Genomic DNA, 113415 nt, shown 5'->3' with positions numbered 1-113415 from the left:
CCGACCGTCCGTGGTGTCGCCATGAACCCCGTCGACCACCCGCACGGTGGTGGTGAGGGTAAGACCTCCGGTGGTCGCCACCCGGTCAACCCGGCTGGAAAGCCGGAGGGCCGTACCCGCCGCAAGGGCCAGGAGAGCGACAAGCTGATCGTTCGCCGCCGCTACGCCACCCGCAAGCGCGGGTAACGGGAGTTAAAAGATGCCTCGCAGCCTGAAGAAGGGCCCGTTCGTCGACGACCACCTCCTCAAGAAGGTGGAAGTCCAGAACGAGAAGAACTCGAAGAACGTCATCAAGACCTGGTCGCGGCGCTCGACGATCATTCCCGACATGCTCGGGCACACGATCGCGGTGCACGACGGTCGCAAGCACGTCCCGGTGTTCGTCACCGAGGCCATGGTCGGTCACAAGCTCGGCGAGTTCGCTCTGACCCGCACGTTCAAGGGTCACGAGAAGGACGACCGCAAGAGCCGTCGTCGCTAGTCAGTCCACGGATAAGAAGGGGGTTACAGCGATGCCAGTAAAGAATGACGCTCCGGCGCTTCCGGGCTCTCGCGCAGTTGCGAAGCACGTCCGCATCTCGCCGAGCAAGGCTCGCCGTGTGGTCAACCTCGTCCGCGGTCTGCCCGCGAAGGAGGCTCTGATCCGCCTGCAGTTCGCGCCGCAGTCGGCGAGCGAGCAGGTCTACAAGGTGCTTGCCAGCGCGATCGCGAACGCTGAGAACAACGAGCGGCTCGACCCCGACGCACTCCTCGTCAGTGAGGCGTTCGTCGACGAGGGCCCCACGCTCAAGCGTTTCCGTCCGCGTGCGCAGGGCCGGGCTTACCGGATCCGCAAGCGCACCTGTCACATCACCATCGCGGTCGAGGCGGTCCAGACGGCCCGCCCGGCGAAGAAGGCTTCCGGCAGCAAGAAGGCTGCGCCGAAGGCCGAGTCCCAGAGCGCTGGGGCTGCCAACCAGGAGGGTGCCGAGTAATGGGCCAGAAGGTTCACCCCACCGGGTTCCGTCTCGGCATTTCCACCGACTGGCGGAGCCGCTGGTTCGCGGACAAGCTCTACAAGGACTACATCGGCGAGGACGTCAAGATCCGCCGCATGATGTCCAAGGGCCTCGAGCGCGCCGGCATCTCCAAGGTCGACATTGAGCGGACCCGTGACCGGGTGCGCGTCGACATCCACACCGCCCGGCCGGGCATCGTCATCGGCCGTAAGGGTGCGGAGGCCGACCGGATCCGTGGCGAGCTCGAGAAGCTGACCGGCAAGCAGGTCCAGCTGAACATCCTCGAGGTGAAGAGCCCCGAGTCGGACGCTCAGCTGGTTGCCCAGGGCGTCGCCGAGCAGCTGTCCTCCCGGGTCAGCTTCCGTCGCGCGATGCGTAAGGCCATGCAGTCGGCCATGAAGAACCCGATCTGCAAGGGCATCCGGGTTCAGGTCTCCGGCCGCCTCGGCGGCGCGGAGATGAGCCGCACGGAGTTCTACCGTGAGGGTCGCGTTCCGCTGCACACGCTGCGGGCGAACATCGAGTACGGCTTCTTCGAGGCCCGTACCACGTTCGGCCGGATCGGCGTGAAGGTCTGGATCTACAAGGGCGACGCCGTACCGGGTCGCGAGGCCGTGGCTGAGGCGCCCGCGCGTCCGCGCCGTGACCGCGCCGACCGTCCCGAGCGTCCGCGTCGTGGCCGTTCCGGTTCGTCCGGCACGACCGCGGGCGGCACCGAGGCCGGCCGTGCGGCCGCTCAGGCTCGTGGCGGCGACGCCCCGGCCGGCGAGAACGTGAACGACGCCGCGGTCGCCGCGGCTCCGGCTCCGGCCGAGACGCAGCAGGAGGGCTGACACATGCTGATGCCGCGTAAGCCCCCAAAGGGCTTCCGTAAGCCGCATCACCCGGACCGCAGTGGCGCGTCCAAGGGCGGTAACCGGGTCGTCTTCGGCGAGTTCGGTATCCAGGCTCTCGAGCCCGCGTACGTGACGAACCGGCAGATCGAGTCGGCGCGTATCGCGATGACCCGCCACATCAAGCGTGGTGGCAAGGTCTGGATCTCGATCTTCCCGGACCAGGCTCTGACCAAGAAGCCGGCCGAAACCCGCATGGGTTCTGGTAAGGGTTCTCCCGAGTGGTGGGTGGCGAACGTCAAGCCGGGACGCATTCTCTTCGAGATGTCGTTCCCGAACGAGACGGTCGCGCGTGAGGCGATGCGCCGCGCGATCCACAAGCTCCCGATGAAGTGCCGCATCGTGACACGCGAAGTGGGTGAAAGCTGATGGCAGCGGGCGTTAAGGCAGCCGAGCTCCGCGAACTCTCCGAGGAGGAGCTGGTCGTGAAGCTGCGGGAGGCCAAGGCGGAGCTGTTCAACCTTCGCGTGCAGCGTGCGACCGGCCAGCTCGACAATCACCGTCGGCTGCAGGTTGTGCGCAAGGACATCGCGAAGATCTATACGATCATGCGTGAGCGGGAGCTTGGTCTCTCGGTCGCGCCGGATGAGGTGACGGCATGAGTGAGAACACCACCACCGCTCCGCGCGCTCAGCGCAAGGTGCGTGAGGGACTCGTGGTCAGCGACAAGATGGACAAGACCGTTGTCGTCGAGGTCGAGGACCGGGTCAAGCACGCCCTGTACGGCAAGGTCATCCGCCGTACGCGGAAGCTGAAGGTGCACGACGAGCAGAACGCGGCCGGAACCGGTGACCGGGTTTCGATCATGGAGACTCGTCCGCTCTCCGCCACCAAGCGGTGGCGCATCGTGGAGATCCTCGAAAAGGCCAAGTGAGTGCGCTGGGCCGGCTCCGGCCGGCCCAGCGGACCATCGTTCCGCCAAGCTTCGGGTCTGTGACCCGGAGAACTGGCAGACATAGGAGACAGACGTGATCCAGCAGGAGTCGCGACTGCGCGTCGCCGACAACACGGGTGCCAGGGAGATCCTGTGCATCCGGGTACTCGGCGGTTCCGGTCGCCGTTACGCGAGCATCGGTGACGTCATCGTGGCCACGGTCAAGGACGCCATCCCGGGTGCCGGTGTGAAGAAGGGTGACGTCGTCAAGGCTGTCGTCGTCCGCACCGCCAAGGAGAAGCGCCGTCCCGACGGCTCGTACATCCGCTTCGACGAGAACGCCGCCGTCATCATCAAGGACGGCGGAGATCCCCGCGGTACCCGCATCTTCGGCCCGGTCGGGCGCGAGCTGCGTGACAAGCGGTTCATGAAGATCATCAGCCTGGCGCCGGAGGTGCTCTGACCGTGAAGATCAAGAAGGGCGACACGGTCGTCGTCATCGCCGGTAAGGACAAGGGCGCCAAGGGTAAGGTCATCGCGGCCTACCCGACGCGGGACAAGGTCCTGGTCGAGGGCGTCAACCGAGTCAAGAAGCACGAGCGCATCCGCACGAACCAGCGCGGTTCGAAGACCGGTGGCATCGTCACCCAGGAAGCCGCGATCCACATCTCGAACGTGCAGGTTGTGGACGACCAGGGCAAGCCGACCCGTATCGGCTACCGGATCGACGACAACGGAACCAAGGTCCGGATCGCGCGTACGACCGGTAAGGAACTCTGATGACTGCCGCCACCGAGACCAAGACGCTGCCGCGCCTCAAGCAGAAGTACCGCTCCGAGGTCGTGCCGGCCATCCAGGAGCAGTTCAAGTACGGCAACCCCATGCAGACGCCCGGCCTGGTCAAGGTCGTCGTGAACATGGGTGTCGGCGAGGCTGCCCGGGACGCCAAGCTGATCGACGGCGCGGTCCGCGATCTGACCACGATCACCGGTCAGAAGCCGCTGGTCCGCCGGGCGACCAAGTCCATCGCGCAGTTCAAGCTGCGTGAGGGCATGCCGATCGGTGCGAAGGTCACCCTCCGTGGCGACCGGATGTGGGAGTTCCTGGACCGGCTGCTCTCGATCTCGCTGCCGCGTATCCGTGACTTCCGCGGTCTTGACGGCAAGAAGCTGGACGGGCACGGCAACTACACCTTCGGTCTGACCGAGCAGTCGGTGTTCCACGAGATCGATCAGGACAAGATCGATCGGCCGCGGGGCATGGACATCACGGTGGTCACCACCGCCTCGACCGACGACGAGGGCCGGGCGCTGCTCAAGCTCCTCGGCTTCCCGTTCAAGGAGAACTGAGCATGGCTAAGAAGGCGCTGATCATCAAGGCGGCCGCGAAGCCGAAGTTCGCCGTGCGTGCGTACACCCGCTGCCAGAAGTGCGGTCGCCCGCACTCGGTCTACCGCAAGTTCGGCCTGTGCCGCGTTTGCGTGCGGGACATGGCCCACCGTGGTGAGCTCCCCGGCGTGTCCAAGGCCTCCTGGTAACTTTCCGCCCCGGCCCGCCCTCGACGGCGGGCCACCAGGCGGACCCGAATGTAATACCGCTTCGCCGTAGGCCTGAGTTCTGCTCGGGAACCCCGGCGAGAAAGGTTGACGAATACCCATGACGATGACGGACCCGATCGCAGACATGCTCACGCGTCTGCGCAACGCCAACCAGGCGTACCACGACAAGGTGACGATGCCCTACTCGAAGATCAAGGCGAACATCGCCGAGGTCCTCAAGGCCGAGGGTTACATCGCGTCGTGGACGTCTGAGGAGCCCGAGGAGGGCGCGGTCGGCAAGCGTCTGGTCGTTGAGCTCAAGTACGGCCAGAACCGCGAGCGCAGCCTCGCCGGCATCAAGCGCGTCTCGAAGCCCGGCCTGCGGGTTTACGCCAAGTCCGACGAGCTGCCCCGCGTGCTCGGTGGTCTCGGTGTCGCGATCATTTCGACGTCCCAGGGACTGCTTACCGACAAGCAGGCCCGCAAGCGGAGTGTTGGCGGGGAAGTCCTCGCCTTCGTCTGGTAACTGGAGACTTTGACATGTCGCGAATCGGACGTAAGTCGATCCCGGTCCCGGCCGGCGTCGACGTGACCATCACGGGGCAGACCGTCAAGGTCAAGGGCCCCAAGGGCGAGCTCTCGCACACCGTCGCCGAGCCCATCACGGTCTCGCAGGACGCTGGCGAGTTGGTCGTCAACCGCCCCAACGACGAGCGTAAGGCCAAGGAACTGCACGGCCTTTCGCGCACCCTGGTCGCCAACATGATCGTGGGCGTGACCGAGGGTTACAAGAAGGTGCTGGAGATCAACGGCACCGGTTACCGCGTCACCGCCAAGGGCAAGGACCTGGAGTTCGCTCTCGGTTTCTCGCACCCGGTGGTCGTGGTTCCGCCGGCCGGCATCTCCTTCTCGGTCGAGAAGCCGACCCAGTTCACCGTCACCGGTATCGACAAGCAGCTGGTGGGTGAGATCTCCGCGAACATTCGCAAGATCCGCCCGCCGGAGCCCTACAAGGGCAAGGGCGTCAAGTACCAGGGCGAGGTCATCCGCCGCAAGGCTGGAAAGGCAGGTAAGAAGTGACCGCCACGCTGCTCAAGCGCCGCAACGGCGGCGGGGCCGCCGCCAAGCGTGCCGTCGGCAAGGCGCGTCGGCACTTCCGGGTCCGCAAGAACGTCCGTGGTACGGCCGAGCGTCCCCGCCTGGTCGTCACCCGGTCCGCGCGGCACATCAGCGCGCAGATCATCGACGACCTCAAGGGCCACACGCTGGCTTCGGCGTCCACGCTCGACTCCTCGATCCGGGGTGGCGAGGGCGACAAGACCGCGCTGTCCGGCAAGGTCGGTGCACTGCTCGCCGAGCGTGCCAAGACCGCGGGGATTTCCAAGGTCGTATTCGACCGGGGTGGCAACAAGTACGCGGGCCGTATCGCCGCGCTTGCGGACGCCGCTCGCGAAGCCGGACTCGAGTTCTAGGAGGAATTGACCAATGCCTGGTCAGCAGCGCCGAGGCGGCGGGTCCGGCGGTAACACCGAGGGTGGCAACCGCAGGGACAACCGTCGCGAGGGCGGGCGCGGCAACGCACCCGTCGAGAAGACTCCGCACCTGGAGCGGGTCGTCGCGATCAACCGTGTGGCCAAGGTCGTCAAGGGTGGTCGTCGCTTCAGCTTCACCGCCCTGGTGATCGTCGGCGACGGTGACGGCACCGTCGGTATCGGCTACGGAAAGGCCAAGGAGGTGCCCGCGGCGATCGCCAAGGGCGTCGAGGAGGCCAAGAAGCACTTCTTCAAGGTTCCGCGTATCGGTGCGACCATTCCGCACCCGATCACCGGCGAAGCCGCAGCGGGTGTCGTCCTCCTCAAGCCGGCGTCCGCCGGTACCGGTGTTATCGCCGGTGGCCCGGTGCGCGCCGTGCTGGAGTGCGCGGGGATCCACGACATCCTCTCGAAGAGCCTCGGCTCGTCGAACCCGATCAACATCGTGCACGCGACGGTGGCCGCGCTGAAGGGCCTCGAGTCGCCGGAGATGGTCGCGGCTCGCCGTGGCCTGCCGGTCGAGGACGTGGCTCCGGCTGCCATGCTGGCGGCGCGTGCGGAAGCGGCGGTGCACTGATGGCGCGCTTGAAGGTCACCCAGCTCCGGTCCGGTATCGGCCGTAAGCAGAACCAGCGGGACTCCCTGCGGTCGCTCGGGCTGAAGCGGATCAACGATGTGGTGGTCAAGGAAGACCGTCCCGAAATTCGGGGCATGATCTTCGCGGTGAACCACCTCGTCAGTGTCGAGGAGGTCGAGTAATGGCGATCAAGGTTCACCACCTGCGTCCGGCGCCCGGTGCCAAGACCGCGAAGACCCGTGTGGGTCGCGGTGAGGGCTCCAAGGGCAAGACCGCCGGTCGCGGTACCAAGGGCACCGGTGCCCGTAAGAACACCCCGGCGTCGTTCGAGGGTGGGCAGATGCCCATCCACATGCGTCTGCCGAAGATCAAGGGTCTGGGCAACCGGCCCCGCAACAAGGTCGTCTTCCAGGTCGTGAACCTGGACCGGCTCGCCGAGCTGTTCCCGAACGGCGGCGAGGTCGGCCCGTCCGAGCTGGTCGAGGCCGGCGCGGTCCGCAAGGGCCACCCGGTCAAGGTGCTGGGCTCGGGCGAGCTGGGCAGCGTGTCGCTGACCATCTCGGCGCACGCGTTCAGCGAGTCGGCCAAGGAGAAGATCGCTGCCGCCGGTGGTTCCGTCACCGAGCTGTAGGACGTAACGCGGTCAGAGGCCGCGGCGCCGGGGTACCTCCCGGGGCCGCGGCCTCTTCCGTTGTCCGGACGTTGTGCAAACGGCCCTGTGCGGCGCGTGAGGCCTTGATCCCGGTGTGGACACTCCTGGAGGGGCGATTCGGCCGGCGGGCGCCGTGACGGCGGTCTCAGAGCCGTTTGCGCTGATGTTGCGATGAGGACAGTGGTTGTCCTCGATGGAGCAGGGCCGTTGCCGTAGGGTGGGACGGGCACTCCGATCGACGCGCAAGCAACCGGTTCAGCCATGAAGCCAGACAGTTGTGTTGTACTGGGACATCGGCCCGTGCGATGCCGGTGGTTGCGCTCTCGGCCTTGCTGATACAGTGCTCCGCTGGCGGCCTATACGGCTGCTCAATGATGTGTGCCCGAAGTTCCGGGATACCGCAATCCAGAGTGTGGCGACCACGCAGGAGGATCAGTTGTTGTCCGCCTTCTCTAGCGCGCTTCGGACGCCTGACCTGCGGAAGAAGCTACTTTTCACGGTAGCTATTGTGGGGATCTACCGCCTCGGTGCCACATTGCCCAGCCCCGGGGTGTCCTTCTCCAACGTCCAGGCGTGTATCAAGATCAGCGAGTCGGACACCAGTGGCGTCCTGAACCTGCTGAACCTCTTCTCCGGTGGCGCGCTCCTGCAGCTCTCCGTCTTCGCGCTGGGCATCATGCCGTACATCACGGCGTCGATCATCCTGCAGCTGCTGACAGTGGTCATCCCGCGTCTGGAGCAACTCCGCAAGGAGGGCCAGAGCGGCCAGGCGAAGATCACCCAGTACACGCGGTACCTCACGCTCGGCCTCGCGGTCCTGCAGGCCTCGGCGTTCGTGGCGCTGGCGCGTACCGGTCAGCTCTTCAACAACATGTGCGACCAGGACGACCCGGCGTACCAGATCATCCCGGAGTCCACCGGCATTCCGATGTGGCTCACGCTCAGCGTGCTGGTGATGACGATGACCGCCGGCACCGGCGTGGTCATGTGGCTCGGCGAGCTGATCACCGACCGTGGCGTCGGCAACGGCATGTCGGTCCTGATCTTCACCTCGATCGCGGCCCGCCTCCCCGGTGAGGGCTGGAGCATCAAGGAGACCAGCGGCAACGCCAAGTTCACGCTGGTGATCGGCCTGGTCCTGGTGATCATCGCGCTGGTCGTCTTCATCGAGCAGGCGCAGCGCCGCATCCCGGTGCAGTACGCGAAGCGCATGATCGGCCGGCGCATGTACGGCGGCACCTCGACCTACATCCCGCTGAAGGTCAACCAGGCGGGTGTCGTCCCGGTCATCTTCGCGTCGTCGCTGCTCTACCTGCCGCAGCTCTACCTGCAGTTCTTCGACAAGAACAATCTGAACACGTATCAGATCTGGGTCCAGAAGTACCTGGCCGACCCCACGCACTGGCTCTACATCGCGGTCTACTTCCTCTTGATCATTTTCTTCACGTACTTCTACGTGTCGATCACGTTCAACCCGACCGAGGTCGCGGAGAACATGAAGAAGTACGGTGGTTTCGTGCCGGGCATCCGCCCGGGCAAGCCGACCGCCGATTACCTGGACTTCATCCTCAGCCGGATCACCCTGCCGGGCGCCCTGTACCTTGGCCTGATCTCGGTCCTGCCGAACTTCTTCTTCATCTGGCTGAACAAGACGCAGTACGCGAACTTCCCGTTCGGCGGTACCGCAGTCCTGATCATGGTGGGTGTGGGCCTGGAGACGGTGAAGCAGATCGAGAGCCAACTCATGCAGCGGAACTACGAAGGGTTCCTCCGGTAGTGGGTACGCAGGGCCGGGGGGCTCTGGCGTCGACGGTAGGCGTGGTTTCTCGGGACCGAAGCGAGGCGATGTAGGTGCGGCTGGTACTGGTGGGCCCTCCGGGGGCCGGCAAGGGGACCCAGGCTGAGTTCATCGCCGCCCATCTCGCCGTACCGAAGATCTCAACCGGGGACATCTTCCGGGCGAACGTGTCGCAGGGGACGCCGCTGGGCGTCGAGGCCAAGCGCTACATGGACGCCGGGCAGCTGGTCCCGGACGAGGTCACCATCAACATGGTCCGCGACCGGCTCGCCGAGCCGGACGCCGGCGACGGGTTCCTGCTGGACGGCTTCCCGCGCACCGTGCCGCAGGCCTCGGCCCTGGACAAGCTCCTGGCCGACCTGGGCACCGCGCTGGACCTGGTGATGGAACTCGTGGTCGACGACGACGAGGTCATCCGGCGGCTCTCGGGCCGCCGGACCTGCCGTGGCTGCGGGAAGATCTGGCACGTCGAGTTCGACCCGACGAGCAAGCCCGACGTCTGCGACCGGTGCGGCAGCGAGCTGTTCCAGCGCGATGACGACAAGGCCGAGACGATCGCGAACCGTCTCGTGGAGTACGCCGACAAGACCGCGCCGCTGGTCGACTTCTACGGCGCTCAGGGCAAGCTGGTGGGCATCGACGCCACCGGCCCTGTGGAGGACGTCACGGTCCGCGCGATCGACGCTCTGCAGTCCTACGGCGGCTGACAAAGCTGTAGCCGAAGGCCGCTCCGGGTGAACCGGGGCGGCTTTCTGCGTTTCCAGGCAGTTGACGTAGGCTCACCGCCATGCGTCGCCAAGAGCTGAACATCCAGCTGAAGACCCCCGAGCAGATCGAGAAGATGCGGGCGGCCGGCCTGGTCGTCGCCGCGGCTCTGGACGCGATGCGGGCGGCGGTGGCCCCCGGTCTCTCCACCGCCGACCTGGACGCGGTGGCCGAGAAAGTGATCCGCGATGCCGGTGCGGTCCCGTCGTTCAAGGGCTACCACGGCTTCCCCGCGTCGATCTGCGCCTCGGTGAACGAACAGGTGGTGCACGGCATCCCGAGCGCCGAGCAGGTCCTGCGCGAGGGCGACCTGATCTCTCTGGACTGCGGCGCCGTCCTGGACGGCTGGCACGGCGACGCGGCGATCACCGTCGGGGTCGGCGAAACCGACCCGGCGCTGCTGCGGATGGCCGAGGTCGCCGAGGACGCGATGTGGGCCGGGATCGCCGCCGCGGCGCGGGGCGTGGCCAACGGCCGGGGCCGGCAGACCGACATCTCCTTCAACATCGAGAGGTCGATCCGCAAGGCCGGGCGGTACGGGATCGTCGACGGTTACGGCGGCCACGGCATCGGCACCGAGATGCACCAGGACCCGCACATCCTCAACCACGGCAAGCCGGGCCGGGGCATCCGCCTGGAGCCGGGGCTGGCGCTGGCTATCGAGCCGATGATCACGATGGGCTCGCCGCGGACCGTGGAGCTCGACGACGGCTGGACCGTGGTGACTCGAGACGGCTCGCGGGCCGCCCACGTGGAGCACTCCATGGCGCTGCTCGAGGACGGGGTCTGGGTCACCACCGCTCCTGACGGCGGCCGTGCCCGCCTGGGCGATCTGGTGACCAACAAATTCGAGTAGGCCGCCGGCCGGGGCGCCTCGGGTGACCTGGCCTCCCACCGGGTCGTATAGGCCGGGGTCACCTGCTCGATGAGCCGCCGGGTGCCGCGTTAACAGCAGCGTTAAATTCCGTAAGATTTGCGATTGGCAATTCACACGTCTCGCATCCGCGCGGAACGGGCTCCGATCGCCGTTAACACGGACGGCCGGGTCGACCCGATGGAGGCGCACGCGCCGGCGGGTGGCGCTGAACCGCGTCCGCTGTCACCGTGAGGTCGGGCATGCTCGTGGAGGCTGGGCCGGGTCCGCGAGGCCGGGGGCGGGTTTCCGCAGCTTGCGCCCACTGCGGCCGACCACTCATACGATGATGAGCTGCCGTGATGGGCACACTTCTGTGACCGGGACGAACGAGGCTCCGAGGCGATATGGTCGAGATGTCGGCCGGCGAACACGCCCGACCCCGGGTTACGGAACCCTCGGTTTGGCGTCGCAGTTACGGGCGCGTAGACTGGCTTGCTGGCGCACAGCGTCCACTCCTTCGTGTCCTCAGCGCTTCGAGGACCGGGGAGCCGCGGCTGGTTCGAGCTCCTTGCGGAGCCCGGATGTGACGTTGTGAATGCCTACCCCAAGAACCCGATGTCAGGTAGCGGAGGACATGCCAAAGAAAGACGGAGCCATCGAGATCGAAGGCCGAGTGATCGAGCCACTGCCGAACGCCATGTTCCGCGTTGAGCTCGCCAATGGTCACAAGGTCCTGGCACACATCTCCGGGAAGATGCGTCAGCACTACATCCGTATCCTTCCCGAGGACAGGGTCGTCGTCGAGCTCTCGCCGTACGACCTGACCCGTGGGCGCATCGTCTACCGCTACAAGTGAACGTTCCCAACGTGGTCGGGCTCCCGGCCCGTAACCAGGTTGGGGAAAGGTTCATGAAACCCAGGGTCGCGGGGGATTCCACATCCCGTCTGACTGAGAGTTAAGGCAAACCGTGAAGGTCAAGCCGAGCGTCAAGCGGATCTGCAACAACTGCCGGGTCATCCGGCGGCACGGCCGGGTCATGATCATCTGCTCCACCGACCCGCGCCACAAGCAGCGCCAGGGCTGAAACCCGCGCAGGATCCGCACCACTGAACGAGCTCGTCCCAGTCGTTGATCATCGCGGCTGTACCCCCGGTCGGAGGCCGGGGCCCGCCAGGGCAGGCGGGGTGGGCCGGGCACAGACCTCCGCGATACAACGAGGAGTACGCCCAGAAATGGCACGTCTCGTCGGCGTCGATCTTCCCCGCGAAAAGCGGATGGAAATCGCGCTCACTTATGTCTACGGCATCGGGCGTACCCGTGCCGTCGAAGCATTGACCGCTACCGCGATTGACCTGAACAAGCGCGCCAAGGACCTCACGGACGAGGAGCTGGTTCAGCTCCGCGACTACATCGAGGCCAACTTCAAGGTTGAAGGCGACCTGCGCCGCGAGGTCGCCGCGGACATCCGCCGCAAGGTTGAGATCGGCTGCTACGCCGGTATCCGCCACCGTAAGGGTCTGCCCGTCCGGGGCCAGCGGACCCGTACCAACGCTCGTACCCGCAAGGGTCCGAAGCGGACGGTCGCCGGTAAGAAGAAGCCCGGTCGGAAGTAATAGGAGCGCACTGACTTATGCCACCGAAGGCACGCGCTGGGGCCGCTGTAAAGAAGGTCCGGCGCAAGGAACGCAAGAACGTCGCCCACGGGCAGGCGCACATCAAGAGCACCTTCAACAACACCATCGTGTCGATCACCGACCCGACCGGTGCTGTGATCTCCTGGGCCTCCTCCGGCCAGGTGGGCTTCAAGGGCTCCCGCAAGTCGACCCCGTTCGCCGCGCAGCTCGCTGCCGAGGCGGCCGCCCGTCGTGCCATGGAGCACGGCATGCGCAAGGTCGACGTGTTCGTGAAGGGTCCGGGCTCCGGCCGGGAGACCGCCATCCGTTCGCTGCAGGCCGCCGGCCTCGAGGTCGGGCAGATCTCCGACGTCACGCCGCAGCCGCACAACGGTTGCCGTCCGCCGAAGCGCCGCCGGGTCTGAGGGAGATATAGACATGGCTCGTTACACAGGTGCGGACTGCAAGCGCTGCCGCCGCGAGAAGATGAAGCTGTTCCTCAAGGGCAGCAAGTGCGACGGGCCGAAGTGCCCGTTCGAGTCGCGTCCCTTCCCGCCCGGCCAGCACGGCCGTGGTCGGACCAAGGAGACCGAGTACCTGCTCCAGCACCGCGAGAAGCAGAAGGCCCGCCGCGTCTACGGCGTGCTCGAGAAGCAGTTCCGCGGTTACTACGAGGAGGCTGTCACCAAGCCCGGCAAGACCGGTGAGGTGCTGCTGCAGATCCTCGAGACGCGTCTCGACAATGTCGTCTACCGGGCCGGCTACGCCGCGTCCCGCGACGCCGCCCGGCAGCTGGTCAAGCACGGCCACTTCCTGGTCAACGGCAAGAAGGTCGACATCCCGTCGTACCGCGTCAAGGAGCACGACATCGTCGCTCTGCGCGAGAAGTCGAAGGAGATGACCCCCTTCGTCGTCGCGCAGGCCCAGGCCGGCTCCCGCCCCGTTCCGGCGTGGCTCGAGCCGATCCCCAGCGAGATGAAGATCCTGGTCCACTCGATCCCGGCCCGCGCTGTCATCGACACGCAGGTCCAGGAGCAGTTGATCGTCGAGCTCTACTCCAAGTAGCAGCTCTTTGAAGGTGCCGGCCGCGAGGCCGGCACCTTTGAAAACGAAGGACGGCCATCAAATAGCGGTTGGCCTGACAGAAAGAAGAACAGCGTGCTCATCAGCCAGCGGCCGACTCTCTCGGAGGAGTCGCTCAGCGAGACCCGCTCCCGGTTCACCATCGAACCTCTGGAGCCGGGTTTCGGTTACACCCTCGGTAACTCACTGCGGCGGACCCTGCTCTCGTCCATCCCGGGCGCGGCGGTCACCAGCATCAAGATCGACGGCGTGCTGCACGAGTTCACCACGATCCCCGGTGTCAAGGAGGACGTGGTCGAGCTGGTCATGAACGTCAAGGAACTGACCGTCAGCTCGGAGCACGACGAGCCGGTCAGCATGTACCTGCGCAAGCAGGGCCCGGGCGACGTGACCGCCGGAGACATCCAGCCGCCGGCCGGTGTCTCGGTGCACAACCCCGATCTGAAGCTGGCGACCCTGAACAGCAAGGGCCGGCTGGACATGGAGCTGACCGTCGAGCGCGGTCGTGGCTACGTCACCGCGGCGCAGAACAAGAACGCCGGCGCCGAGATCGGCCGGATCCCGGTCGACTCGATCTACTCGCCGGTTCTCAAGGTCACCTACCGTGTCGAGGCGACCCGTGTCGAGCAGCGCACCGACTTCGACCGCCTGATCATCGACGTCGAGTCGAAGGCGTCGATCTCTCCCCGGACCGCGCTGGCGTCGGCCGGATCCACCCTCGTGGAGCTCTTCGGCCTGTGCCGTGAGCTCGACGAGACCGCCGAGGGCATCGACATCGGCCCGTCGCCGCAGGACGCGCAGCTCGCTGCCGACCTGGCGCTGCCGATCGAGGAGCTCGACCTCACCGTTCGGTCGTACAACTGCCTCAAGCGCGAGGGCATCAATAGCGTGGGCGAGTTGATAGGGCGTACGGAGGCTGACCTTCTGGACATCCGGAACTTCGGCCAGAAGTCGATCGACGAGGTCAAGATGAAGCTCGCCGGAATGGGCCTGGGCCTGAAGGACAGCGCACCGTCCTTCGACCCCGCGCACGTGGTCGACTCGTTCGGCGACGTGGACTACGACACCGACGACTACCGCGAGACCGAGCAGCTCTAAAAGCTCGGCTGCGCCTTTAATCAAGGAGCATCTGAAATGCCCACGCCCACCAAGGGTGCCCGCCTCGGCGGCAGCCCGGCTCACGAAAAGCTCATCCTGGCCAACCTGGCCACCGAGCTCTTCCGGCACGGGAAGATCAAGACCACCGAGACGAAGGCCAAGCGGCTCCGCCCGCTGGCCGAGCAGCTCATCACGAAGGCCAAGCGCGGCGACCTGCACGCCCGTCGCCGGGTTCTGGCCACCGTGAAGGACAAGGACGTCGTGTACGCCCTGTTCGAGCAGATCGCTCCGCGGTACACCAACCGCCCCGGTGGGTACACCCGGATCACCAAGACCGGTCCCCGCAAGGGCGACGCTGCTCCGATGGCGGTCATCGAGCTGGTCGAGGAGCTCGAGGTCGCGGCCACCACCGCTGCCCCGTCGAAGGAGGCCCGCAAGGCCGCCGCTCAGCAGGCCAAGGTCGAGGCGCTCGCGCCCGAGGACGAGGCCCCCGTGAGCAGCACCAAGCAGGCCGACGACGAGCAGGCTGACCAGGACGCCGAGGCTCCGGTCAGCGCCTCCGGTGACAAGCCCGGCGACAAGGCCGAGGGCGAAGACACCGACAAGGCCTGATTGATCACAGCGCGAGGCCCGGCATCCCACGGGGTGCCGGGCCTTTCGTCTGGCCACGCTTTTTAAAGATCAACACCATTCTTTCGTACGGGTGAGGCAAGGTCCCGTGACTCTCCGGGACCGCTGACCCCGTGGCCGAGGCCGAGGAGCACGCTGCGGGATGACGGGTTCGATCCGGCTACGCCTGGACGTGTCGTACGACGGCGCCGACTTCTCCGGCTGGGCGGTGCAGCCTGCCCGCCGTACCGTCGCCGGGGTTTTGACCGAGGCTTTCGCCCGCCTGCTCGGCGCCGAGACGCCGCTCGGGTTGACGGTGGCCGGCCGCACCGACGCCGGGGTGCACGCCACCGGCCAGGTCTGCCACGTCGACCTGCCCGCCGACCGCTGGACCGAGCTGGAGTCGTCACTGGTGCGGCGTCTCGCCGCCCTGATGCCTCCGGACGCCCGGGTGCGGGCCGTCGTCCCGGTGCCGGACACCTTCGACGCCCGCTTCTCCGCCACGTTCCGCCGCTACGAGTACCGGGTCGTGGACACGCCCTGGGGACCGGAGCCGCTGCGCCGGCACGACACCCTGGGCTGGATGCGGCCGCTCGACGTGGACCGGCTGAACGCCGCCGCCGCCGGACTGCTGGGCGAGCACGACTTCGCCGCGTTCTGCAAACGCAAGGAGCACGCCACCACGATCCGGGCGATCAACCGGCTGGACTGGCGCCGGGACCCGGACGGGGTACACGTGGCGACCGTGCAGGCCGACGCGTTCTGTCAGGCCATGGTTCGCAGCCTGGTCGGTGCGATGCTGACGGTCGGCGACGGGCGGCGTGACCCCGCGTGGCCGGCGAAGCTGCTCACCCTCCGCGAACGCTCCAGCGAGGTGATGGTCGCCCCCGCGCACGGCCTGACCCTGGTCGCGGTCGGCTATCCCGGCGAGGAGGAGTACGCGGCCCGCGCCGAGGCCACCCGCCGCCTGCGCGCCTGAAGCCCGGCTGGCCCGAGCTCTTTCTCCTACCCGGCGCGACGGACCAGGACATTGTCGTACAGGTGGGCGTCGAGCAACTCGCGGGTGACCCGGGCCACCTGCGGGGCGTCGGCGGGGACGAGCCCGCCGTCGGGTCCGGTGATCACGCAGTACAGGACGTAGTGGCCGCGGGTGCGCCACAGCACCGGAGTGCCCGGGCCGGTCGCGGCGCCGGTGATGTCGGCGAAACCACCGTCATCCGTCTCCACCAGGACCCGGATCTCATCGCCGACGGCGGTCGCGCCGGCCGCGTCCGGCAGGTTCAGCACGCCGGCGGTGATCCGGTAGTCGGCGTACGGAACCGTCAGGACGGCCCGGACCGCCTGCGAGCACCCGTACCGCAGCAGGGTGGTGCGGAGGGCGCCGCTGGCCGCGAGAGCGCAGTCGGCGGTGAGGCTGCTCTGCGTCACGCCGAAGGCGGCGGAGCCGGCGGGGAAGACCTCGGCCTCGGAGAGCGGCGCCGGGTCCACCGCCCGTGAGGCGATGCGCGCGTCGACCTCGGCGGAGGCCAGCCGGGCCGGCGTGCGGCGGTCCTCGGCGACGGCGAGCACACCGACCATGACGAGGATGCCCAGCACGATCAGGCCGGCCAGGCCGCGGGTGAGCAGGTGAGCGGCGCGGTGCGGCTCGCGTCGGAGGTGCCGGTGGGGCCGGAACCAGGCGGAGCGGCGGCGGTGCTGGCCGACGGCGGAAAGGCGCATGAACAGGGCGATAGCGCCCGCCGGGGCGGCGCGATGGGCGGAGCGCGTAGGGGTGGCGTGCCGCATTGGCCCAAGCTAGGCGCGCACGCTGATCTATTAACGCACACCGTGTCCGCCGGGTCGGCGTGCGTGGATTCGCGAACCCCGCCTGCCGGGCGGCGGTCGAGCGGCGGGAGACTAGCCGGGTGACCGCCGACCACTACTTCTCCGCCGAACCCGACGCGCCGATCCGGCGCGGTGAGATCGCGTTCAATGTCGCCGGCCGGGACTACCGGCTGGCCGTCGCCTCCGGGGTCTTCTCGGCCGGCCGCCTCGACCCGGGCACCGCCGTGCTGCTGCGCAAAGCCGGTCTTCCCGACGGCCGCACCGAGGGCACGCTGCTGGACCTGGGCTGTGGTTACGGGCCGATCGCCTGCGTGCTGGCCACCGAGGCGCCCCTGGCCACGGTCTATGCCGTCGACGTCAACTCCCGCGCCCGGGAACTGGCCGCCGAGAACGCCGAACGCCTGGAACTGGGCGACCGGGTGCTGGTCCGGGCGCCCGACGAGGTGCCGGGTGAGGTGACGTTCACCCAGATCTGGAGCAACCCGCCCACCCACGTCGGCAAGGCCGAACTGCACGCCCTGCTGGAGCGCTGGCTGCCCCGGCTCGCCCCCGGCGGGACCGCCTGGCTGGTGATCAACCGGCACCTGGGTGGTGATTCGCTGCACACCTGGCTCGTCGGTCTGGGCTGGACCGTCGAACGGATGGCCAGCCAGAAGGGTTTCCGGGTCCTGCGGGTCACCGGAAAATCGGCTGACTGAACGACCCCTTCCAGGGAGGATGCCGCCATGGGTTATGTGGATGTCGCCGGTGCCGGGTTCGTGCTCCCCGATGGGCGTGAACTCTTCGCCGACGTGTCGTTCCGGGTCGGCGAGGGGGCCAAGGTGGCGCTCGTCGGGCCGAACGGGGCGGGCAAGACCACGCTCATGAAGATGGTGGCGGGCGACATACCGACCCAGAGCGGGACCATCGCCCGGTCCGGCGGGCTCGGTGTGATGCGGCAGTTCATCGGCATGATCGGCGACGACCGTACCCTTGAGGATCTCGCCCTCTCCCTGGTCGCCCCCGCGCTCGGCGCGGCGGGCGTGCGGCTGCACCAGGCCGCCGCGGCGCTCGACGAGACCGAGAAGACGCAGATCGCGTATGCGAACGCCCTCACCCACTGGGGCGAGGCCGGCGGCTATGACGCCGAGGTGCTCTTCGACACCGTGACGGTCTCCATCCTCGGCAAACCCTGGGAGGAGACGAAGGGCCGCATCGTGCGGACCCTTTCCGGCGGAGAGCAGAAACGCTTCGCCCTCGACCTGCTGCTCCGCGGCTCCGACGAGGTGCTGCTCCTCGACGAGCCGGACAACTTCCTCGACGTGCCCGCCAAACGCTGGCTGGAGCAACGCCTGCGCGAGTCGTCGAAATCGGTGCTCTACGTCTCGCACGACCGTGAGCTGCTGGCCGAGACCGCCGACCGCGTGGTGGCCGTGGAAGGCGGCAGCGCCTGGACCCATCCGGGCGGCTTCGCCTCCTGGCACGCGGCCCGGTCGAACCGGCACGAGCGGATGGAGGAGAACCGCCGCCGCTGGGACGAGGAGCACGAGAAGATCAAGGAATTGGTCTTCATGCTCAAGAACAAGGCCGCCTACAACGACGGCCTGGCCTCGCGATACCAGGCCGCGCAGACCCGCCTCCGCAAGTTCGAGGAGGCCGGCCCGCCGCCGCTGCCGCCGAAGGACCAGGCGGTGAAGATGAACCTGCGCGGCGGCCGCACCGGCAAACGCACGGTCATCTGTGAGCAACTGGAACTGGAGAACCTGACGTTCCCGTTCGACCTGGAGATCTGGTATGGCGACCGGGTCGCCGTCCTCGGGGCGAACGGCACCGGCAAGTCGCACTTCCTGCGCCTGCTCGCGGCCGGCGGCACCGATCCCGACCTGGAGCACAAGCCGGTCGACGGCGCCCCCCTCGCCCACGTCGCGCACGAGGGCAGGGCGCGGCTCGGCGCGCGGGTCCGGCCCGGCCACTTCTCGCAGACCCACGACCGTCCCGAGCTGATGCAGAAGACACTGGTCGAGATCCTCTGGCGCGGCGACGAGCACCGCTCCGGGATGGACCGTGCCGGCGCCATGAAGGCGCTCAGCCGCTATGAGCTGGGAGCGCAGGGCGACCAGCGGTTCGGGACGCTCTCCGGTGGACAGCAGGCCCGGTTCCTGGTGCTGCTGCTGGAACTGTCGGGTGCGACCGTGCTGCTGCTCGACGAGCCGACCGACAACCTCGACCTGGCCTCGGCCGAGGCGCTGGAGGAGGGGCTGAAAGCCTTCGAGGGCACCGTGATAGCTGTCACCCACGACCGCTGGTTCACCCGGTCCTTCGATCGCTTCGTGCTGTTCAGGAGCGACGGTGAGGTCGTCGAGGTTCCTCAACCGGTCTGGGACGTGCGCTAGACAGGCGCTGGACACGCTTGTCACGGACCGGTTAGGGTCCGGTTACAACGAAACCCACGGGAGTCCGGGCACCGGGCTGAGAGGGGGGCTGATGCGGCCCCCGACCGTCGAACCTGATCCGGGTCATGCCGGCGCAGGGAGGAGTGCCTCGTGCACAGGCCATTTCCCAGGATCCATGTCATAACCGACAGCCTCGACGTCGTTCGCGGTGTTGCTGGCATCTCCGATGTCGCCGTGCAGATCCGGGTCAAATCGTCGGACGCGGCGGCCTATGAACTGGCCGTCGCCGCCGTCGGTATCTGCCGCCCGGCGGGCACGACGGTGTTGGTCAACGACTCGCTCGGGGTCGCGCTGGCAGCCGGGGCGGACGGTGTCCACCTCGGAGCCGACGACCTGCCGGTCGCGGCAGCACGGCGGGTGGCCGGGCCGGACCTGGTCATCGGTGCGACATGCCGGACAACCGAGGCGGCTCGTGCGGCCGTCGCCGCCGGTGCCGACTATCTCGGCGTCGGGCCGGCGTTCCACACCTCCACGAAGGACGGGCTGCCACCACCGCTCGGGCCGGCGGCGATCGCCGCCGTCGCCGACGCGGTGCCGGGGATCCCGGTCCTGGCGATCGGCGGCATCACCGCGGAACGGGTGCCGCTGCTCGCGGTGCACGGGGTCGCGGCGGTCTCCGCCTTCACGGCGGACCCGAAGGGAGCGGTCGCGGAATTCCTGGCGGTCCTGCCGTGACCCCGGGTCGTGTCGCCGTCGTCGGGGGCGGGATCATCGGGCTCGCCATCGCGGCCGAACTGCTCGAGCGTGGGGCCGACGTCACCGTCTACGACCCGGCGCCCGAGGGAACGGACGGGGCCTGGCACGTCGCGGCCGGGATGCTCGCGCCCGGCGGTGAGTCGGCCTTCGAATATCCGCACCTCACCCGGCTGCTGGAGGCGTCCAGCGAGCTGTGGCCCTCGTACGCGGCCTCCCTCGGCGACGTCGGTCACGACGACGCCGGGACACTCTCGGTCGCGCTCACCGCGGACGATGTCGCGGACGCGGCCCGCGAGTGGAACCACCAGAAGCTCGCCCGCCTGACCGGCTCCCGGCTGCGCGAACTCGAACCCGCGATCTCACCCCGGGTCCGGGCCGGAGCGTTCGCGGCCGCCGAGCACCAGGTCGACCCGCGCAAGGTCGTCGCCGCGCTGCGGGCCCGGCTCGCCGGACGTCTCGTCCGGCGGCGCGTGACCAATCTGTCCGCTGTGGACTCCGACGTCCTCGTGATCGCGGCCGGCTGTGCGACCGCGGCTCTCACCGGACTGCCGATCCGCCCCGTCAAAGGCCAGGTGCTGCGCCTGCGCGGCGAACCGGGCCTGCTCAAGCACGTGATCGACGGCGCGGCCGACGGCCGGCACGTCTACCTCGTCCCGCGCGCCGACGGCGAGATAGTCGTCGGCGCCACCCAGGAGGAGCGCGCCGATGACGTGGCCACCGCCGGGGGAGTGCACGACCTGCTGCGCGCCGCCCTCGACCTGGTGCCCGGCCTCGCCGAGCACGAACTGATCGAGGTCGCCGTGGGGCAGCGGCCGGGCACCCCGGACAACGGGCCGCTCCTCGGATTCCTCGGCCCGGACCGCCGGACGATCGTGGCGGCCGGCCACTTCCGCAACGGCATCCTGCTCACCCCGATCACCGCACGACTCATCGCCGACCTGGTGCTCACCGGTGCGGCGGACCCACTGCTGGACGCGTTCGCCCCAGGGAGGTTCGGATGAAGCTGACGATCAACGGCCGGGCACAGAGCCGGCCCGACACGTGCTCGGTCGCGACCCTGGTCGCCGAGCTCGTCGCCGCCCAACGTGGGGTGGCGGTGGCGGTCAACGGAACCGTGGTGCCGCGCTCGGTGTGGGCGCAGGTCGATCTCACCGACGGGGACCGGATCGAAGTGCTCACCGCCGCGCAGGGGGGCTGAGGATGTTCCTCCCGGAGAACGGGCTGATCCTCGGCACCGGCGGGGCGAACAGTCTCGCCGCCCTGGAAGAGGCCATCACCGCGTCCGAGACGACGCTCGTCACCGTGGCGCTGCGCCGGGTCGACGCCGCCGGGCCCGGACTGCTGCCGATGCTCGACCGGCTCGGCGTGCGGGTGCTGCCGAACACGGCCGGCTGCTACACCGCCGGGGACGCGGTCAAGACCGCGCAGATGGCGCGTGAGGCGTTCGAGACCGACCTGATCAAACTCGAGGTGATCGGCGACGAACGGACTCTGCTGCCGGACGGCGTCGAGCTGTTGCGAGCGGCGGAGACGCTGGTCGCGGACGGGTTCACGGTTCTGCCGTACACGAGCGACGACCCGATCCTGGCCCGCCGCCTGGCCGACGCCGGGTGCGCCGCGGTGATGCCGGCCGGTTCGCCGATCGGCTCCGGCCTCGGCATCTCCAACCCGCACCACATCCGCCTGATCGTGCAGAGCGTCGACGTGCCGGTGGTGCTCGACGCCGGCATCGGCACCGCCTCCGACGCGGCGCTCGCCATGGAACTCGGCTGCGACGCGGTGCTCATCGCCAGTGCGATCACCCGGGCCGACGACCCGGCCGCGATGGCGGCGGCGATGCGGCACGCGGTCACCGCGGGCCGCCTGGCCCGGGCCGCGGGCCGCATCCCACGCCGGTTCCACGCCGTGGCGTCCACCGCCGACGAAGGCATCGCCCAGTGGTGACGCCGGGCGGGCTTGTCGTGCTCACCGACCGGCGGTCCGCCGCCGGGCCGCTGGAACGGGTGGTCGCCGCGGCGGTCCGCGGCGGCGCCGCCTGGGTCGTCCTCCGCGAGCGAGACCTGGGGTACGCCGAACGCGCGGCCCTGGCCACGCGACTTGAGTCGGTCGTCCCACCGGGGCGACTGATCGTCGCCGGGCCGGACCCGCTCGGAGCGACCGCGGTGCACCTGGCCGGCGCCGATCCGCTGCCGTCCGGGATCGCGCTGGTGGGACGCTCGTGGCACGGCACCGAAGACCTGTCGGGTGTGGACTACGTCACTGTCTCCCCGGTCTACCCGACCAGTTCCAAGCCGGGGTACGGACCGGCGCTCGGGGTCACGGGGGCCGCCGAGATGCGCGCGCCCCTGCCCTGGCTGGCCCTCGGCGGAATCGACTCGGCCGCGCGTGCCGCCGCGTGCGTGGCGGCCGGCGCGGCCGGGGTCGCCGTGATGGGCGCCGTGATGCGGTCGCCGGACCCGGAGCGGACAGCCCGCGAGCTGGCGTCCGCCGCTCCCGACCCGGCCGGCCGGGACAGCCGAGTGGGTGTGCGGTGACGCCGCCGGTGGTGCTGACGATCGCGGGCTCGGACTCGGGGGGCGGCGCGGGGATCCAGGCCGACCTGAAGACGTTCGCGGCGCTCGGGGCGTTCGGGACGTCGGTGATCACGGCCATCACCGCACAGAACACGCTCGGGGTCACCGCGATCCACCCCGTTCCGGCGGACATCGTCGCTGCCCAACTCGATGCGGTGCTGTCCGATCTGCCGGTCGCGGCGGTCAAGGTCGGGATGATCTCCGATCCGGCGGTGGCGAAGGTGATCGCGTCGCGGGTGGACGACCTGCCGAACCTCGTCGTGGATCCGGTGCTCGTGGCCACCGCGGGGAGCCGGCTCGGGGAGGCCGCGGTTGTCGGGGTGCTTCTGGCGTACCCCTGCGTCGTGACCCCGAACCGGCACGAAGCCGGCGCCCTCCTGGGGCGGCGAGTGGAGACCACGGAGGAAATGATCTCGGCGGCCGCCGAGCTCGCGGCGCGGGGGCCGCGCGCGGTCGTGGTGACCGGAAGTGAGCTGGCCCTCGATGTCCTGCACTGGGACGGGAAGACCACGCTGCTGCGCGGTGAGCCGGTCGCGACGGCGAACAACCACGGGTCGGGGTGCACGTTCTCGTCGGCGATCGCGGTACGGCTGGCCGCCGGCGACCCGGTCCCGGTGGCGGTCGCGGCGGCCAAGGAGTACGTGAACCGGGGCCTGCGCGGCGGCGCCACGTGGGAACTGGGAGCCGGGCCCGGACCGCTGGACCACTTCGGCTGGTCCGTCTAGATCTCGGCGACGTCCGGCCTCTGTGGATGCACGCGGCCGAGCGACGCCGGTTTTATCCAACTTTGGGGAGGTATTGATCATGCGTCGCAAGGTCTATGTAGAGGGTCCCCGCGCGGACATCCGCGTGCCGTTCACCGAGGTGGTGCTGACCGGCGACAACCCGCCGGTGCGGCTCTACGACACCTCCGGTCCCGGCAGTGATCCGTCGGTCGGGCTCCCGCAGATGCGGAAACCGTGGCGAACCGGTCAGACTCAGCTCGCCTCCGCGCGGGCCGGAATCATCACCCCGGAGATGGAGTACGTCGCCGTCCGCGAGGGGGTCGCGCCGTCACTCGTGCGCGACGAGATCGCGGCCGGCCGGGCGGTGCTGCCCGTCAACGTCAACCACCCGGAGTCCGAGCCGATGATCATCGGCTCGAAGTTCCTCGTCAAGGTCAACGCGAACATCGGCACCTCGGCTGTGACCTCGTCCGTCGCCGAGGAGGTCGAGAAGCTCACCTGGGCCACCCGCTGGGGCGCCGACACCGTGATGGACCTGTCCACCGGGCCACGGATCCACGAGACCCGGGAGGCGATCGTACGGAACTCGCCCGTCCCGATCGGAACGGTGCCGATCTACCAGGCCCTGGAGAAGGTCAAGGGCGACCCGCTCAAACTGACCTGGGAGCTGTTCCGGGAAACCGTGATCGAGCAGGCTGAGCAGGGCGTCGACTACATGACGATCCACGCCGGGGTGCTGCTCGCGTACGTGCCTCTCGCCGCCGAGCGGGTCACCGGCATCGTCTCCCGCGGTGGATCGATCATGGCGGCCTGGTGTCTCGCCGAGCACCGGGAGAACTTCCTCTACACCCACTTCCGGGAACTGTGCGAGATCTTCCGGGAGTACGACATCACGTTCTCCCTCGGCGACGGGCTCCGGCCCGGTTCGATCGCCGACGCCAACGACGAGGCTCAGTTCGCCGAGCTCCGGACCCTGGGCGAGCTGACCCACATCGCCTGGGAGTACGACGTGCAGGTCATGGTCGAAGGGCCCGGCCACGTCCCGATGCACAAGATCAAAGAGAACGTGGATCTGCAGGTCGAACTGTGTGGCGGTGCGCCGTTCTACACGCTCGGGCCGCTGGCCACCGACATCGCGCCCGCCTACGACCACATCACCTCGGCGATCGGCGCCGCGATGATCGGCTGGTTCGGCACCGCGATGCTCTGCTACGTCACCCCCAAGGAACACCTCGGCCTCCCCAACAAGGAGGACGTCAAAGCAGGCATGATCGCCTACAAGATCGCGGCGCACGCGGCGGACATCGCCAAGGGGCACCCCGGAGCGCAGGAATGGGACGACGCCCTGTCCCGGGCCCGCTTCGACTTCCGCTGGGAAGACCAGTTCGAACTGGCCCTCGACCCGGAGACGGCCCGCTCCTACCACGACGAGACCCTGCCGGCGGCGGGCGCGAAGACAGCGCACTTCTGCTCCATGTGCGGGCCCAAGTTCTGCTCCATGAAGATCAGCCATGAGATTCGGGCGGCCGGCATGAAGGAGAAGTCGGAGGAGTTCGTCGAAGCCGGCGGGCGCGTCTACCTGCCGGTCACACCCACCGCCTAGGCGCGGCGGTTCTCCAGGTCGCTCTCCCGCTCGTTCTCGTCGTCGCCGTGGTCGGCGCCCGGCCGCTTCTCCGGCGGCAGGAAGTCGTAGATCGGCTCGTGATGAGGGTCGGTCCGGTCGGCGTCGGGCCCGGTGACTCCGGGCTCGCCGCCGATGGGCCGGTTCCGGTCGGCGAGGTCTTCCAGCTCTCCACGGACGGCCTCCCGTTCGGCGAGCGCGGGGACCGATTGTTCTGGCTCGGTTTCGGTACGCACGGCTTCTTCGCGCACGAGTCCTTCTCGTTCGGCGAGCGCGGAAGTGGGAGTGGGCTCGTCCGGGAGCGGGGGAGAGGTCTTCCTGCGGCGGTCGGCCCGTTTCCGGCCCCTGGCCGGTTTCTGCGGCTGATCGACAGTTTTCGGCGTCGGCTCCGAAGCCTCGGCTTGGCCGGTGCTCAGTGACTCAGCCGGCTCCGGCTTCGAGAGTGGGGCCGACGCTTCGTTCACGGGCTTGGCCGGCTCGGTCGTCGAGGCCGCAGCCAGGCCTTCGCGTCCCGATTCGTCCGGCTCTGCCGCTAGTGCAGGCTCCTGCGGCGCCTCGGTGAGCCCGGGTTCGGGCTGCTCGAATGTGGCCTCGATCTCAGGCCGGTCGGTCGTCGCAGCGGCACCGGCGGTCTCAGGCCGGTCGGTCGTCGCAGCGGCACCGGCGGTCTCAGGCCGGTCGGTCGTCGCATCGGCACCGGCGGTCTCAGCGTTCTCCTTGGCCTCACCGTCGTCGCCGTTTCCGGCGGCATCAGACCGCACGGGGTGAGCCGCCACATCGGGCGCCGGGACCGGCTCCACAGCGGCTTCCGCATCGTCGGCGGCGCTGATCGAACCAGCCGCCTCACCGGCCTCACCGGCGCCGCTATCGCGAGTCTCGCCGCCCTCGCCTGCGGCGCGCTCGGCACCCGGCGTGCTCTCCACCGCCGGATCGGACGTCGCGGGCCTCGCCTGCTCCCCGGACTGCTCGGCGGTCGCGGCGTTGCCGGTCGACTCGTCCGGCGGGACTGGTTCCGGACCGGCAGTCGTCGAGGACGACTCCGTGGTGGCGGTGTTCGCCCAGATCGCCGCCGACACCTGCTCGGCGAACTCCGGGGTGGTCGGCTGATCCGATTCGGCCGAGGTCTCCGGCTCGGTGGCAGGCTTCGCCGTCGACCGGGTCCGCTTCGCGGGCGTCCTACCGGCGGCACTGACGCCGGCGGCGGAGGTCGATCCCGCAGCCTCGGCGTCACCGACCTCGGTCGAGGCCGCCTTGGTAGCCGCGCTCGTGGAGGTTGCGGCCTTCGCCGGGGCGCGTTTCCGTGCGGCCGTTCTCTTCTGCGGGGCTGTCGCGGCAGGTGGGGTTGCCGCCGCCGTGGGGGATTGCAGTTCCGAGGTCTCGTCCCCGGGACGGACCGTGGTCGATGCGGTCAGCGGCTCGGATTCGAAGGGCAGATCCGGGAGCGCGGACGTCTCCGCCACGGGGCTGATCTCAGCGGAGCGGGAGCTCCTCGCGGGTTGCGGTTCGGCTCTCGTGGCCGGGCCCTCGACGGAGGTGGCCGGGGCGGCGATCCGGTACCGGTAGAGCAGGCCCTCGTCGCGGACCACGAAGTCGTCGGAGCCGTCGGGGCGGGTCCAGGTGAGGATCATCTGCCCGTACTTCTCGGCGAGTTTCACCAGAGCCGGGAAGGTGTCGACTACGACGACGGGTTTGCCCGGTGGGCTGGCCATCGGCTCCACCGGAACGAGCAAGTGGGGGTATCGGCGCTGGATCTCGGCCCGGGTTCGAAGCGGAACCTGCCGGAACGCCGTCATCGCGATGGCGACAGCACCGACTATGGCCACGAGTAGCAGGTAGGTGGCGTAGCTGCGGGCTTGCGAGGCAGCGAGCACGTTGTAGCCGAACGCGCCGATCTGGCGGCTCACGAGAGCCGAACCCGGGGGCGTGCTGGACTGGTTGACGACCAGGCTGTCCGCGCCTTTGGAGAGCGACAGTTGCAGGGGGGTGAGCTGCAGCGAGAGTGCCGGCGTGAATGTCGTGCCGTCGCTGTGCCGGACCTTGGCGGTGATCGCCAGGGTGATGGCTCCCAGGTTGGCGCCGACGGCCTCCGCCGCAGCCGCGACCTGTCGGTCCAGCGCGTTCAGGTCCAAGCGGATCGTCTCGGCGTATCGGTTCGCAGTGAACCGTTTCTGCTGTGACAGCTGAAGCGCCTTGTGCCAGCCGACTTCGGACGAGAGGCGACCGTCGACGCTGATCTGACCGGCATCGCCCTGGTAAGTCATGTGCACAGCGACGTCGTTGGCGAGTTTCCGGAAGACCGGATCGGGCGAGTAGACCTTGGTGCCGTCGTAGGCGGCGGAACGCGGTACCTCGGCCGAGTAGGAGAAGGTCATCGACTCGCCGGCCTTGGCTGTGCTGTTGAGGACCTGGGTCGCAGGTTTCATCCAGCCGACGATGCCGAGCGCCGTGCCGAGGACGGCCGCGAGCAGGGTGATGACGGCCAGAGCCTGTAGGTGCGGGCTGAGGCGGCGGACTGCCTTGAAGGTGGTCACCGCCGTGGCCCAAGTGCCGCCTTGGCCTGCCATGCCCTTTACTTTCCTCTTGCCCCGACGGCGTCGGAGGCGCTTCCCGGTCTGGGGTGGGCTGCTTCCGCCGCCGACGATCAAGAAACAGATCATTGCCAGGCCGGTCGGACTCAGTAGCGGCCGAAGCCAGAACCCGCCGTTGGGTATGTGCAGGACTTCGCGCCCGATCAACTCGTCAGCGGTCGGCTTTATGGCATCGAGGTACCCATTGTTGTCTCCCTTGAAGACATAGCCCGTCAGTGGGTCGCCGCCGACGATCCGGTGCAGCACCCTGGTCTGACCGCCTACGTCATGGTATGCGGCGATCTCCCCGACCTCATAGGAATCGGTTCTGACGAGGACGACCAGGTCTCCCGCGTAGTAAACCGGGTTCATGCTGACGCCCTGCGTCACCACATAGGCGATGCGGTCGGTGCTGATGGCCCACGCGCCAATGGCCGCCATCCCGAGGATGGCGGCCATGGCTAGGCGTGGCATTCGTCGTTGAATGACAACTCCGTTGAACAGGCGATCGCCCGAGACATCGGAGGGCGGCGTTCCCCGGAGAACGAGGTTCTCCGGGGAATCAGCCTACTTAAACGGTGGACGCGTTCGTGACGCTAATCGCGATGGCGGACCAGTCGGCGCTCCACGCGGTGCCCGGGGTGCAGGTGAACGTGCCGCTGCTGTTAGCGCAGGTGATTTGCGTGGCCGTGCCGGTGACCTGGCCTGTGACCGTTACCTTTACCGTTGCGTTGAGGATCTGGGCGTTGGCCTCGTCCTGCAAGGTAAGGACCATGGCGCTGTACTCGCCCGGCGTGGTGTGGTTGGTAAGGGAGATCGACTTGAGCTTCGCGCCGGAGATGGTGGGCGTGAAGCTGGCGGTACCACCGGCGATGATGGAGGCGGGAGCGCCGGCAGTGAGCATGCCGGGCGTGGTGAAGGCGGTGCTGCCGGCGGCGACGACACCGGCGACCGCGACGCCGCCCAGAAGCTGGATCATGTTGCGCATATGTGTTTCTCCCCTTGGTCGGTAGCCCAGCCAGCCCATTGGGCTCTGTGGCTTTGCGTCCCCGGCTTGCGCCGGGTTTGCTCTTTGCGGCCGAGCGGGTTGCTCGTTTCGCTTACGCCAGGTTTTTCGGTCGTCCCGGGGCGCGGATAAGCGGCTGGCCCATGATTTTTTAAGGCAATTCCGGGGTTTTCGCACCTGAGTCCCGACGAGGTGCTAGCGAGTTGCCGAATGGTTTCAGAGCCTGGCCGAGGGCCGTCCGGGAACGGACGAAACGCGGCGCGGCGGCCGTCGGGGGACGGCCGCCGCGCGTACGAGAAGGAAGGGTTCAAAGCTGTTAGAAGCGCTCACAAGGAGTGCCGGCCGGTGCTTCCGTGAGGGGCTGACCGGCCGCGGCGCCGGTGATGACGCCGCGGCCGTGCGGTCTGTGAGGTCCGTGAGGTCCGTGAGGTCAGGCCCCGCCGAGGCCGTTCAGCCAGTCGGCGTAGTCGTCGTCCTTACGGTCCTTCGGGTGGGAGGCACGGTCCTTCGGGTTGGAGGCGCCGCGGGCGCCGCGGCCACCGGGGGCCGAGGGCGGCGGGGCGATCGGCTGCGGATGCGGCAGAGGGGCGCTGATCGGCGTCGGCTCGGGAGTGAGCGGGGCACGTGAGGCGGTGTCGAACCCGGCCCGCGCGCCGGGCTGAGGGGCCGTGAAACCGTTGAACGAGCCGGTGTCGCCGGTCAGGGCGGAGGACGGTGCGGCAGTGGGAGGTTCGGGGGCGGACTTACGTGTACGCCATCCCCGCCGCAGAGCGCTGACAGCGCCCTTGGGCTGCTGCCCGGAGAAACGCCCGCCATCACCGGCGCCCGGAGCGGCGGCAGTCGAAGAACCGGTGCCCGGGGGGACAGCGCCCGGAGGGACAGCGCCTGGAGGGACAGCGCCCGGAGAGGCGACTCCCGGAGAAGCGGTTCCCCGGGAGACCGCCCCCCGGGCAGGAGCACCCGGCGCCGGGTGCGGTGGCTGAACCGAGGCGTGCCCGTAGACCGCCGGTGTGGGCGCCTGAGGCGCCGCCTGTCCGAACGGCGTGCCGGTCCCGGCGGTGAAGGGTGACCCGCCGGCGGGCGACCCGCCGGCGGGCGACCCGCCGGGCGTGGCCGCGGCGGTCAGGTCGTGCGGCGGGTGCGGCCGGTCCGCCACCGCGACCGCGAACACGCCGGTGTCGGAGGGGCGCATCTGGGGTTCGGGCCGCTGGGCCGCGGCGGCCGCGGCCTGGGCGATCGCCGACTGCACGGGTGCGTCCCGGCGGGGCAGGGTGGGCCGGTCGGGATCGGCGGACTCGGACTCGGTGTCGGTGGGGGTCTCGCCGGCCGGCGCGCCGGGTTCCCCGGGCGGCTCAGGGGCGCCACGCGCGATCGCGGCCAGCACCGAGCCGAGCACTCCGGCGCCGCTCGCGGTCATCGCCGCCCAGTAGGGGCTGAGGTGGAAGCCGGCGGACGAGCCGGGACCGGCGATCAGGTAGGCCACGGTCAGCAGGGCGGGCCCGGCGAGTCCGCTGAGCGCCACCGTGAGGGTCGGCAGTTTCCGGCCGCGCGCGATCCAGCCGATGATCAGGCCGGCGATCATCGCGATCGTCGGCATGGTGGCGAACTGCGTGCGCTCGATGACGGCGGCGGGGATCAGGTCGCCTTCGAGGACGCCGAGCCGGACCGCGTCCGGGGTCTTCCCGGGCAGCAGGGAGGGCGTCACGGAGATCAGGGCGATGCCCCAGACGGCGATGGTCAGGGTGGCGAGGCTCCATCGGGCCACGGCGCGGGCGGCGGCGGCCCACCCGGCGAAGATGCCGGCGGCGGCGCCGAGGCCGGCGCAGATGCCGATGACGAGGACCGGTTGCACTCCGGTGACCTGGGCGGCGCGGGCCGGCTGCATGGTCAGCGGCAGCACCGCGAGGGCGCCGATCCCGGCGGCCAGGCCCATGCCGAGAGCGCCGCCGGCACCGACCGCGTGCGGGGACCAGCGGGGGCGCAGGCCGGTCGCGACCACGGCGCCGAGTGCGGCGGCAGTCATCGTGATCCATGCGACCCAGGCGAGTTGTGCAGTCCACTGGTCACGCTGAGTGATTTCCAGGGTCTGGTCGAGTCGCACCATGCCGAGCCCGTAGGCGATGCCGAGTTGGCCGGCCCCGACGGCCGCGGCGGCCGTGGTGGTAGCGGCCAGCAGCTTCAGCCAGCTCCGAATTGCCATGCCGCGCACGTTACGGAATGTTGCGCATGATGCGCCAGTCCGGGGTCCGCTTCTTAAGGCACCCTAAAGTCATGTCAATCTATGATCGACCTGCGTCGATCTAAAACAAACACATACGGTGACTTTCGGGTGCTGCGCAGGGTGCTTGCCAGACCTACCGTCCGGAGTGGACACTGTCGCGCACGGACAACGAGTCCGTCGTTTCGCGCCAAACCTTGACACCGTGTTCTTCGAGGTGGCGGGACGGAACTCCCACATAGTGGTTGGAATCATGACGGTGTCCGGTGATCGTGACCTCACAGACGGTTGTGTGTGACGCATTCGTGCACGTCAACGCCGGGAGCGCGACCACGGAGCGCACTCGCGCGCGGTTATCACCCGGACAGGCGAGCCTTTTACCGGAGGATCCAGACTTCCCAAAAGGCCCGGCGTTCTGATGAAATCGCCGCCGTGCCGGAAACGGCGCGGGCCTTGCCGCGGGCACCGAACGGGGCCGGACCGCGGCCTGAAGATGGCCGCTTCCATCCGTGGTGCGGAGCGGGGACGACCGCGAAGGAGATGTCGTGAGCACGGGATCCTCGGCCCTGGCTGCGCGACGTAGCGGCTTCCGCAGCCCACGGAAGGCGCGGCTCCGGGCCCGGCTCGCCGGCATGCTGATCCTCCCGCTGGTCGCGGTGGCGGGGGTGTCCACGATGCACCTTCTCCAGGTCGGTCAGCGGGCCGGTGCCGCCGGGCAGGTGGCACAGCTCGCCGACCTGGGCGCCGGCCTCTCCAACCTGAGCCGGCTGCTGCATGACGAGCGGATGGCCGCCGTCGAGTTCCTGGCCACGCCGGACGCCCCGGTGACCGGTCTGCGCGAAGCGGCCAAGGCGGTGGACTCCCAGGCACAGGCCTTCCGCACCGAACGGTCCGGGATCACCACGATCCCGGACCGGGTCGAAACCCGTCTCGCCGTCATCGACGAGCGTCTGGCCGGTCTGCCCGCCCTCCGGGCCGCGGTCAGTGAGCGCACCGGCCCCGGTCTGGCCGACGCGGCCCAGCGTTACAGCGCGATCCTCGCCGGCCTGGATGGATACGAGGAGCTGCTGAGCCAGGTCGCCGACCGTGGCGAGGTCGCCGACAGCCTGCGTGCGCTCGCCGCGTTCACCGAGATGGAGAGCGCGGCGGCCGAACAGGCCGCGCTGGCGTACGTCGCCCGCGCCGCCAACGAGTTCGGCGCCGACCGGCAGCGCGAGATGATCGCGGCGCAGGCGACCCGGGCCCGTGCTCTCGCCGACTTCCGCGAGGTGGCCACCCGCGACCAGATCGCGCTGGCCGACCTCGTGGTGGGCGACCCGGCGGTGGCCCGTGCCGATGAGCTGACCACCCGGCTGACCGGCGACGCGGCGGCCGGCCCGGCCGAGGTCGCCGACGCGTTCGGTGACGTGATCGTGCTGTTCCGGGGCGCCGAACGACAGCTCGAGGAACAGGCCGTCACCGTCGCCGAGGACGAGCGCGCCGTCACCACCCGCATGGCCGTGATCGAACTCATCGCGGTGCTGGTGGTCCTGATCGCGACCGTGGCCATCGCGGTCTACCTGGGCCGATCCCTGCTGCTGTCGGTGCGCCGCCTGCGGGAGGGCGCTCTCACAGTGGCCAGCCGCGACCTGCCCGAAGCGGTGAGCCTGCTTAAGGACGTGGAAAGCCTGGGCGAGGGTGGCGTCGACCGGATCGTCGCCCAGAGCCGGGACCCGATCCCCCTCACCGGCTCCGACGAGTTCGGTGAGGTCGCCGAGGCGTTCAACATGGTGCACCGGGAAGCCATCCGGGTCGCCGCCGAGCAGGCCGCGCTGCGGATCAGCCTCTCCACCATGTTCCTCAGCCTGGCCCGGCGCAGTCAGTCGCTGGTCGACCGGATGATCGGCGAGCTCGACCAGATCGAGCGGATGGAGGAGGACCCGAAGCGGCTCGCCCGGCTCTTCGAACTCGACCACCTCGCCACCCGGATGCGCCGCAACGACGAGAACCTGCTGGTGCTGGCCGGCGCCGAGGTCGGCACGCCGCGCCGCGAGGACGCGCTGCTGATCGACGCGCTCCGGGCCGCCCAGTCCGAGGTCGAGCTCTATCATCGGATCGAGTTCGGGACCATCGACACCGACGTGCTGATCGCCGCCGCCGCCGTCAACGACGTGGTCCGGCTGATCGCCGAGCTGCTCGACAACGGCACCCGGTTCTCCGCGCCGGACACCGTGGTGATGGCGCACGGCGGGCGCGACGGCGACCACGCGGTGGTCCGGGTCGAGGACCGCGGCCTGGGCATCACCGCCGAGCAGAGGGAACAGCTCAACCGGCGGCTCACCGAACCGGCCGAAGTGGACGCCTCCGCGTTCCGTCTGATGGGCGTCGCGGTGGTCGGGCGGCTCGCGACCAGGCACGGCATCCGCGTCGAACTCCGGCCCGGGCCGGAAGGCGGCACGATCGCCGAGGTGACACTGCCCGCCGAGATCGTCGTCATGCCCGGCGCGGCCAGTGCCCCGCCGTCCCGGGCGGCCAGCTGGACCCGGCCGGGACCGCCGCCCCCGCTGCCACAGGGGACGCCGCGCGGCGTGGACGCGCGGCCGCCGATCCGTACCGCTCCGGCGCCTGTCCCGACGCCGGTCCGGTTGCCGCAGGTCGGCGTACCCATGTCGGCATTGGATCTGGAACCGACGCCGGACCGCCCCCCGCTGCCGACGCGGGTCCCGAAGCCGGTCGAAACCGTGCCCGCCGCGATGCCGCCGCCCGCCGCGATGCCGCCGCCCGCCGCGATGCCGCCGCCCGCCGCGATGCCGCCGCCCGCCGCGACGCCGCCGCCCGCCGCGACGCCGGCGGCGGCCGAGGGGGCCGTGCCGATCCGGATCGAGATGCAGCACAGCTGGTTCGCGGGCGAGCAGGACCAGGAAGAGGCCGACCGCAACGGCATGCCCACCGCGGGGTACGCGCCACCGCCGTCCCCGGTGACCGTGTCGGTCCAGTCCGCGAACGGCGCGCCCCCGGCCGTTGCCAAACCCCGGTCGATCGGCGACGAACGCTGGCGGACTGCGGCGGACGACGGCTGGCAGCGCGCGGTCGCCGCCGCCGATCCGAAGGACGCCGGCATCACGCATTCCGGTCTCCCCAAACGGATTCCGCAGGCGCAACTCGTTCCCGGTGGGGTGCAGATCACCCAGCGGGCGCAACATCGTCGCAGTCCGGATGAGGTTCGCGGGCTGCTCGCCGCGTATCACAGAGGAGTGCAACGAGGACGGACGGACGGCGTTGCCGAGACCGCCGCCACCGCATCACACGCTCCGAAGGAGAAGGAACAGTGACCAGGCCCCCCACCATGCACGACATGGGCTGGCTGCTCAGCAACTTCGCCGACAGCGTCGCCGGCATCGCGCACGTGATCGCGGTCTCGGCCGACGGGCTGCTGCTGGCCACGTCCCGGGACCTGCCTGCGGATCGGGCCGACCAGCTCGCCGCGATCACCTCCGGCGTGGTCAGTCTCACCGACGGCGCTTCCCGGATGTTCAACGCAGGGCAGGTGCAACAGACCATCATCGAAATGGACAGCGGTTATCTTTTCCTGATGTCCATCAGCGACGGTTCGTCGATGGCCGTCCTGGCCGCGCGCAGCTGCGACGTCGGTCAGGTCGGCTATGAGATGGCCCTGCTGGTGGAGCGCGTCGGCGCGGCCCTGTCGCCGGCGCCACGCGAGGCCGTCAGCTACTAGACGCCGGGGCGCCGTGCCCCGGCGGAGACGAGGTGACCGCGACATGGAACAGCCGCTGGATCCCCGGGGCAACCTGGTGCGGCCGTACGCGGTCACCCGCGGGCGGACCGAACCGATTCGGGACATCCCGATCGAGGCGGTTCTGCTCGCGAGCTCGGCGGCCGTGCAGGAGTCACGGTTCGCCGGTCACGACAAGTACCGCATCGCCGTGCTGTGTGAGCCGAAGGCACTGTCGCTCGCCGAGCTGGCGGCGCTCACCCGGTTGCCTCTGGGGGTGACTCGGGTGCTCGTCGCCGACATGGTGGCCGACGGACTGCTTGAGCTGCACAGTGCCGCTCCCCGCACCGGGTTCACGGAGCGGATGGACCTGCTGGGAAGGGTGTTGGGTGGACTTCGCAAGCTCTGAGGGGACGCGGTCGCATCCCGCGGAGATCACCTCCGCCAAGATCGTCGTGGCCGGTGGGTTCGGCGTCGGCAAGACGACCCTCGTCGGAGCGGTCTCCGAGATCGAACCGCTGACCACCGAAGCGGTGATGACGGTGGCCGGCGCCGGCGTCGACGACGCCTCCAAGGTGCCGGGCAAGGGCAGCACCACGGTGGCGATGGACTTCGGCCGGATCACCATGGCCGACGACCTGATCCTCTATCTGTTCGGCACCCCCGGGCAGACCCGGTTCTGGTTCATGTGGGACGAGCTGATCCGGGGTGCGGTCGGAGCGGCGGTGCTCGTCGACACCCGTCGGCTCACCGACGCGTTCGCGCCTCTCGACTACTTCGAGAACCGGCATCTGCCGTACCTCGTGGCGGTCAACTGCTTCGACGAGGCGCCCCGCTACGAGCCGGAGGAGGTCCGCGAGGCGCTGGCCATTCCGGCCCGGGTGCCGCTGCTGATGTGTGACGCGCGACACCGCGAGTCGGTCAAGGCCGTACTGATCGGCGTGGTCGAGCACGCCATGACGACCCTGGTGGCCGAGCACGAGCAGGCCACTCCGGTCGGCTGACCCGGGCGCCGGTCAGACCGGTATCCGGTACCCGCGTTTCACGACGGTCTGGACCACTCCGGGCACGGCCATGCCGGCCCGGAGCCGGGCCACGGCCATCTCGACGGCGTGCTCGTCGGCGCCCCGGGGCAGGGCCTGCAACAGAGCCGCCCGGGAGAGCACCCGACCGGGGGAGTTGGCGAGCGCCCGGAGCACGGCCATCGGGGCGGGCGCCAGCGGCCTCAACTCGCCGTCGATCACCGCGGCATGGCCGCGCAGGGTGATGGAGTGTCCGGCGACCTGCAGGCTCACCGCCCGCTTCGGCAATTCCTCCACGATGGTACGGACCAGCGCGCTCACCCGGGCCTTCCCCGGAGTGACCACCGGAACGTCACGGCGGCGCAGTGGCGCGGAGGTGACCGGCCCGACGCAGGCCGCCATGACGTCGTCGCGCAGGGCGTCCAGCAGGGCGTCGGCGCCGGTCCCGGCGGCGCGCAGCACGGCCCGCACGGCGGCCGCCGAGGTGAACGTCACGGCGTCCACCAGGCGGCCGAGGATCAGATCGACCAGGCGGTGCAGCGGCGCCGGGTCGGTGGGCGGGGCCCAGCGGTAGACCGGCAGCTCGATGACGCGGGCGCCGGCCGATTCCAGGGCCTCGGTGTACTCGGGCTGGCTCTCGCCGTGCAGCTGCATCGCGACGGTGAGGCCGCTGACGCCGCGGGCGGTCAGATGCTCGACGACCTCCTCGTAGCCCTCGCCGTCGGGTGACCACTGGTCGTGCAGCCCGGCGGTGCGGACCGCGGCCCGGGCCTTGGGGCCCCGGGCGACCAGATAGGCGCGGGAGAGGACGGCGCGCAACGGCTCGGCCAGCCCCCAGCCCTCCGCGGCCTCCAGCCAGCCCCGCATGCCGATGCCGGTGTTGACCAGCACGATGTCGGGTGGGGTGTCGAGGCAGGCGCGGGTGGCGGCGCGCAACTCCGCGTCGTCGGAGATCGGGACGATACGCAGCGCGGGAGCCAGCACCACCCGGGCGCCGCGGGCCTCCAGCAGGGTGGCGACCTCGTCCTTGCGGTGATCGGCGGTCACGCCGATGGTGTAGCCGGACAGTGCCGCCGTCGGCTCCGCCAGCGCGGCCGCGGTCAGCACCGCCCGGCGGGCGCCCGGGGCACGGTCGGTCATCCGATCCCCGGGCCGAGAAGTCGCGGCGTGCCCGAACGGTCCACCGAAGGGCACGCTCGAAGCCCGCCGTCCTCAGCGTCGACCCGCTCCCATGTCACGCTTGCGGGCCTCGCCATGCCTCCGTCCGGGGCACGCCGCGACTCCTTTTCACCGAACCGGCGAACCGGCCCGGTGAACACCGTCAGGTCCGTCCTCAACCCTGACGGTGGTCTCTCCATGGTGCGTCCGAGGACGTGGCGTCGGCCGATGCCGGGCCGCGCCGCTCTGAGGTCCGCACCGTTGGCCATGACCGGAAGCGTGCCGGTGCCTAATTTCGGACGAGCGTCCCATTTGTTTCGAGCCTGCTAAGTCGGGCGGGCTTCGGGCCTGCCACGTCGGGCGGGCTTCGGGCCTGCCACGTCGGGCGGGCTGAGTGGGTGCGACCCGCTGCGGACGGGTCCGCCTCGCCGAGTATGCTGGGCTGGTTCGGAGTACCACCAGGGCTGAGGGTTTGCAACCAGAACCTTCGCCGGATGCTCGGTGCCTCGAACGCTGCCTGTTTTGACCACACGCCGCGCGGCCGGGTATTGTTGCCTGCTGTTGTGCGACTGATGCGAGTGGTCCCTCTGCGGGGTTGCTTGACGCATCTGCTTGATGCGACCAGCGCGCACTCCCAGACCGACGACGAGACAAGGTAATTCTGTGCGTACGTACAGCCCGAAGCCGGGTGAGATCGAGCGTCAGTGGCACATTATCGACGCTTCTGACGTCGTTCTGGGCCGCCTGGCTACCCACACCGCCACGCTCCTGCGCGGCAAGCACAAGCCGACGTTCGCCCCGCATGTCGACACCGGCGACTTCGTGGTGATCATCAATGCCGGCAAGGTCGCGCTCACCGGTAACAAGCGCCAGACCAAGGTCGCCTACCGCCACTCGGGTTACCCCGGTGGTCTGAAGCAGATCGGCTACGAGGAGCTCCTGACCAAGCGTCCGGAGAAGGCGATCGAGCTGGCCGTCAAGGGCATGCTCCCGCACAACAAGCTCGCGCGGCAGATCATCAAGAAGCTGAAGGTCTACCCGGGCGCCGAGCACCCGCACGCCGCTCAGCAGCCCCAGCCGTTCGAAATCAAGCAGATCGCGCAGTGAGCGCGGGAGAAGGCAGCAGCATGTCCGACATCATCGAGCCCGAGGTCGTCGAGACCGTCGAGGAGCCCGCTGAGACGGTCGTCGTCGTTGAGACGGCCGCGCCGGCCCCGGTCCGCGCCGCGCGCCCCGGTGGACGTCCGATCCAGACCGTCGGCCGCCGCAAGGAGGCCATCGTTCGGGTGCGCCTGGTGCCCGGCACCGGCAAGATCACCTGTAACGGCCGTGACCTGGAGAACTACTTCCCCAGCAAGGTGAACCAGCAGCTCATCCGTGAGCCGCTGACCACCACGGAGCGCGCCGAGCAGTTCGACGTGATCGCGAACCTCCGCGGCGGCGGCATCACCGGCCAGGCCGGCGCCCTCCGTCTCGGCATCGCCCGTGCGCTCATCGAGAACGACCCGGACGACCGCCCCGCCCTGAAGAAGGCCGGCTTCCTCACCCGTGACGCCCGCGTCAAGGAGAGCAAGAAGTACGGTCTCAAGAAGGCCCGTAAGGCTCCGCAGTACTCGAAGCGCTGATTTTTGCGCCGCGTCTGAATCGACGGCCGAGTGCGTCCCCCGAGCGGGGGACGTGCTCGGCCGTTGATGTTTTCCCCGCCTCCCTCCCCAACTAGCCGTTCCGGTACTCCTGGACCAGTCGCACGTTGATGCAGGCTGGAAGCCACATTTACCGGCGAAAGGAAGCCGCCATGGGGCGACTCTTCGGCACGGACGGCGTTCGCGGTCTCGCGAACGGCGATCTGCTCACCCCGGAACTGGCCCTCTCGGTCGCGGTCGCGGCTGCCCGGGTGCTGGTCGAGACCGACAGCAGTCATCCGCCGCTCGCCATCGTGGGGCGTGACCCGCGGGCCAGCGGCGAGATGCTGGAGGCCGCCGTCGTCGCGGGCCTGACCAGCGCCGGAGCCAACGTGGTGCGGGTCGGTGTGCTCCCCACCCCGGCCGTCGCCTACCTCGTCGGGCAGACCCGTGCCGATCTGGGTGTGATGCTCTCCGCGTCGCACAACCCCATGCCGGACAACGGCATCAAGCTGTTCGCGGCCGGCGGCACCAAGCTCCCCGACGAGCTCGAGGAGCGCATCGAGAAGGCGGTCGAGGACGGGCACGGCCTGGTCGGCCGTCCCATCGGCGCCGGCATCGGCCGGGTCAACGACCTCCTCGACGGCGCGGAGCATTACATCCGGCACCTCGTCGAGTCGATCCCGAACCGGCTGGACGGCATCAAGGTCGTCGTCGACTGCGCCAACGGGGCGGCCAGCGAGGTCGGGCCGGTGGCGTACAAGGAGGCTGGTGCCGAGGTCATCGCCATCCACGCCGACCCGGACGGCCTCAACATCAACGAGGAGTGCGGCTCCACCCACCTCGACAAGGTCATCGAGGCGGTGCTCCGCGAGGGCGCCGACCTCGGCCTGGCCCACGACGGCGACGCCGACCGCTGCCTCGCGGTCACCGCCTCCGGTCAGGTCGTCGACGGCGACCAGATCATGGCGATCCTCGCGCTGGCCATGCGCGACGCCGGCACCCTCACCGGCGACACCCTGGTCGCCACCGTGATGAGCAACCTCGGGCTGCGGATCGCGATGAAGCAGTCCGGCATCCGGTTGCTCGAGACCAAGGTCGGCGACCGGTACGTGCTGGAGGAACTCCAGAACGGTGACCTCGCCCTCGGCGGCGAGCAGAGCGGCCACATCGTCATGCCGGCCTTCGCCACCACCGGCGACGGGGTCCTCACCGGCCTGCACCTGATGGCCCAGATCGCGGCGTCCGGCAAGTCCCTGGCCGACCTGGCCGCGGTCGTGCACAAGTTGCCGCAGGTGCTGATCAACGTCCGGGTGGGCGACCGGGACGCGGGCGCCGCCGCCCCGACCGTGCAGGCCGCCGTCGCGCTGGCCGAGAACGAGCTGGGCGAGACTGGACGGGTGCTGCTGCGGCCGTCCGGCACCGAGCTGCTGGTCCGCGTGATGGTCGAGGCCGCCACCGAGGAGCAGGCCCGCGCGGTCGCCGAGCGGATCGCCGACGAGGTGCGGTCCGCCAGCCCACCTAGTTCCTGAGTCTGCGGACCGCCTCGTCGATCACTTCGGGGCGCTTGCAGAAGGCGAAGCGGATGAGGTGCCGGCCCGCGTCCTGACGGTCGTAGAAGACCTGGGTCGGCACCGCTACCACCCCGGACCGGGCGGGCAGCTCGCGACAGAACTCGACACCGTCGGCACCGCCCAGAGGGCGGATGTCGGCGGTCACGAAATAGGTGCCCTCCGAGGGCAGGACGGTCAGCCCGGCCTCGGTCAGGCCGGTGACCAGTCGGTCCCGGCGGTCCTGCATGCCCGCGGTGAACCCGGTGAAGTAGGAGTCCGGCAGGTTCAGCGCCACCGCGACGGCGGGCTGCAGCGGCGCGCCGTTCACGAAGGTCAGGAACTGCTTGACCCGCAGCATCGCCGACACCAGCCGGGCCGGGCCGGTGGCCCAGCCGATCTTCCAGCCGGTGCAGGAGAATGTCTTGCCGGCCGAGGAGATGCGCAGCGTACGGTCGAGCATGCCGGGCAGGCCGGCCAGCGGCACGTGCGGCGCCGCCGCGTCGGGGAAGACCAGGTGCTCGTAGACCTCGTCGGTGACCGCGAACACGTCGTACTCCCGGCACAGGCCGGCGACCAGTTCCAGTTCCGCGCCGGTGAACACCTTGCCGGTGGGGTTGTGTGGCGAGTTGAGCAGCACCAGACGGGTCCGCCCGCCGAACGCCGCCCGCAGCTCGTCCGGATCGAACTCGTAGCGCCCGGACGGCCCCGGACGCAGGGTGACCGGCCGGCGAACCGCCCCGGCCAGGGCGATCGAAGCCGCGTACGAGTCGTAGTACGGCTCGAAGCAGACCACCTCGTCGCCCGGCTCACAGATCGCCAGGATGGCCGCCGCGATCGCCTCGGTGGCGCCGGCGGTGACCGCGACCTCGGTGTCCGGGTCTCGGGCGAGTGCCCAGAACCGCTGCTCGTGTGCGGCGATCGCGGAACGCAGCACCGGGATGCCGGCCAGCGGCGGATACTGGTTCGCCCCGCCGGCGAGCGCCTCGGCAGCCGCGGCCAGCATCTCCGGCGGGCCGTCGGTGTCCGGGAAACCCTGCCCGAGGTTGACCGCGCCGGTCCGGGCCGCGAGGGCCGACATCTCGGCGAAGATCGTGGTGCCGAACGGGCGCATCCGCGCGACGAGCGGATCGGCCGGGGTGGAGGTGGTCACCGTGCTCCCTGCGGCTGGGCGACGAGTGGCTGTGCGGTCAGTTGACGACGATCTTGTAGCAGTTGGCGGTGGCCAGAGTGCCCTCGGCGCTGTGCTCGGCCACCTGCTCGCCGTCGATGCTGGCCCGGCAGGTGATCGAGCCGGAGCCGAGGCCGGTGCGCACGGCCATGACGGAGACCAGGGCGGTGCCCTTCACCTTGACCGTGACCTTCCATGGCAGCTTGGCGCCGCCCACCCGTTTCGGCGTGCCCTCCAGACTGTCGACGTAGAGGATCTCGGCCGGCCCGTCGCCGGTGATCTCGTAGGTCACCGAGATCTCCTTGCCCTCGCCGATGCCGGGCAGGCCGGTGGGGAAGTCGGTGGGCAGCCCGGGCAGGTCCGGGAAGTCGGTCGGCAGGCCGGGCAGGCCGGGCACCTCGACGTCCGGCGTAGGCAGCGTCGGGTTGAGGATCGGCTCGGCGAGCTCCTCCGCCTTGTCGGTGGCCTGCCTGAACAGGATCACACCCGCGGTCACGACGCCGCCGCAGAGCAGCAGCGTGACGGCGAGGATGAGGGCGATCAGCGGGACGCTGCTCTTGCGTGGCGGGGGCTGCGGGTGCTCGTACCCCGGCGGGGGGCCGGGCACGCCGGGCGGCGGGTATCCGGTGGCCGGGTCGTACGGCGGCGGATAGCCGGTGGCCGGGTCGTACGGCGGCGGGTAACCGGTGGCCGGGTCGTACGGCGGCGGTTGCTGAGGGTTGTAGCCGACCTGCGGGAACTGAGCGGTAGGCGGGTACCCCGAGGTGGGGTCGGGCGGCGTGAACTGGGGCGGCCGGGGTGGTTGCCGGGGCTCGCTCGGATCGCTCGGATCGCTCATCTTTCCTCCCGGTGGGGCACCGTCTTCCGACGGTACGCCAGCGCCGCACCCCGGGATCACTCACCCTTATGGGCGAGAGGTGATGGGCGGTCTGTTCATCGAGAGCTGGATAGTCCGAGCTTGCGGGCTGGCGGGGTGGTTGAACTAGGGTTCCGATCACATGGGATGCTCATAACTGTGCTTCTTGAGCATGACGGGTGAGTGAAAGTCGGTTAGGCTGCCCGTCATGTGTGGGATCGTGGGTTACGTAGGGAATCGTCCGGCGCTGAGCATCGTCATCGATGGGCTCCGCCGCCTGGAGTACCGCGGTTACGACTCCGCGGGTGTCGCGATCATCGACAACGGCCTGGTCAAGACCGAGAAGAAGGCGGGCAAGCTCGCCAACCTGGAGAAGGCTCTCGCCGAGCGTGGCGACGACGGCATCGGGGCCGGCGCCACCGGCATCGGGCACACCCGCTGGGCCACCCACGGCGGTCCGACCGACCGTAACGCCCACCCGCACCTCTCCGACGACGGCCGCGTGGCCGTCATTCACAACGGCATCATCGAGAACTTCGCCCGCCTCCGCACCGAGCTCGAGGCGACCGGCGTCGAGTTCCGCAGCGACACCGACACCGAGTGCGCGGCCCACCTGCTCGCCGCCGAGATGCGCGCCCTGCGCGAGGCCGGCGCCGAGGACGGCCCGGCGCTTCTCGCCGAGGGCATGCGCCGGGTGGCCAACCGGCTGGAGGGTGCCTTCACCCTGCTCGCCGTCGACGTCGAGGTACCCGGCGCGGTGGTCGCCGCCCGCCGCAACTCGCCCCTGGTGGTCGGCCGCGGCAACGGGGAGAACTTCCTCGCCAGCGACGTCTCCGCCTTCATCGAGCACACCCGTGAGGCGATCGAGCTCGGCCAGGACCAGGTCGTCCTGATCACCCCGGCCGGCATCGAGATCACCGGCTTCGACGGCGCCCCGGCGACCGGCAAGGAGTTCCACGTCGATTGGGACCTGTCCGCCGCCGAGAAGGGTGGTTACGAATACTTCATGCTCAAGGAGATCGCCGAGCAGCCGCAGGCCATCGCGGACACTCTGCTCGGGCGGCTGAGCGAGCGTGGCGAGATCATCCTGGACGAGGTCCGGCTCACCGACCAGGACCTGCGGGACGTGGACAAGGTGTTCATCGTGGCCTGTGGCACCTCGTACCACGCCGGGATGGTCGCCAAGTACGCCATCGAGCACTGGGTGCGGATTCCCTGTGAGGTGGAGCTGGCCAGCGAGTTCCGTTATCGGGACCCGATCCTGGACCGCTCCACGCTGGTGATCGTGATCAGCCAGTCCGGCGAGACGATGGACACGCTGATGGCGCTGCGGCACGCCAAGGAGCAGAAGGCCCGGGTGCTGGCCATCTGCAACTCGAACGGCTCCACCATCCCGCGCGAGTCGGACGCCGTCCTTTACACCCACGGCGGGCCGGAGATCGCGGTCGCCTCCACCAAGGCGTTCCTCACTCAGCTGGTCGCCTGTTACCTGATCGGCCTGCACCTGGCCCAGATCCGCGGCGTGATGTACGCCGACGAGGTCGCCGCGGTGGTCGAGAAGCTCCGGGCCACCCCGGACAGCCTCCGCTCGCTGCTGGGCCGGATGGAGGACGTCCGGGCCCTGGGCCGCGACCTGCGGACCGCGTCGACGGTCCTCTTCATCGGCCGGCACGTCGGATTCCCGGTGGCCCTGGAAGGTGCGCTCAAGCTCAAGGAACTCGCCTACATGCACGCCGAGGGCTTCGCGGCCGGCGAGCTCAAACACGGTCCGATCTCGCTGATCGACGAGGGCACCCCGGTGGTGTGCGTGGTCCCGTCGCCGGCGGGCCGTGGTGTCATGCGCGACAAGGTGGTCTCGAACATCCAGGAGGTGCGCGCCCGTGGCGCCCGCACCATCGTGATCGCCGAGGAGGGCGACGAGGACGTCCGCCAGTTCGCCGACCACCTCATCACGGTGCCGCAGACGCCCACTCTCCTGGCTCCGCTGATGACCACGGTCCCGCTGCAGGTCCTCGCCTGTGAGATCGCCGCGGCCCGCGGACATGACGTCGACCAGCCCCGCAACCTGGCCAAGTCGGTCACCGTCGAGTGACCCCGGAGTGAGTCGCCGGCTCACGGCGCCCCGCCCAGCGTGATCCGGGCGAGGGCGTCGAGAGCCGGTTTCCCGGCGTCCCAGTAGCCGAGGTGACCGGCGTCGAGCTGGCTCCGGAAGACCCGGGCGCCGAATCCGGGCTCGCTCGGGTCGCGGCCGAACCACAGGTCACGCGACCGGTCGGGGAGGCCGGGATCGGGCCTGGCCGCGAGCCGGATCGGGTCGGTGATGGACGTCGTCGACCACACCCGGTCGGCCGGGATCCTCAACTGGGACGCCGAGTCCACTCCGACGCCGGGCGAGCCGACGAAGACCACGTCGTCGGCCGGGAGCCCACCGGCTGCCGCGGCCCGGCCCACCACCAGCGAGCCGTAACTGTGCCCGAGCACCGTCTGGTGTGCCGGTTCGCCGTCATGGGTGGCCCGCAACGCCTCCTGGAACCGGGTCAGCTCGGGGGCGCCGTCACGTGCCTGCCGGGCCGAGGCCGCCTCGTGCACGAAGTCCGGCGCGTCGTAGTCAAGCCACAGCACCGCGCTCGTCGACCCGCCCGGCCCCAGCTCCCCGGCTCGGGCGGCGACCCGTTCGGCCCGGCTCAGCTCGCCGCCCAGCGACTTCAGGTCCGAGGTCATACCGGGTACGTGGGTGAGGACGTGCGCGGCCCGGTCCGGGTCGCCGAGCGCCACCACGGCCCGGCCCTCCCCGTCGAGACCCAGGCCCACGAGGTACGCCCGGGGCCCGGTCTCGTCGTCGAGGCGTGCGGTCAACCTGTCCAGTCCCTCGAGCAGGTCACGGATGCGGTCCGGATCAGCGCCGACGGCCCGCATCCGGTCGAGTTCGAGGCGGTGGTCGTCGAGCAGCAGCCGGTTAGCGACGTCCCGGTCGGCGACCGGAATGCCGTCGGCGCCGGCCAGCGCGGCCGGCTCGGTGGCCAGCAGCCAGTCGCGCTCGGCCGGGGTCCACTGCTCCCACCAGCGCCGCACCTCGGCCGGGGTGGCGGTGCACGCCGGGAAGGACGTGACAACCGGGGCGGGCGGCACGTCGGCCAGCGCGCCGAGGCGGGCGGCGGCGGAGGCGTCGGCTTCGGCGGCCACGGTCAGGGCGGAGCCGAGTTCGGCGCCCACCGACCGGATGGCGTCGTGTTCGCCCGCGGGGCCGCGCACCGCACCGGAATCGTCGATGACCAGGCCGGCTCGCCCGGCTGCCGTGTGCGCCCGGTCGAGCAGCGCGCGGGCCCGGGCGAGCGCCGCGGCGAACTCGCTCAGCGCCTGGTCGGCCCGCCAGCAGATCACCCGGAACCAGGCCATCCGGCGGCGCAGGGCGTTGAGCCGGGCGGCGGCGGCCTCGGCGGCCGCCCCGGACCACGAGTCGCGGAGCCGGGCCAGCAGCGGGCCGAACTCGGCGCAGAACGCCCCGGCCAGCGCCGCCCACCGGCGCCAGGCGAGCGCGGTGACCCGCCAGCGGGCCGGATCAGTGCTCCGGAGTCGCGCGTAGGTGACAGCGGTCGCGCTGACGGCGGCGCCGTTCACCGGGCCTGCCGCAGACGGGCCGCGGCACGGGCGTCGGCCTGCTCGTACGCCGCCGCGGCCGCCCTGATCCGCTCGGCCGTCTCCGCGGTGTCGTGGCCGAGCAGGCTCAGCAGCCGGCGGGCGGACTCGGTCATCAGTGTGGCGGCGCCGGTGGTGGCCCACCGGGGGGCCGGGTCGGTGCCCGGAACCGAACCGGCGGCGCCGGACACCCGCCCGGCCAGCCCGGTCACGGCTGTCGCGCTCCGGCGCAGGCCCTCGGCCTCGGCTTCGAAGTCGGCGTTCATCGGGCAACCTCCATGGGGGACGACGGGATGCGCCGACGTTAGAGGCCGGGACGGATCCGCGGGGCACGCCTGTGGACGAATCGTCCACAGGCCTTGCCGGCGGATCGACCTCCCTGATAGACGTGCTGGCCGGGGAAAGTGACCGGACGCACCGATAAGGTGACCGTTGTGATCGTGTCTGTCGGCCTCGACGTAGTCCTGGTGGAGCGTTTCGCCCGCGCGCTGGAGCGGACCCCGTTGCTCGCGGACCGGCTTTTCACCGAGGCAGAGCGCCTGACCGGGTCGGGGAACCCGCGGTCCGCGGAGTCGCTCGCCGCCCGGTTCGCCGCCAAGGAGGCCGTCGCCAAGTCCCTCGGCGCGCCGGCCGGCTTGCGGTGGCACGACTGCGAGATCGTCACCGATCCGGACGGCCGTCCGTGGTTGACCGTCTCCGGTACGGTCGCCGCCGCGGCGACCAAGCGGGGCATCGCCCGATGGCATCTGTCGCTGTCGCACGACGGCGGAATCGCGTCCGCGATGGTGGTGGCCGAGGCGGGCTAGTGACGGAGGAAGAATGCGGCAGGTGTGGCGGGCGGCTGAGGTCCGGGCGGCCGAGAAGAACCTGATGGCGACCCTGCCCGTGGGCACCCTGATGCAGCGGGCGGCGGCCGGTCTGGCGCGGCGCTGTGCGCTGCTGCTGGAGGACGCCGGGGGCGTCTACGGCGCGCGGGTCCTGCTACTGGTGGGCAGCGGCGACAACGGCGGCGACGCGCTCTACGCCGGAGCTGTGCTGGCGAGCCGGGGCGCCCAGGTCCGCGCTCTGCTGATGACCCCGGAACGGGTGCATCTGGCCGGGCTGACCGCGCTGCGCCAGGCGGGCGGATTCACCACCCGTGACCTGCCGGCCCGCGCCGACCTGGTCCTGGACGGCATCGTCGGGATCGGAGCCAGCGGCGGGCTGCGGCCCGGGGCGGCGGCGATCGTGCGCGAGCTCGGCGGGCTGACCGGACGGGCCGGCGACCGCGCCCTGGTGGTGGCGGTGGACGTCCCGAGCGGTGTGTCGGTGGACACCGGTGACGTGCCCGGCGATGCGGTGACCGCCGATGTCACCGTGACCTTCGGCTGCCTCAAGCCGGCCCACGTGCTCGGCCCGGCGGTCACCCACTGCGGCCAGGTGGAGCTGGTCGACATCGGGCTGGGCCCGGCGCTGGTGGGGGACCCCGCGGTCCGGGTTGCCGAGACGGCCGACATCGCCGCCTGGTGGCCCCGTCCCGGCGCGACCTCCGACAAGTACAGCCGTGGCGTGGTCGGCCTGGCCACCGGCTCGGCCCTCTATCCCGGTGCCGCCCTGCTCTCCACGGCCGGCGCCCTGGCCGGCCCGTCCGGCATGGTCCGGTACGCGGGCAGCGCCCACCGCGAGGTGGTGCGCGCCCACCCGTCCGTCGTGGTCGCGGACCGGGTGGCCACCGCCGGCCGGGTGCAGGCCTGGGTCTGCGGTTCCGGCCTCGGCAGCGGTGAGAAGGCCCGCACCGAGCTGCGCAGCGTGCTGGCCACGCCGCTGCCGGTGCTGCTCGACGCCGACGCGATCAATCTGCTGGTCGGCGGCGAACACGCGGTGGACCTGCGCCGCGACGCCCCTCTGGTGCTCACCCCGCATGACGGCGAGTTCAAGCGGCTGGCCGGGGAGGCGCCCGGGGCGGACCGGGCCGGAGCGGCCGCCCGGCTGGCCGCCTGGACCAACGCCGTGGTGCTGCTGAAGGGCGACCGGACCATCGTGGCCACCCCGGCGGGGGAGATCTGGGCCAACCCCACCGGCAGCCCGGCACTGGCCACGGCCGGCACCGGCGACGTGCTCGCCGGGCTGCTGGGGTCGCTGCTCGCGGCCGGGCTTCCCGCGGTGCGGGCCGCGGTCGCCGCCGCCTATGTGCACGGACTGGCCGGCCGACGGGCGGCGGAGGACGGCCCGGTCACCGCGCCGGACGTGGCATCCGCCCTGCGCCCGGTCCTGGCCGGTCTCCTGGGCTGACCGGAGGAAATTGTCATACGCCTCAGTAGGGTGGAGGCATGTGGCAGGCCGAAGTCCGCGTCGATCTGGACGCCATCCGGGACAACGTCGCGTTGCTGTGTGCCCGCACCTCCGCCGAGGTGCTGGTGGCGGTCAAGGCCGACGGTTACGGGCATGGCATGGTGCCGGCCGGGCGGGCCGCCCTCGCCGGGGGCGCCACCTGGCTCGGCGTCGCCACCCTCGACGAGGCGCTGGCGCTGCGCCGGGCGGGGGTCGAGGCGCCCGTCCTGGCCTGGCTGCTGAGCCCCGGCCTGCCGTTGCACGAGGGGGTCGGCGCGGGGGTCGATCTGAGCGCCGCGACGCCCGCCATGCTCGACGAGCTGATCGCCGCCGCCCGGCGGGCCGGCCGGCCCGCCCGGGTGCACCTCAAGCTGGACACCGGCCTGTCCCGTGGCGGGGCGGTCGCCGCCGAGTGGCCGGCCCTGCTGGAGTCGGCGGCCAAGGCCCAGGCCGGCGGTGACCTCGAGCCGGTCGGGGTGTGGAGCCATTTCGCCTGCGCCGACGAGCCCGGCCACGAGTCGGTCGACCGCCAGCTCGCCGCCTTCCGCGAGGGCCTGACCCTGGCCGCGAGTTACGGCATCCAGCCCCGCTATCGCCACATCGCCAACTCGGCGGCCACGCTGACCCGGCCCGACACGCACTTCGACCTGGTCCGGGCCGGCATCGCGGCCTATGGCCTGTCGCCCGTCGCGGGCGAGACCTACGGCCTGCGGCCGGCCATGACCGCGCGTGCCCGGGTGACCCTGACGAAACGGGTTCCGGCCGGTCAGGGCGTGTCCTACGGGCTGACCTACGTGACACCGCGAGAGACCACACTGGCCGTGGTGCCCCTCGGTTACGGCGACGGGGTGCCCCGGCACGCCTCCGGCACCGGCCCGGTCCGGGTGGGCGGCATCACCGCACGGGTCGCCGGCCGTGTCTGCATGGACCAACTGGTCGTCGACGTGGGTGACGAGCCGGTGGTCGCCGGCGACGTGGCCACCCTCTTCGGGCCCGGCGACGACGGCGGGCCGACCGCCGACGACTGGGCGGCCGCGACCGGCACGATCAACTACGAGATCGTCACCAGATTCGGCAGCAGCCGGGTCCCACGCCACTACGACGGGGAGGCCGCCCGGTGAACCGGTCACGCGTCGCCAAGCGAGCGGGCATCCTCGGGGCCGTGGTCGGTGTGGCCGCGGCCGGTCTGGCCACCGCGTTCGCCGTCGAGCGGGTGCTGGTGCGCCGGTCGGTCAACGTGCCCGGCGACCCCTATGTCGAGGAGCCGTTCGGTGACCAGCCGTTCGACCGCGAGCTGACGGTCACCGCGGCCGACGGCACCGACCTGCACGTGGAGATCATCGAGCCGGACGACGCGCCCGACGACCCAACCATCGTCTTCGTCCACGGTTTCGCCCTCGACATGGGCACCTTCTACTTCCAGCGCAAGGAGCTGGCCGAGCGCGGCTCACACCGGATGGTCTTCTACGACCAGCCCGGGCACGGCCGGTCCGGCAAGCTGAAATCCGGCACCTACGACCTCGCCGCGCTGGGCCGGTCGCTCGCGGCGGTGCTCACCGAGGCGGTGCCCGAGGGCCGGATAATCCTGGTCGGCCATTCGATGGGCGGCATGACCATCATGGCGTTCGCTGAGCAGTTCCCGGCCTGGTTCGGCAACCGGGTCACCGGCGTGGTCCTGATGTCCACCTCGGCCGGCCTCTTCGACAAGGCGAAACTCGGCCTCACCAACGTGGTGGCCCGGGTGAGCGCCCCGTTCTTCCCGCTGTGGGACAAGGCGGCCCAGCTCGGCGGCGGCACCATCGACCGGGCCCGGGTCGTCTCCTCCGACCTGGCCTGGCTGCTCACCCGGCGTTACGGGTTCGGTGAGGCCAAGCCCAGCGCGTCGCTGGTCACGTTCGTGGAGAGCATGAATTCCCGGACGTCGGCGGAGACGCTCACCAAATACCTGCAGACCCTCTACACGCACAACCGCATCCCGGCGCTGTCCGCGTTGAGTGGTGTGCCGGTGCTGGTCGTCGTCGGCGACCGCGACTACCTGACCCCGGCGACCCACTCCGAGGAGATCCTCAAGCACCTGCCCGAGGCCGAGCTGCTGAAGATCGAGAGCAGCGGCCACGTGGTGATGCTGGAGAAAGCCGATCAGGTCAACGCCGCGCTGATCCCGTTCCTGGAGAAACTGACGTGAAACTCAAGACCGTCGAGGACACCCGCGAGTTCGGGCAGCGGCTCGCCGCGGTGCTGCGGGCCGGCGACCTGGTGCTACTCACCGGGCCGCTCGGCGCCGGCAAGACGGCCCTGGTGCAGGGCATCGGCGCGGGCCTGGGCGTGCAGGGGCCGATCACCTCGCCGACGTTCGTGATCGCCCGGGTGCATCGGGGGCCGCTGCCGCTGGTGCACGCCGACGCGTACCGGCTGGGCGACCGGCCGGATCCGCGCGCCGAGATCGACGATCTCGACCTGGACGCCTCCGCCGACGACGCGGTCACCGTGATCGAGTGGGGCGCCGGGATGGTCGAGCAGCTGAACGACGAATACCTGCGGGTCCGCATCGACCGGCTGGACGACGACACCCGCGTCATCGATCTGGTGCCGCACGGCGGCGACTGGGCACACCGACTGGAGACCATGTGAATCTGACCGAGCTGCTTCCCCCCAAGTGGCGCGACGAACTGACCCCCTTCCTCGACGAGGCGGCGACCGCGGCCCTGGGCGCGTGGGTGGCCGGGGAGTATGCGAACGAGACGGTCTACCCACCGATGGAGGACCTGTTCGCGGCGTACCGGCTGTGCTCGCCGTCCGAGACCAGGGTGCTGATCCTCGGCCAGGACCCGTACCACGGCCCGGGGCAGGCGCACGGGCTGAGTTTCAGCGTGCGTGACGGGGTGCGCCGGCCGCCGTCGCTGAGCAACGTCTTCAAGGAGCTCAACGAGGACCTCAACGTTCCCAAGCCGGCGAGCGGCGATCTGACCGGCTGGGCGAAACAGGGCGTGCTGCTGCTCAACGCGGTGCTGACGGTCCGCGCGGGCAAGGCCGGCTCGCACGGCAACAAGGGTTGGGAGGCGTTCACCGACGCCACCATCCGTGCCCTCGACGCGCGGAACGAGCGGATCGTCTTCATGCTCTGGGGCAGCTATGCGAAGAAGAAGGCCGCCCTGGTCACGAACCCGGTGCACGCCGTGCTGGAAGCCGGGCACCCGAGCCCGCTGAACCGGGCCGGCTTCCTCGGCAGCCGTCCGTTCAGCGCGGCCAACAAGGCCCTGGCCGACGGCGGACGGCCGGTCATCGACTGGGACCCGAAAGCCACCGTCTAGGGTCACCTTGTGCTGGTACTGGCTCTGGACACCGCAACCCCCGCCTCGACGGCGGCGCTCGTCGAGGTGACACCGGACGGCCTGTCCGGGGTCACCGAGCGGCGGACCGTCGATCCGCGCGCCCACGGGGAGAGACTCGCCCCCGAGATCGCCGCCGTTCTGGCCGACGCCGGTCGTCGGCCGCGTGACCTCGTCGCGATCGTGGCCGGGCTCGGCCCCGGGCCGTTCACCGGCCTGCGGGTCGGGCTGGCCACCGCGGCGAGCATGGGACAGGCGCTGGGCATCCCGACGTACGGCGTCTGCTCCCTGGACGCGCTGGGCCGGGCGGCCGGCCCGGGACGGGTGCTGATCGCCACCGATGCCCGGCGGCGCGAGGTCTACTTCGCGACCTATGCCGACGGCGTTCGGGTGGCCGGCCCCGAGGTGGCCAAGCCCGCCGACGTGGCCGCCCTGCTGCGGGGTGCGGTGGGTGACGCGCTGCCCGCGGGCGTGCTGATCCCCGGTGAGGCATCGGTGTCCGGGCTGGTGGACCGTGCGGCGGGGGAGGGCGCCCTGAAATACGGCGACGTGTTCGGCGTGCCGGTGGAGGAGCATCTGCTCTATCCGCCGGGCGCGGCGCTGGTCGCGCTCGCGGCCCCGCGGATCCGTGAGGGAGCCCCGAGCGAGATCCTGACCCCGCTTTACCTGCGGCGCCCCGACGCGGTGGAGCCGGCCGCCCGCAAGCCGGTGCTGACCTGATGGGCGAGCCGATCAGCGTCGAGCGTTTCCGGTGGTGGCACATCGACGAGGTGCTCCCGATCGAGGAGGACCTGTTCGGGCCGGAGAAATGGTCGGCCGCCATGTTCTGGAACGAGCTGGCGACGGGCCAGTTCTATCTGGCCGCCCTCGACGACACCGCAGTGGTCGGCTATGCCGGTCTGTCCGTCGTGGACAGCGACGAGTCGTGGGTGCAGAACATCGCGGTCCGCCGGGACGCTCAGCGCCGCGGCCTCGGCCGCGTCCTGCTGGAGGCTCTGCTCGCCGAGGCCACCCGCCGCGGCACCCGCAAGACGCTGCTGGAGGTGGCGGTCGACAACGCCCCGGCGCAGCGGCTCTACGCGAGTTACGACTTCGAGCCGGTCGGCATCCGGCGCGGCTACTACCAACCCAGCAACACGGACGCCCTGGTGATGATGCGCAATGCGTGACGAACCCCTGGTCCTCGGGATCGAGACCTCCTGCGACGAGACCGGTGTCGGCATCGTGCGCGGGCACACCCTGCTCGCTGACGCACTGGCGTCCAGTGTGGACCAGCATGCCCGTTTCGGCGGTGTGGTGCCCGAGGTGGCGAGCCGGGCGCACCTGGAGGCGCTGGTCCCGACCATGCAGCGGGCGCTCGACGAGGCCGGTGTGACGCTCGCCGACATCGACGCGATCGCCGTGACCAGCGGGCCGGGTCTGGCCGGGGCTCTGCTGGTCGGGGTGGCGGCGGCGAAAGGCTACGCCCTGGCCGCCGAGAAGCCGATCTACGGCGTCAACCATCTGGCCGCGCACGTGGCGGTGGACACCTTGGAGCACGGCCCGCTGCCCGAGCCCGCGGTGGCGATGCTGGTCTCCGGCGGCCACTCCTCGCTGCTGCTGGTCGACGACATCACGGCCGGGGTGACGCCGCTCGGCGCGACCATCGACGACGCGGCCGGTGAGGCTTTCGACAAGGTGGCCCGCCTGCTCGGTCTGGGGTTCCCGGGTGGGCCGATCATCGACCGGGCGGCCCGCGAGGGCGATCCGGCGTCGATCGTCTTCCCGCGTGGCCTGACCGCCGCCAAGGACCTGGCGGCGCACCGGTTCGACTTCTCGTTCTCCGGGCTGAAGACGGCGGTGGCTCGCTGGGTGGAGAGCCGCGAGCGGGCCGGTGAGCCGGTGCCGGTGAACGACGTGTCGGCGAGCTTCCAGGAGGCGGTATGTGACGTGCTGACCGCCAAGGCGATCGACGCGTGCCTGTCCACCGGGGTGAAGACACTGGTCATCGGCGGTGGGGTGGCGGCGAACTCGCGACTGCGCGCACTCGCCGGGGAACGCGCCGCCAAACACGGGATCGTGGTGCGCGTGCCCCGCCCGGCTCTGTGCACCGACAACGGCGCGATGGTCGCCGCGCTCGGCTCGCATCTGGTGAAAGCCGGCGTCGCGCCGAGCCGCCTCGATCTGCCGGCGGATTCCGCCATGGGTTTGACCACGGTGAGTGTGCCGGGGTAGGAAGCGTGCATGATCGCGCGGATGTGGGAGGTGCGGGCCTCGCGCAGTGGCTTTGACGAGCTGCTGGCCTGGGTCTGCGACACGGCGGTACCTGCTCTGGAGGTACTGCCACAACATGTGTCGAGTGACGTCTATTCGTCCACCGATCATCGCATCGTCGTCATCACCAAATGGCGCAACTCTCCGGAGAGCATGCGTACCCCGCCGGAGAACCTGGTGGCACGTGCTCCGCACGTCTGGGATTTCAACCCGGTCGATCGCTGATCGCTCGCAGTCGGCGCACCCCGGCCTTACCGTCGGGGCCTGATGCGAAGACTGCCAGTGATTGATCCCGGTCCGCCTGATGCCCGGTCCGCCACCCGATATCTGTTCTGGCTCGCCCGGCGGTCCCGCCTGACGGTGGCCGCCGCGGCACTGCTGGCGATCGCCTGGATGGGCTGTCAGGCGCTGGTGCCCGCGGTCGTCGGCTGGGCCATCGACGCCGCCGTCGCGCAGAACCGGCCGGCCCTGCTCGGCTGGGGACTGCTGCTGTTCGGTCTCGGGCTGGTGCAGGCGTTCACCGGCATCGCCCGGCACCGGTTCGCGGTGACGAACTGGCTGGGCGCCGCCTTCCGGACCGTGCAGGTGGTGATCCGCCAGGCGAACCGGCTCGGATCAGCCCTGCCGCGGCGGCTCGACGCGGGCGAGGTGGTCGCGATCGGCACCTCGGACATCACTCACATCGGCGGCGCCGTCGACATCACTTCGCGCGGTATCGGCTCGCTGCTGGCCGTGATCACCGTGACGGTCGTCCTGCTTCACACGTCGGTGCCGCTGGGACTGGTGGTGCTGCTGGGCGTACCGCTGCTGATGTTGGTGGTGGGGGTTCTGATCCCGCCGCTGCACCGGCGGCAGCGCGACTACCGGGACCATCAGGGCCGGCTGACCGGGCGGGCCGCGGACCTGGTGGGCGGGTTGCGGGTGCTGCGTGGAGTCGGCGGTGAGGCGACCATGGCGGCCTGGTACAAGGCGGAGTCGCGGGCGCTGGGCGAGGCGGGTGTGCGCACCGCGCGGATCGAGTCGCTGCTGGAGGCGGCGCAGGTGCTGCTGCCGGGCGTGTTCCTGGTGCTGGTCACCTGGCTGGGCGTGCGCTTCGCGGCGGCCGGGGAGATCACGGTGGGGCAGTTGGTGGCGTTCTACGCGTACGCCGCGTTCCTGGTCGCGCCGCTGCGCCAGCTCACCGAGGCGATCGACAAGATGACTCGGGGCCACGTCTCCAGCCGCCGCGTCGTGGCGATGCTGCGTGAGCACGGCGACCTGCCGGATCCTCCGGATCCGGCGCCGCTTCCGGTGGGTGAGCTGGTGGATTCCGAGTCGGGGGTACGGGCGCCGCCCGGCCGTCTCACCGCGATCGCCGCCACGGCCCCCGTTGACGCGGCCCGGATCGCCGACCGGTTCGGCCGGTACGCCGAGGGCGCCACCCTCGGCGGTGTCCCGCTCTCCGCGGCGGCCCTGTCCGAGGTGCGCCGGCGGATCCTGGTCGTCGACAACGAGGCCCGGCTGTTCTCCGGCCGGCTGCGGTCGGACCTCGACCCGGACGACCGGGGCACTCTGCCCGCGGCTCTGGCCGCCGCCGAGGCCACCGAGATCCTCGACGCGCTGCCGGACGGCCCGGACACCGTGGTGGCCGACCGCGGCCGTTCCTTCTCCGGTGGCCAGCAGCAGCGGCTGCGCCTGGCCCGTGCGCTGATCGCCGACCCGGAGGTGCTGATCCTGGTCGAGCCGACGAACGCGGTGGACGCCTACACCGAGGCCCGGATCGCCGAGCGCCTGCGGGTGGCGCGGAGCGGCCGGACGACGGTGATCTGCACGAGCAGCCCGTTGATGCTGGTCCAGGCCGATCAGGTCTGCTATGTCGAGGGCGGCCGGATGGTCGCCGCCGGCCCGCATGCCGAGCTGCTGCGCACCGAACCCGGCTATGCCCGGCTGGTTCTGCGGGAGAGCGAAACCTCGCCGGAGGAGAAGCGCGGGGAGTCTCCGTGAACCGGCTGTTGCCGGTGGCGAGCGCCGCGCAGGCCCGCCGGTACGCCCGCGACCTGATCCGCCGTTACCCGGCGTTGTTCCGTGCCACGCTCTGCTTGCACGTGGCCGCCGCGCTGGCCGGTCTGGCCGGTCCGCGGCTTCTCGGCGAGCTGGTCCAGGGCGTCCATGATGGACGCTCCTTGTCTGAACTCGATCAGCTCGCGTTCGCCATCGCCGGATTCGTGGTGGTGCAGGCGACGCTGACCAGGTCGGCGCATCTGGCCTCGGCCCGGCTGGGAGAGCGAGTGCTGGCCCGGCTGCGGGAGGAGTTCGTCGCGCGGGTGCTGGCGCTACCGCTGTCCACGGTGGAGGCGGCCGGGTCCGGTGATCTGCTGACCCGGGCCACCCGGGATGTCGACGCGCTGTCCAAATGCGTCCGTTTCGCGGTGCCGGAGACGCTGATCGCCCTGACCACCCTGTGTCTCGTGGTCGGGGCGCTGGTGCTGGTCAGCCCGATCTTCGCGGTGCCGCTGCTGATCGGGCTGCCGATCATGGTGGTCGGGAGCCGGTGGTACCTGCGGCACGCGCCGGCCGGGTACCTGCGCCAGAACGCGGCCTACTCGGACGTGACCGAGGGCCTGACCGAGACGGTGGAGAGTGCCCGGACGGTGGAGGCGCTGGGGCGGCAACGGCAGCGGATGGAACGGACCGACATCGACCTGCGGCGGTCCTGGCGGGCCGAGCGGTACACCCTGCACCTGCGGACCGTCTGGTGGCCGGTGATCGAGATCAGCTACGTGGTGCCGATGGTGCTGACCCTGCTCGCCGGTGGCTGGCTCTACCTGGAGGGGGTGGTCACGCTGGGCGCGCTGACCGCCGCGGTGATCTACGTGCAGCAGCTGGTCGACCCTCTGGACCGGCTCGTCGGCTGGCTCGACGAACTGGAGGTGGGCGCGGCCGCGCTGGCCCGGCTGCTCGGTGTGACGGCCGGCCCGGTGCCGGAGGTCACCGCCGCCGCGGAGCCGTCGGGAAACCGCATCGAGGTACGCGGCGTGCGGTTCGCCTATGAACCCGGGCGGGAGGTGCTGCACGGCCTCGACCTGGTCCTCGAACCCGGCGAGCGGCTCGCCGTCGTCGGCGTCTCGGGGGCCGGCAAGTCCACTCTCGGCCGTCTGCTCGCCGGGGTCCATCAGCCGACCGCGGGGAGCGTCACCGTGGGCGGTGTTCCGCTGGCAGCGCTGCCACCGGAGCGGTTACGCGCCGAGGTCGCCCTGGTCACCCAGGAACACCACGTCTTCATCGGTACGATCCGCGACAACGTCGCCATGGTCCGGCCCACCGCTCAGGACGGCGAGATCCGGGCCGCGCTCACCGCGGTGCAGGCTCTCACCTGGGTGGACGCCCTGCCGGATGGGCTGGACACGGTGGTCGGCGCCGGTGAGCTCTCGCCCGCCCAGGCGCAGCAGGTGGCGCTGGCCCGTCTGGTGATCGCCGACCCGCACACGCTGGTGCTGGACGAGGCGACCGCGATGCTGGACCCGCGGGCCGCCCGTGATCTGGAGCGGTCGCTCGCGGCGGTGGTCAGCGGGCGAACCGTGGTGGCGATCGCACACCGGCTCTTCTCGGCCCACGACGCGGACCGGGTGGCGGTGATGGCTGACGGGCGGATCGTCGAACTCGGCTCGCACGACGAACTGGTCGCGGCGGGTGGGGCGTACGCCGCGCTGTGGGACTCGTGGCAGGGGGGCGCACGGAAAAAGGCGCGCCCGCAGGGCGCGCCTTTTCCTTAGACGACCGGATCAGAAGCCCGGACCGTGCTGGTGGCCGTGACCGTGGCCGTGCCCGTGACCGCCACCGGCGGCGGGAGCCGGCTCGGCCGGCTTCTCCACCACGAGGCTCTCGGTGGTCAGCAGGAGCGCGGCGATCGAGACGGCGTTGGAGACCGCGTTGCGGGTCACCTTCACCGGGTCGATGATGCCGGCCGCGGCCAGGTCGACGTATTCGTCGGTGGCCGCGTCGAGGCCGTGGCCCCAGCCCAGCTCGCTGACCTTGCCCACCACGACGTAGCCGTCGTGACCGGCGTTCTGCGCGATCCAGCGCAGCGGCTCGAGCAGCGCCTTGCGGACGATGGCGACGCCGAGCGCCTCCTCGCCGGTCAGGCCGAGGTTGCCGTCGAGTTCCTTGGCGATCTGCGCGAGCGCGGCGCCGCCGCCGGGGACGGTGCCTTCCTCGACAGCCGCCTTGGTCGCCGAGATGGCGTCCTCGATGCGGTGCTTGCGCTCCTTCATCTCGACCTCGGTGGCCGCGCCGACCTTGATCACCGCGATGCCGCCGGAGAGCTTCGCCAGCCGCTCCTGAAGCTTCTCGCGGTCCCAGTCGGAGTCGGACGCCTCGATCTCCTTGCGGATCTGCGAGACCCGGTCGGCGATGTCGGAGGAGTTTCCGCCACCGTCGACGATGGTGGTGTTCTCCTTGTCGACCACGATCCGCCGGGCGGAGCCCAGCGACTCGAGACCGACCTGGTCCAGCTTGTAACCCAGCTCGGGGGCGATCAGCTCGCCACCGGTGGCGATCGCCAGGTCCTGGAGGATCGCCTTGCGGCGGTCACCGAAACCGGGCGCCTTCACCGCGGCGACCTTGATGGTCTTGCGCAGCGAGTTGACCACCAGGGTGGACAGGGCCTGGCCCTCGACGTCCTCCGCGATGATCAGCAGCGGCTTGCTGGTCTGGAGAACCTTCTCCAGCAGCGGAAGCAGCTCCTCGATGCTGGAGATCTTCTGGGTGGTGATGAGGATGTGAGCGTCCTCGAGCACCGCCTCCTGCGACTCCGCGTCGGTCACGAAGTTCGGCGAGATGAAGCCCTTGTCGAACTGGAGACCCTCGGTGACCTCGAGCTCGGTCTGCAGCGCCGAGCCCTCTTCGAGGGTGATGACGCCGTCGCGGCCGACCCGGTCCATCGCCTCGGCGATCAGCTCGCCGATGGTGGAGTCCTGCGCCGAGATGGTGGCCACGTTGGCGATCGCCTTGTGGTCGGCGACCGCGACGGCCTTGGCCAGCAGCGCCTTGGAGATGGCCTCGGCGGCCTGGTCCATGCCCCGCTTGAGACCGATCGGGTTGGCGCCCGCGGTCACGTTGCGCAGGCCCTCACGGACCAGCGCCTGTGCGAGCACGGTCGCCGTGGTGGTCCCGTCGCCGGCGACGTCGTTGGTCTTGGTCGCCACCTCCTTGACCAGCTGCGCGCCGAGGTTCTGGTACGGGTCGGTGAGCTCGATCTCCTTGGCGATGGTCACGCCGTCGTTGGTGATCGTGGGCGCGCCGAACTTCTTGTCCAGGACGACGTTGCGGCCGCGCGGGCCGAGAGTGACCTTGACCGTGTCGGCGAGCGTGTTGACGCCGTGCTCCAGCAGGTGCCGGGCGTCGTCAGAGAAGCTGAGAATCTTCGCCATGTATTGGTCCCTTCACGCACCGGCGCCCTGCCCCGAGAATCGGAACAGGGCGCCTGTGCAGTCAGCTAGGTCTTACTTCTCGATGACCGCGAGGACGTCGCGGGCGGAGAGCACCAGGTACTCCTCGCCGGCGTACTTGACCTCGGTGCCGCCGTACTTCGAGTAGAGGACAACGTCGCCGACCTTGACGTCGAGCGGGACGCGGTTGCCCTTGTCGTCGATCCGGCCGGGGCCGACGGCGAGGACGGTGCCCTCCTGGGGCTTCTCCTTGGCGGTGTCGGGGATCACGATGCCGGACGCGGTGGTCGTCTCGGCCTCGTTTGCCTGGACCACGATGCGGTCCTCGAGCGGCTTGATCGCAACCTTTGTCGCGGTAGTCACGGGCATACCCTCCTGGGTACAGGTTTCGCCGGCCATGAACCAGGCCGGTCAATGCCTCATGCCACCGGGCGGGGCCGTCGTCGCGGGTGCCGGTCCGCCTGGTGCCTGGCCGCACGGACGAGCCGGGCGGCTGGCACCCTCATGGTGAGAGTGCTAACGCCGAGACTATGTCGGAACTAGCACTCCGTCAACCAGAGTGCCAACCTGTCACGCCAGGGAGAATGCCTGACGTGACCCCTGACCTGTTGCGACTTCTTCACACCCCGGAGGGGTTGAAAGCCCTGGCCGCGGCTGCCGAGCTGGCGGGCGGTGAGCCGCTCGCCGCGGCCTCGGCCCTGCGGGCCCGGGGCTTCGGCGCGGAGCTCGCCGCGGCCGCCTTGACCCAGGCTAGTTTGCGCGGGCGCGCCGCAGGCAAGTTCGGCGCGGACGCCGCCGGGATGTTCTTCACCCGCGCGGGCCTGGAGCAGGCGACGCGCGCCCCGGTCGCGGCCCGGCGGGCGGCGCGGCTCGCCGCCGCGGGCGTCGAGACCCTCGCCGATCTGGGCTGCGGGCTGGGCGCCGACGCGCTCGCCGCGGCCCGGCAGGGCATCTCGGTGTACGCCGTGGACGCCGACCCGCTGACGGCCGCCCTGGCCGCCGCGAACGCCGCGGCGGCCGGGCTCGCCAACCGGATCACCGTCGAGTGCGCCGATGCCACGACGGTGCCGGTGGAGCGGTACGACGCGGTCTTCGCCGACCCGGCCCGGCGGCAGGCCGGCCGAGGACGGGTGTTCGACCCGAAGGCGTACTCGCCACCGTGGGACTTCGTGGCCGGCCTGCCCTCCCGGGTGCCCCGAACGGTGCTGAAACTCGCGCCCGGCATCGATCACGGGCTGCTGCCGCCGGGCGCCGAGGGGGAGTGGGTCAGCGTCGGCGGCGACCTGGTCGAGGCGGCCTTCTGGTGCGGCCCGCTGGCGACCGCGCCGCACCGGGCCACGCTGATCGGGCCGGAGGCCTCTTTAACCGGCTCGGGCAACAAAACCGCTCCGGTCGGCCCGGTCGGCGCGTGGATCTACGACCCGGACCCGGCGGTGGTCCGCTCGCATCTGGTGGCCGAGTTCGCCGAGTCGGTCGGGGGATGGCTGGCCGATCCACAGATCGCCTACGTCTACACCGACGACCCGGTGGACACCCCGTTCGCCCGCCGGCTCGAGGTGACCGAGGTGCTGCCGTTCTCGCTGAAGAGGCTGCGCGCCCTGCTGCGCGAGCGGGGCGTCGGGGTGCTGGAGATCCGTAAGCGGGGGTCCGCGCTCGTCCCCGATCAGCTGCGCAAGGACCTGAAGCTCTCCGGCCCGAACACGGCGGGTCTGGTGCTGACGCGCGTGGACGGCGCCCCGGTGACCCTGCTGACGACGACGGCGTAGGTAGTCTGCGCCACATGGCCAGGAAAGCGGCCGGCACGCCGGCCACCGTCTTGCTGAGCGCGGAGCGGGTCGCGCACACCCTGCATCCGTACGAGGTGTCCCCGGACGCTCCGCACTATGGAGCGCTGGTGGCGGAAGCCCTCGGGGTCGCGCCGGAGAAGCTGTTCAAGACGCTGGTGGCCGACGTCGACGGCCGGCTCGTGGTCGGGGTCGTGCCGGTGACCGGTGATCTCGACCTGAAGGCGCTGGCGTCGGCGGCCGGTGGCAAGCGGGCGTCCCTGGCCGACCGGGCCGCCGCCGAGCGCAGCAGTGGCTATGTCCGCGGTGGGATCAGCCCGCTGGGGCAGCGCAGGCGACTCCCCACAGTGATCGATGACACAGCCTCCGGGCTGGATCTGATGTATGTCTCGGCGGGCCGCCGGGGTCTCCAGGTGGCGCTCGCCCCGGCCGATCTGATCCGGCTGACCAGCGGGATCGTCGCTCCGATTCGAGCCGCCGCATCTTAGTGCAAGCGGCTAAAGGTCTGTTCTTCGGGTTTCCGGCCACCTGGGGGCGCAAAGCTACTTAGCGTTACCTCTTGTGGAACGAGGTGCGACTTTTCGGGCCGGAGAGCGTGCTCCCGACTGCGGCGTGTTGCCGGATTGTTATCCCTCGTTACGAGATAGATCGTCGTTGCCGCTTGTGTTGTTGGCCACCCTGGGAATACGTTGCCGGACACAACAAACCGGTTCCTGATCCATCGGCGCAAACAGGACAGCGGTGCTCCCAGGCATCCGCCGCCCCCTGAAAATCCGAACAAGGCCCCGGATTTCCCCCCGAAAGGACATAAGGAATGCGTAAGGGACTGTTCGCCCTTGCCGCGGTCGGCCTCGTGGCCACCGGAGGCATGGCGGCCTGCGGCACGGAGAGCGGCACCACGCCCGGCAGCGGCACTAACGCGGGTTCGTCGGCCGGCAAGGTCGGCGTCATCCTGCCGGACACCAAGAGTTCCGCCCGCTGGGCGACCGCCGACTTCAAGTACCTGACCGAGGCGTTCAAGACCGCGGGTGTCACGGCCGACATCCAGAACGCCGAGGGCGACAAGACCCGGTTCGCGACCATCGCCGACGGCATGATCGCCAGTGGTGTCAAGGTGCTGGTCATCGTCAACCTCGACTCCGGCACCGGCAAGGCGGTCCTGGAGAAGGCCAAGGCCGCCGGTATCGCCACCATCGACTACGACCGGCTCACCCTCGGCGGCGGCGCGAACTACTACGTGTCATTCGACAACACCGAGGTCGGCAAGCTGCAGGGCCAGGGCCTCGTCGACTGCCTCACCGAGAAGAAGGTGACCAAGCCGGTCGTCGCCTACCTGAACGGCTCGCCCACCGACAACAACGCCACGCTGTTCAAGCAGGGTTACGACTCGGTGCTCAAGCCGAAGTTCGACTCCGGCGAGTACGTCAAGGGCCCGGACCAGGACGTTCCCGAGTGGGACAACGCCACCGGCGGCACCATCTTCGAGCAGCAGCTGACCCAGGACAAGACCATCACGGGTGTTCTGGCCGCCAACGACGGCCTGGGCAACGCCGCGATCCAGGTGCTGAAGAAGAACAAGCTGAACGGCACCGTCCCGGTCACCGGCCAGGACGCCACCGTGCAGGGTCTGCAGAACATCCTCGCCGGTGACCAGTGCATGACGGTCTACAAGGCCATCAAGAAGGAGGCCGACGCGGCCGCCGAGCTGGCGATCGCGCTGGCCAAGCAGAAGGAGCCGGCCACCGCCACCAAGACGGTCACCGACCCGGAGTCGAAGGCCGAGGTCAAGTCGGTCCTGCTGGCCCCGCAGGCGATCACCGCGGCCAACGTGAAGGACGTCGTCAAGGACGGCTTCGTCACCAAGGAAGAGCTCTGCACCGCCGACTTCAAGGCCGCCTGCGACAGGGCGGGCGTCAACGTGCTGGGCTCACCTGCGCCGGCGCCGCCCCGGCGCGGGTGGGCGGCGCCGGAGTCGGTTGTGACAGGCCCCTCCCCGTAGTAGGCGTTGCCACGACGAGGTGGTGGAGCCACGACGAATCCGGTCACCGAACGAAGGAGAACCATCAGTGGCCGCGACACCCCTTCTGGAACTGCGCGGGATCGACAAGAGCTTCGGTCCCGTACAGGTCCTGCACAACGTCGGCCTGAACGTTTACCCGGGCGAGGTCACGGCCCTGGTCGGTGACAACGGCGCCGGCAAGTCCACACTGGTCAAGTGCATCAGCGGTATCTACACGATCGACCGGGGCACGGCCGTCTTCGAAGGCCGTGAGGTGTCGATCCACAGCCCCCGTGACGCCGCCGCCCTCGGTATCGAGGTCGTCTATCAGGACCTCGCGCTCTGCGACAACCTGGACATCGTCCAGAACATGTTCCTCGGCCGGGAGAAGAAGCGGGGCGTCGTCCTCGACGAGGCGACCATGGAGGAGATGGCCGGCGAGACGCTGCGCAGCCTCTCGGTCCGCACCGTCAAGTCGCTGCGCCAACTCGTCTCCAGCCTCTCCGGCGGTCAGCGGCAGACCGTGGCGATCGCCAAGGCGGTGCTCTGGAACAGCCGGGTCGTCATCCTCGACGAGCCGACCGCCGCCCTCGGCGTGGCACAGACCGCCCAGGTGCTGGAACTGGTCCGCAGGCTCGCCGACAAGGGCCTCGGCGTGGTCCTGATCTCGCACAACATGAACGACGTATTCGCCGTCTCCGACCGGATCGCCGCGCTCTACCTGGGCCGGATGGCCGCCCAGGTCAAGGCCGCCGACGTGACCCACTCCCAGATCGTCGAGCTGATCACCGGGGGACGTAGCGGCAACCTCGGCCTTCCGCCCGAGAAGCCCAGCGACTTCATCGACATCACGCCGGCGGGAGAGAAGCAGTGACCATCATTACCAAGACCGCCGGCGGGATCCAGGTGGTCAAGCCGACTGTCAGCAGTCACATCCGTGACTACTGGGCGCGGGTCCGTGGCGGCGACCTCGGGACGCTCCCGGCCGTACTCGGCCTGCTCGCTCTGGTGTTGATCTTCGGCACCGCGCGCAGCGAGACCTTCCTGAGCGCGCTCAACTTCGCCAACCTGTTCAACCAGGGCGCCCAGATCGTCTTCATCGCCATGGGCCTGGTCTTCGTGCTCCTGCTGGGCGAGATCGACCTGTCCGCCGGGTTCGCCAGTGGCGTCTGCGGCGCGGTCATGACGATCGCGCTCACCACCCACGGACTGCCCTGGACCGTGGCGATCCCGGTCGCCATGCTCACCGGCGTGGTCATCGGCGTCGTGCTCGGCACGCTGGTGGCGAAGCTCGGCATCCCGTCGTTCGTGGTGACCCTGGCCGCGTTCCTCGGCTTCCAGGGAGTCCTGCTGACGCTGCTCGAGGGCGGCAAGAACATCTCGATCAACGACGGCTTCGTCAAGTCGCTCAACAACGGCACCCTCTCGGTGACGTGGAGCTGGATCGTCGCGGTCGTCGGCGTGGGCGGATTCGCCGTGGCGCAGTTGCTGCGCTGGCGCGGCCGGATCTCCCGCGGCCTGATCGCCGATCCGCTCGGCATCGTGGTGGCTCGGATCGTCGGGCTCGCGGCCCTGGCCTTCGCGGCCACCTACGTGCTCACCCTGGAGCGGGCCGTCAACGTCGTGATCACCTCGCTCAAGGGCACCCCGATCGTCGTACCGATCATCGCGGTCTTCCTGGTCCTCTGGACCTTCGTGCTGGGCCGCACGTCCTACGGCCGGCACGTCTACGCGGTCGGCGGCAACACCGAGGCGGCCCGCCGGGCCGGCATCCCGGTCGACCGGATCCGCATCTCGGTCTTCGCGATCGCCTCGTTCATGGCCTCGATCGGCGGCATCCTGGCCGTCAGCAAGGTCAGCTCGGTCGACCCGAACACCGGTGGCAGCAACATCCTGCTCTACTCGGTCGGCGCCGCGGTCATCGGCGGCACCAGCCTCTTCGGTGGCCGAGGAAAGATCATCTACGCCGTGATCGGCGGCGCGGTGATCGCGGTCATCGAGAACGGCATGACCCTGATGGGCCTCAACTCCGGCGTCAAGTTCATCTTCACCGGCCTGGTGCTGCTGGCCGCGGCGAGCGTCGACGCGCTGGCCCGGCGCAGAGCCGCGGCAACGGGCACCTGATGACGGGGGCTCCGGCACGGGGGACGGGGCGCTGATGCGGGCCGGTCCGAGTCAGGAAGAGGTTCGCAAGCACAACCTCGGGACGCTGCTGCGCTATGTGCATGTGCACGGCGCGACGTCCCGGGCTGAGCTCACCACCCGGCTCGGCCTCAACCGCAGCACCATCGGCGCACTCACCGCGGAGCTGATCGGCGCCGGACTGGTCAGCGAGGCGGCGCCCCGCGAGACCGGCCGGGCCGGACGACCGTCACTGGTCGTGCGGCCCGAGTCGGGGCGGATCTACGCGTACGCGCTGAGCATCGAGGTGGACCGGATCCGGGCGGCCCGCGTCGGGCTCGGCGGCCGGATCCTCGAACAGTACGAGACCGCACGCCCACCCGGCATGAGCGCCGCCGAAGCGGTCCGGCCACTGGCCGGGTTCGTCAGCACGATGCGCTCCGGCGTGCCGGACGACGGCCGGTGCGTGGGCAGCGGCGTCGCCGTCGCCGGCATGGTGCGCCAGGAGGACGGCATGATCCGGCTCGCCCCGACCACCGGTGGGGTCGAGGAACCGGTCGGGGAGGCGCTGCACTCCGAACTCGGCGAGTTCGGCCCCCTCCGCCTCGGCAACCACGCTGACGTGTGCGCGCTGGCCGAGCACGCCCGCGGGGCCGCCGTGGGCTCGGACAACGTCATCTACCTGTACGGCGACGTCGGCGTCGGCGCCGGGATCGTGGCCGGCGGTAGACGGCTCCACGGGCACGGCGGGTACGGCGGAGAGGTCGGCCACATGGTCGTCAACCCGTACGGGCGGCCGTGCAGCTGCGGCTCGCGAGGCTGCTGGGAGACCGAGATCGGCGAACACGCGCTGCTGCGCCTCGCCGGGCGCGCCGACCGCAGCGGCCGGGACGCGGTCCTCGCCGTGGTGGACGCCGCGATGCGCGGGGACAGCCAGGCTCAGCACGCGTTGCGGCAGGTCGGCGACTGGATCGGATTCGGGATCGGCAATCTGGTCAACATCTTCAACCCGGAGGTCGTCATCTTCGGCGGAACGCTGCGGGACGTCTACCTCGGCGCCGCGGCGCAGATCCGCAGCCGGCTCAACGCGGTCGGGCTGCCGGCCTGCCGCGAGCACGTCCGGTTGCGGACCCCCGAGCTGGGCGCCGACGCGGCACTGATCGGTGCGGCCGAACTCGTCTTCGAGAACCTGCTCGACGATCCTCTCGTCACCTGATCCTCTCGCCGGCCCGGCGCCCGTGGGCCGGGCTCGCCGCGAATCCGGCGTCGGCGATCCGGCCGCACCCGCTCCGGGCCGCTTTCGTCCGGGAGGCCTGACGTCTGCGATCACCCGGAATCGAGCGGTCACTGTGGAAGATCTATGCTGCCCGCCATGCTCCCGCGTCAACCGGTCCTGGACCCGGCAGCCGCGTACCCGAGAATCACCGGCCTGCGCGAAGCCCTCGACTCGGGAGACTGGCCGGCCTGCCGGGAGGTCCTCGACGCCGCCGAACCCGCGGAACGCACCTTCCTCACCATGATCGCGTTCGATGAGGCGGGCCTGGAGGACTTCCTGCGCGGTGTGCTGAGCGGCGATCCCGGGGACGGCGCGGCCGGAGCACTGCTCGGCCAGCACCTGATCGGCGCGGCCTGGCGGATCCGGACCACCGCGCCGGCGGAGCAGGTGAGCCGGGAGCGGTTCACCGCCTTCACCAGCGGACTCGGCGCGGCCGAGCGGGTGCTCCTCGACGCGGCCGCCCGCAGCCCGCGGGACCCGGCCATCTGGACGGCCCGCCTGATCACCGCCCGTGGCCTGGAACTCGGCCGGTCCGAGGCCCGCCGCCGGTACCGCCGGCTGGCCGGGATCGACCCGCACCACCTGCCCGGCCAATGGCAGCTCCTGCAACAGCTGTGCCCTAAGTCGGGTGGGGACTGGGAACTGGCGCACGCGTTCGCCCGCGAAGTGACCGAGGCCGCGCCGCCCGGATCGTTCAACCCGGTCCTGGTCGCCGAGGCGCACCTGGAGCACTGGCGCGAGCAGCACGGGCGCAGCGCCGCCGCGGGCCGCCGCTACCTCGCCGCCGGAGGGGTCCGTGACGAACTGCACGAGGCGGCCCGCCGCTCGGTGTGGCACCCCGACTTCCGGCGGGCGCACGGCTGGGTGCGGGTGATGAGCACCTTCGCGATGGCGTTCGCTCTGATCGACGACCACCGGGCCGCCGCCTCGCTCTTCACCGAACTCGGCGACCTGAGTTCCGACCGCCCGTGGGACTACCTGGGCGACCCCGGATCGGTGATCATCAAATACCGGAGCCGGGCGCTGCGGGCGGGGGGAGACGGCACATGATCACGCGGCTGGAGGTCGACGGGGTCCCGGCGGTGCTCGCGCCGGTCAGCGGACCCACGCACGCCGGCCTGGTGTTCCGGGTCGGCACGGCCGACGAGCCGCTGCCCCGGCGGGGCATCACCCGGCTCGTCCAGCACCTGGTGACCGACGGACCGGGCACGACCGGGCCGGAACACACCTACTTCCATGTGCAGGGCTCGGCCGCCGAGATCACCGAGCGCCTGACCGGGGTCTGCGCCGCCCTGCGCGATCCGCCGGCCGGCCGCCTGACCGCGGTCCGGGACCGGCTCCTGAACACGCCGCCGGACCGCGATCCGCTGCCGATGTGGCGGTACGGCGCCCGCGGCTTCGGCGTCGCGAGCTATCCCGAGTGGGCGCTGGCCGGGCTCACCGAAGAACATCTGCGGTACTGGATCGCCCGGTACTTCACCAGGGAGAACGCCGCGCTCTGGGTGGCCGGCGACGCGATCCCCGAGGGCCTGCGCCTGGACCTTCCGTCCGGTGAGCGGCAGCCGGCGCCGGCCGCCGTCACCGCGCTGCCGGCGACCCCGGCCTGGTTCTCCGGCCCGGGCGGCGGCACCGCCTGGGACACGGTGGTGCGCCGGGAGGCCCGGGCCGCCGTCTTCGCCAACGTCCTGGAACGCCGGATGCTCCACGATCTGCGCCGCCTCGACGGCATCTCCGGCCAGGCCCGCACCGAGTACGTGCCCCGCTCCGACGGCACCGCGCGGATTCTCGCCGTCGCGGACGCCCGGCCGGAGGAGCAGGAGGCGGTGCTCGGCGGGATGATCGACGTGCTCGCCGCGATGCGGGCCGGGCAGATCGGCCCGGACGAGGTGGCAGGCGTGGTCGAACTGACCTGCGAGGGGCTGCGCGAGTCCGAGTCGCGCGGCGCCCGCCTGCCCGGGCAGGCGTTCAATCTGCTCGCCGGGCGTGACATACCGACCCTCGACGAGGCGCTCGACGAGGTGCGAGCGGTCACCGTCGAGGACGTGGCCGGGGTCGCGTCCTCGGCGTACGACGCCGGGCTGCTGATGACCCCGCGGGGAAGCACCGCTGGATGGGCCGGATACACCGCCGCCCCGGTGATGTCGGACACCGTGCTCCCCGGCCGGGCGCATCGCGGCCGCAAGGACCGCGGGCTGCGCCTGATCAGCGGCGACGAGGGCGTCAGCGTGACCGGCGCGGGCCTGGTCGCCACCGTCCGCTGGGACTCGTGCGCGGCACTGCTCGCCTGGCCGGACGGCGGCCGCCGGTTGATCGGCCACGACGCGGTCGCCGCCCGGATCGAGCCGACCCTCTACCGGGACGCCGGCCGGGTGGTGGCCGAGGTGGACGCCCGGATCCCCGAGCACCTGCGGATCGAGATGCCGGCCCGCGACCGGGACCGGATCCCGCAACCCGAGCCGCCCGCGCGAGAAGACGGCCGGCAGCCGTTGCCCGTGCTGCTTCTCTTCGGTGTGCTCGCCCTGTTCTTCCTCGGCGGCGGCCTGTGGGTGGTCGGCCGGCTCCTCGCCGGCGCCGCCGGTCCCGGCGGCACCCTGGAGAACACGCTGGTGGTCGCGTCGGCCGTCCTGTTCGGTGGGTTCTTCGGCCGGCTGGCCCTCGCCGGGCTGCGCGAGCGCCGGGCGGCGGGAACGCCCCCGCCGTAGGGGATCGGCCCCCCGCGGCGGTCCGACGGGCGCAAACCTTTCGATCCGCGAACGGCTGGCCCGGAAGAGCCGGCCCGGCCGCGTGGAGGGGGAGGATGGCGTGGTGAACGTGAGAGCGCGTGCCGGGCTGTCCGGTGTGGGTGCCGCCGCGGTGGCCCTCGGTGTGGCCGAGCTGGCCGCGGCCCTGACCGGGGCGCGGTCCGCTCCACTGGTCGCGGTCGGCGCGGTGGTGGTCGACCACGTGCCGGCGCCGGTCAAGGACTTCGGCATCGCCGTCTTCGGGGTGCACGACAAGACCGCCCTGCTGATGGGCACGTGTCTGCTGCTCGCGGCCTACGCCTACGGAGTGGGCGTCCTGGCCCGGCGACGATGGCTGCTCGCGGCCGGTGGGATCGCGCTGTTCGGCCTGGTGGGCGCGGCGGCGGCGGTGACCCGGCCCGGAGCCGGCCCGGCGGCGGCGCTTCCCTCGCTGCTCGGGGCGGGCCTGGCCGCTCTGGTGCTGCGGCACCTCACGGCCTGGGCGGAACGGGCCGGTGCCGGCCGTCCCCCGTACGAGATCGAGGAAAGCCGTCGCCGTTTCGTCCGTGACCTGGGGATCGTGGCCGCGGTGTCCGCGGTCGCGGGCGTCGGCGGCCGCCTGCTCACCTCTCGCCGCGCGGTGACCGTGGCGCGTGCGGCCGTCGCGTTGCCGCCCGCCGCGGAACCGGCGCCCGCGCTGCCCGCGGCGGTGAACGCACCCGGCGCGGTGCCCTACGTGACGCCGAACCGGAGCTTCTACCGGATCGACACGGCCCTGGTCACGCCGCAGGTGGACCCGTCGGCCTGGCGGTTGCGGATCCACGGGATGGTCCGCAACCCGATCACGATCACCTGGGCCGACCTGCTGAAACGGCCGATGGTGGAGCGGTACGTGACACTCGCGTGCGTCTCCAACGATGTCGGCGGCGACCTGGTGGGAAACGCGTTGTGGCTCGGCACCCCGATCCGGGCGCTGCTCGCCGAGGCGGACCCCCTGCCCGGAGCCGATCAGGCGGTGCAGCGGTCGGTGGACGGCTGGACCTGCGGCACGCCGACCGCGGTGCTGCGCGACGACCGGGACGCGCTGCTGGCGATCGGGATGAACGGCGAACCGCTGCCGGTGGAGCACGGCTTCCCGGCCCGGATGATCGTTCCCGGACTGTACGGCTACGTCTCCGCCTGCAAATGGATCACCGAGATCGAACTGACCCGGTTCGCCGACTTCGACGCCTATTGGGTGCCGAGGGGCTGGTCGGCTCTGGCGCCGGTGAAGACCCAGTCACGAATTGACACTCCCCGCGACGGCGCCACCAAGCCCGCCGGCACGGTCACGGTCGCCGGAGTCGCGTGGGCGACACATCGCGGCATCGCCCAGGTCGAGGTGCAGGTGGACGACGGTCCGTGGCAGACGGCCCAGCTTGCCGAGGCGGTCTCCGCGGACACCTGGCGGCAGTGGAGCCTGACCTGGGCCGCATCCGCCGGCCGGCACACCCTTCGGGTACGTGCGACCGATCTCGATGGGGTGACACAGACCCCCGAGAAGGCGGCGCCCGCCCCGGACGGCGCCACCGGCTGGCACCAGGTGACCGTCAAAATCGAGTAGTTGAAAGCCGCACTTTCGGTCCGACTCGGGAAAGCAAGTCGCTCATACGGTGGCTTGCATGTCCACCAATGCGGTTGAAGAACCGCTGAACCACTCGACACGGCCCTCCTTCGAGGACCGTGCCGGAAGCCGTGTGGTGATGCCGCGTGCCGGGCGACGTCAGGCTGCCGGTGCCTGCCGTTGTGCGGGCACCGCGGTCTTGTGGGGCCGGCCGAGGCGTGCCTCGAGCCGTAGCAGGTCGACACGTCCGTGACGATCGGCAAGGTCCTCCCAGCCGATCGCGAGCAGCCGCAGCCGCTCCGATTCGCTGAAACCTCCCCAGACACCGTAAGGCTCGCGAACCTCGAGAGCGTGGGCGGCGCACTCGGCCCTGACCGGGCACGCGCCACACATGCTCTTCGCCTTGGCCTCGCGGCGATTGCGGGACGACCCGCGTTCACCGTCGGGGTGGAAGAACTGCGCACTGTCCCGGCCCCGGCAGAGACCCAGTCGCTGCCAATCCCAGAGATCGGCGATGGGACCGGGCAGTCTGCGAACGTTCGACATCAACACCCTCCTCCCGCGCGGCACCGCGGAGCGTTCGTCGTGAGGGGCCTGGATCAGGCCTTTCGCGGGTTTACCCCGACGCATGCCGACTCACACGCACCATGTCGATGTCTTCGTGAGCGGTATGGCAAAGGGTTGGCAACTCATGCCTTTCTTTCCCGTTTTTTCCATCTAAAGCGCGTAATGCTGCGGCCCTCGCGTGATCTCCTCTGAGAGAGAAGGAGGATCACTGTGCGTACCGTCCTCGTGTGCGTCCGAACCCCGCTGGCGGCCCAGACCGTCGCGTCCACCGCGGCCCGGCTCGGCATGACCGGCGTCGTAAGGACCGCGGTCAGCGAGACCGAGGCCATGATCCGACTGGCGGAACGGCCCGCCGAAGTGGTCCTGGCCGACACCGCCGTGACCCGGCCTGACAGCGTCGGGTTCACCCGGCGCGTACTAGCTCGCGCTCCGCAGGCCCAGTTGGTGCTCTTCGGCGCCGAAGACCCACGTGTCGCCGCCGCAGCGGTGGCCGCGGGCGCCCGGGGCGTCATCCGTGGCGTCGAACACGACCTCGTCAGCGTCGTCGCCAAGGCGCTGCTCCTGCTGCTGTTGCCGGTGCGCCCGCAGGGCATGCCGATCAACGGCTCCAACGCGCAACCGGCCGGCGTGGCCGGGGGCATCCGCAACAACAACTCCCCGGCCGTCCGCGGGCAGTACCACCAGCCCATGAGCGTCCAGAACGCGGCCTCCGTACCGGCGATGCTGGGGCCGAACGCGCCGATGGTCCCGGCTCAGCGCGGCGACGCACCGATCGATCCGGCAACCGGCCGGCCGATGGTGGCGTGGCCCGGCAACGAGGCGGGCGTCGGCATGGGCGACGCGGCTCCCACCGGGCGGCGGCTCACGCTCACCGAGCGCGAGCTGCAGGTGCTGCGGGGGATGGCGGACGGCAAGAGCAACGCCGAGATCGGCCGGGAACTTTTCGTCTCGGAGGACACCGTGAAAACCCACGCGCGGCGTCTCTTCCGCAAGCTCGGCGCCCGCGACCGCGCGCACGCGGTCGCCGCCGGCTTCCGGGCCGGCCTAGTCGCCTAACTGGGCTAGCTGGCTTCGCTTCGCTCCGCGGCAAAATGCCTTGTAACCGGTGATGAGGCGGCCGATATACCGCCACCGCAAACCCCGCGGCGTCGGCAAATCGGCCGCCTCATCACCGGCGGCATTTTGCGGCTGTTCCGTGACTACGTGCGCACTAGGAAACTACGGGGTTTCACTACCGTGGCACGGGGTCACGCACAGGTGGGTCGGCCGGTCTGTGGTTACGGGGTTTCTTCGTCGGAGCTTTCGGTCAGGGTGTCGTGGACCCCGTCGGCGTATCCACGCGCGTACTCCCACGTGACGTAGTGGTCGGGGTCCGGGTCGTAGGCCGGCTCGTGCACCCGCGGCCGCCCGCTGCTCAGCAGGTGCCGCAGGTTGCCCCGGAGCAGGTCCCAGTCGAAGTAGTGCGGCTCGTGGCAGTCCTCGCACTCGATCACCAGCCCGCGGATGCCCGTCGGGCTGAGCAGCGCCTGGTAGATCTCCAGGTCGGAGAGGTCCTCAAGGACGTCCTGCCGCTCGTCCTCGGTCAGCGGTTCGGACTCGGCGTCCTCGTTGAGGTCGTCGAGTCCGGCGGCCGGGTCGGTCGGGTCGCCGTTGAACGGGTCGATGGGCTCATCTTGCACCCTCATACCGTACTCACCTCCTGCGTGTGTGTGCTGGCCCGCACGTTCTGTCCGCCGCCCGGGTGCTCCGTGTGGGATGGGTAGGATGTTGACTTCGCCTTCTCTCTGAGGATGATCTGTGGAAACTGACAGCGCTCGCACCGTTCCACTCGGCCTGACCTTCGACGATGTGCTGCTGCAGCCAGGCGAGTCCGACGTGGTGCCCAGCCGGGTCAACACGGTCACGCGTCTGACCCGCAACGTCGAGCTCTCCATCCCGCTGCTCTCCGCCGGGATGGACACCGTCACCGAGGCCCGGATGGCGATCGCCATGGCTCGCCAGGGTGGCATCGGCGTGCTGCACCGCAATCTCTCGATGGAGGACCAGGCGGCCCAGGTCGATCTGGTGAAGCGCTCCGAGTCCGGCATGATCACCAACCCGATCACCTGCGGGCCGGACGACACGCTGCGGCAGGTGGACGCGCTCTGCGGGCGTTACCGCATCTCCGGCGCCCCGGTGGTGGACGCCGAGGGCGTCCTGGTCGGCATCGTGACCAACCGTGACATGCGGTTCGTCAGCGACTTCGACGTCAAGGTGCGCGAGGTGATGACCAAGACGCCGCTGGTCACCGCCCCCGTCGGCGTTTCCAAGGACGAGGCGCTGGCCCTGCTGAGCCGCCACAAGGTGGAGAAGCTGCCGCTGGTCGACGAGAGCGGGCGGCTGCGCGGCCTGATCACGGTGAAGGACTTCACCAAGAGCGAGCAGTACCCCAACGCCGCCAAGGACCCGCAGGGCCGGCTCCGGGTGGCCGCGGCGGTCGGCGTCGGTGACGACTCCTACAAGCGGGCGCGCGAGCTGGTCGACGCCGGCGTGGACGTGGTGATCGTCGACACCGCGCACGGTCACCAGCGTGCGGTGCTGGAGATGGTGGCCCGGCTGAAGAAGGACACCCCGATCGACATCGTCGGCGGCAACATCGCGACGTACGCGGGAGCCAAGGCTCTCGTCGAGGCCGGCGCGGACGCGGTGAAGGTCGGGGTCGGCCCCGGCGCGATCTGCACCACCCGCATCGTCGCGGGCGTGGGCGTGCCGCAGATAACCGCGATCATGGAGGCGTCCCGCGCCTGTGCCCCCGCCGGTGTCCCGGTGATCGGTGACGGCGGCATCCAGTACAGCGGTGACATCGCCAAGGCGATCGTGGCCGGCGCCAGCACGGTGATGCTGGGCAGTCTGCTGGCCGGCTCGGAGGAGAGCCCCGGCGAGCTGATCTTCGTCAACGGCAAGCAGTACAAGTCGTACCGGGGAATGGGCTCGCTGGGCGCCATGCAGTCGCGCGGCCAGGCCAAGTCCTACTCCAAGGACCGCTACTTCCAGCAGGACGTGAACGAGGACAAGCTGGTCCCCGAGGGAGTCGAGGGCCAGGTGCCCTATCGTGGTCCACTGTCCAGGGTGGCGCATCAGCTCACCGGTGGGCTGCGGGCGGCCATGGGCTACGTGGGCGCGGAGACCATTCCCGACCTGCAGGAGCGGGGACAGCTCATCCGGATCACGGCGGCCGGCCTCAAGGAGAGCCACCCGCACGACATCCAGATGACCGTCGAGGCTCCCAACTACCACTCCCGGTAACCCCTCACCGCCCCACCCGCCACCCTCGAGAAGGAATGCCATGCGTGACGTCGTGGAGATCGGTCTCGGCAAGACCGCCCAGCGCGGTTACCACCTGGATGACATCGCGATCGTTCCGAGCCGCCGCACCCGCGACGTGGACGACGTGTCGACCGAGTGGAAACTCGACGCGTACCCCTTCAAGATCCCCTGCGTCGCTCATCCTTCGGACGCCACCCAGAGCCCCGAGTCGGTGATCGCCCTGGGCCGCCTCGGCGGCCTGGGCGTGCTCAACGCCGAGGGCCTCTGGACCCGTTACGAAGACCCCAGCAAGATCCTCGCGGAACTGGCCTCGCTCGACGAGGACGCCGACGCCACCCGGCGTCTCCAGGAGGTCTACTCCGAGCCGATCAAGCCGGCGCTGATCACCGAGCGGGTCCGCGAGATCCGTGCGTCCGGTGTCACCACGGCTGTCCGGGTCTCGCCGCAGCACACCCTGGCTCTCGCGCCGGTCGTGCTGGACGCCGGTGTCGATCTGCTGGTCATCCAGGGCACGCTGGTCTCGGCCGAGCACGTCTCGACCACCGACGAGCCGCTCAACCTCAAGGAGTTCATCGCCGACCTCGACCTGCCGGTCATCGTCGGCGGCTGCACCGACTACAAGACGGCCCTGCACCTGATGCGGACCGGCGCGGCCGGCGTCATCGTGGGCGTCGGCGCCGACGAGTGGTCGACGACCGACACGGTCCTCGGCATCCGGGTGCCGATGGCCACCGCGATCGCCGACGCCGCGGCCGCCCGCCGCGACTACCTCGACGAGACCGGCGGCCGGTACGTGCACTTGATCGCCGACGGCGGCATTGCCACCTCCGGCGACATCGCCAAGGCCATCGGCTGCGGCGCCGACGCCGTCATGCTGGGCGAGCCGCTGTCCCTGGCCGAGGGCGCCCCGGCCGGCGGCGCGTGGTGGCATTCGTCGGCCAGTCACCCGGCCCTCCCGCGCGGTGGTTTCTGCATCGCCGGCGAGCCCGACGGCACTCTCGAAGAGGTCTTGTACGGCCCGGCCCTCAGCGCCGACGGCCAGCTCAACCTCTTCGGCGGTCTCCGGCGGGCGATGGCCAAGTGCGGCTACCGCGACGTCAAGGAGTTCCAGAAGGTCTCCCTGGTCCTCGACAGGTAAGTCACTCCCAGCGAAGAGCAATGGCGGGCCGCCGGCCCGCCATTGCTCGTTGTGCACGTGAGATGCCCGGCGGTCGCGCTTCGGCCCGGAGCGCGGCGATGGTCGCGGGGATGCCACAGTGGTCTTGGTAGCCGTACGAAATGTCAGGGTTTCGGGGGTCGGGTCTTGCCGTCCAGCCAGGCGGCGAAGAAGGTGTCGAGGCCGCGGCCGGCGGCGGCCTCGGCGGCGGAGATGAACTGGGCCGTGGTGACGTTGCCGTCGCGGTGGTCGGCGGTCCAGGACTTGACCAGCTTGAAGAAGGCGTCGTCGCCGATGGTCTTCCGCAGCGCGTGCACGGTCATGCCGCCGCGCTGATAGACGGCATCGCCGAAGAGCCGGCGCGGGGTCGGGTCGCCGGGCGCCTCGGACCAGTTGAAGGCCGAGTACCGCTCGTCGAAGAGTTCCTGCGCGGTCTCGTCGCCGTTGTGCTCCGACCACAGCCACTCGGCGTAGGTGGCGAATCCCTCGTTGAGCCAGATGTCCTGCCAGCGGGTGAGCGCCACGCTGTCGCCGAACCACTGATGGGCGAGTTCGTGGGCGACGACGCTGGTGTTCTCGCCGGTCAGGAAGAAGGTGTTGCCGTAGACCGGGCGGGACTGGGTCTCCAGCGCGTAGCGGATCTGCTCCTCGGCGACGACGACTCCGCCGTTGGCGGCGAACGGGTACGGCCCGAACTGGGTCGCCAGGAACTCGGTGATCTCGCCGGTGCGGGCGAGGGACTTCGCGGCCGGGCCGTCGGCCGGCATCGACTCGGGTATCGCGGTCACCATCGGGCGGCCGGCGTGGGTGCCGGTGGTGATGCGGTACTGGCCGATCACGACGGTGGCGAGGTAACTGGCCATGGGCGAGGTCTCGGCCCAGCGCCAGGTTGTCAGGCCACCCGCGGTGTCGTGCTGTCCGGGAACGCCGTTGCCGATCACCTCGACGCCCTCGGGAACCGTCATCGCCAGCCGGAAGGTGGCCTTGTCGGACGGGTGGTCGTTGACCGGGAACCAGGTGCTCGCCGACTCGGGCTGGCCCAGCGCGACCGCGCCCTCGCTGCCATCGCGGAGCCAGCCGCTGGTGCCGAGGGTGTCGTTCTCCGTGGGCGCGGGGACGCCACCGTAGGTGACCACGACGGTGAACCCGCGGCCGTTCCCGATCCCGGTCGCGGGTGTGACCACCAGCTCGGCGGCCTCGGCGGCGGCGGTCGCGGTGATCCCGTCGACGGTGACCGCGGTGGCGCTCAGTCCGGCCAGGTCGAGGTTGAAACGGGACAGGTCCTGGGTGGCGGTGGCGGTGATGGTCGCCGTCCCGCTCAGGCGGCCGGTCGACGGTTCATAACGCAGCGCCAGGTCGTAGGCGCCCACGTCGTAGCCGCCGTTGCCGTACTTCGGGAAGTAGGGGTCGCCGGCGCCGTCGGCGCCGGGCCGGAAGGTGGGGGCCGGCGCGGTCACCGTGGGTGTGGGTGACGGATCGTCGGATGAGCACCCGGCCAGCACCGTCAGGAGGATCAGCCCCCCGCCCCGTAACCTCATGTCGTCGAGGGTACGTCTAGTCCTTGTCGACTAGTTTGGGGTGCGCCGCGAGGTATGCGGCGTGCTTGCCCTTGGCGAGCGCCTTGATGAAGTCGCGTCCCTCGGCCTTGAGCTGCTCACCGGCGTAGTTGCCGCCGCTGCCGATGCCCTCGCCGGGCAGCGCGACCATGGTTATCTTCTTCAGGTCGCGGAGCGCGTAGGCGTACTCGAACGGGGTACGCCCGCCGACGTAGACCAGGGATTCACCGAGCGCGCTGATCACCGGGCCGAGCTTCGCCGGGTCGCTCAGGCCCTGTGACATCGCCTTGGCGAGGATCGCCTTGACCATCTGCCGGTGGTGTCGCTGGCGGTCGTAGTCGCCGTTGGGCAGCCCGTACCGCTGGCGCGCGTAGTCGATCGCCTGCCAGCCGGTGAGGCGCCGGGTGCCGGGCTGGTAGACCGCCTGCGGTCCGATGTAGTCACCGCCGGTGAGGGTCCGCATCGAACCGTCCGGCTTCCGGTGCCGCGACTTCACCTGCTGGTCGATCACCATGTCGATGCCGCCGAGTTGGTCGACCAGTTTGTCGAGGCCCGCGAAGTTGAGGACCGCCCCACCGTGGAAGGTCTTGATCCCGGTGTATGCGCTGAGACTCTTGGTGAGCAGTTCGTAACCCTGCTCGACACTTTTCTCCTTGGAGCCCGGAATCCGCGATCCTCGGCTCATCGCTTCCGTGATTTTGGACCGTCCGCCGGCGAAATCAGCCTTTTTGTACGCCGGTACCTCAACTCGCAGATCGCGCGGCAGTGAATACAAATAGGCGGATTTCAGGTCTTCCTCCACGTGCAGCAGCATGATCGTGTCGGCGTGCGGCTCCCACCCGGGGATGCTCACCCGGGTGTCCACGCCGATCAGCACCAGGTCGAGCGGGCCCTTGATGTCCGCGCCGGGCGACGGCGCGGGCGGGGCCGCGACGGCCGGAGCGCTCGCCGAGGCCGCCGGGCTCGGTGCGCCGGACGGCGCCGCGACGGGCGCGGAGGATCGCCGGCTGACCGCGATGGCGACGCCCACTCCCACGATCAGGGCCAGGACGACGCCGGCCACGATCGACCAGGTGATCTTGCTATTCCGCATAGCGGAACAGTAAATGACATCGCGGCGGTGCTCAATGCCACCGGGTATTGCGAAATTCAAGATCGCCGGTACGCTAGCCCGGCGATTAGCCGGTACGCGGCCGTATCGTCCCAACGGGAGGCTTGTCCCAGAATGAAATCCACTCACCGGCGGATCGTCGTCGGTCTGGTCGCTGTCACCGCCCTGGCCGCGGGGGCCAGTCTCGCCCCGGTCGCCGGTGCTTCGGTCACCGGCGCCGCCCGCGCCCTACCGGTCCGGTTCCTGGTCGGACTGCGCGGCGGCGTCGAGACGGACGTCACACTGCCCAGCCTGAGCCGGTTCGGCCTGGCCCACGCCGAGGGCCGGGGCGACAGCACCGCCCGCCGCCTGCTCGGTGAGGTCCGGGCGAGGTCGATCGAGGTGCCGGGCAGTCGCGCGGCGGCCGTGAAGGCCGCACTCCAGCTCGACCCGAACGTCGCGTACGTCCAGGAGGACCCGCAGGTCAAGAAGCTGGACGTGACGCCCAGCGACCCCTACTTCACCGCCGGGCGCCAGCCCGAGCTGGGCCAGATCACCGTGCCGAAAGCGTGGGAGTCGACCACCGGCTCCTCGGTGAAGGTCGCGGTGGTGGACACCGGCGTGAACGGGGTCGGTGACCTGGCCGGCAGGGTGCTGCCCGGTTACGACTTCTACAACGGCGACGGCGACGCGGACGACGACGACGGGCACGGCACCATCGTGGCGTCGCTGGTCGCCGCGACGCCGAACAACGGGACCGGCATCGCCGGGGTCTGCGGCGAGTGCCAGATCCTGCCGGTGAAGGTGCTCGACAGCAGCGGCCTGGGCTACCACTCGGACATCGCCCGGGGCATCATCTACGCCGCCCAGCAGGGCTCGAAGATCATCAACCTGTCGCTCGGCAGCCCCGCGTCCTCGGCGGTGCTGCAGGACGCGGTCGCCTACGCGAACGGCCGGGGCGCCCTGGTGGTCGCGGCCGCCGGCAACGACGGCAGGGACGTCCGGGGCTACCCGGCGGCGTACGCGGACGTGCTCGCGGTGGGTGCGACCGACACCCGTACCGGCGGCACCGCCCGCGCTGACTTCTCCAACTTCGGCAACTGGGTGGACGTGGCGGCGCCCGGCATCACGGCGGGCATGAAGCGCGACGGCACCTACTGCTGGGACGACCGCAGCTCGTGCTGGATCGCGCGGTACAACGAGTACGAGATCCAGGGCACGTCCTTCTCGGCCCCGCTGGTCTCCGGCGTCGCGGCCCTGGTCGCCTCGAAGAACCCGGGTTACAGCGGCTGGAGCCTCGGCAACGCGATCACCGGCACGGCCCGCCCGAACGGCGGCTGGAACCAGTACGGCGTGGTGGACGCGGCCGCGGCGATCAACCGGGGCACCGACACCACCCCGCCGAGCGCCACCGGCACCAGCCCGGCGCAGAACGCCAAGGTGCGGGGCACCGTCCCGGTTATCGCGCTCGGCCTGCGGGACGACTCGTCCGGCATCCTCGCCGTCGACCTCTTCGTCGACGGGAAGCTGCACACCTGGGACTACACGGCTCCGTTCGTGCCGAACCTGCGGACGGCCGGCCGGAACGGCCGGATCAAGATGCAGGTGCGGATCCGCGACAAGGCCGGCAACGTGACCTGGCTGCCGGCCCGGACCGTGATCGCCGACAACGTGCTGCCCACGGCGTCGGTCACCAAGGCCCCGAAGAACAAGGCCAGGGTCAAGGGCACCGTCAAGGTGCACGTCAAGGCCGCCGACAAGTCCGGGATCAGCAAGGTTCAGCTGCTGGTGAACGGCAAGGTCGTGGCGACCGACACCAAGGCGGGCTACGTGCTCAGCTACAAGGTGTCGCGCCAGAAGAAGACGATGAAGGTTCGGATCCGGGCGTACGACAAGGCCGGCAACGTGCGGTACACGACGATCCGTACCTACTACCGGGCCTGAGGATTTCGGGGTGCTCACCGCCGGTAAACTCGCCGGGTGAGCACCCCGCGTCCCGTTCTCGTCGTCGACTTCGGCGCCCAGTACGCCCAGTTGATCGCCCGCCGGGTCCGTGAGGCCCGTGTCTACTCCGAAATCGTCCCGCACTCGATGCCGGTGGCCGAGATGCTGGCGAAGAACCCCGCCGCGATCATCCTCTCCGGAGGCCCCTCCAGCGTGTACGAGCCTGGCGCGCCCACGCTCGACGCCGGCCTCTTCGCCCATGACGTGCCGGTCTTCGGCATCTGTTACGGCTTCCAGGCGATGGCCCAGGCGCTCGGCGGCACGGTGGCACACACCGGCTCCCGGGAGTACGGACGGACCCTCCTGGAGAGCCGGGGCGGCACCCTGCTCCGCGACCTGCCGGCCGATCTGCCGGTGTGGATGAGCCACGGCGACAGCGTCGCGGTCGCCCCCGAGGGTTTCTCGGTCACCGCCTCCACCCCGGGCGCCCCGGTCGCCGCCTTCGAGGACCTCGTCACCAGGCGGGCCGGTGTGCAGTTCCACCCCGAGGTGGCGCACACCGAGCAGGGCCAGGAGATGCTCAAGCGTTTCCTCTACGACATCGCGGGCCTGGAGCCCACCTGGACGCCGGGCAACATCATCGACGACCAGGTCGCCGCGATCCGCGCGCAGGTGGGGGACAAGCAGGTCATCTGCGGCCTGTCCGGCGGCGTTGACTCGGCGGTCGCCGCGGCCCTCGTCCACAAGGCGATCGGTGACCAGCTGACCTGCATCTTCGTCGATCACGGCCTGCTCCGTGCCGGTGAGGCCGAGCAGGTGGAGAAGGACTACGTCGCCGCGACCGGCATCCGCCTCAAGGTCGTCGACGCTTCGGAGCAGTTCCTCGGGCATCTGGCGGGGGTCACCGATCCCGAGCAGAAGCGCAAGATCATCGGCCGCGAGTTCATCCGCACGTTCGAGGCCGCGGCCCGCGAGCTGGACGCGGAGCGGCACATCGAGTTCCTGGTCCAGGGCACCCTGTACCCGGACGTGGTGGAGTCCGGCGGTGGCACCGGCACGGCCAACATCAAGTCGCACCACAACGTCGGCGGCCTCCCCGACGACCTGCAGTTCGCGTTGATCGAGCCGCTGCGCACCCTGTTCAAGGACGAGGTTCGTGCTCTCGGCGCCGAACTGGGCCTGCCGGAGGAGATGGTGCAGCGGCACCCGTTCCCCGGGCCGGGCCTCGCGATCCGCATCATCGGCGCGATCGACCGCGACCGGCTCGACATCCTGCGCGCCGCCGACCTGATCGCCCGGGAGGAGCTCGCCGCCTCCGGCTTGGACCGCGAGGTCTGGCAGTTCCCGGTGGTGCTGCTCGCCGACGTGCGCAGCGTCGGGGTGCAGGGCGACGGCCGCACCTACGGGCACCCGGTGGTGCTGCGCCCGGTCTCCTCCGAGGACGCCATGACCGCTGACTGGTCCCGCCTTCCCTATGACCTGATCGCCAAGATCTCGAACCGGATCACCAACGAGGTCCGCGAGGTCAACCGGGTGGTTCTGGACGTCACGAGCAAGCCGCCGGGCACTATCGAGTGGGAATGACGGTCAGTAGTGGATCAATCGCCCAGGGCGGCTCAACCCGCCCTGAGCTGCAGTTACACACCGCTATCCCACTGTCAGGAACTTGACACAAGTTCTTGAGAGGTAACATATTCCGGGCAGAATGCCGCCCGTGACCCCCGCACTGGAACCGCTCCGCAGGATCGCCGCCTACGCCGTCGCCCGCGACGGCGAAGGCCGCGTCCTCCTGGTCCGGGCCTCCTCCAGATCCGGCACTCCCGGAGTCTGGTCGCTGCCCGGCGGCGCCGTCGACCACGGCGAAGACCCCAACCACACCGTCGTCCGCGAGACCGCGGCGGAGACCGGGCTCTCCGTCGCCGTCGCAGGGCTGCACGACGTCCTCGCCGACATGCGCTCGATGCCGCACCGAGGCGTCACCATCCACACCGACCGGCTGATCTACTCCGTGTCGGTGCGTGGCGGCAATCTCGTCGACCGGGTCGGCCACCCCACCGACCTGGCCCGATGGCACACCCTCGAAGAGGCCGAGAAACTGAAACTGCGGCCGTTCACCGCGGCCGCCCTCGGGCTGTCCGCCGCCTCCGCCGACCTGCGGCCCGAGGAGGCGCCGGTCTTCCCGTCCTTCTACGCCTACGAGGGACCCGACGGCCTGCACCGGGCCCAGCGGTTCGCGGCCTACGCGATCGCCACCGACCCGTTCGAGAACCTCCTGCTCACCCGGATCTCCGAGGGCTACCCCGGAGCCGGCTGCTGGCACCTGCCCGGCGGCGGCACCGACTTCGGCGAACAGCCCGGCACCGCCCTGATCCGGGAACTGGTCGAGGAGACCGGGCAGGAGGGCCGCCTGATCGAACTGCTCGGCGTGGCCAGCCATCGGGACGCGGCGTCGCTCGGGCCCGAGGGCTACCCGATCGACTGGCACGGCGTCCGGGCCTTCTACCGGGTCGTCGTCGACCGGCCGACCGAGGTGACCATCCACGACGTGGGCGGCTCCACCTCCGAGGCGCGCTGGATGCCGCTCAAAGCGGTGGCCGAGCTGGCCGGTGACCAGATCACCGAGGTGACCGCCGAGGCCTTGCGGGCGGCGCGGCTAATCTAGGGCCGGTGAAGATCAGGAGACGAGCGGCGGCGTACGGCGTGTGCCGGGCCTCCGACGGGCGCGTACTGCTCACCCGCGGATCGGAGGCCTGCGCGTTCCCCGGCGTGTGGTCGCTGCCCGGCGGCGGTATCGACCACGGCGAGCACCCGGACGACACGGTGGTCCGGGAGTTCGCCGAGGAGACCGGCCTGCGGGTGCGGATCACCGGGGTGCGGACCGTGCTCGCCGACCTGGCCCGCCTCCCGGACTCCTCGATCGAGCACACCGACCGGATCGTCTACGACGTCGAGGTCACCGGCGGCGAGCTGCGCCCCGAGGCCGCCGGCACGAGCGACCTCGTCGAGTGGCTCACCCCGGCCGAGGTCGCGGCGCGTCCGCTGCTGCCCTTCGCGGCCGGGATTCTCGGCGTGCGGTTCGGCGGCGACGACGCCGAGCTCATCGGCGACCTGCCGCCGGTCGAGCCGGAACGGCCCGGCCGGGTGCAACGCTTCGGAGCGTACGCCCTGGCCACCGACCCGGAGGGCCGGATCCTCCTGACCCGGATCGCCGACGGATACCCCGGCGCGGGGTTGTGGCACCTGGCCGGCGGCGGCACCGACTTCGGCGAGACCCCGGAGAAGGCGGTCGCCCGGGAACTTTTCGAGGAGACGTCGCAACGGGGCCGTATCACCGGTCTCATCGGTGTTTCGCACCGATACGATCCGGCCGCGCTCGGCCCCGAGAAAGTGCCGCTGGACTGGCATGTGATCCGGGTCGTCTACCGCCTGACGGTGGACGAGCCGACGGTCGCGGCGGTCACCGAAGCGGCTGGTGGATCCACCGCCGAAGCCGCCTGGCTCACCCCTGATGAGGCCGCCAACCTGCCCCTCACGGAACTGGCGCGGGCCGCATTGGGCCGGACGGGCTAAAATCGAACGTGGAAGGCTGAGCACGCGTCCGTCGGTCCGCGCGAGGAATCAAACGTCAGTCTCCGTGGTTGTACTCGAGGATCGTTCGCCCTCTCGCCAAGGCCGTCCGGCTGTGCGATGGTGTAACCCGCAATTTCGCCGGGAACATCAGTGACCGACGGAACACCGAACTCCATGGAGGAAGCACGTGCCGAGTACCCCTTGGCGCCGGCGACGCGCGACGGATAGTCCCCGTCCTGCCGGGCGTCGTTGGGCTGGCCGGCTGCGCCGCGGCGGATCTCTCGCCCGGCAAGCCCTGATGGTTCGGGTGGGCCGCCGCTCCGCCGAGACCGGGCGGGCCGCCACCGCGACCCGGGCCGAGGTGCTTCACGTCGGTTTCGACCCGGTGCGAACCATCACCATTCCCGCGCCGGGGGTTCCTGTGGACGTTTCTGTCGACGGGGCTGACTCAGCGCCGGTTTCCATCCCACTGCTGCCGGGTGAGCGCACCATGTCCCGCCGTGCGAGCTTCGCCCTCGTCAACGCCTGCACCCTGGCCAGCCTCGGCCTCGGCCTGATGGCGATCTACCTGGCCATGGACGGCAAGGTCCAGATCGCGGCGGCCTTCCTGGTGGCCTGCGTGATCTTCGACGGCCTGGACGGCGCGCTCGCTCGCAAGCTCGGGGTGGCCAGCCCGTTCGGCGCCCAGATGGACTCGCTCGCCGACATGTGCTCGTTCGGTCTCGCCGCACCCGTGGTGGTCTACGCGTCGCTGGCCGACGAGGTGCCGCAGGCCGCCGCCGCGATCGCGACCGCCCTGGTGGCCGGCTGCGCGGCGGTGCGACTGGCCCGCTTCAACGTCTCACCGAAAGACGGCCGGTTCTTCTGCGGCGTGCCCACCACGATGGCCGCCGCGGTGCTGGCGCTCACCGTGCTGATCGGCCTGCCGTTGCCGGGCATGGTCATGCTCGCCGGGGTGACGCTGCTCGCCTTCGCGATGGTCTCCAGCTTCCCGTATGCGAAACTCGCCCGCCTGCTGAAGATGCCGCCGTGGCTGTGGGTGCTGCCGATCGTCGGCGCTCTGATCGAGCCGCGCATGACGTTCGTCATGATCGTCGCGACCTACCTGGTCAGCGGCCCGATCCTGTGGATGCGCGCCAAGCGGGTCTGACCCACCGACACACGAAAGGCCGTCTCCCTGAGGGAGACGGCCTTTCTGCGATCCCAGCGCCGGCTAGCGCTCACTGTCGTATTCGGCTGCTTGTCGTCACCGCTGTTCTCGGGTGCTTGACACAGCGGTCCGGGCCGGCCGGTGAGTGGGCAGCAGCCCGGCGGCCGCTCAGCGGCCCCGGCCCCGCGCGGGCGTCGCGCGGGAGCCACGGGGCCTTACGTAGCCGTATGAGATAGGGGTCTATTTCCAGCGGGCGATGACCGTGGAGCCACCGACCACGCGCTCGCTCACGGTGACCAGGGCTTCCGCGCGGTCGGCGGGGAGGTAGACGTCGGTGCGGGAGCCGAAGCGGATCAGGCCGTAGCGCTCGCCTTTCGCCAGCAGAGTGCCGACCGGCGCCCGCTGCACGATGCGCCGGGCGATCAGCCCGGTCCGCTGCGCCACCACGACCGTGCCGTGGTCGGTGTCGAGCACCGTGTACGCCGCGACGTTGTGCTCGGCGGCGGCGGTCGCCGCGTTGGCGTAGCCGCCCTCCTCGACGAAGTAGTCGGCGACCCGGCCGGCCACCGGCGTGCGGTTGACGTGCACGTCGAAGACCGAGAGGAAGACGGCGATCCGCAGGAACTCGCCCGGGCCGAAGCGCTCGTCACGCAGCCGCTCGACCGAGAGGACCTTGCCGTCGGCGGCGGAGACCACGGCCGACGGGTCGGCCGGGACGTCCCGCTCCGGGTCACGGAAGAAGGCCGCGACGGGCGCGGCGGCGAGCGCCGGCAGCAGCCACAGTTTCGACTTCGGCCGGGTGCGGCGGGCCAGCGCGGCCAGGCCGAGCGCGATGCCGGCCGCGGCGACCCCGTTGGAGTCGATGTGCATGGTGCGGGTCAGCGGCACGCTCGACGGCCGGTAGGCGGGGGCGAGCGCGGCCGCGGTCGACACCTCGGCCGGGCTGAAGCGGAGCTTGTGCACCCGCAGCGGCGGCTGGTTGCGGACCACCAGGTCGGAGCCGACCCCGAAGAGGGCGCCCTGGCGGAAGAGTTCCGCGGCGGCGCCCTGGGTGCGGCCGGGACCGGCGGGCACGGCCACCGACAGGACGGCGCCGTCGGCGAGGTACTTGCCGAGCCGGTCGATCAGAGTGCGGGTCTCCTCGGCGGTGCCGGTCAGCGGCTCCCCGGCGATCACCACGTCGGCGGGCTGGGCTTCGTCGAGGGACTCGACCACCTTCACCCGGTCGGCGACCCAGCTGCCGAGACCGGTGATGTGGTCACGCAGCAGCTCGCTGCTGCTGTTGCTGCCGGGGACGAGGGTGAGGGTGTCGCCCGGGAGCAGCGCCTCGACGGCTGCGGCCACCACGGCCGAGGCGTGGTCGGCGCCGACCAGCAGTGCGGACGTGGCCGCGTTCTGCCGGGCGAACTCGGCGGTCAGGGTGCGGGCGGCCCGGTCACCCACGCCGGGGACGGGCGCGACGGGAACGGTCGGAAACGCGGTCATCCAGCGAGCATATTGCCCCGCCCACCGGTCACTGACCTGTGGGCGGGGCACTTGCCTTCCGATCAGTCCTCCCGCGGGCGCTCGGAGACGGCCGGCCCGGGGTGTTCGCGGGTGAACTTGCCGGCCGGGTCGTCGAGCAGTTCCCGGACGATCGAGGCGTGCACTTCCGGGGGCAGGTCGCCCGGGGTCTCGGCGGTGGCCGGGACCGGAGCCGGGGCGGGCGCCTCGCGGCGGCCGGAGCGGATCGCGCCGAGGAGGCCCACCACTCCGAAGAAGATCAGCCCGGCGGCCACGATCCAGCCGATCGCCGGCAGGTGCAGCGTGAACACCTGGGAGACCGCCCACCAGAACGCGACCAGCAGGAAGATCAGGCCGAAGCTGAGGGAGACGCCGTCCATCCGGTGCGGTTTCATCGGATCACCTCCACGTTCCCGGCTTCGAGCCGGATGTCCAGCTTCAGGGTGCCACCGCCGTTGCCGTCGGAGCCCAGGTCGGTGGTCTGCCGGTAGGAGCTGTCGTTGAACTCCTCACCGAAGATCACCAACCGCCCGCCCTCGACCCCGGCCTCGACCGTGGCGTCGACCGTCGGTGGGAGCAGCACCCTCAGCTGGCCGAGCTTCATGTCGACCACGGTCTGCTGGTTCTGCCCGGCGAAGTCGACCTGGCGCAGGTCCAGGGTGACGTTGCCGACGTTGAAGTCGTACTGGTCGGCGACCGCGGTGATGGTGGCGGGCCGGTAGACGCTGGGGGTCCAGTCCTGGCCGAGTTTCTCCACGCCGGAGGAGACGCCCAGGCCGAAGGTGAGCAGCAGAGCGAGCGCGATGAGGCCGCGGGCCCGGCCGAACCAGGCGCCGACGATCAGGCCGAGCGCGGTGGTCACCAGGGCCGCCGCGAAGTAGGCGGAGGTGCCCACGTCGACGCCGCTCATGTCGAGCGCCGCGATCAGGCCGGTCACCATGACGACCGCGAAGAAGGTGAGCCGGCCCAGGATGGACCGCTCCTTCGGCGGTTTCGGCGGCTTGGGCGGCCGCGGTGGGACGGGCGGCGGCGGGACGGGACCGGCGAACGGGCCGTGCGGCGCGAACGGCGGCCGGAAACCGGTCAGCGGCGCAGCCGGAGGAGTGTACGGCGGCGGCGGCGTGACCAGCGGCGGAACGGGCGGGGCGGTCATCGTCTCGCCGGCCGACGCGGCACTGGCCGGTGCGGCGGCGGGCGTCGCGACGAATGCCACCGTCGGCTCCTCGGCGCCCGGTCCAGGAGGCGGTGCCGCGCCCTCCTGGGGCGGAGGCACGTTGCCCCGTTTGATGAGCAGGAACGCCCCCAGGATCACCGCGGCGGCGAGCATGCTGGCCCGTGCGCCGGAGTTGACGATGAAGGCGAAGGTCAGCAGCGCGGCGCCGCCGAGCATGACCACCGACAGCGGCGCCATCCCGGACCGTCCCTTGCCGAGCAGGGACTCGATCGGTGAGGCGGTGTCGCCCTCGGACGGGATGATCAGCCAGCCGATCAGATAGAGCAGGACACCGGTGCCGCTGAGCACGCCGAGCACGGCGAGCAGCACCCGCCAGAGGACCGGGTCGGTGTTGGTGGCCCGGGCCAGCGCACCGCACACCCCGGCCACGTAGCGGCCGTTGCGGGGGCGGACCAGCTTCTGACGGGACCAGGCCGCGGACGCCGTGGAGACCCAGGGCGGCACGTTGGACCCGGGAGGGAAGCCCTGGGGCTGGTCGGAAGGTGCCTGGTCGCCCTTCGCGGGACCGGCACTCGGTGCTTCGTCGTTCATGGTTCGATACTGCTGGCGACACCACCCTCACCGCTTCCGGAGACGACCCTGAGGCCACCCTGAGATCCGGGTGCCGGTTTCCGGGGGAGTTCCCCGTGGCCTGCCGGTGTCTTTCCGTGTGACGATCGGAGGGTGACCGCAACCGCCGTACCGACCCAGCCGCGCCGGTTGTACCGGCCGCGCGACCAGCGCATCGTCGCGGGAGTCGCCGCGGGCCTGGCACGCCACCTCGGCATGCCGGTGCTGGCGGTCCGGATCGCCCTCGTCGTTCTGCTTGGTTTCAACGCCCTCGGCCTGCTGATCTACGCCGCCTACTGGGCGGTGCTGCCGCAGGAGGCGCGTGCCGGCGAGGAGCCGGCCCGCCGCGACCTGGGCGCCCTGCTGCCGTTCGCGGCAATCGGGCTGGGCGTGGTCCTGCTCCAGTCGCTGGTCTTCGAGGACCAGGTGGCCACCACGGCCGGCTGGATGATCGCGGTGATCGCGGTCGGCGCCGGCGTGATCTGGCACCAGTCCGACCCGAGCCGCCGTGACTACCACTCGGAGAACCTGGCCTCCGCCCCGTGGTTCACCGCCATCGTGTCGGAGACCGACCGGCGTGCATTCCTCTTCCGGTTCATCGGCGGCGGGGTCCTGGTCGCGGTCGGGATCATCGGCGTGGTCGCGGTCTACGCGCCGGCCGGTTCCCTCTCCGCGGTCTTCAACGGCGTGATCTTCGCCTTCGTCGGCCTGCTCGGTGTCGGGGTCGTGGTCGCACCGCTGGTGTGGCGCACGTTCGGCCAGCTGCGCGCCGAGCGTGAGGGCCGCATCCGCGAGCAGGAGCGGGCCGAGCTGGCCGCGATGATCCACGACCAGGTGCTGCACACGCTGGCCCTGATCCAGCGCAACTCCGCCGACATCAAGGAGGTGCAGCGTCTCGCCCGCGGGCAGGAGCGCAGCCTCCGGAACTGGCTCTACCGGCCCACCGGCTCGCCGAACGAGCGGTTCGCCGCCGCGCTGGAGCAGGCCGCGGCCGAGGTCGAGGACACCTTCGCGATCACCGTGGAGACCGTTGTGGTCGGCGACACCCAGTCCGACGAGCGGGTGGCGGCTCTGATCGCCGCGGCGCGGGAGGCTCTGGTCAACGCCGCCCGGCATGCCGGTGTGCAGACGGTTTCGCTCTACGCCGAGGTGGAGGAGGATGAGCTGAGCGTCTTCGTCCGGGACAGGGGCGCCGGCTTCGATGTCGGCGGTGTGGCGGACACTCGGCACGGGGTGCGGGGGTCGATCATCGGGCGGATGCAGCGACATGGCGGCAAAGCCGAGATCCGAAGCGCCCCGGGAGAGGGTACCGAGGTGCGACTGATGCTTCCTGTCTCGCGTGACAGTGTGACCGCCGGTAAGGAGTCTGTGCGATGACCGAGCCCGTGATGGAGCCGGAGCCCCGTCGGCTCAACGTCTTCCTGGTCGACGACCATGCGATGTTCCGTGCCGGCGTGCGTGCCGAGCTGGGCGCGCACGTCGACGTGGTGGGCGAGGCCAGCACGGTCGCCGAGGCGATCAGCCGGATCGCGGCGGTGCAGCCCGACGTGGTCCTGCTCGACGTGCACATGCCGGACGGCGGGGGCCGGGCGGTCCTGGAGTCGGTGCGCCGGAGCCACCCGCAGGTCCGTTTCCTGGCCCTGTCGGTGTCGGACGCCGCAGAGGACGTGATCGGCCTCATCCGGGCCGGCGCCCGGGGCTATGTGACCAAGACGATCTCGCCGGACGAACTGGCCGCCGCGGTGCGCCGGGTGGCCGACGGTGACGCGGTCTTCAGCCCCCGACTGGCCGGCTTCGTTCTGGACGCCTTCGCCTCCCGGCCCGACGTGCCGGTGGCCGATCCGGAACTCGACCAGCTCACCAATCGCGAGCGTGAGGTGCTGCGGCTGCTCGCGCGGGGTTACGCCTACAAGGAGATCGCCAAGGAGCTGTACATCTCCATCAAGACGGTGGAGACCCACGTGTCGAACGTCCTGCGCAAATTGCAGATGAGCAACCGTTACGAGCTGTCACGATGGGCGGCCGATCGGCGTCTGGTCTGACCCGTCCGGACAGGTTTGTTGAGTGTTTTTCGGATAGGCTGCGCCGGTGCTGTGACGGGAACCTTGAGAGTATCGCCAGGTTAAAAAGGGCGAATTCGCCCAGACGGGCCTAGATGAGGCTTTCTCTGGACGTAGGTGGCGAATATCGGCTTGATAACGGCGCTCTGGGTTTTCATGCCTCTGTGTCACAGTGGCACCTACTCACACAACCCCTCGTGAGCGCCCCTGAAGGAGGCACTCCCATGTTTGGGAAACGCCCGTGGAAGATGGCGGCCGGAGCGGCCGCCATCTCCTTGTTGGTCGCCGGTTGTCGCGGTGGCGACTCGGAGGATCCGACGGCCACCGCCAACGCGGTCGTGATCGGTATCGCCGAGCCGAAGCACCTTCTTCCTACGAACACCACCGACAACAACGGCTCGCAGGTGCTCGCCTCCCTGTTCTACCCGCTGGTCGACTTCGACGCGGGGAGAAAGCCGGTTGAGGTCGCCGCGGAATCGGTGACGGTGGACAAGACCAACCGGGTCTGGACGATCAAGCTGAAGCCGGGCTTCACGTTCCACAACGGTGAGCCGGTCACCTCGCAGAACTACATCGACGCCTGGAATTACGGCGCCTACGCTCCCAACGCGCAGGACGGCGGCTACTTCTTCGAGCGCATCGCGGGTTACGCCGATCTGAACCCGCTGGACCCCGACGGCGCGGGTCCGGCGAAGGCGCCCGACCCGACGACCAACAAGATGTCCGGCCTCAAGAAGGTCGACGACCTGACCTTCACGGTGACGCTCTCCGCCCCGTTCGCCAGCTTCGACTCGGTGATGGCCTACTCGGTCTTCTACCCGCTGCCCAAGGCGGCGTTCGCCAAGGACGGCGTGATCGCTGAGGGCTTCGAGGAGAAGCTCATCGGCAACGGCCCCTTCAAGCTGAAGGGCAAGTGGGAGCACGACGACAAGATCGTCGTGGAGAAGTTCAGCGACTTCAAGGGCGTGGTCCCGAAGATCGACGGCGTCACCTGGAAGATCTACCAGGACGACATGGCGGCGTACGCCGACCTGGTGGACAACAACCTCGACGTGCAGACGAACATCCCGACCGACGCGCTGGCCGTCGCCCCGGCCGACCTGGGCGAACGGTTCCAGAACAGTGAGGACTCGGGCTTCGACTTCATCGGCTTCCCGACGTTCGCCCCGGAGTACGAGAACCCCAACGTCCGCAAGGCGATCTCGATGGCGATCAACCGCGAGGAGATCGCGTCGCAGGTCTTCCTGAACTCCGTCGCCGCGGCGAAATCCTTCGTTTCGCCGGTCGTGCAGGGTTACCGCGAGAACAGCTGCGGCGAGGCGTGTGAGTACAACCCGACCAAGGCCCGCGAGCTGTACGCGGAGAACAAGGGCCCGGCCGAGATCAAGATCACCTATAACCAGGACGGTGGTCACAAGTCCTGGGTCGATGCCACCTGTAACCAGATCAAGGCGGCGCTGCGCGTCAACTGCACGGGTGTCCCCGAGCCGAAGTTCTCGGTCATGCAGGAGAAGCTCAAGGCCAAACAGAACATCGGCCTGATCCGTCTCGGCTGGGTCATGGACTACCCGCTGATGGAGAACTACCTCGGCCCGCTGTTCACCACCAAGGGTTCCTCGAACTTCTACGGCTGGTCGAATGCCGCCTTCGACACTCTGATGAAGCAGGGTTCGGCGGCGGCCACGCCAGAGGCCCAGGTCAAGAAGTGGCAGCAGGCGGAGGACATCCTCGCTCAGGAGATGCCGATCATCCCGCTGCGCTTCAGCCGCAACGTGTTCGGTTACTCGACGCGCGTCGCGAACGTCGACATGGACCTGTTCAAGAAGGTGGACCTGTACGAGATCGAAACGGTCGCCTGACCCGACCGCTCGATCACCGGTGGCGTCACGGAGGGTATGCGACCGTGGCGCCACTACGGTGTGAACCGACCTTTCCCCTCGCCGTGCTCACGAGGCCGGCGGTCCGTCCGCGGAAGAAGCTTGAACCCGTATGTTCCGCTACATCGTGCGGCGCCTGTTGCAGATGATCCTGACGTTCTTCGGCGCCACCTTCGTGGTGTTCGCGCTGATGTTCGCCAATCAGGACGACCCCATCCAGGCGTTGGCGGGCGAGAAACCGGTGAGCGCCAGCCTGCGCGCCGCGCTCACCGAGCGGTACCACTTGGACGAGGGCTTCCTCAGCCAGTACTGGTACTACATGAGCAACCTGCTCACCGGTGACCTGGGCGTGACCCTGACCGGCCGGGACATCTCGGCTCTGCTGGCCGAGGCCTGGCCGAGGACCCTGCAGCTCTCCCTGATGGCGATCGTCCTCGCGGCGGTGCTCGCGGTCACCGCCGGTGTCTGGTCCGCGATCCGCCGGGGCGGTGCCCTCGACAACGGCATCCTGGCCTTCACCCTGCTGCTGCTGGCGATGCCGATCGTCGTGCTCGCGCCGGTCGCCCAGTTGGTCTTCGGCATGGAGCTGGGCTGGTTCCCGGCGACCGCGTCCCGGGAGATCTCCTTCTACACGCTGATGCTGCCGGCCATCGTGCTCGCCACCACGGTGGTCGCCACCCAGCTCCGTGTCACCCGCACCTCGGTGGTGGAGAACCTGCGCGCCGACTACGTGCGGACCGCCCGGGCCAAAGGTCTGACGCCGCGCCGCGTGACCTGGGTGCACGTGCTGCGTAACTCGCTGATCCCGGTGATCACCCTGATCGGTGTCGACCTGGGCACCCTGATGTCCGGGGCGCTCGTCACCGAGGAGGTCTTCAACATCCCCGGGGTGGGGTTCAACCTGGCCCGCGGCATCCGGAACGAGGACGGCCCGCTGGTGGTCGGCTTCGTCAGCATCCTGGTGATCGTCTTCCTGGTCGTCAACCTCATCGTCGACCTGCTCTACGCCGCCCTCGACCCCAGGATCCGTTATGAGTGACCCGAACCTGATCGCCATGGCCGAGGCGCCCGCCGGTTCCGGCCGGCCACGCAGTCTCGCCGGCGACGCCTGGCACGACCTGCGCCGCAACAAGATCTTCTGGGCCTCGTCGGTGCTGGTGCTCGTGGTCCTGCTGATGGCGCTCGCCCCGTCGCTGTTCACCTCGGCCGACCCGGCGGCCTGCGCGCTGTCGAACAAGCACAAGGGGCCGGCCGGCGGCGCCCTGTTCGGTTACGACTTCCAGGGCTGCGACGTCTTCGCCCGCACCGTGCACGGCACCCGCAACTCGATCGAGGTGGGGTTCCTCTCCACGCTGCTCGCCGGCGTCATCGGCCTGTGCTTCGGGCTGGCCGCCGGCTACTACGGCGGCGCCGTCGACGCCGTGCTGTCCCGCGGTATCGACATCGTGCTCGGCATCCCGTTCCTGCTCGGCGCGGTGGTCTTCTCCGGCCGGCTGTCCGCCGGCGAGGGCGACGACGGCGTCACCGCGGTGACGCTCACGCTCGGCCTGCTCGCCTGGACCTCGGCGGCCCGGGTGATGCGTTCCTCGGTGGTCTCGGCGAAGAGTCAGGATTACGTGGCGGCCGCCCGGATGCTCGGGGCGGGCCCGCTCCGGCTGATGTTCCGGCACATCCTGCCGAACTCGATCGCCCCGTTTATCGTGGTGCTGACCCTGATGCTGGGCGCCAACATCGCGGCCGAGGCGACGTTGTCCTACCTCGGGGTCGGCCTCAAGGGCGAGGCGATCAGCTGGGGGGTCCAGATCGCCGACGCGCAAGGCCAGGCCCGGGTGGCGGCAGGCCCGCTGGTCTGGCCGTCCGTCTTCCTCGCCGCCACCGTGCTGGCCTTCATCATGCTGGGCGACGCCGTGCGCGACGCCTTCGACCCGAAGTTGCGGTGACCCCATGACCGACATCCAAGCGAGCATGGACGTCCTGCCCGGACTCGATCCGCGGGCGCCCCTGCTTCAGATCAACGACCTGCACGTCGAGTTCCGCACCCGGGACGGCGTCGCCAAGGCCGTCAACGGGGCGAGCTTTCGGCTGTCCCCCGGCGAGACCCTGGCGATCCTGGGTGAGTCGGGCTGCGGCAAGTCGGTGACCGCGCAGGCGATCATGGGCATCCTGGAGAGCCCGCCCGGCCACATCACCCGGGGCGAGGTCCGGTACCGCGGCGTCGACCTGCTGAAACTGCCGGAGCACGAGCGGCGCAAGGTGCGTGCCAACAAGATCGCCATGATCTTCCAGGACGCCCTCTCCGCACTGAATCCGGTCTACACGGTCGGCTTCCAGCTCGCCGAACTGTTCCGCGCCCACCGCGGGATGTCCCGGGCGGACGCCAAGAACCGGGCGATCGGGCTCCTCGACCAGGTCCGGATCCCGGCCGCGCGGGCCCGGATCAACGACTATCCGCACCAGTTCTCCGGCGGTATGCGGCAACGCGTCATGATCGCCATGGCGCTGGCGCTCGACCCCGAGGTGCTGATCGCCGACGAGCCGACCACCGCGCTCGACGTCACCGTGCAGGCGCAGATCATGAGCCTGCTCGCGGAACTCCAGCGGCAGCGCAACATGGGCCTCATCCTGATCACCCACGACATGGGCGTGGTCGCCGACGTCGCCGACCGGATCTCCGTCATGTACGCCGGCCGGGTCATCGAGGAGGCGCCGGTCTACGACATCTACGCGCGGCCGGCGCACCCGTACACCCGGGCGCTGCTCGAGTCGATCCCCCGGCTCGACCTCAAGGGCCACCAGCTCACCGCGATCCGGGGGCTGCCGCCGGTGCTGACCGACATCCCCAGCGGCTGCGCCTTCAACCCCCGCTGCCGCTACGCCAAGGACCCCTGCCTGCAGGATCCGCCGCCACCGGCGTACGCCATCGCACCGCACCGCACCGCACGCTGCCACTTCTTCCGGGAGGTCCTCGGTGAGTGACGTCGTCCTCGAGACCCGAAACCTGGTCAAGCACTTCCCGGTCAACCAGGGCATCGTCGTCAAGAGCAAGGTCGGCGCGGTCCGTGCGGTCGACGGCGTCGACCTCCAGCTGCGCCGCGGCGAGACCCTCGGTGTGGTCGGCGAGTCCGGCTGCGGCAAGTCGACCCTGGCGAAACTGCTCGTCGGCCTGGAGAAGCCGACGTCCGGCTCGATCATGGTGCGCGGGCAGGACATGGTGCGGCTCAGAGGCGGCGACCTGCGCCGGGCCCGCCGCAACATCCAGATGGTGCTGCAGGACCCGTACACCTCGCTCAATCCGCGGATGACCGTCGGCGACATCATCGGCGAGCCGTTCGAGATCCACCCTGAGGTGGTGCCCCGCGGCAAACGGCAGCAGGCCGTGCAGGACCTGCTGGACACGGTCGGCCTCAACCCCGACCACATCAGCCGGTACCCGCACCAGTTCTCCGGCGGTCAGCGGCAGCGCATCGGCATCGCCCGGGCACTGGCGCTGAAGCCCGAGATCATCGTCTGCGACGAGCCGGTGTCGGCGCTCGACGTGTCCATCCAGGCCCAGGTGATCAACCTGCTGGAGCGGTTGCAGGACGACTTCGGGCTGTCGTACATCTTCATCGCGCACGACCTGTCGGTGGTCCGGCACATCGCCGACCGGGTCGCCGTCATGTACCTCGGCAAGATCGTCGAACAGGGGCACGATGTGGCGATCTACGATCAGCCGACTCACCCGTACACCCAGGCTCTGCTCTCGGCCGTGCCGGTGCCGGACCCGCGCTTGCGGGGTCGCCGGGACCAGATCGTCCTCGAGGGTGACGTGCCGTCGCCGGCCGATCCGCCGTCGGGTTGCCGGTTTCGCACCCGTTGTTGGAAGGCGCAGCACATCTGTGCCGAGCAGGAGCCGCAGTTGCTGATTCGGGAGCGGTCGCCGCATCCGAGCGCCTGCCACTTCGCCGAGATCCGCCGGATCCGCTGACCCGGCTACGCGGACACCCGTCCTCGCCGCCACCCGCCGCTTTCCCGCTTTCCCGCTGCCGCTTGCCGCTTGCCGCTGCCGCTTGCCGCTGCCCACCGTCACACCCCGCTGCCGCCCCTCGCCGTCACATCCCTCCGCGATCTTGTGGAGTTGTGGCGCACCGTTGTCGGGCAACCCGGCAAGATCGCGTCGCGGTGGTGAGCATGCGGTGAGATCTTGCGGATTTGCCTTGCGCCGTTGTCGGACAACTCCACAAGATCGGCGGCGGAGCGGCGGAGCGGCGGAGCGGCGGAGCGGCGGAGCGGCGGAACGGCGAAGCGGCGGAACGGCGAAGCGGCGACGGGGCGACGGGGCGACGCGGCGACGCGACGACGGGGTGGTGCGGCAGCGAGGTGGCGTGGCGGCGAGGCGACCGGCCGGCGCGGCGACGGGGGTGGTGCGGCGGTGGCGGGACGTTTGCGGTGCGTGGAGGGCGGCGGCGGCGTGGGTGGCGCCGCCGCCGGTGGCGGGTGGCCGAAGCCGGTGGTGCCTAGAGGGGACCTCGGCCCGAACGCAGCAGGAGCAGCGCGACCTGGGTGCCGTCCGGCCCCAGCGCCTCGCGGAAGTGCTCGATGATCTCGCGCTCACGGGCCAGCACCAGGCGGGTGCCGCCGCTGGCCATGCGGGTCTTGCCGACCTCCTGGGAGAGGGCCGCGCGTTCCTGCCAGAGGGCGATGATCGCCTCATCGATCTCGTTGATCCGCTCGCGGATGCCGCGGATCTTCTCGGCGGCGGCGTCCTCGCCCGCGCCGGTGGTCTGGTCCATCACGTCGGCGGTCATGTTGTGCTCCTCGGGTGCTGGCGTCCCGGGCGCCCCGGCCCGGACAGCATCAAGCCCCGAGCTGGGAGGCCCGGGGCTTGATGAAGGTCTGGGATTCAGGAGCGACCTACGGCTGCCGGGCGTCCGGTGCCATAGGAAAAGAATCGCGCCTGCTGGATCACGAGCCGAGTATGCCCCCGGCTCGGACGGTCCCGCAAGGAAACCGCCCGAGTGTTGGGACGAAAGTTCATGCTGATCAGGCGGTGGTGGAGATGCGGTCGGCCGGTCCCGGCGCGATCGGGCCGGTGGCGAGGTACGCCACCAGAGCGTCCACATCGAAGCCGGGCGCGGTGACCCGTCCCGATCCCAGGGTCAGGGTGCTGAAGCCGTCACCGCCGTTGGCCAGGTAGTCGTTGGTGGTGACCAGGTAGTTCGCGGCCGGGTCGATCGGTGTCCCGTCTAGTGACAGGTCGGTGATCTTCGATCCGGGCGCGGCCGAGGCGCTCCAGGTGTAGGTCAGGCCCGCCGACACCTGCAGGATCCGCTGGGTGGTCTGCCCGCCGAAGCCGACGAACTGCTGCTCCAGCACGTCCTTGAGCTTTGCGCCGGTGAGGGTCTGCGTGACCACCAGGTTGTTGAACGGCTGCACGGTGAACGCCTCGCCATAGGTGACCTGGCCGTAGGCCTCGCCGCCGGAGGACTGGTCGGCGTCCAGATCGGCGCGGATGCCGCCCGGGTTCATCAGGGCGATCCGCGCGCCGGCGCCGCGCGTGTAGGCGAGCTGCGCGTCGGCGATCACGTCGCCGAGCGGGCTCTCCCCAGCCGGGGTAGCGGTCCGTACGATGTCCGCGCTGATGCTGCCGACCAGCCGGTTGGCGATCGGCGCGACGGCGGCGCGGTACTTGTCGGCCACCCTCTTCGCGGCGGCGTCGACGGTGTCGGGGTTCTTCAGGTAGGCCCCGGCGGCGTCCCGCTTCCAGCCGCCGTTGCCGTCCGGCACCCCGTTCTCCACGATCACGTTGCGGGCGGTGATCTCGGTGAACCGGCGGGTCCGGCGGTCCAGCGTGTAATCGATGTCGGTGACCAGCTGCCCGTTGGCGCCGGCGCTGGTGACGATGGTGTCGCGGCCCTTGCTGTTGGGCAGCTTGCACGAGTAGAAGCGGTGCGTGTGCCCGGAGATCACGATGCTGATCTCCGGGTTGAGGCCCGCCACGATCGGCTTCACCGGCCCGGTGAAGCCGACGCAGTCGGAGACGCCCGGCGCCGGCGTGGCCGCGCCCTGCGAACCGCCCTCGTGCAGGAGCAGCACCTGTGCCTTCACCCCGAAGAGCCGCAGCACGTTGCTCCACTCGTTGGCGGTCTCCACCTCGTCGGTGAAGTGCACGTCCTTGACGCCGGCCGGGTTGACGATGCCCGCCGTGCCCTCCAGCGTCATGCCGATGAAGCCGACCGGTACGCCGTTCACCCACTTGATCTCGATGGGCGGGAGAATCGGCAGGTTGGTCCGGTTGCTGATGGTGTTGGCCGCGAGATAGGTGAACCGGGCGCCCGCATACGGGTCGCCGTCCTGGCAGCCGTCGGCGGGGTGACAGCCGCCGCGCTGGATCCGGAGCAGCTCGGCCACGCCCTCGTCGAACTCGTGGTTGCCGACCGAGCTCACCTGAAGCCCGATCTCGTTCATCAGCTCGATCGTCGGCTCGTCGTGGAACGCGGCGCTGACCAGCGGGGTCGCGCCGATCAGGTCGCCGGCGCCGGCGGTGATCGTCTGGCGGCCCTCGGCGGCCGCCGAGGCGCGCAGGTTCTTCAGATATGTCGCCAGGTACTCCACGCCGCCGGCCGGGGTGCCGGCGCCGCCGGCGTTGACCACCGCGCCGCTGCCGGTCGGTGGGTCGATCGCACCGTGGAAGTCGTTGTAGCTGAGGAACTGGCCTTGCACGGTGCTCCCCGAAGGGATCCCGTAGGAGACGGAGACCGGGGCGAACCCGGGCGGGGTGGCGGCGGCGGTCCGCGGGGCCGGGATCGCCGTCAGCACTCCGGCGGCGGCGAGCACGGCCATCGGCAGGGCGAGGCGGCGCCGGTGGGGAAGAGTCATGTGATCGATCCCCCGATCGGAGAGACTTTTTCACCAACCTGGCCAGCCTGGTGGATCGGAGGAATCCCCGCCAGCACTTCAGGGTGACAGATTGATTGCCGGACGCCGATGTGTGCACGGGTCGGCGCGGAATTCCTGTCGGTGGGTCGGCATACACTGGCTCCCGCGATGCGTACTCCCTCAGAACCTTCCGAAGCCCTGTTCTCCCTGCCCGCGGTGCGGACCCCGGAGGCACCCCGGCCGGCGCCCCGCCGGCTCGACCCGGAGGCGCTGCTGACCGGCCTCAACGGCCCCCAGCGGGACGCGGTGACCCACTCCGGCGGGCCGCTGCTCATCGTGGCCGGTGCGGGTTCGGGCAAGACCAGGGTGCTCACCCACCGGATCGCCTATCTGCTGGCCGAGCGCGACGTGCACCCCGGTCAGATCATCGCGATCACGTTCACCAACAAGGCCGCCGGTGAGATGAAGGAGCGGGTCGCCCACCTGGTCGGCCCGCGCGCCCGGCTGATGTGGGTGTCGACGTTCCACTCGGCGTGCGTGCGGATCCTGCGGGCCGAGCACGAGCACGCCGGGCTGAAGAGCACCTTCTCGATCTATGACGCCGACGACTCACGCCGCCTGATGACACTGGTCGCCCGTGAGCTAGACCTCGACCCGAAGCGTTACACCGCGCGGGGCCTGGCCGCCCAGGTGTCGAACCTGAAGAACGAGCTGGTCCAGCCGGAGGACTACAAGAAGGACGCGAAGGGGCCGAACGAGCGGGCCGTCGCCGAGGCCTACGAGCTCTACCAGCGGCGGCTGCGTGAGGCGCACGCTCTCGACTTCGACGACATCATCATGACCGTGGTGCACCTCTTCCAGTCGCACCCGCAGGTCGCCGAGGTCTACCGGCGCCGTTTCCGGCACGTGATGGTCGACGAGTACCAGGACACCAACCACGCCCAGTACACCTTGATCCGTGAGCTGGTCGGTGTGGGCGGCGGCGACATCGAGCCGAGCGAGCTGTGCGTGGTCGGCGACGCGGACCAGTCGATCTACGCGTTCCGTGGCGCCACGATCCGGAACATCCTGGAGTTCGAGCGGGACTACCCGGAAGCCCGCACCATCCTGCTGGAGCAGAACTACCGTTCCACCCAGACCATCCTGTCCGCCGCCAACGCGGTGATCGACCGGAACACCTCCCGCAAACCCAAACGGCTCTGGAGCGACCAGGGCGCCGGCGAGCAGATCGTCGGCTATGTGGCCGACACCGAGCACGCCGAGGCCGACTGGGTGGCACGGGAGATCGACCGCCTCTGCGACAACCACGAGGTGCGTCCGGGCGACGTGGCGGTGTTCTACCGCACCAACGCCCAGTCCCGGGTCTTCGAGGAGGTGTTCATCCGGGTCGGCCTGCCTTACAAGGTGGTCGGCGGGGTGCGCTTCTACGAGCGCAAGGAGGTCCGCGACGCCCTCGGCTACCTGCGGGCGATCGTGAACGACGACGACACGGTCAGCATCCGCCGGGTGCTGAACACCCCGAAACGCGGCATCGGCGACCGGGCCGAGGCGTGCATCGAGGCGCTGTCGTCGCGTGACCGGGTCTCGTTCGGCCAGGCGCTGCGCCGGGCCAAGGACGCGCCGGGCATCTCGACCCGGGCGGTCAACAGCATCAACGACTTCGTGCGGCTCCTCGACGACCTGCGGGCGCTGGCGCTGTCCGCCCCGCCGGAAGAGGTGCTGGAAGCGGTGCTCCAGCGTTCGGGCCTGCTCAGCGAGCTGGAGGAGAGCCTCGACCCGCAGGACCAGGGCCGGGTGGAGAACCTCCAGGAGCTGGTGAGTGTCGCCCGGGAATACACCGAGCGCGTCGAGTCCCTCGCCGACGAGGAGGCGGGCCAGGTCGCGACGCTGGCCGGGTTCCTGGAGCAGGTGGCGCTGGTGGCCGATGCCGATCAGATTCCCAGCGACGACCCCGACCACCAGGGCGTGGTCACGCTGATGACCCTGCACACCGCGAAGGGCCTGGAGTTCCCGGTGGTGTTCCTGACCGGCCTGGAAGACGGCGTCTTCCCGCACATGCGGGCCCTCGGCGACAACTCCGAGCTGGAAGAGGAGCGCCGCCTGGCCTACGTGGGCATCACCCGGGCCCGGCAGCGGCTCTACCTGTCCCGGGCGGTCACCCGGTCGGCGTGGGGCCAGCCGCAGTACAACCCGCCCTCCCGGTTCACCGACGAGCTGCCGGTCGAGCTGGTGCGCTGGGAGCGCACCGGTGGGTCGTACACCTCCTGGTCGGGAACCGGCGGCGGGGTCGGTGGCCGCGGTGGTTACGGCAGCGGCGACCGCCAGCGCGGCGGCGGTTTCTCCGGTGGTACGCCCAAGGCGCAGCGCATCGCCGAGCGCCTCGGTATCGACGGCAGCAAGCTGGCCACCGCGAGCGACCTGAAATCCACCCCCAAGGTCGACACGGGCGACCGGGTCAACCACCAGCGCTACGGCCTGGGCCGGGTGCTGGCCGTCGAGGGGCAGGGTCCGGGCACCCGGGTCCAGATCGACTTCGGTGACCAGGTGATGTGGCTCGTGCTGAGGCACGCCCCGATCGAGAAGCTGTGACCCCGGTCAGGCGCAGCCAGGGATCTCCACCCCGTGCTCGTGCATCCACGCGGTCGGTTCGACCGGGTTCTGGAAATGCCCCTGATGCACCTCGAAGTGCAGGTGGGGCCCGGTCGAGTGCCCGGTCGAGCCTTCGTCGCCGATGTGCTCGGAGGCCTTGACCGCCTGGCCGACCTCGACGCCGATCGCCGACAGGTGACCGTAATGGGTGAGCCAGCCGTTTCCGTGGTCGATCAGGATCGCGTTGCCGTAACCACCGTTCGGGCCGGCTGAGATCACCACACCGGCCCCGGCCGCGACCACCCTGGCGCCGTGCGGCGCGGCCAGGTCGACACCGGCGTGCAGCCGTCCCCAGCGCGGCCCGAAACAGGACGTGACCTCGGCGGACGAGAGCGGATGCACCCACTGCGCCTTCGGCAGGGGGCGGGTCTTGCGGCGTGCCGGGGCGGCGGACCGGCTCTCGGCCTCGACGGTCGCCTCCAGGCGCGGGTGGGTCTTGCCGGGGGCCTCGTCGCCGTCGGGCGGGATGATCGGCAGGGCGGCGGGAGCGTGTGCCGCCGTGTGCGGGCCGGAGGCGCCGCCTGTGCCACCGACCGGAGCTGCGGAGGCCGCGACACCGGCGATGCCGACACCGGCGGCCAGCGTCGCGCTCAGCGCGGTGACCGAGAGCGCGGAACGGCTACGGGTGGCGAAGAGCGCGGGGAAGGCCGGGGCACGGTGCCGGTGCAGGCTCTCCTGCCGGCGGCGTCCACCTCGACCGGATGACGAATGCTGCCCCACGCGGATGCCCCTCCCGACTGCCGTGACGTTGTGCTGTCACGTACCTGTCGGCCCGGGGCGGGGGGCGCTGATGGGCGAAACGGTACTTCTACCGTCCTGCAACCAGGTTGATCAGGAAGCTTCGGCGGCGATACCCGCGTACACCGATTCGAGCTGGTTCTTGATGTCGACGCCGCGCTCGTCGAGGAACGTGATCGGGTCGGTGGGGGTGCCGTTGACGTGCACCTCGAGGTGCAGGTGCGTGCCGTAGGAATACCCGGTGTTGCCGACCTCGGCGATCACCTGACCGGCCTTGACCTGGTCACCCTTGTTCACCAGCAGCCGCCGGGAGTGGGCGTAGATGATCTCGGTGCCGTCGTCCTGCTTGATCGTGATCGAGTAGCCGTAGCCGCCGCTGTAACCGGCGGCGGTCACCGTGCCGGCGTGCACCGCCTTGTAGGGCGTTCCCTCCGGCGCGGCCAGGTCGATGCCGGCGTGCAGTTTGCCGAACCGGACCCCGTAGGCCGAGGTGAACTCGTACTCGTCGAGGGGCAGCACGTAGACGTCGGCCGCGGCCTCTTCGGCGGTGAGCTCGGTGCGGGCCTGACGGTCCTCGCCACGGGAGGCGGCGCCCTCTCCGGAGCGGTTCTCCAGCGCGTCGGTGGCGACCTGGGCGGTCTTCGACGACAGACCCTGAAGGACGTCGGGGTCGACGGCCTTCTTGTCCGGGAGGTTGGCGGCGGCGCCTAGGGCGACGACGCCGGCTCCGACGAAGGCGGAGGTGACGACGACGGCGTAGCGGCTGCGCGGAGGTGTCGGTACGCGACGCCGACCGCGATAGCGATCGGGCTCGGACGACAAGCGCTGGCGCACGAAGGGTCCTCCGTCAGTGGCATTGCGGCGGCGGCCCACGCTCGAACCCTGGGAAAATGGGTTGAACGGTGGTCTGCCGGGCTGTCGCTGTGGGGGAACCTGCGTGACAGCCGTGGCCACGGTAACGAAACGGCAGCCCGGTCACAAGTCGCAGCGCCAATTTCGTGACAGTTCCTGGATAGCATTGATGATCTATTGTCCGAATTGGTTACCTTTCCAGATCTGAGTTACGGCAACGGTCGGTAATTGGCACAGAAACGCTCCGTAATGTGACCCAGAGAACTATTCGCTTAGCCACCAGTCCTGTGCTCCCCGCTACCCCGGCGGGGCGCGGCAGGTTACCGTTCGTTCAGGTGACCGCGGAGGGGAGCCTGCACGTGGCGACCGGACACCGGGGTCGGACAGCCCGAAGGGGTCAGCATGCAAGCACGGATCAGGGTCGTCGTCGCCAAGCCTGGGCTGGACGGGCATGACCGCGGGGCCAAGGTGATCGCGCGGGCCCTGCGCGACGCCGGCATGGAAGTGATCTACACGGGCCTGCACCAGACACCGGAGCAGATCGTGGAGACCGCGATTCAGGAGGACGCCGACGGCATCGGCCTGTCGGTTCTCTCCGGCGCGCACATGACGTTGTTCCGCAGGGTGCTCGAACTGTTGGCGGAGCGTGACGCCTCCGACATCGTGGTATTCGGCGGCGGCATCATTCCCGAGGACGACATCTCGGAATTGCAATCACTCGGGGTAGCCGCGCTATTCACGCCGGGTACGTCGCTGGAATCCATCGTCGAATGGGTCCGCGCCAATGTGGCGGCGCCGGTCGGCTGAATCGGCCGTCCCCGGCCGGCGGTCACCGCTGTCTCCCGTGCGCTGAGACAGCGCTGAGAGCCGGCCGGAAGTGGCGCACACGCAAGGGGAGAGGCCGGACGCACCCCTCACACGTCCGGCCCCTCTATGCGCGATGCCCCGCCGCCACCCCTCGACCGACAGGGCATCGGCCGCTTTCCTTGCGGGCGCCGTAGCGCTCCGACACCACACTCAACGACACCCTCGCAGGCGGGTTACGCGCGTTCGCGTGACTTTTTCCGCCGCCGGGCGGAGACGATCGTTCAACGGCGGGATTCACGACCGCTGTGGTTCGGGTGACGGCCGCGACATACGCCACCACAATGATCCGAGCGTCGTGGAGAGTTCTCTGTGGGCACACCGTGCCCGATCGCCCCGACCGCCCCGGAGCTGCGATTTCGCCACTCTGGTGTGTGGTCTTGCACACCGTGCACCCGCGCGCTCGCCGGACCCGATCCGGTCGCTAGTCTGCGAATGAAGGCTGTTTCGCACAGGTGGAACGGCCGGACGATCCTCACGCTGGCGGCGCGCCGCGCTGCCCCGCGCACACAGGTCGGGACGCAATGGTGCGGCTTGCCGGCGCTTGGCGTCGCGAGCGAAAGGAGACACGTGGACCTGTTCGAGTATCAGGGGCGCGACCTGTTCGAACGGCACGGGCTGCCCGTGCTGGGCGGCGGCGTCGCAGAGACCCCGCAGGAGGCCCGGGCGATCGCCGAGCGGCTGGGCGGCAAGGTCGTCGTCAAGGCGCAGGTCAAGGTCGGCGGCCGCGGCAAGGCCGGCGGCGTCAAGCTGGCCGACGGCGCGGACGAGGCCGAGGCCCGTGCGACCGACATCCTGGGCATGGACATCAAGGGCCACACGGTCCACAAGGTGATGCTGGCCGAGACGGCCGACATCAAGGAGGAGTACTACTTCTCCTACCTGCTGGACCGGGCCAACCGCACGTTCCTCTGCATCGCCAGCGTCGCCGGCGGTATGGAGATCGAAACCGTCGCGGAGGAGGACCCGGACCGGGTCGCCAAGATCGCGATCGACGCGAGCAAGGGCGTGGACGAGGCGAAGGCGCGCGAGATCGTCACCGCCGCCAAGTTCCCGGCCGACATCGCCGACCAGGTCGTCGACATCGCCGTGAAGCTGTGGCAGGCGTTCGTCGCCGAGGACGCCACGCTGGTCGAGGTCAACCCGCTGGCCAAGGTCGGCGACGGCCGGGTGCTCGCGCTCGACGCCAAGGTCACGCTGGACGAGAACGCCGGCTTCCGGCACCCCGACCACGAGGCGCTCGAGGACAAGTCCGCGGTCGACCCGCTGGAGCAGGCCGCCAAGGAGAAGAACCTCAACTACGTCAAGCTCGACGGCGAGGTCGGCATCATCGGAAACGGCGCCGGCCTGGTCATGTCGACCCTGGACGTGGTGGCGTACGCGGGCGAGAAGCACGGCAATGTGAAGCCCGCCAACTTCCTCGACATCGGCGGCGGCGCCAGCGCCCAGGTGATGGCGAACGGCCTGGAGATCGTGCTCGGCGACCCGGCCGTGAAGTCCGTCTTCGTGAACGTCTTCGGCGGCATCACCGCCTGCGACGCGGTGGCCAACGGCATCATCCAGGCGCTGGCCCTGCTGGCCGAGCGCGGCGAGACCGTCACCAAGCCGCTCGTGGTCCGCCTCGACGGCAACAACGCCGAGGCCGGCCGTGCGATCCTCGACGGAGCGAACAACCCGCTCGTCCAGCGGGTGGACACGATGGATGGAGCGGCCGAGCGCGCCGCCGAGCTCGCGGCTGCGGGGAAGTGAACTAATGGCTATCTGGCTCACCAAGGACTCCAAGGTCATCGTCCAGGGCATCACCGGCGGTGAGGGCTCCAAGCACACCAAGCGGATGCTCGCGGCCGGCACCCAGGTAGTCGGTGGCGTGAACCCGCGCAAGGCCGGCACCAAAGTGGACTTCGACGGCACCGAACTGCCCGTCTTCGCCACCGTCGCCGAGGCGATCAAGGAGACCGGCGCCGACGTGTCGGTCATCTTCGTCCCGCCGGCGTTCACCAAGGCCGCGGTCGTCGAGGCCATCGACGCCGAGATCCCGCTCGCCGTGGTGATCACCGAGGGCGTGCCGGTGCAGGACTCGGCGGCGTTCTGGGCGTACAACGTGGGCAAGGGCGAGAAGACCCGGATCATCGGGCCGAACTGCCCCGGCATCGCGTCGCCCGGCGCCTCCAACGCCGGCATCATCCCGGCCGACATCACCCCGCACGGCCGGATCGGCCTGGTCAGCAAGAGCGGCACGCTGACCTACCAGCTCATGTACGAACTGCGTGAATTCGGTTTCTCCACGGCGGTCGGCATCGGTGGTGACCCGATCATCGGCACCACGCACATCGACGCGCTGCGGGCGTTCCAGGACGACCCGGAGACCGACGCGATCGTCATGATCGGTGAGATCGGTGGCGACGCCGAGGAGCGGGCCGCCGAGTTCATCAAGGCCAACGTCACCAAGCCGGTGGTCGGCTACATCGCCGGCTTCACCGCCCCGCCCGGAAAGACGATGGGCCACGCCGGCGCCATCATCTCCGGCTCGGCCGGCACCGCCGACGCGAAGAAGGTCGCCCTCGAGGCGGCCGGCGTCAAGGTCGGCAAGACGCCGAGCGAGACCGCCCAGCTCATGCGCGACATCTTGAGCTGATCACGGCGATGTGCACGGCGCGCCGTCGATCGGGGAGCGACCCGATCGGCGGCGCGCCGTCGCATCTGCATCGCCGTTGTGGCCGCGGCATGGAAAAGTAGGCGCGATGTCCAGCTCACCCGATCGTCCGGGCGACTCGGAGGACCCGTTCGCGGTCGCCGAGGCGCTGCAGTCCGTGGTGCGGGACACCGCGGCCATCGATCGGGAACGACCCGGCGGCGCCCCGGGCGACCGGCCGACCGAGGCGATCGACGTCGGCTCCACCCGGAACGAGGCCGGTCAGCGCGACTCCGGCCAGCATGACACCGGCCAGCATGACACCGGCCAGCATGACACCGTGGTCGTCGACGACGCGATGCTGGGACGCCGCGAGACCGTCCGGGTGCCCCTCCAGCGCCGTCCGCCCGCGGGCCGGCGTGCCCCGCTCGTGGTGGCAGCCCTCTTCGCCACGGTGTGGGCGGCCCTGCTGACATACGTTCCGGTCGCCGCGGTGATCGGGCTGGCCCGCACCCTGGAAGGCTCCGGGGGCCTGGCCGGCGCCGCGCACGCCGGGCTGGCCGCCTGGCTGCTCGGGCACGGCGTGCCGGTGGGCACGTCGATCGGTCCGCTCGCGCTGACGCCACTGCTGCTCACGGCGCTGATGGTGTGGCGGCTCAACCGGGCCGGGCTGCACGTCACCCGTGCGGTGGGGGCCCGGCACTCCGGGTCGGCCGGGCGGGCGCTCCTGGTCGCTGCGGTGGTCGGCGCCACGTACGCGCTGATCGGGGTCGCGGCCGCGCTGCTGACCGACGGTCGCGGCACCGAGATCTCCACCGGACGCGCCGCGTCGCACTTCCTGGCCATCGGCCTGGTCGGGGCTCTGCTCGGCGCGATCCGCGGCACCGGCGCGGTCTCCACGCTGGCCCGCCGGGTGCCGCAGGCGCTCCGGCACGGCATCCGGGCGGGCCTGGTCGCGGCCTTCCTGATCGTGGGCGCGGGCGCGGTCGCCGGCGGCCTCGCGGTCGCGCTCGGCGGCGCGCAGGCCGCCGACATCATCGCCAAATACCAGACCGGCGTCGCCGGCCAGGCCGGCATCACCATGATCAGCGTCGGGTACGCGGTGAACGCCTCCATCTGGGCCGCCGCCTACCTCCTCGGGCCCGGGTTCGCGCTCGGCACCGACACGACCGTCCGGCTCACCGAGGTGACTCTCGGGCCGCCGCCCATGCTGCCGCTGATCGCCGGCCTGCCGGACGGCCCGATGGGCGCCACCGGCACGGTGCTGCTGGCCCTGCCGGTGATCGCCGGCGCGGTGGCCGGCTGGGCGCTCACCCAGCGTCTGCGTTTCGGCCGGGACAGCGCCCGGCGAGCCACGCGCCGCAACGGCAAGGGCTCGCCCGCGGAGGCCGACCCGCCGTGGTCGATGGTGGTGCTGTCGAGCCTGCTCGCCGGCCCGGTCGCCGGGCTGGTCCTGGCCACGCTCGCCTGGCTCTCCGGCGGCGCGATCGGCTCCGGCCGGCTGTCCCGGATCGGCCCCGACCCGGTGCAGGCCGGCCTGGTCGCCGCGATCGTGGTGGCGGTGTCGGTCAGCCTCGGCGCGGCCGCGGCCCGGGCGTTCCGCCGCGACTGAGGCCTACGGCCCGCCGTGACCGGAGGGCCCCACCGCGAGGTGGACGCTCACTGGCCGTCGCGGAAGTTCTGTGGCCAGTCCACGTCCTGCAGGACCTGGCCGAGGATGAACAGCAGGATCGCCAGGGCGATCGCGGAGGCCCCGGTGGCGATACCGGCGATGGCCTGGCCACGGTTGCCAGCGAGACCCTGCTCGGCCTTCTTCTTGCCGAGGAGCCCGAGAACGATGGCGCCCACGGCCAGCGGCACACCGGCGTACCAGCAGCAGACGGCCGGGATCGACACGATGCCCAGGATCATCGAGATCAGGCCCTGTGTGTTGTCCGCCCCGGAGGACGGCGGCTTGTCGTGGAACGGGGGAGGAGGAGGGATCGTCATGCCCTGATGGATTGCCCACACCCGCCGGGTGGGGAAACGCCCCGTTGGCGGGGAGAGGCCCGCGCGGCGATAGGGTGCACAGGTGACTGACCCCGCGCCTGCCCGCCTGGTCGTCCTCATCTCCGGATCGGGCAGCAACCTGCAGGCACTTCTCGAGGCGACCGCCGATCCGGCCTACGGGGCCACCGTGGTCGCCGTCGGCGCCGACCGGGACGGGATCACCGGCCTGGACCGTGCCGCCGCCGCCGGAATCCCCACGTTCGTCGACTCGGTGAAGGCCTACCCGACCCGCGAGGACTGGGATGCCGCCCTCGCCGCGCACGTCGCCGAGCACCGGCCCGATCTGGTGATCTCGGCCGGCTTCCTGAAACTCGTCGGCAAGCGGTTCCTGGACGCCTTCGGCGACCGGTACATCAACACCCACAACGCGCTGCTTCCCGCCTTCCCCGGCATCCATGGGCCGCGAGACGCTCTGGCGTACGGGGTGAAGGTGGCCGGAGCGACGCTCTTCTTCGTGGACGCCGGTGTCGACACCGGGCCGATCATCGCGCAGACCGTGGTCCCCGTGCTCGACGACGACACGGAGGAGACGCTCACCGAGCGCATCAAGGTGGCCGAGCGGGCCCAGTTGGTCGACCACGTCGGCCGCCTGGTCCGGAACGGCTGGACCATTCAGGACAGAAAGGTACGGATTCCGTGACCACGGAAGAGGGCCGCCGCCCGATCAGGCGGGCGCTGCTGAGTGTCTGGTACAAGGACGGCATCGTCGAGCTGGCACAGGCTCTGCACGACGCCGGTGTGCAGATCGTCTCCACCGGTTCGACCGCGTCGACCGTGGAGAAGGCCGGCGTCCCGGTGACCCGGGTCGAGGAGCTGACCGGCTTCCCCGAGATCCTCAGCGACCGGGTGAAGACGCTGCACCCCAAGGTGCACGCCGGCCTGCTCGCCGACCTGCGGCTGGACAGCCACGTGCAGGAGCTCGCCGAGCTGGGCATCGAGCCGTTCGACCTGCTGGTCAGCAACCTCTACCCGTTCAGCGAGACGGTGGCCTCCGGCGCGGGTGAAGAGGAGTGCATCGCGAAGATCGACATCGGTGGCCCGGCGATGGTCCGCTCGGCGGCCAAGAACCACGCGTCCGTCGCGGTCGTCACCTCCGTCTCGGCGTACCCCCTGATCGTCTCGGCCCTCGCCGAAGGCGGATTCTCGCTCACCCAGCGCAAGGCGCTCGCCGCCCGCGCCTTCGCGGACATCGCGGAGTACGACGTGGCCGTCGCCCGGTGGACCGCCTCGACGCTGGCGTCCTCCGCGGACTGGCCGGCCTTCGACGGGCTCGCGCTGCGCCTGGAGAACACGCTGCGCTACGGCGAGAACCCGCACCAGCGTGCCGCGCTCTACCTCGACCCGGACGCGCCCGCCGGCCTCGCCCAGGCCGAGCAGTTGCACGGCAAGGAGATGTCCTACAACAACTACGTCGACGCGGACGCGGCCTGGCGCAGCGCCAACGACTTCACCGAGCCGTGCGTGGCGATCATCAAGCACGCCAACCCGTGCGGGATCGCGGTCGGCGCCGACGTGGCCGAGGCACACCGCAAGGCGCACGAGTGCGACCCGGTCTCCGCGTTCGGTGGCGTCGTCGCGGTCAACCGTGAGGTGACGGCCGCTCTCGCACGGCAGCTCAGCGAGATCTTCACCGAGGTCGTCGTGGCGCCGTCGTTCGAGGCCGCGGCGCTGAGCCTGTTCCGCGAGAAGAAGAACCTGCGCGTTCTGGCCGCTCCCGCCTGGAAACCGCCGGCCACCGAGATCAAGCAGGTCAGCGGTGGTGTGCTGGTGCAGGTCGCCGACCGGATCGACGCGTCCGGCGACGACCCGGCGACCTGGACCCTCGCCACCGGGCCGGCGCTCACCGGACCGGACCTCGCCGACCTGGTCTTCGCATGGCGCGCGGTGCGCGGCGTGAAGAGCAACGCCATCCTGCTCGCCCGCGACGGCGCCACCGTCGGCGTCGGCATGGGGCAGGTCAACCGGGTCGACTCGGCGCATCTCGCGGTGAACCGGGCCGGCGCCGAGCGCGCCAAGGGCAGTGTGGCGGCGTCCGACGCGTTCTTCCCGTTCCCGGACGGCCTCCAGGTGCTGATCGACGCCGGCGTGAAGGCGGTCGTGCAGCCGGGTGGCTCCATCCGCGACGAGCAGGTCATCGCGGCGGCGGCCGCCGCCGGCCTGACCGTCTACCTGACCGGCACCCGCCACTTCTACCACTGACGGTTCACCGCGGACGACGGTCTCCTCCGGCTGGAGGAGACCGTAGCCCTGGTCACCGCCGCGTCAAACCCGCCGACGGCGGGGGTATGGCGTGCCGGAACGGGCCGGAAAGAGCGCTCGTTGATCGAGGCCGTTGTGGCACGTGCGGAGAAACCACAGCGGGGCCCAGCCGGAAGTGATCAAGTGGCTTAGGTCCCGTTCAGCGGACCGGCTCGTAACGGCCCGTTTACCGGCTGATACGGTCGCGAAAAATCGCCCGGACACTGGGAGAGCAGAGCTATGGGCAAGAAGGTAACCGTCGTAGGCGCCGGTTTCTACGGGTCCACCACGGCGCAGCGTCTCGCCGAGTACGACATCTTCGAGACGGTGGTCCTCACCGACATCCTCGAGGGCAAGCCCGCGGGCATCGCGCTCGACCTCAACCAGTCCCGCGCGATCGAGGGCTTCGAGAGCAAGGTCGTCGGCGCGACGACCGGCCCGAACGGTGAGGGTTACGAGGCCATCGAGGGCTCGGACGTCGTCGTCGTGACCGCCGGCCTGCCGCGCAAGCCGGGCATGAGCCGGATGGACCTGCTCGAGGTCAACGCGAAGATCGTTCGCCAGGTCGCCGAGAACATCAAGAAGTACGCGCCCAACGCCGTCGTCATCGTGGTCTCGAACCCGGTCGACGAGATGACCGCGCTGGCCCAGCTGGCCACCCAGTTCCCGAAGAACCAGGTCTTCGGCCAGGCCGGTGTCCTCGACACCGCCCGGTTCACCAACTTCATCGCCGAGGAGCTGAACGTTCCGGTGGCCAGCGTCAAGGCGCTGACCCTGGGCTCGCACGGCGACACCATGGTGCCGGTGCCGTCGCGCTGCACCGTCGACGGCAAGCCGCTGTCCGACCTGCTCCCGGCTGAGAAGATCGAGGAGCTGGTGGTCCGCACCCGTAACGGTGGCGCCGAGGTCGTGGCGCTGCTGAAGACCGGTTCGGCGTACTACGCCCCGTCGGCTGCCGCCGCCCGCATGGCGAAGGCCGTCGCCGAGGACTCCGGCGTGGTTCTGCCGGTCTGCGCCTGGGTCGACGGTGAGTACGGCATCTCCGGCGTCTACCTCGGCGTCGAGGCCGAGATCGGCGCGCAGGGCATCAAGAAGGTCGTCGAGGAGAAGCTCACCGACGCCGAGATCGCCGGCCTGAAGGAGGCCGCCGAGGCGGTCCGCGCCAAGCAGGCGGACGTCGCGGGTCTCTGATCCCACACGGTTCGTTCGAAGGCCGGGGCGGCAACGTCCCGGCCTTCAACCTTTCGGCGGTACGGCCGACGCGCCCGCCCCCGGTGAGTCGTTCGGCGGTGCTGACGAGTTCGTCACGCAGAAATGCGCCGGTGACGCCCACCACGGCCAGCGCTGTCAGGACTGGAGAGCGCCGCGCCGATCCGGGCGGCGATCTCGCGTGGTGCGTCCGCCCTAGTGCCCTCGTGGCGGGGCTGGTAGCGCTTATCGGTGCGGCGCCTCTTCATCACCTGGAATGGTAGAGGGGGACTGCCGGATCGGGGCCGCCCGGCGATCTTTCACAGGCGGGCAGTACGCTCGTACTGCTAAGCGTGTGTTTCGGGAGAGGAGCGCCGGCCGATGGCGAAAATCAAGGTCAAGAACCCGGTCGTTGAGATCGACGGCGACGAGATGACCCGGATCATCTGGAAGCAGATCCGTGAGCAGCTGATTCTGCCGTATCTCGATGTGAACCTCGAGTACTACGACCTGTCGATCCAGTACCGGGACGAGACCGACGACCAGGTCACGATCGACTCGGCCAACGCCATCAAGCGGCACGGCGTCGGCGTCAAGTGCGCCACGATCACGCCGGACGAGGCGCGGGTCGACGAGTTCGGCCTGAAGAAGATGTGGCGGTCGCCGAACGGCACGATCCGCAACATCCTCGGCGGCGTCGTCTTCCGTGAGCCGATCATCATGTCCAACGTACCCAGGCTGGTACCGAGCTGGACGAAGCCGATCATCATCGGCCGTCACGCGCACGGTGACCAGTACAAGGCGACCGACTTCGTCGCGCCGAAGGCCGGCAAGTTCACCGTCACCTTCACGCCGGAGGACGGCTCGGCGCCGATGGAGTTCCACGTCACGGACTTCCCGGCCGGTGGTGGCGTCGGCATGGCGATGTACAACTACGACGAGTCGATCCGTGATTTCGCCCGGGCCTCGTTCCGTTACGGCCTGGCCCGCAACTACCCGGTCTACCTCTCCACCAAGAACACGATCCTGAAGGCCTACGACGGGCGTTTCAAGGACCTGTTCGCGGAGATCTTCGAGACCGAGTTCGCGGAGCAGTTCAAGCAGGCCGGCATCACCTACGAGCACCGGCTGATCGACGACATGGTCGCCGCCGCGATGAAGTGGGAGGGCGGCTACGTCTGGGCCTGCAAGAACTACGACGGTGACGTGCAGTCCGACACCGTCGCCCAGGGCTTCGGCTCGCTCGGCCTGATGACCTCGGTGCTGATGACCCCGGACGGCAAGACCGTCGAGGCCGAGGCCGCGCACGGCACGGTCACCCGGCACTACCGGCAGTGGCAGAAGGGCGAGAAGACCTCGACCAACCCGATCGCCTCGATCTTCGCCTGGACCGGCGGCCTCAAGCACCGCGGCAAGCTGGACGGCACCCCCGAGGTGACCGAGTTCGCCGAGAAGCTGGAGCGCGTCTGCATCGAGACCGTCGAGGGCGGTCAGATGACCAAGGACCTCGCGCTGCTGATCAGCCGGGACGCCCCGTGGCTGTCCACCGACGAGTTCATGAACGCGCTCGACGAGAACCTGGCCCGCAGTATTTGATTGCTTCGCCTCCGGCTCGCTGCGTTGCGCCTTGTAACCGACGTCGAGGGGCCCGAAAACGACCACGCTTCGCTTGTCGTTTTCGGGCCCCTC

At 70.2% G+C, this 113415-nt stretch carries 113 protein-coding genes, 1 pseudogene and 2 riboswitches (1 of these 116 running past the window's edge); of the genes and pseudogenes, 91 read left to right on the top strand and 23 right to left on the bottom strand.

Annotated elements, in window-relative coordinates:
- From rplB to truA, 28 genes are all read left to right on the top strand, one after another.
- A protein-coding gene (rplB, locus tag QLQ12_RS08080; protein WP_282758275.1) for a 50S ribosomal protein L2 crosses the window boundary here: on the top strand, positions 1 to 186 show its 3' portion. It extends 654 nt beyond the left edge of the window; the window shows 186 of its 840 coding nt (coding positions 655–840); the start codon falls outside the window, past its left edge; the stop codon is at positions 184 to 186.
- Between the two features lie 13 nt (positions 187 to 199).
- The gene (gene rpsS / locus QLQ12_RS08075) at positions 200 to 481 is read left to right on the top strand and encodes a 30S ribosomal protein S19 (RefSeq protein ID WP_014687760.1); all 282 of its coding nucleotides are present in this window, start codon (positions 200 to 202) and stop codon (positions 479 to 481) included.
- A gap of 31 nt (positions 482 to 512) precedes the next feature.
- On the top strand, positions 513 to 974 hold the full coding sequence (rplV, locus tag QLQ12_RS08070; protein WP_282758274.1) for a 50S ribosomal protein L22: 462 nt from the start codon (positions 513 to 515) through the stop codon (positions 972 to 974).
- Positions 974 to 1831 (top strand): 30S ribosomal protein S3, encoded by an 858-nt coding sequence (gene rpsC / locus QLQ12_RS08065; RefSeq protein ID WP_282758273.1) that lies wholly within the window; start codon positions 974 to 976, stop codon positions 1829 to 1831. The genes rplV and rpsC overlap by 1 nt, the downstream gene beginning before the upstream one ends.
- A 3-nt stretch (positions 1832 to 1834) precedes the next feature.
- Positions 1835 to 2260, top strand: a complete 426-nt coding sequence (rplP, locus tag QLQ12_RS08060; protein ID WP_014440729.1) for a 50S ribosomal protein L16 — start codon at positions 1835 to 1837, stop codon at positions 2258 to 2260.
- Positions 2260 to 2493: a 50S ribosomal protein L29 gene (gene rpmC / locus QLQ12_RS08055; protein ID WP_282758272.1), complete on the top strand. Its 234-nt coding sequence runs from the start codon at positions 2260 to 2262 to the stop codon at positions 2491 to 2493. The genes rplP and rpmC overlap by 1 nt, the downstream gene beginning before the upstream one ends.
- A complete protein-coding gene (rpsQ, locus tag QLQ12_RS08050) occupies positions 2490 to 2765 on the top strand; it encodes a 30S ribosomal protein S17 (protein WP_282758271.1) in 276 nt (91 codons plus the stop codon). The genes rpmC and rpsQ overlap by 4 nt, the downstream gene beginning before the upstream one ends.
- Positions 2766 to 2859: 94 nt before the next feature.
- Positions 2860 to 3228, top strand: a complete 369-nt coding sequence (gene rplN / locus QLQ12_RS08045) for a 50S ribosomal protein L14 (protein ID WP_007073026.1) — start codon at positions 2860 to 2862, stop codon at positions 3226 to 3228.
- Positions 3225 to 3545, top strand: a complete 321-nt coding sequence (rplX, locus tag QLQ12_RS08040) for a 50S ribosomal protein L24 (RefSeq protein WP_282758498.1) — start codon at positions 3225 to 3227, stop codon at positions 3543 to 3545. The genes rplN and rplX overlap by 4 nt, the downstream gene beginning before the upstream one ends.
- Positions 3545 to 4114: a 50S ribosomal protein L5 gene (gene rplE, locus QLQ12_RS08035; protein WP_282758268.1), complete on the top strand. Its 570-nt coding sequence runs from the start codon at positions 3545 to 3547 to the stop codon at positions 4112 to 4114. Before rplX ends, rplE begins: the two co-directional genes overlap by 1 nt.
- Positions 4115 to 4116: 2 nt before the next feature.
- Positions 4117 to 4302 carry a type Z 30S ribosomal protein S14 gene (locus tag QLQ12_RS08030; RefSeq protein WP_014440734.1) on the top strand — a complete coding sequence of 62 codons (186 nt, stop codon included), beginning with the start codon at positions 4117 to 4119 and terminating at the stop codon, positions 4300 to 4302.
- 118 nt (positions 4303 to 4420) lie between these two features.
- On the top strand, positions 4421 to 4828 hold the full coding sequence (rpsH, locus tag QLQ12_RS08025) for a 30S ribosomal protein S8 (protein ID WP_014440735.1): 408 nt from the start codon (positions 4421 to 4423) through the stop codon (positions 4826 to 4828).
- Positions 4829 to 4842: 14 nt separating this feature from the next.
- Positions 4843 to 5382, top strand: coding sequence for a 50S ribosomal protein L6 (gene rplF / locus QLQ12_RS08020; RefSeq protein ID WP_282758263.1), 540 nt, complete (start codon positions 4843 to 4845; stop codon positions 5380 to 5382).
- The gene (rplR, locus tag QLQ12_RS08015) at positions 5379 to 5774 is read left to right on the top strand and encodes a 50S ribosomal protein L18 (protein ID WP_282758261.1); all 396 of its coding nucleotides are present in this window, start codon (positions 5379 to 5381) and stop codon (positions 5772 to 5774) included. Before rplF ends, rplR begins: the two co-directional genes overlap by 4 nt.
- A 13-nt stretch (positions 5775 to 5787) precedes the next feature.
- Positions 5788 to 6411 (top strand): 30S ribosomal protein S5, encoded by a 624-nt coding sequence (gene rpsE / locus QLQ12_RS08010; RefSeq protein ID WP_282758259.1) that lies wholly within the window; start codon positions 5788 to 5790, stop codon positions 6409 to 6411.
- A complete protein-coding gene (gene rpmD / locus QLQ12_RS08005; protein WP_023358201.1) occupies positions 6411 to 6593 on the top strand; it encodes a 50S ribosomal protein L30 in 183 nt (60 codons plus the stop codon). Before rpsE ends, rpmD begins: the two co-directional genes overlap by 1 nt.
- A complete protein-coding gene (gene rplO, locus QLQ12_RS08000; RefSeq protein WP_282758255.1) occupies positions 6593 to 7042 on the top strand; it encodes a 50S ribosomal protein L15 in 450 nt (149 codons plus the stop codon). The genes rpmD and rplO overlap by 1 nt, the downstream gene beginning before the upstream one ends.
- Positions 7043 to 7499: 457 nt before the next feature.
- Positions 7500 to 8840 carry a preprotein translocase subunit SecY gene (secY, locus tag QLQ12_RS07995; RefSeq protein ID WP_282758497.1) on the top strand — a complete coding sequence of 447 codons (1341 nt, stop codon included), beginning with the start codon at positions 7500 to 7502 and terminating at the stop codon, positions 8838 to 8840.
- A 74-nt stretch (positions 8841 to 8914) separates the two neighbouring features.
- Positions 8915 to 9568 carry an adenylate kinase gene (locus tag QLQ12_RS07990; RefSeq protein WP_282758253.1) on the top strand — a complete coding sequence of 218 codons (654 nt, stop codon included), beginning with the start codon at positions 8915 to 8917 and terminating at the stop codon, positions 9566 to 9568.
- 80 nt (positions 9569 to 9648) lie between these two features.
- Complete coding sequence (map, locus tag QLQ12_RS07985; protein WP_282758251.1) at positions 9649 to 10482, top strand: type I methionyl aminopeptidase; 834 nt, start codon at positions 9649 to 9651, stop codon at positions 10480 to 10482.
- Positions 10483 to 11116: 634 nt separating this feature from the next.
- Positions 11117 to 11338, top strand: a complete 222-nt coding sequence (gene infA / locus QLQ12_RS07980; protein ID WP_007073013.1) for a translation initiation factor IF-1 — start codon at positions 11117 to 11119, stop codon at positions 11336 to 11338.
- 112 nt (positions 11339 to 11450) lie between these two features.
- Complete coding sequence (gene rpmJ / locus QLQ12_RS07975) at positions 11451 to 11567, top strand: 50S ribosomal protein L36 (RefSeq protein WP_091262778.1); 117 nt, start codon at positions 11451 to 11453, stop codon at positions 11565 to 11567.
- A 148-nt stretch (positions 11568 to 11715) separates the two neighbouring features.
- Entirely contained in the window at positions 11716 to 12096 is a 381-nt protein-coding gene (gene rpsM / locus QLQ12_RS07970; RefSeq protein WP_282758239.1) for a 30S ribosomal protein S13, read from the top strand.
- Between the two features lie 17 nt (positions 12097 to 12113).
- Positions 12114 to 12521, top strand: coding sequence for a 30S ribosomal protein S11 (gene rpsK, locus QLQ12_RS07965; protein WP_014440747.1), 408 nt, complete (start codon positions 12114 to 12116; stop codon positions 12519 to 12521).
- Positions 12522 to 12534: 13 nt separating this feature from the next.
- Entirely contained in the window at positions 12535 to 13161 is a 627-nt protein-coding gene (rpsD, locus tag QLQ12_RS07960) for a 30S ribosomal protein S4 (protein ID WP_282758230.1), read from the top strand.
- 93 nt (positions 13162 to 13254) lie between these two features.
- Positions 13255 to 14277, top strand: coding sequence for a DNA-directed RNA polymerase subunit alpha (locus tag QLQ12_RS07955; protein ID WP_093618743.1), 1023 nt, complete (start codon positions 13255 to 13257; stop codon positions 14275 to 14277).
- Positions 14278 to 14313: 36 nt separating this feature from the next.
- Positions 14314 to 14889 carry a 50S ribosomal protein L17 gene (rplQ, locus tag QLQ12_RS07950; RefSeq protein WP_282758229.1) on the top strand — a complete coding sequence of 192 codons (576 nt, stop codon included), beginning with the start codon at positions 14314 to 14316 and terminating at the stop codon, positions 14887 to 14889.
- A 160-nt stretch (positions 14890 to 15049) separates the two neighbouring features.
- The gene (gene truA / locus QLQ12_RS07945; RefSeq protein WP_282758228.1) at positions 15050 to 15865 is read left to right on the top strand and encodes a tRNA pseudouridine(38-40) synthase TruA; all 816 of its coding nucleotides are present in this window, start codon (positions 15050 to 15052) and stop codon (positions 15863 to 15865) included.
- A 26-nt stretch (positions 15866 to 15891) separates the two neighbouring features.
- Here truA and QLQ12_RS07940 read toward each other — a convergent pair whose 3' ends face one another.
- On the bottom strand, positions 15892 to 16605 hold the full coding sequence (locus QLQ12_RS07940; RefSeq protein WP_282758226.1) for a hypothetical protein: 714 nt from the start codon (positions 16603 to 16605) through the stop codon (positions 15892 to 15894).
- A gap of 185 nt (positions 16606 to 16790) precedes the next feature.
- Between QLQ12_RS07940 and QLQ12_RS07935 the strand changes: the two genes are divergently transcribed.
- From QLQ12_RS07935 to thiC, 9 genes are all read left to right on the top strand, one after another.
- Positions 16791 to 17408: a class I SAM-dependent methyltransferase gene (locus QLQ12_RS07935; RefSeq protein ID WP_282758225.1), complete on the top strand. Its 618-nt coding sequence runs from the start codon at positions 16791 to 16793 to the stop codon at positions 17406 to 17408.
- A 27-nt stretch (positions 17409 to 17435) separates the two neighbouring features.
- Positions 17436 to 19082 (top strand): ABC-F family ATP-binding cassette domain-containing protein, encoded by a 1647-nt coding sequence (locus QLQ12_RS07930; protein WP_282758224.1) that lies wholly within the window; start codon positions 17436 to 17438, stop codon positions 19080 to 19082.
- Positions 19083 to 19128: 46 nt separating this feature from the next.
- A riboswitch (TPP riboswitch) is annotated at positions 19129 to 19239 on the top strand.
- A complete protein-coding gene (locus QLQ12_RS07925) occupies positions 19233 to 19817 on the top strand; it encodes a thiamine phosphate synthase (protein ID WP_282758223.1) in 585 nt (194 codons plus the stop codon). Its footprint overlaps the riboswitch before it by 7 nt.
- A complete protein-coding gene (gene thiO / locus QLQ12_RS07920; RefSeq protein ID WP_282758221.1) occupies positions 19814 to 20839 on the top strand; it encodes a glycine oxidase ThiO in 1026 nt (341 codons plus the stop codon). The genes QLQ12_RS07925 and thiO overlap by 4 nt, the downstream gene beginning before the upstream one ends.
- Positions 20836 to 21036, top strand: coding sequence for a sulfur carrier protein ThiS (thiS, locus tag QLQ12_RS07915; protein WP_282758219.1), 201 nt, complete (start codon positions 20836 to 20838; stop codon positions 21034 to 21036). The genes thiO and thiS overlap by 4 nt, the downstream gene beginning before the upstream one ends.
- Positions 21037 to 21038: 2 nt before the next feature.
- Positions 21039 to 21782, top strand: a complete 744-nt coding sequence (locus tag QLQ12_RS07910; RefSeq protein ID WP_282758217.1) for a thiazole synthase — start codon at positions 21039 to 21041, stop codon at positions 21780 to 21782.
- Positions 21776 to 22372, top strand: coding sequence for a thiamine phosphate synthase (locus tag QLQ12_RS07905; RefSeq protein ID WP_282758216.1), 597 nt, complete (start codon positions 21776 to 21778; stop codon positions 22370 to 22372). The genes QLQ12_RS07910 and QLQ12_RS07905 overlap by 7 nt, the downstream gene beginning before the upstream one ends.
- Complete coding sequence (gene thiD, locus QLQ12_RS07900) at positions 22369 to 23136, top strand: bifunctional hydroxymethylpyrimidine kinase/phosphomethylpyrimidine kinase (RefSeq protein WP_282758215.1); 768 nt, start codon at positions 22369 to 22371, stop codon at positions 23134 to 23136. Before QLQ12_RS07905 ends, thiD begins: the two co-directional genes overlap by 4 nt.
- Positions 23137 to 23209: 73 nt before the next feature.
- Positions 23210 to 24739, top strand: coding sequence for a phosphomethylpyrimidine synthase ThiC (thiC, locus tag QLQ12_RS07895; protein WP_282758214.1), 1530 nt, complete (start codon positions 23210 to 23212; stop codon positions 24737 to 24739).
- Here the strand turns inward: thiC and QLQ12_RS07890 are convergent.
- A complete protein-coding gene (locus QLQ12_RS07890) occupies positions 24736 to 27321 on the bottom strand; it encodes a DUF5305 family protein (protein ID WP_282758212.1) in 2586 nt (861 codons plus the stop codon). The two genes, thiC and QLQ12_RS07890, sit on opposite strands and share 4 nt — an antisense overlap.
- Before the next feature lie 147 nt (positions 27322 to 27468).
- On the opposite strand from QLQ12_RS07890, the gene QLQ12_RS07885 reads away from it, so the two are divergent.
- Complete coding sequence (locus QLQ12_RS07885; RefSeq protein ID WP_282758211.1) at positions 27469 to 27789, top strand: hypothetical protein; 321 nt, start codon at positions 27469 to 27471, stop codon at positions 27787 to 27789.
- A gap of 106 nt (positions 27790 to 27895) precedes the next feature.
- On the opposite strand, the gene QLQ12_RS07880 is transcribed toward QLQ12_RS07885, so the two are convergent.
- Positions 27896 to 28312 (bottom strand): hypothetical protein, encoded by a 417-nt coding sequence (locus QLQ12_RS07880; RefSeq protein ID WP_282758210.1) that lies wholly within the window; start codon positions 28310 to 28312, stop codon positions 27896 to 27898.
- A 17-nt stretch (positions 28313 to 28329) separates the two neighbouring features.
- Positions 28330 to 28404: riboswitch (cyclic di-GMP riboswitch) on the bottom strand.
- A gap of 356 nt (positions 28405 to 28760) precedes the next feature.
- Entirely contained in the window at positions 28761 to 30530 is a 1770-nt protein-coding gene (locus QLQ12_RS07875) for a hypothetical protein (RefSeq protein ID WP_282758208.1), read from the bottom strand.
- 563 nt (positions 30531 to 31093) lie between these two features.
- Between QLQ12_RS07875 and QLQ12_RS07870 the strand changes: the two genes are divergently transcribed.
- Genes QLQ12_RS07870 through QLQ12_RS07855 form a run of 4 tightly spaced genes read left to right on the top strand, consistent with a single transcriptional unit; the run spans position 31094 to position 35264 of the window.
- On the top strand, positions 31094 to 33859 hold the full coding sequence (locus QLQ12_RS07870; RefSeq protein WP_282758207.1) for a sensor histidine kinase: 2766 nt from the start codon (positions 31094 to 31096) through the stop codon (positions 33857 to 33859).
- Complete coding sequence (locus QLQ12_RS07865; protein WP_282758206.1) at positions 33856 to 34263, top strand: roadblock/LC7 domain-containing protein; 408 nt, start codon at positions 33856 to 33858, stop codon at positions 34261 to 34263. The genes QLQ12_RS07870 and QLQ12_RS07865 overlap by 4 nt, the downstream gene beginning before the upstream one ends.
- Positions 34264 to 34306: 43 nt before the next feature.
- Positions 34307 to 34669 (top strand): DUF742 domain-containing protein, encoded by a 363-nt coding sequence (locus tag QLQ12_RS07860; RefSeq protein ID WP_282758204.1) that lies wholly within the window; start codon positions 34307 to 34309, stop codon positions 34667 to 34669.
- Positions 34650 to 35264 (top strand): GTP-binding protein, encoded by a 615-nt coding sequence (locus QLQ12_RS07855; protein WP_282758203.1) that lies wholly within the window; start codon positions 34650 to 34652, stop codon positions 35262 to 35264. The genes QLQ12_RS07860 and QLQ12_RS07855 overlap by 20 nt, the downstream gene beginning before the upstream one ends.
- Before the next feature lie 12 nt (positions 35265 to 35276).
- Here QLQ12_RS07855 and QLQ12_RS07850 read toward each other — a convergent pair whose 3' ends face one another.
- Positions 35277 to 36422, bottom strand: a complete 1146-nt coding sequence (locus tag QLQ12_RS07850; protein WP_282758201.1) for a uroporphyrinogen-III synthase — start codon at positions 36420 to 36422, stop codon at positions 35277 to 35279.
- Between the two features lie 681 nt (positions 36423 to 37103).
- On the opposite strand from QLQ12_RS07850, the gene rplM reads away from it, so the two are divergent.
- From rplM to glmM, 3 genes are all read left to right on the top strand, one after another.
- Complete coding sequence (rplM, locus tag QLQ12_RS07845; protein WP_282758199.1) at positions 37104 to 37547, top strand: 50S ribosomal protein L13; 444 nt, start codon at positions 37104 to 37106, stop codon at positions 37545 to 37547.
- 20 nt (positions 37548 to 37567) lie between these two features.
- Complete coding sequence (gene rpsI, locus QLQ12_RS07840; RefSeq protein ID WP_282758198.1) at positions 37568 to 38065, top strand: 30S ribosomal protein S9; 498 nt, start codon at positions 37568 to 37570, stop codon at positions 38063 to 38065.
- A gap of 170 nt (positions 38066 to 38235) precedes the next feature.
- The gene (gene glmM / locus QLQ12_RS07835; RefSeq protein WP_282758197.1) at positions 38236 to 39594 is read left to right on the top strand and encodes a phosphoglucosamine mutase; all 1359 of its coding nucleotides are present in this window, start codon (positions 38236 to 38238) and stop codon (positions 39592 to 39594) included.
- Here the strand turns inward: glmM and QLQ12_RS07830 are convergent.
- Both QLQ12_RS07830 and QLQ12_RS07825 read right to left on the bottom strand, forming a co-directional pair.
- Positions 39584 to 40726 (bottom strand): pyridoxal phosphate-dependent aminotransferase, encoded by a 1143-nt coding sequence (locus QLQ12_RS07830; RefSeq protein WP_282758495.1) that lies wholly within the window; start codon positions 40724 to 40726, stop codon positions 39584 to 39586. The two genes, glmM and QLQ12_RS07830, sit on opposite strands and share 11 nt — an antisense overlap.
- 76 nt (positions 40727 to 40802) lie before the next feature.
- Entirely contained in the window at positions 40803 to 41621 is an 819-nt protein-coding gene (locus QLQ12_RS07825) for an MmpS family transport accessory protein (protein ID WP_282758196.1), read from the bottom strand.
- A gap of 226 nt (positions 41622 to 41847) precedes the next feature.
- Between QLQ12_RS07825 and glmS the strand changes: the two genes are divergently transcribed.
- Entirely contained in the window at positions 41848 to 43731 is a 1884-nt protein-coding gene (gene glmS, locus QLQ12_RS07820; protein ID WP_282758194.1) for a glutamine--fructose-6-phosphate transaminase (isomerizing), read from the top strand.
- Between the two features lie 20 nt (positions 43732 to 43751).
- On the opposite strand, the gene QLQ12_RS07815 is transcribed toward glmS, so the two are convergent.
- On the bottom strand, positions 43752 to 45257 hold the full coding sequence (locus tag QLQ12_RS07815) for an alpha/beta hydrolase (protein WP_282758192.1): 1506 nt from the start codon (positions 45255 to 45257) through the stop codon (positions 43752 to 43754).
- Complete coding sequence (locus tag QLQ12_RS07810; protein ID WP_282758190.1) at positions 45254 to 45541, bottom strand: hypothetical protein; 288 nt, start codon at positions 45539 to 45541, stop codon at positions 45254 to 45256. Before QLQ12_RS07810 ends, QLQ12_RS07815 begins: the two co-directional genes overlap by 4 nt.
- A 168-nt stretch (positions 45542 to 45709) precedes the next feature.
- On the opposite strand from QLQ12_RS07810, the gene QLQ12_RS07805 reads away from it, so the two are divergent.
- Genes QLQ12_RS07805 through QLQ12_RS07750 form a run of 12 tightly spaced genes read left to right on the top strand, consistent with a single transcriptional unit; the run spans position 45710 to position 56919 of the window.
- Entirely contained in the window at positions 45710 to 46081 is a 372-nt protein-coding gene (locus tag QLQ12_RS07805) for a holo-ACP synthase (protein WP_282758189.1), read from the top strand.
- A gap of 13 nt (positions 46082 to 46094) precedes the next feature.
- Positions 46095 to 47546: an NAD(P)H-hydrate dehydratase gene (locus tag QLQ12_RS07800; RefSeq protein WP_282758187.1), complete on the top strand. Its 1452-nt coding sequence runs from the start codon at positions 46095 to 46097 to the stop codon at positions 47544 to 47546.
- 38 nt (positions 47547 to 47584) lie between these two features.
- On the top strand, positions 47585 to 48706 hold the full coding sequence (gene alr / locus QLQ12_RS07795; RefSeq protein WP_282758186.1) for an alanine racemase: 1122 nt from the start codon (positions 47585 to 47587) through the stop codon (positions 48704 to 48706).
- On the top strand, positions 48703 to 49770 hold the full coding sequence (locus tag QLQ12_RS07790) for an alpha/beta fold hydrolase (RefSeq protein WP_282758185.1): 1068 nt from the start codon (positions 48703 to 48705) through the stop codon (positions 49768 to 49770). Before alr ends, QLQ12_RS07790 begins: the two co-directional genes overlap by 4 nt.
- The gene (tsaE, locus tag QLQ12_RS07785; RefSeq protein WP_282758182.1) at positions 49767 to 50216 is read left to right on the top strand and encodes a tRNA (adenosine(37)-N6)-threonylcarbamoyltransferase complex ATPase subunit type 1 TsaE; all 450 of its coding nucleotides are present in this window, start codon (positions 49767 to 49769) and stop codon (positions 50214 to 50216) included. Before QLQ12_RS07790 ends, tsaE begins: the two co-directional genes overlap by 4 nt.
- On the top strand, positions 50213 to 50896 hold the full coding sequence (gene ung, locus QLQ12_RS07780) for a uracil-DNA glycosylase (RefSeq protein ID WP_282758181.1): 684 nt from the start codon (positions 50213 to 50215) through the stop codon (positions 50894 to 50896). The genes tsaE and ung overlap by 4 nt, the downstream gene beginning before the upstream one ends.
- A gap of 9 nt (positions 50897 to 50905) precedes the next feature.
- Positions 50906 to 51634, top strand: a complete 729-nt coding sequence (tsaB, locus tag QLQ12_RS07775) for a tRNA (adenosine(37)-N6)-threonylcarbamoyltransferase complex dimerization subunit type 1 TsaB (protein ID WP_282758179.1) — start codon at positions 50906 to 50908, stop codon at positions 51632 to 51634.
- Positions 51634 to 52083, top strand: coding sequence for a ribosomal protein S18-alanine N-acetyltransferase (rimI, locus tag QLQ12_RS07770; protein ID WP_282758177.1), 450 nt, complete (start codon positions 51634 to 51636; stop codon positions 52081 to 52083). Before tsaB ends, rimI begins: the two co-directional genes overlap by 1 nt.
- Positions 52076 to 53128 (top strand): tRNA (adenosine(37)-N6)-threonylcarbamoyltransferase complex transferase subunit TsaD, encoded by a 1053-nt coding sequence (gene tsaD / locus QLQ12_RS07765; protein WP_282758175.1) that lies wholly within the window; start codon positions 52076 to 52078, stop codon positions 53126 to 53128. The genes rimI and tsaD overlap by 8 nt, the downstream gene beginning before the upstream one ends.
- A gap of 9 nt (positions 53129 to 53137) precedes the next feature.
- On the top strand, positions 53138 to 53392 hold the full coding sequence (locus tag QLQ12_RS07760; protein WP_203797493.1) for a hypothetical protein: 255 nt from the start codon (positions 53138 to 53140) through the stop codon (positions 53390 to 53392).
- Between the two features lie 42 nt (positions 53393 to 53434).
- Positions 53435 to 55150 carry an ABC transporter transmembrane domain-containing protein gene (locus QLQ12_RS07755; protein ID WP_282758173.1) on the top strand — a complete coding sequence of 572 codons (1716 nt, stop codon included), beginning with the start codon at positions 53435 to 53437 and terminating at the stop codon, positions 55148 to 55150.
- The gene (locus tag QLQ12_RS07750; protein WP_282758171.1) at positions 55147 to 56919 is read left to right on the top strand and encodes an ABC transporter ATP-binding protein; all 1773 of its coding nucleotides are present in this window, start codon (positions 55147 to 55149) and stop codon (positions 56917 to 56919) included. Before QLQ12_RS07755 ends, QLQ12_RS07750 begins: the two co-directional genes overlap by 4 nt.
- Positions 56920 to 56928: 9 nt before the next feature.
- Here the strand turns inward: QLQ12_RS07750 and groL are convergent, their stop codons facing one another.
- Positions 56929 to 58575 carry a chaperonin GroEL gene (gene groL / locus QLQ12_RS07745; protein WP_282758170.1) on the bottom strand — a complete coding sequence of 549 codons (1647 nt, stop codon included), beginning with the start codon at positions 58573 to 58575 and terminating at the stop codon, positions 56929 to 56931.
- A 72-nt stretch (positions 58576 to 58647) separates the two neighbouring features.
- A complete protein-coding gene (gene groES / locus QLQ12_RS07740; RefSeq protein ID WP_014440794.1) occupies positions 58648 to 58962 on the bottom strand; it encodes a co-chaperone GroES in 315 nt (104 codons plus the stop codon).
- A gap of 215 nt (positions 58963 to 59177) precedes the next feature.
- Here groES and QLQ12_RS07735 point away from each other — a divergent pair, with 215 nt between their 5' ends.
- The 9 genes and pseudogenes from QLQ12_RS07735 to QLQ12_RS07695 all read left to right on the top strand — a co-directional run bounded on the left by QLQ12_RS07735 (position 59178) and on the right by QLQ12_RS07695 (position 70096).
- Entirely contained in the window at positions 59178 to 60359 is a 1182-nt protein-coding gene (locus tag QLQ12_RS07735; protein WP_282758166.1) for a THUMP-like domain-containing protein, read from the top strand.
- A gap of 14 nt (positions 60360 to 60373) precedes the next feature.
- Entirely contained in the window at positions 60374 to 60865 is a 492-nt protein-coding gene (gene ybaK / locus QLQ12_RS07730; RefSeq protein ID WP_282758165.1) for a Cys-tRNA(Pro) deacylase, read from the top strand.
- A 326-nt stretch (positions 60866 to 61191) separates the two neighbouring features.
- A pseudogene (locus tag QLQ12_RS07725) lies at positions 61192 to 62295 on the top strand (sugar ABC transporter substrate-binding protein); the annotation flags it as partial.
- A gap of 148 nt (positions 62296 to 62443) precedes the next feature.
- Positions 62444 to 63250, top strand: a complete 807-nt coding sequence (locus tag QLQ12_RS07720; RefSeq protein ID WP_282758164.1) for an ATP-binding cassette domain-containing protein — start codon at positions 62444 to 62446, stop codon at positions 63248 to 63250.
- On the top strand, positions 63247 to 64500 hold the full coding sequence (locus tag QLQ12_RS07715) for a sugar ABC transporter permease (protein WP_282758162.1): 1254 nt from the start codon (positions 63247 to 63249) through the stop codon (positions 64498 to 64500). The genes QLQ12_RS07720 and QLQ12_RS07715 overlap by 4 nt, the downstream gene beginning before the upstream one ends.
- Before the next feature lie 34 nt (positions 64501 to 64534).
- Entirely contained in the window at positions 64535 to 65713 is a 1179-nt protein-coding gene (locus tag QLQ12_RS07710; RefSeq protein ID WP_282758161.1) for an ROK family transcriptional regulator, read from the top strand.
- A 156-nt stretch (positions 65714 to 65869) separates the two neighbouring features.
- Positions 65870 to 66823 (top strand): hypothetical protein, encoded by a 954-nt coding sequence (locus QLQ12_RS07705; protein ID WP_282758160.1) that lies wholly within the window; start codon positions 65870 to 65872, stop codon positions 66821 to 66823.
- Positions 66820 to 68475 (top strand): peptidase M16 family protein, encoded by a 1656-nt coding sequence (locus tag QLQ12_RS07700; protein WP_282758159.1) that lies wholly within the window; start codon positions 66820 to 66822, stop codon positions 68473 to 68475. Before QLQ12_RS07705 ends, QLQ12_RS07700 begins: the two co-directional genes overlap by 4 nt.
- A 103-nt stretch (positions 68476 to 68578) precedes the next feature.
- On the top strand, positions 68579 to 70096 hold the full coding sequence (locus QLQ12_RS07695) for a molybdopterin-dependent oxidoreductase (RefSeq protein WP_407651433.1): 1518 nt from the start codon (positions 68579 to 68581) through the stop codon (positions 70094 to 70096).
- A 159-nt stretch (positions 70097 to 70255) separates the two neighbouring features.
- Here the strand turns inward: QLQ12_RS07695 and QLQ12_RS07690 are convergent, their stop codons facing one another.
- Positions 70256 to 70642: a WhiB family transcriptional regulator gene (locus tag QLQ12_RS07690; RefSeq protein ID WP_282758157.1), complete on the bottom strand. Its 387-nt coding sequence runs from the start codon at positions 70640 to 70642 to the stop codon at positions 70256 to 70258.
- A gap of 231 nt (positions 70643 to 70873) precedes the next feature.
- Here QLQ12_RS07690 and QLQ12_RS07685 point away from each other — a divergent pair, with 231 nt between their 5' ends.
- Positions 70874 to 71719 (top strand): response regulator transcription factor, encoded by an 846-nt coding sequence (locus QLQ12_RS07685; RefSeq protein ID WP_282758155.1) that lies wholly within the window; start codon positions 70874 to 70876, stop codon positions 71717 to 71719.
- Between the two features lie 221 nt (positions 71720 to 71940).
- Here the strand turns inward: QLQ12_RS07685 and QLQ12_RS07680 are convergent, their stop codons facing one another.
- Positions 71941 to 72342, bottom strand: coding sequence for a DUF5319 domain-containing protein (locus tag QLQ12_RS07680; protein WP_282758153.1), 402 nt, complete (start codon positions 72340 to 72342; stop codon positions 71941 to 71943).
- A 118-nt stretch (positions 72343 to 72460) separates the two neighbouring features.
- Here QLQ12_RS07680 and guaB point away from each other — a divergent pair, with 118 nt between their 5' ends.
- Positions 72461 to 73948 carry an IMP dehydrogenase gene (gene guaB, locus QLQ12_RS07675; RefSeq protein WP_282758151.1) on the top strand — a complete coding sequence of 496 codons (1488 nt, stop codon included), beginning with the start codon at positions 72461 to 72463 and terminating at the stop codon, positions 73946 to 73948.
- Between the two features lie 40 nt (positions 73949 to 73988).
- Positions 73989 to 75107 (top strand): GuaB3 family IMP dehydrogenase-related protein, encoded by a 1119-nt coding sequence (locus QLQ12_RS07670; protein WP_282758149.1) that lies wholly within the window; start codon positions 73989 to 73991, stop codon positions 75105 to 75107.
- 143 nt (positions 75108 to 75250) lie between these two features.
- Here the strand turns inward: QLQ12_RS07670 and QLQ12_RS07665 are convergent, their stop codons facing one another.
- Together QLQ12_RS07665 and QLQ12_RS07660 are read right to left on the bottom strand one after the other, a co-directional pair.
- Positions 75251 to 76663, bottom strand: a complete 1413-nt coding sequence (locus QLQ12_RS07665) for a M1 family metallopeptidase (RefSeq protein ID WP_282758147.1) — start codon at positions 76661 to 76663, stop codon at positions 75251 to 75253.
- A 16-nt stretch (positions 76664 to 76679) separates the two neighbouring features.
- The gene (locus QLQ12_RS07660) at positions 76680 to 77774 is read right to left on the bottom strand and encodes an LCP family protein (RefSeq protein ID WP_282758146.1); all 1095 of its coding nucleotides are present in this window, start codon (positions 77772 to 77774) and stop codon (positions 76680 to 76682) included.
- Between the two features lie 132 nt (positions 77775 to 77906).
- Here QLQ12_RS07660 and QLQ12_RS07655 point away from each other — a divergent pair, with 132 nt between their 5' ends.
- From QLQ12_RS07655 to QLQ12_RS07635, 5 genes are all read left to right on the top strand, one after another.
- Positions 77907 to 79715, top strand: a complete 1809-nt coding sequence (locus tag QLQ12_RS07655; RefSeq protein ID WP_282758145.1) for a S8 family serine peptidase — start codon at positions 77907 to 77909, stop codon at positions 79713 to 79715.
- Between the two features lie 36 nt (positions 79716 to 79751).
- Positions 79752 to 81299 (top strand): glutamine-hydrolyzing GMP synthase, encoded by a 1548-nt coding sequence (gene guaA / locus QLQ12_RS07650; RefSeq protein WP_282758144.1) that lies wholly within the window; start codon positions 79752 to 79754, stop codon positions 81297 to 81299.
- Between the two features lie 130 nt (positions 81300 to 81429).
- Positions 81430 to 82377 (top strand): NUDIX domain-containing protein, encoded by a 948-nt coding sequence (locus QLQ12_RS07645; protein ID WP_282758143.1) that lies wholly within the window; start codon positions 81430 to 81432, stop codon positions 82375 to 82377.
- 5 nt (positions 82378 to 82382) lie between these two features.
- On the top strand, positions 82383 to 83285 hold the full coding sequence (locus QLQ12_RS07640; RefSeq protein ID WP_282758142.1) for an NUDIX hydrolase: 903 nt from the start codon (positions 82383 to 82385) through the stop codon (positions 83283 to 83285).
- Between the two features lie 262 nt (positions 83286 to 83547).
- Positions 83548 to 84435: a CDP-alcohol phosphatidyltransferase family protein gene (locus QLQ12_RS07635; protein ID WP_282758494.1), complete on the top strand. Its 888-nt coding sequence runs from the start codon at positions 83548 to 83550 to the stop codon at positions 84433 to 84435.
- A 240-nt stretch (positions 84436 to 84675) separates the two neighbouring features.
- On the opposite strand, the gene QLQ12_RS07630 is transcribed toward QLQ12_RS07635, so the two are convergent.
- The 3 genes from QLQ12_RS07630 to QLQ12_RS07620 all read right to left on the bottom strand — a co-directional run bounded on the left by QLQ12_RS07630 (position 84676) and on the right by QLQ12_RS07620 (position 87703).
- The gene (locus QLQ12_RS07630; RefSeq protein ID WP_282758140.1) at positions 84676 to 85920 is read right to left on the bottom strand and encodes a phosphatidylserine decarboxylase; all 1245 of its coding nucleotides are present in this window, start codon (positions 85918 to 85920) and stop codon (positions 84676 to 84678) included.
- A 62-nt stretch (positions 85921 to 85982) separates the two neighbouring features.
- On the bottom strand, positions 85983 to 86333 hold the full coding sequence (locus QLQ12_RS07625; RefSeq protein ID WP_282758138.1) for a hypothetical protein: 351 nt from the start codon (positions 86331 to 86333) through the stop codon (positions 85983 to 85985).
- Positions 86330 to 87703, bottom strand: a complete 1374-nt coding sequence (locus QLQ12_RS07620) for a PspC domain-containing protein (protein ID WP_282758137.1) — start codon at positions 87701 to 87703, stop codon at positions 86330 to 86332. The genes QLQ12_RS07625 and QLQ12_RS07620 overlap by 4 nt, the downstream gene beginning before the upstream one ends.
- 132 nt (positions 87704 to 87835) lie before the next feature.
- Here QLQ12_RS07620 and QLQ12_RS07615 point away from each other — a divergent pair, with 132 nt between their 5' ends.
- From QLQ12_RS07615 to QLQ12_RS07585, 7 genes are all read left to right on the top strand, one after another.
- On the top strand, positions 87836 to 89098 hold the full coding sequence (locus tag QLQ12_RS07615; RefSeq protein ID WP_282758136.1) for an ATP-binding protein: 1263 nt from the start codon (positions 87836 to 87838) through the stop codon (positions 89096 to 89098).
- Positions 89095 to 89763: a response regulator gene (locus QLQ12_RS07610; protein WP_282758134.1), complete on the top strand. Its 669-nt coding sequence runs from the start codon at positions 89095 to 89097 to the stop codon at positions 89761 to 89763. Before QLQ12_RS07615 ends, QLQ12_RS07610 begins: the two co-directional genes overlap by 4 nt.
- 242 nt (positions 89764 to 90005) lie before the next feature.
- Entirely contained in the window at positions 90006 to 91640 is a 1635-nt protein-coding gene (locus QLQ12_RS07605) for a peptide ABC transporter substrate-binding protein (protein ID WP_282758132.1), read from the top strand.
- A 130-nt stretch (positions 91641 to 91770) separates the two neighbouring features.
- Positions 91771 to 92697, top strand: coding sequence for an ABC transporter permease (locus QLQ12_RS07600; RefSeq protein WP_282758130.1), 927 nt, complete (start codon positions 91771 to 91773; stop codon positions 92695 to 92697).
- Positions 92690 to 93598 (top strand): ABC transporter permease, encoded by a 909-nt coding sequence (locus tag QLQ12_RS07595; protein WP_282758128.1) that lies wholly within the window; start codon positions 92690 to 92692, stop codon positions 93596 to 93598. The genes QLQ12_RS07600 and QLQ12_RS07595 overlap by 8 nt, the downstream gene beginning before the upstream one ends.
- A gap of 4 nt (positions 93599 to 93602) precedes the next feature.
- A complete protein-coding gene (locus QLQ12_RS07590; protein ID WP_282758126.1) occupies positions 93603 to 94634 on the top strand; it encodes an ABC transporter ATP-binding protein in 1032 nt (343 codons plus the stop codon).
- On the top strand, positions 94627 to 95625 hold the full coding sequence (locus QLQ12_RS07585; RefSeq protein WP_282758124.1) for an ABC transporter ATP-binding protein: 999 nt from the start codon (positions 94627 to 94629) through the stop codon (positions 95623 to 95625). The genes QLQ12_RS07590 and QLQ12_RS07585 overlap by 8 nt, the downstream gene beginning before the upstream one ends.
- Before the next feature lie 529 nt (positions 95626 to 96154).
- Here QLQ12_RS07585 and QLQ12_RS07580 read toward each other — a convergent pair.
- The gene (locus tag QLQ12_RS07580) at positions 96155 to 96445 is read right to left on the bottom strand and encodes a chorismate mutase (RefSeq protein WP_282758123.1); all 291 of its coding nucleotides are present in this window, start codon (positions 96443 to 96445) and stop codon (positions 96155 to 96157) included.
- A gap of 235 nt (positions 96446 to 96680) precedes the next feature.
- Positions 96681 to 98516, bottom strand: coding sequence for a bifunctional metallophosphatase/5'-nucleotidase (locus tag QLQ12_RS07575; RefSeq protein WP_282758121.1), 1836 nt, complete (start codon positions 98514 to 98516; stop codon positions 96681 to 96683).
- A 168-nt stretch (positions 98517 to 98684) separates the two neighbouring features.
- Between QLQ12_RS07575 and pcrA the strand changes: the two genes are divergently transcribed.
- Entirely contained in the window at positions 98685 to 101105 is a 2421-nt protein-coding gene (gene pcrA / locus QLQ12_RS07570) for a DNA helicase PcrA (RefSeq protein WP_282758119.1), read from the top strand.
- A 6-nt stretch (positions 101106 to 101111) separates the two neighbouring features.
- Here the strand turns inward: pcrA and QLQ12_RS07565 are convergent, their stop codons facing one another.
- Positions 101112 to 101885 carry a M23 family metallopeptidase gene (locus QLQ12_RS07565; RefSeq protein ID WP_282758118.1) on the bottom strand — a complete coding sequence of 258 codons (774 nt, stop codon included), beginning with the start codon at positions 101883 to 101885 and terminating at the stop codon, positions 101112 to 101114.
- A 111-nt stretch (positions 101886 to 101996) separates the two neighbouring features.
- Positions 101997 to 102737 (bottom strand): M23 family metallopeptidase, encoded by a 741-nt coding sequence (locus QLQ12_RS07560; RefSeq protein WP_282758116.1) that lies wholly within the window; start codon positions 102735 to 102737, stop codon positions 101997 to 101999.
- A 420-nt stretch (positions 102738 to 103157) separates the two neighbouring features.
- On the opposite strand from QLQ12_RS07560, the gene QLQ12_RS07555 reads away from it, so the two are divergent.
- From QLQ12_RS07555 to QLQ12_RS07540, 4 genes are all read left to right on the top strand, one after another.
- Entirely contained in the window at positions 103158 to 103562 is a 405-nt protein-coding gene (locus tag QLQ12_RS07555; RefSeq protein WP_282758114.1) for a cobalamin B12-binding domain-containing protein, read from the top strand.
- A 627-nt stretch (positions 103563 to 104189) separates the two neighbouring features.
- A complete protein-coding gene (sucC, locus tag QLQ12_RS07550) occupies positions 104190 to 105368 on the top strand; it encodes an ADP-forming succinate--CoA ligase subunit beta (protein ID WP_328518266.1) in 1179 nt (392 codons plus the stop codon).
- Between the two features lie 4 nt (positions 105369 to 105372).
- A complete protein-coding gene (gene sucD, locus QLQ12_RS07545; protein ID WP_282758112.1) occupies positions 105373 to 106254 on the top strand; it encodes a succinate--CoA ligase subunit alpha in 882 nt (293 codons plus the stop codon).
- Positions 106255 to 106360: 106 nt separating this feature from the next.
- Positions 106361 to 107863, top strand: a complete 1503-nt coding sequence (locus QLQ12_RS07540) for a cell division protein PerM (RefSeq protein ID WP_282758111.1) — start codon at positions 106361 to 106363, stop codon at positions 107861 to 107863.
- A gap of 47 nt (positions 107864 to 107910) precedes the next feature.
- On the opposite strand, the gene QLQ12_RS07535 is transcribed toward QLQ12_RS07540, so the two are convergent.
- Positions 107911 to 108240 (bottom strand): DUF4190 domain-containing protein, encoded by a 330-nt coding sequence (locus tag QLQ12_RS07535; protein WP_282758110.1) that lies wholly within the window; start codon positions 108238 to 108240, stop codon positions 107911 to 107913.
- A gap of 82 nt (positions 108241 to 108322) precedes the next feature.
- Here QLQ12_RS07535 and purN point away from each other — a divergent pair, with 82 nt between their 5' ends.
- The 4 genes from purN to QLQ12_RS07515 all read left to right on the top strand — a co-directional run bounded on the left by purN (position 108323) and on the right by QLQ12_RS07515 (position 113322).
- A complete protein-coding gene (gene purN / locus QLQ12_RS07530) occupies positions 108323 to 108940 on the top strand; it encodes a phosphoribosylglycinamide formyltransferase (RefSeq protein ID WP_282758108.1) in 618 nt (205 codons plus the stop codon).
- Positions 108937 to 110499 (top strand): bifunctional phosphoribosylaminoimidazolecarboxamide formyltransferase/IMP cyclohydrolase, encoded by a 1563-nt coding sequence (purH, locus tag QLQ12_RS07525; RefSeq protein WP_282758107.1) that lies wholly within the window; start codon positions 108937 to 108939, stop codon positions 110497 to 110499. Before purN ends, purH begins: the two co-directional genes overlap by 4 nt.
- Positions 110500 to 110778: 279 nt before the next feature.
- Positions 110779 to 111729, top strand: a complete 951-nt coding sequence (gene mdh / locus QLQ12_RS07520; protein ID WP_282758105.1) for a malate dehydrogenase — start codon at positions 110779 to 110781, stop codon at positions 111727 to 111729.
- A 378-nt stretch (positions 111730 to 112107) separates the two neighbouring features.
- Positions 112108 to 113322, top strand: coding sequence for an NADP-dependent isocitrate dehydrogenase (locus QLQ12_RS07515; RefSeq protein ID WP_282758104.1), 1215 nt, complete (start codon positions 112108 to 112110; stop codon positions 113320 to 113322).
- Positions 113323 to 113415: the final 93 nt, after the last annotated feature.

This window comes from Actinoplanes sandaracinus, from assembly GCF_030009775.1.
Lineage (GTDB): Bacteria > Actinomycetota > Actinomycetes > Mycobacteriales > Micromonosporaceae > Actinoplanes > Actinoplanes sandaracinus.
This window is presented reverse-complemented; position numbering and strand designations above follow the sequence as displayed.

Bases quoted from the DNA above. Each gene is read 5' to 3' on its own strand.
- rpsK (WP_014440747.1), top strand. From the start codon at position 12,114: ATGCCACCGAAGGCACGCGCTGGGGCCGCTGTAAAGAAGGTCCGGCGC.
- thiS (WP_282758219.1), top strand. From the start codon at position 20,836: ATGAAGCTGACGATCAACGGCCGGGCACAGAGCCGGCCCGACACGTGC.
- mdh (WP_282758105.1), top strand. From the start codon at position 110,779: ATGGGCAAGAAGGTAACCGTCGTAGGCGCCGGTTTCTACGGGTCCACC.
- QLQ12_RS07910 (WP_282758217.1), top strand. From the start codon at position 21,039: ATGTTCCTCCCGGAGAACGGGCTGATCCTCGGCACCGGCGGGGCGAAC.
- QLQ12_RS07600 (WP_282758130.1), top strand. From the start codon at position 91,771: ATGTTCCGCTACATCGTGCGGCGCCTGTTGCAGATGATCCTGACGTTC.
- rpmC (WP_282758272.1), top strand. From the start codon at position 2,260: ATGGCAGCGGGCGTTAAGGCAGCCGAGCTCCGCGAACTCTCCGAGGAG.
- QLQ12_RS07595 (WP_282758128.1), top strand. From the start codon at position 92,690: ATGAGTGACCCGAACCTGATCGCCATGGCCGAGGCGCCCGCCGGTTCC.
- rpsQ (WP_282758271.1), top strand. From the start codon at position 2,490: ATGAGTGAGAACACCACCACCGCTCCGCGCGCTCAGCGCAAGGTGCGT.
- QLQ12_RS07705 (WP_282758160.1), top strand. From the start codon at position 65,870: ATGCTCCCGCGTCAACCGGTCCTGGACCCGGCAGCCGCGTACCCGAGA.
- QLQ12_RS07875 (WP_282758208.1), bottom strand. From the start codon at position 30,530: ATGGCAATTCGGAGCTGGCTGAAGCTGCTGGCCGCTACCACCACGGCC.
- QLQ12_RS07800 (WP_282758187.1), top strand. From the start codon at position 46,095: ATGCGGCAGGTGTGGCGGGCGGCTGAGGTCCGGGCGGCCGAGAAGAAC.
- map (WP_282758251.1), top strand. From the start codon at position 9,649: ATGCGTCGCCAAGAGCTGAACATCCAGCTGAAGACCCCCGAGCAGATC.
- QLQ12_RS07880 (WP_282758210.1), bottom strand. From the start codon at position 28,312: ATGCGCAACATGATCCAGCTTCTGGGCGGCGTCGCGGTCGCCGGTGTC.
- QLQ12_RS07620 (WP_282758137.1), bottom strand. From the start codon at position 87,703: ATGAACGACGAAGCACCGAGTGCCGGTCCCGCGAAGGGCGACCAGGCA.
- QLQ12_RS07535 (WP_282758110.1), bottom strand. From the start codon at position 108,240: ATGACGATCCCTCCTCCTCCCCCGTTCCACGACAAGCCGCCGTCCTCC.
- ybaK (WP_282758165.1), top strand. From the start codon at position 60,374: ATGGCCAGGAAAGCGGCCGGCACGCCGGCCACCGTCTTGCTGAGCGCG.
- rpsS (WP_014687760.1), top strand. From the start codon at position 200: ATGCCTCGCAGCCTGAAGAAGGGCCCGTTCGTCGACGACCACCTCCTC.
- QLQ12_RS07630 (WP_282758140.1), bottom strand. From the start codon at position 85,920: ATGACCGCGTTTCCGACCGTTCCCGTCGCGCCCGTCCCCGGCGTGGGT.
- QLQ12_RS07670 (WP_282758149.1), top strand. From the start codon at position 73,989: ATGCGTGACGTCGTGGAGATCGGTCTCGGCAAGACCGCCCAGCGCGGT.
- QLQ12_RS07625 (WP_282758138.1), bottom strand. From the start codon at position 86,333: ATGAAACCGCACCGGATGGACGGCGTCTCCCTCAGCTTCGGCCTGATC.
- QLQ12_RS07825 (WP_282758196.1), bottom strand. From the start codon at position 41,621: ATGAGCGATCCGAGCGATCCGAGCGAGCCCCGGCAACCACCCCGGCCG.
- sucD (WP_282758112.1), top strand. From the start codon at position 105,373: ATGGCTATCTGGCTCACCAAGGACTCCAAGGTCATCGTCCAGGGCATC.
- QLQ12_RS07940 (WP_282758226.1), bottom strand. From the start codon at position 16,605: ATGCGCCTTTCCGCCGTCGGCCAGCACCGCCGCCGCTCCGCCTGGTTC.
- rplO (WP_282758255.1), top strand. From the start codon at position 6,593: ATGGCGATCAAGGTTCACCACCTGCGTCCGGCGCCCGGTGCCAAGACC.
- alr (WP_282758186.1), top strand. From the start codon at position 47,585: ATGTGGCAGGCCGAAGTCCGCGTCGATCTGGACGCCATCCGGGACAAC.
- QLQ12_RS07610 (WP_282758134.1), top strand. From the start codon at position 89,095: ATGACCGAGCCCGTGATGGAGCCGGAGCCCCGTCGGCTCAACGTCTTC.
- rpsI (WP_282758198.1), top strand. From the start codon at position 37,568: ATGTCCGACATCATCGAGCCCGAGGTCGTCGAGACCGTCGAGGAGCCC.
- rplP (WP_014440729.1), top strand. From the start codon at position 1,835: ATGCTGATGCCGCGTAAGCCCCCAAAGGGCTTCCGTAAGCCGCATCAC.
- pcrA (WP_282758119.1), top strand. From the start codon at position 98,685: ATGCGTACTCCCTCAGAACCTTCCGAAGCCCTGTTCTCCCTGCCCGCG.
- QLQ12_RS07860 (WP_282758204.1), top strand. From the start codon at position 34,307: ATGGAACAGCCGCTGGATCCCCGGGGCAACCTGGTGCGGCCGTACGCG.
- QLQ12_RS07755 (WP_282758173.1), top strand. From the start codon at position 53,435: ATGCGAAGACTGCCAGTGATTGATCCCGGTCCGCCTGATGCCCGGTCC.
- QLQ12_RS07850 (WP_282758201.1), bottom strand. From the start codon at position 36,422: ATGACCGACCGTGCCCCGGGCGCCCGCCGGGCGGTGCTGACCGCGGCC.
- QLQ12_RS07590 (WP_282758126.1), top strand. From the start codon at position 93,603: ATGACCGACATCCAAGCGAGCATGGACGTCCTGCCCGGACTCGATCCG.
- rpsC (WP_282758273.1), top strand. From the start codon at position 974: ATGGGCCAGAAGGTTCACCCCACCGGGTTCCGTCTCGGCATTTCCACC.
- QLQ12_RS07760 (WP_203797493.1), top strand. From the start codon at position 53,138: ATGATCGCGCGGATGTGGGAGGTGCGGGCCTCGCGCAGTGGCTTTGAC.
- rpsM (WP_282758239.1), top strand. From the start codon at position 11,716: ATGGCACGTCTCGTCGGCGTCGATCTTCCCCGCGAAAAGCGGATGGAA.
- rpsE (WP_282758259.1), top strand. From the start codon at position 5,788: ATGCCTGGTCAGCAGCGCCGAGGCGGCGGGTCCGGCGGTAACACCGAG.
- rplV (WP_282758274.1), top strand. From the start codon at position 513: ATGCCAGTAAAGAATGACGCTCCGGCGCTTCCGGGCTCTCGCGCAGTT.
- QLQ12_RS07655 (WP_282758145.1), top strand. From the start codon at position 77,907: ATGAAATCCACTCACCGGCGGATCGTCGTCGGTCTGGTCGCTGTCACC.
- QLQ12_RS07665 (WP_282758147.1), bottom strand. From the start codon at position 76,663: ATGAGGTTACGGGGCGGGGGGCTGATCCTCCTGACGGTGCTGGCCGGG.
- rplQ (WP_282758229.1), top strand. From the start codon at position 14,314: ATGCCCACGCCCACCAAGGGTGCCCGCCTCGGCGGCAGCCCGGCTCAC.
- glmS (WP_282758194.1), top strand. From the start codon at position 41,848: ATGTGTGGGATCGTGGGTTACGTAGGGAATCGTCCGGCGCTGAGCATC.
- groES (WP_014440794.1), bottom strand. From the start codon at position 58,962: ATGCCCGTGACTACCGCGACAAAGGTTGCGATCAAGCCGCTCGAGGAC.
- tsaD (WP_282758175.1), top strand. From the start codon at position 52,076: ATGCGTGACGAACCCCTGGTCCTCGGGATCGAGACCTCCTGCGACGAG.
- QLQ12_RS07540 (WP_282758111.1), top strand. From the start codon at position 106,361: ATGTCCAGCTCACCCGATCGTCCGGGCGACTCGGAGGACCCGTTCGCG.
- rpsH (WP_014440735.1), top strand. From the start codon at position 4,421: ATGACGATGACGGACCCGATCGCAGACATGCTCACGCGTCTGCGCAAC.
- QLQ12_RS07690 (WP_282758157.1), bottom strand. From the start codon at position 70,642: ATGTCGAACGTTCGCAGACTGCCCGGTCCCATCGCCGATCTCTGGGAT.
- QLQ12_RS07930 (WP_282758224.1), top strand. From the start codon at position 17,436: ATGGGTTATGTGGATGTCGCCGGTGCCGGGTTCGTGCTCCCCGATGGG.
- QLQ12_RS07735 (WP_282758166.1), top strand. From the start codon at position 59,178: ATGCCTGACGTGACCCCTGACCTGTTGCGACTTCTTCACACCCCGGAG.
- QLQ12_RS07515 (WP_282758104.1), top strand. From the start codon at position 112,108: ATGGCGAAAATCAAGGTCAAGAACCCGGTCGTTGAGATCGACGGCGAC.
- QLQ12_RS07575 (WP_282758121.1), bottom strand. From the start codon at position 98,516: ATGACTCTTCCCCACCGGCGCCGCCTCGCCCTGCCGATGGCCGTGCTC.
- QLQ12_RS07890 (WP_282758212.1), bottom strand. From the start codon at position 27,321: ATGGCAGGCCAAGGCGGCACTTGGGCCACGGCGGTGACCACCTTCAAG.
- QLQ12_RS08030 (WP_014440734.1), top strand. From the start codon at position 4,117: ATGGCTAAGAAGGCGCTGATCATCAAGGCGGCCGCGAAGCCGAAGTTC.
- rpsD (WP_282758230.1), top strand. From the start codon at position 12,535: ATGGCTCGTTACACAGGTGCGGACTGCAAGCGCTGCCGCCGCGAGAAG.
- QLQ12_RS07660 (WP_282758146.1), bottom strand. From the start codon at position 77,774: ATGCGGAATAGCAAGATCACCTGGTCGATCGTGGCCGGCGTCGTCCTG.
- rpmD (WP_023358201.1), top strand. From the start codon at position 6,411: ATGGCGCGCTTGAAGGTCACCCAGCTCCGGTCCGGTATCGGCCGTAAG.
- QLQ12_RS07830 (WP_282758495.1), bottom strand. From the start codon at position 40,726: ATGCGCCCGTTCGGCACCACGATCTTCGCCGAGATGTCGGCCCTCGCG.
- truA (WP_282758228.1), top strand. From the start codon at position 15,050: ATGACGGGTTCGATCCGGCTACGCCTGGACGTGTCGTACGACGGCGCC.
- rplF (WP_282758263.1), top strand. From the start codon at position 4,843: ATGTCGCGAATCGGACGTAAGTCGATCCCGGTCCCGGCCGGCGTCGAC.
- infA (WP_007073013.1), top strand. From the start codon at position 11,117: ATGCCAAAGAAAGACGGAGCCATCGAGATCGAAGGCCGAGTGATCGAG.
- glmM (WP_282758197.1), top strand. From the start codon at position 38,236: ATGGGGCGACTCTTCGGCACGGACGGCGTTCGCGGTCTCGCGAACGGC.
- QLQ12_RS07700 (WP_282758159.1), top strand. From the start codon at position 66,820: ATGATCACGCGGCTGGAGGTCGACGGGGTCCCGGCGGTGCTCGCGCCG.
- QLQ12_RS07580 (WP_282758123.1), bottom strand. From the start codon at position 96,445: ATGACCGCCGACGTGATGGACCAGACCACCGGCGCGGGCGAGGACGCC.
- rplE (WP_282758268.1), top strand. From the start codon at position 3,545: ATGACTGCCGCCACCGAGACCAAGACGCTGCCGCGCCTCAAGCAGAAG.
- QLQ12_RS07710 (WP_282758161.1), top strand. From the start codon at position 64,535: ATGCGGGCCGGTCCGAGTCAGGAAGAGGTTCGCAAGCACAACCTCGGG.
- QLQ12_RS07810 (WP_282758190.1), bottom strand. From the start codon at position 45,541: ATGAACGCCGACTTCGAAGCCGAGGCCGAGGGCCTGCGCCGGAGCGCG.
- rimI (WP_282758177.1), top strand. From the start codon at position 51,634: ATGGGCGAGCCGATCAGCGTCGAGCGTTTCCGGTGGTGGCACATCGAC.
- QLQ12_RS07555 (WP_282758114.1), top strand. From the start codon at position 103,158: ATGCAAGCACGGATCAGGGTCGTCGTCGCCAAGCCTGGGCTGGACGGG.
- QLQ12_RS07605 (WP_282758132.1), top strand. From the start codon at position 90,006: ATGTTTGGGAAACGCCCGTGGAAGATGGCGGCCGGAGCGGCCGCCATC.
- groL (WP_282758170.1), bottom strand. From the start codon at position 58,575: ATGGCGAAGATTCTCAGCTTCTCTGACGACGCCCGGCACCTGCTGGAG.